The sequence below is a fragment of the Streptomyces sp. NPDC054813 genome (assembly GCF_053611365.1).
In genome coordinates this window covers 1-113,674 of record NZ_JBSHAF010000030.1, presented here as the reverse complement: position 1 = coordinate 113,674, position 113,674 = coordinate 1, and the positions used below count along the sequence as shown (strand labels likewise).

Sequence of the window (113,674 nt, the reverse complement as noted above, 5' to 3'; positions counted from 1 at the left end):
CGCGGGCGCGGCGGGCGGCCGTGCTGATCTCCGCGCCGGTGGGGCTGTGTTTCCTGCCCGCGTTCATCGCGGTCGGGGTGCTGCCCGTGGTGATCGGGCTGGCGGGCGGGGTGATGCGAGGGGGCGGTGGATAAAAGGGGCGATAACGGGCCGTCAACAGGAACAGATCACCGAATTCGGGATTCAAGGGAGTCGAGATGTACCGGAAGATGCGGAAGTTGCTGCGCCGGGACGCCGGAATGGTCACGTCCGAGTACGCGATGGGGATCATCGCCGCAGTCGGGTTCGCGGCGGTGCTCTACGCGGTCGTGACGAGCGGGCAGGTCAGTGCGGAGCTTCAGGACATCGTGAAACGAGCCCTCAGTGCGCGGATGTGAGCGGGGGCGCGGGATGGACCGCGGGTTCGTGACGGCGGAGGCGGCCGTGGTGCTGCCGGTGCTGGTGGCGTTCACGATGGCGCTGGTGTGGGGGCTGCTCGTGGTGGCCGCCCAGATCCGGTGCGTGGACGCCGCCCGCACCGGGGCGCGGGCCGCCGCGCGGCAGGACGCCGAGGGCGCGGTGGTCGCCGTGACGAAGGCGGCGGCACCGGACGGCGCGACGGTGACCGTCGGCCGGGAGGGCGACCAGGTCCGGGTGACGGTGGTGGCGAGGCCACCGGTGCTCGGATCGCTGCCGTTCGAAGTACGGGAGTCGGCGGTGGCGTTGGCGGAGGAGGTGGGGCCGTGAGACGCAGGTATTCGGATCGGGGGTCGGCCACCGTCTGGAGCGTCGGCGCGATCGGGGTCCTCTGCGTCGTGTTCGGGGTCCTGCTTGCGTTGGGACAGTCCGTGGCAGTCCGGCATCGGGCGGCGGGTGGTGCCGACCTGGCCGCGCTCGCGGCGGCGGAACACTGGGCCGAAGGGACCGCGGGGGCCTGCGCACAGGCCGACCGGGTGGCACGCGCACAGGGTGCGCGGCTTACGCGGTGCGTGATCGTGGGAGACGTCTCGGACGTGTCGGTGGCCTCGGGCGGCGGGCCGTTCACGGTAGAGGTCCGGGCAAGAGCCGGCCCCCGCTGCAACGCGCCCTTCGGGGGCGGGGGGAACTGCGCGACCGGCCCCCACGCGCCCGCACCCAGGCAACCACCTAGTCCGGCGCCCCCTTCAGAAGCACCGTGAGGAGCCGCACCGCCCCCCGCTTGTGCAACGGATCGTTCCCGTTCCCGCACTTGGGTGACTGGATGCAGGACGGGCACCCGGCCTCGCACTCGCACGCGGCGATCGCCTCCCGGGTGGCCGTGAGCCATGCGCGGGCCGTGTGGAAGGCGCGCTCCGCGAAGCCCGCGCCGCCCGGGTGGCCGTCGTAGACGAAGACCGTCGGCAGCAGCGTGTCGGGGTGCAGGGGGACGGACACGCCGCCGATGTCCCAGCGGTCGCAGGTCGCGAAGAGCGGGAGCAGGCCGATGGAGGCGTGTTCGGCGGCGTGCAGGGCGCCGCCGAGGATCTCCGGGGTGATCCGGGCCTCGTCGAGCTGGTCCTCGGTGACGGTCCACCACACCGCGCGGGTGCGCAGCGTCCGAGGCGGGAGATCGAGTTTCGTCTCGCCCAGCACCTCGCCGGTGATGAGCCGGCGGCGGAGGAAGGAGACCACCTGGTTGGTGACCTCGACGGAGCCGTAGCAGAGGCGGCCGTCGCCCCAGGGAACCTCGATGTCGGTCTCCAGGACGGAGATGGCCGTGGTGTCGCGGGCGACCGTGGAGTACGGCGGCTCGGCCTGTTCGACCAGCGCGACCGAGTCCTCCAGGTCCAGGGAGCGCACCAGGTAGGTGCGGCCCTGGTGCAGGTGGACCGCGCCCTCGTGGACCGTCGAGTGCGCGGCGCCGGCGTCCACCGTGCCGAGCAGCCGCCCCGTGCCCGCCTCGACGACCTGCACCGGGCGCCCGCCCTCGCCGCGGATGTCGGTCAGCTCGGCGGCCCGCTCCCGCCGGGTCCAGTGCCAGGCCTTGGTACGGCGGCGCAGCAGCTTCGCGGCCTCCAGCTGCGGCAGCAGCTCCTCGCAGGCCGGGCCGAACAGGTCGAGGTCGTCGTCGGTGAGCGGGATCTCGGCCGCGGCGGCACACAGATGCGGGGCTAGGACGTACGGGTTGTCGGGGTCGAGGACCGTCGATTCCACCGGTTGGTCGAACAGGGCCTCGGGATGATGGACGAGGAACGTGTCCAGCGGGTCGTCGCGGGCCACCAGGACCGCGAGGGCGCCCTGCCCGGAGCGGCCCGCCCGACCCGCCTGCTGCCACACAGAGGCCCTCGTACCCGGGTACCCGGCGATCAGTACGGCGTCCAGCCCGGAGACGTCCACACCCAGCTCCAGGGCCGTCGTGGCAGCAAGTCCGAGGAGCTCCCCGGAGTGCAGCGCGCGTTCCAGGGCGCGCCGCTCCTCGGGGAGGTAGCCGCCGCGATAGGCCGCGACACGCCGGGCGAGGGAACGGTCGACCTCGGCCAGCCGTTCCTGCGCGATGAGGGCGATCAGCTCGGCGCCACGCCGGGAGCGCACGAAGGCGACCGACCGCACGCCCTGCACGGCGAGGTCGGTCAGCAGATCGGCGGTCTCGGCGGTGGCGGTACGGCGGACCGGGGCACCCTTCTCGCCGTGCAGCTCGGTCAGCGGCGGCTCCCAGAGGGCGAAGACCAGCTCGCCGCGCGGGGAGGCGTCCTCGGCGATCTCCACGACCGGCAGGCCGGTGAGACGGCGGGCGGCGACGGCCGACTCGGCGGCGGTCGCGGAGGCCAGCAGGAAGACCGGGGAGGCGCCGTAGCGGGCGCACAGGCGGCGCAGCCGGCGCAGCACCTGGGCGACGTGCGAGCCGAAGACGCCCCGGTAGGTGTGGCACTCGTCGATGACGACGTACTTCAGCGACTTCAGGAAGGAGGACCAGCGGGCGTGCCCGGGAAGTATCCCGCGGTGCAGCATGTCTGGGTTGGTGAGCACGTAGTTGGCGTACTGGCGGACCCACTCCCGCTCCTCGTACGGGGTGTCGCCGTCGTACACCGCGGGCCGTACGGCGGTGCCCAGCGGTTGTGAAAGTTCCTTCACCGATCGGCACTGATCTGCCGCCAGTGCCTTGGTGGGCGCCAGGTAGAGGGCAGTGGCACCACGGCCGTTGGGTGCCTCGGAGCCGTCCAGGAGGGCGGAGAGGACCGGCACGAGATAGGCCAGCGACTTGCCGGAGGCGGTGCCGGTCGAGACCACCACCGAGGCGCCGTCCAGGGCGTGCTCGGCGGCCAGCGCCTGGTGCTCCCAGGGATGGTCGATGCCGCACGCCTGCACCGCCGCGACAACCTCCGAACGAATCCGGTCAGGCCAGACGGCATGCCGACCCGCCCGCGGGGGCAAGTGCTCCGTATGAGTGATGCGCGAAGCCCGGCTCGGCCCGGACGCGAGCCGGTCCAGGACCGTGTCCGGAGAGAACCCGGACGCGGCCGGAGCCGAGGGTCGATCGGATCGGTGATTTATGGCCATCGGGACCGAGTGTGTCACTGGCGTGACGGACAATGGGGCCAAGGCGTCGTGCACGCCTGCCGGTAAGTGATTGAATGCCATCGCGGCTGGCGTACCGTCCCGGGGGCCGCAAGCCGAGGTGTCCCAAGGGGCGACCCGCTCGATAGCAAGGTGCTGGAGGATTCGTGGACCTGTCCCTGTCGACCCGTACCGTCGGCGATCGCACGGTCGTTGAGGTCGGTGGCGAAATCGACGTATATACCGCGCCCAAGCTGCGCGAGCAGCTGGTCGAGCTGGTGAACGACGGGAATTTCCACCTCGTCGTTGACATGGAGGGCGTGGACTTCCTCGACTCCACCGGGCTCGGCGTGCTGGTCGGCGGCCTGAAGCGGGTGCGAGCTCATGAGGGCTCACTGCGCCTGGTCTGCAACCAGGAGCGCATTCTGAAGATCTTCCGAATCACCGGTCTCACCAAGGTGTTCCCGATCCACACCTCGGTCGAGGAAGCGGTGGCGGCCACCGACTGACCCGGGCCGGCCGACGTCTCCCGGACCGCCGATCGGTCCGCGCCGTCCGGTCGGCCTCCGACACGGGCTCGTACAGAGCCGTACGCAGGCCCGTGTCGCCCCCGCCCGCTCGGGCCCGCATGCCCGTGCCGGCAGCCGTTCACGGGTCGCAGGCCCGCGGCGGACGCAATTCATCGGGGGGCCGGGTTTTCGGCGATCCGGCCCCCCTACCGCACGCCTGTAGTTCCGAGGGGGACGTATGGCCACCGTTGAACTCCGCTTCAGCGCGCTGCCCGAGCACGTCCGCACCGCCCGACTGGTGGCGGCGGCGGTGGCACGCAGGGCCGGAGTGGACGAGGCCGTCCTGGACGAGGTCCGGCTGGCCGTCGGCGAGGCCTGTTCCCGCGCTGTCGGTCTGCACCAGAGCGCCGGCATCACCGAGCCGGTGCGGGTGGCGCTGATCGAGGAGGAGAAACAGTTCTCCATCGAGGTCGGCGACGAGGCACCCCGTTCCGTCCCCGTCGACCGGGCGACCGGTGCGGCGCCGGACGCGGACGTGGAGGCGGAGGAGGACGAGATGGGCCTCGCGGTCATCAGTGGTCTCGTCGACGACGTGGAGGTCACCGCCGGGGAGCACGGCGGCCTGATCCGCATGACCTGGCCGACCACCCCGCCCGGAGTCGCGCTCACCTGAGAGTCACCCGATCATGAGCAGGGCCCTGCTGAGCAGGGCCCTTCTTGTTATTTCCCTTCGGATGTCACCCGGTCGCCGAATTCGTGAAAGAATTCACGATCAATGGCCCGGCGGATCGCCCGATAATTTGATCAAGCGCCGAATAGGCCAGTGGTGATCGTCAATGCTTTTAGGGCGTTACCTCTTTCGGGTTCGTCGGCGTGACCTCGATCATTTGCTGAAGAGCACGAGAAGGCCAATTCCGCTTACCGTCCCCTGTTTAGATCACTCGCGGGTACCTAGAATCCGTCCACATCTTGAGCTCAGCCCAAGCGTCAAGGAGGACGAATGGCGGGGCTTTCTACCCCTCATCAGTTTGGTCACCCCACAACGCTGGCGGCCGCGGTCCTGACCGACGACAACCGGGTCCTGGTCGCGGTGATCGCCGTCGTGGCGCTGGCCGCGCTCGTGGTCGCCTGGATCCTGGTGCGCCAGGTACTCGCGGCCGGCGAGGGCACCGACAGCATGAAGAAGATCGCAGCGGCGGTCCAGGAAGGCGCGAACGCCTATCTGACCCGGCAGCTGCGCACCCTCGGCGTATTCGCCGTCGTGGTGTTCTTCCTGCTCCTGCTGCTGCCCGCGGACGACTGGAATCAACGCGCCGGCCGATCGATCTTCTTCTTGATCGGCGCGGCCTTCTCGGCGACCACCGGCTATATCGGCATGTGGCTCGCCGTACGCAGCAATGTCCGCGTCGCCGCGGCCGCCCGGGAAGCCACCCCGGCGGAAGGCGAACCGGAAAAGGATCTCACCGCCGTCTCGCACAAAGCCATGAAGATCGCTTTCCGTACGGGCGGCGTGGTCGGCATGTTCACGGTGGGGCTCGGCCTGTTCGGCGCCTCCTGTGTGGTGCTGGTGTACGCGGCCGACGCGCCGAAGGTGCTCGAAGGATTCGGCCTCGGCGCCGCCCTGATCGCCATGTTCATGCGTGTCGGCGGCGGCATCTTCACCAAGGCCGCCGACGTCGGCGCCGACCTGGTCGGCAAGGTCGAACAGGGCATTCCGGAGGACGACCCGCGCAATGCCGCGACCATCGCCGACAACGTGGGCGACAACGTCGGCGACTGCGCGGGCATGGCGGCCGACCTCTTCGAGTCCTACGCGGTGACCCTGGTCGCCGCGCTGATCCTCGGCAAGGCGGCCTTCGGGGACGCGGGTCTCGCCTTCCCGCTCCTGGTACCGGCCATCGGTGTGCTCACCGCGATGATCGGCATCTTCGCGGTCGCCCCGCGCCGCAGCGACCGCAGCGGCATGAGCGCCATCAACCGCGGCTTCTTCATCTCCGCGGTGATCTCGCTCGCGCTGGTCGCGATCGCGGTCTTCGTGTACCTGCCGGGGAAGTACGCCGACCTCGACGGCATCTCCGACGCGGCCATCAGGGCCAAGGACGGCGATCCGCGGATCCTCGCGCTGGTCGCGGTCGCCATCGGCATCCTGCTGGCAGCCGTCATCCAGCAGCTGACCGGCTACTTCACCGAGACCAACCGGCGTCCGGTCATGGACATCGGCAAGTCCTCGCTGACCGGACCGGCCACGGTGGTCCTCGCCGGCATCTCGATCGGCCTCGAATCGGCCGTCTACACCGCCCTGTTGATCGGCCTCGGCGTCTACGGGGCGTTCCTGCTCGGCGGTACGTCGATCATGCTGGCGCTCTTCGCGGTGGCGCTGGCCGGCACCGGCCTGCTCACCACGGTCGGTGTGATCGTCGCCATGGACACCTTCGGGCCGGTCTCCGACAACGCCCAGGGCATCGCCGAGATGTCCGGCGACGTCCAGGGCGCGGGCGCGCAGGTGCTCACCAACCTGGACGCCGTCGGCAACACCACCAAGGCCATCACCAAGGGCATCGCCATCGCCACCGCCGTCCTCGCGGCGTCGGCGCTCTTCGGGTCGTACCGGGACGCGATCACCACGAACGTGCAGGACGTGGGAGTGAAACTGACCGGTGCGGGCGCTCCGTTGACCTTGTCGATGGACATCTCACAGCCCAACAACCTCGTCGGCCTCATCGCCGGCGCGGCGGTCGTCTTCCTCTTCTCCGGACTCGCCATCAACGCGGTGTCGAGGTCGGCGGGTTCGGTGGTCTACGAGGTGCGGCGGCAGTTCCGCGAGCACCCCGGGATCATGGACTACACGGAGACGCCCGAGTACGGCAAGGTCGTCGACATCTGCACCAAGGACGCCCTGCGCGAGCTGGCCACGCCGGGACTGCTCGCCGTGATGGCGCCCATCTTCATCGGGTTCACGCTCGGCGTCGGAGCCCTCGGCTCCTACCTCGCCGGCGCGATCGGCGCGGGCACCCTGATGGCCGTCTTCCTGGCCAACTCCGGCGGTGCCTGGGACAACGCCAAGAAGCTCGTCGAGGACGGCCACCACGGCGGCAAGGGCAGTGAGGCCCACGCCGCCACGGTGATCGGCGACACGGTCGGCGACCCCTTCAAGGACACCGCGGGACCCGCGATCAACCCTCTGCTCAAGGTCATGAACCTGGTCTCGCTGCTCATCGCGCCAGCGGTGATCAAGTTCTCGTACGGCCATGACAAGAGCATCGGCGTCCGGATCATGATCGCGGTCGTCGCGCTGATCGTGATCGTCGGCTCGGTGTACATCTCCAAGCGGCGCGGTATCACCGTCGGCGACGACGAGGACAGCGCGGAACGCGTGGCCAAGTCGGCCGATCCAGCGGTGGTTTCGTAAGCGGTCTTACGACGGCCACCGGGGCTCTCGCGAGGGAGCCGGGCCAACGAGCGGGCGGATGGCGTGTGCTGACACGCCGTCCGCCCGTTTCGTGCGCCGGGGGCGCTCGCCGGTTCTCGCGCGCGGTCGTCATGAGTGGTCATGGGCGGTCGTAGGCGGCCGTGCGGTCCGGCTCCGGGTGTGCCCGTCGTCTCGTCGTGAGCCTTCTCTCTCGTGGTGCAGATCCACCTAAAAGCTCACTTAATGGATGCTCTCCATGAGGGTGCTGTCCGTGTGCCGTGTAGATTCCGGGGGCCGAGAGCCATTGAAGGGACCTATCCGGTGAACAAGAAGCTCGCGGCCGCACTGTCCGGCGGTGCGGTACTGGTAGTGGCACTGTCCGGGTGCAGCAGCAACAAGGGCACCGACCCCAAGCTGATCGCCTGGGCCAAGACCGTGTGTGACGCGGTGCCGGCGCAGGACGCGAAGATCAAGGCGGCCAACGCGGCCATCGCGCAGACGGCCTCGGACACCACGAGTTCGCCCGCGACCATCCAGAAGACCGACTCCCATGCCTTCCAGGACATGTCCGACGGCTACAAGGCGCTCGCCACGGCCATCGGGGGCGCCGGTGCGCCCCCTGGGATCGACGACGGCGCCAAGCGTCAGCAGGACGTCGTCAAGAACCTCAACAGCCTTTCCTCGTCCTACGCCGCCCTGAAGAAGAAGGTCGACGCGCTCGACACCAAGGACCAGGCGAAGTTCGCCTCCGGTCTGCACGACGTCGCCTCCCAGATGGCGGACCTGGAGACCCAGAACAAGAGCGGCACCGAGGCGCTGCAGGCCCTGGAGCAGGGCGAGGTCAAGGACGCGATCGCCGAGCAGGCCAGCTGCAAGAAGGTCTCCGTGACGGCGTCGGCGTCGGCCTCGTCGACCGCGAGCTGAAGGCGTGGGTCGACGGCGTGGGTCGACAGCCGTCGTGGGGCCACGGCGACCCCTTCGGGAGTCGTGGGGTGCCGAGAGCTGAGCGGTGCCGGGAGTCGTGGTGCCTGCGGGGTGCCGCGATTTCTGGGGCGCCCGCGGGGTGACGGGTGCCGGGAGTCGTGGGGCGCCCGCGGGGTGACGGGTGCTTACGGGTCGATCGGTGTCCTCGGGGTGACAAGCGCCGATGGGGCGACGGTCGTCCGTAAGGCCTCGGCCGACGCGAGCTGAGGCGGTGGCCGGAAGGGGGCGCGGGCCACAATGGAGGGCGTGACTGACTCCGGCCTCGCCACCCTGCCCGCCTCCGACCGCCCCGACGTCGCCGCCCGGCTGCGCACCGCCCTGCTGGGCGCCTCCTTCACCGCCGACGGGCTCCTGGAGCTGCTCGGCGCGCCCGCGTACGCGGCGCTGGCCCGCAGCGAGACGGTGCCCGCGCTCCGGGCCACCCGCGGGGACACACCGCTGGAGACGCTCGTCCGGCTGTTCCTGCTCCAGCAGCCCGTGCCGCACGCGCGCGTGGCGGACATGCTGCCCGTGGACGACCTTGTGGAGAGCGGCTGGCTGACCCGCGCGGGCGGCGACGAGGTCGCGGCCACCGTGGACGTACGGCCGTACGGCGGGCCCGACGGCGAGGACTGGTTCATCGTCTCCGACCTCGGCTGCGCGGTCGGCGGCGCCGGCGGCATCGGGCAGCGCCACGAGGGCGTCGTCCTGGGTGTCGGCGGCGCGTCCATGACGCTGGCCGGCATCACCGTCCGTACGCCCGTCTCCGCCGCCCTCGACCTCGGCACCGGCTCCGGGATCCAGGCGCTGCACGCCGCCCAGCACGCCACGCGCGTGACGGCGACCGACCTCAACCCGCGCGCGCTGCACATCACGGCGCTCACGCTGGCGCTGTCCGGCGCCCCGGCGGCCGACCTGCGCGAGGGCTCGCTGTTCGAGCCGGTCAAGGACGGGGAGTCGTACGACCTCATCGTGTCCAACCCGCCGTTCGTGATCTCGCCGGGTGCCCGGTTGACGTACCGGGACGGCGGGATGAGCGGGGACGATCTGTGCCGCTCGCTCGTTCAACAGGCCGGGGAGCGGCTGGCCGAGGGCGGGTTCGCGCAGTTCCTCGCCAACTGGCAGCACGTCGCGGGGGAGGACTGGCAGGACAGGGTCAGGTCATGGGTGCCGCGCGGCTGCGACGCGTGGATCGTGCAGCGCGAGGTGCAGGACGTCAACCAGTACGCCGAGCTGTGGCTCCGGGACTCCGGTGACCACCGCGGGGACACGGCGGACTACCAGGCGCGGTACGACGCGTGGCTCGACGAGTTCGAGGCGCGCAAGGTCAAGGGCGTGGGATTCGGCTGGATCACGCTGCGGAAGACGGCTGCAGCCGTGCCCTCGGTCACGGTGGAGGAGTGGCCGCATCCGATCGAACAGCCGCTCGGTGAGACGATCCGCGCGCACTTCGACCGCCTCGACTATCTCCGTGAGCATGACGACGCGGATCTGCTCGAAGGTCACTTCAGGCTCGCCGTCGAGGTGGTCCAGGAGCAGGTCGGGCTGCCCGGCGCCGAGGACCCGGAGCATGTGGTGCTGCGCCAGCACCGCGGGATGCGCCGCGCGACCAAGGTGGACACGGTGGGCGCCGGGTTCGCAGGGGTGTGCGACGGCTCGCTGAGCGCGGGTCGGATTCTCGACGCCATCGCTCAGCTGATGGGCGAGGACCCGGTGTTGCTGCGCGACCGCACGCCCGCACAGATCCGGTTGCTGGTGGAGCAGGGGTTCCTGGAGCCGGCGAGCTGACGAAACCGGGAGGCCGGACCGGGAGGCCCCGCCTGCGAAGGGCGCGGGTTCCGACGCGCGGCGGGGTGTGCCGGCCTGCCGACCGATCCGCGGGACACATCGAGCCGGTTGTCCGGCCCGGTTTGCCCGGTCTGCCCGGCCGTGCTGCTCCGCCTCGCCTGGCCCGCCCCGCCCCGCTCCGCCCGGCCGCGCTGCCCCGCCCCGCCCCGCCCCGGCCGGGACGCGTCGGCCTCGGCAGGGCGCTGCCCGGGCGTTCCGGCCGTCCCCCGGACACGCCGGGAAAGGAAAAGGGCCGGAAAAATGTGGCGAGAATGTTCGCCTCGTAGCTAGTCGGTCGTATGTTCGAGATGGTGAATGTGTCTCGTTCACCTCGATTTCGCCCACCGGCCTCCCGCCGTCCGTCCGTCCGTGTCAGTCTCCCGGCGCTGGGCAGTCGCGGACGGCAGGGAAGGGGCGCGCGGGTCATGGAGAACGGACCGGCGATCTTCGCGGGGGCGGTGTTCGCCCTGTTCGGAGGCGCACTGCTGGTGTGGACCGGCATCCGGGTCCGACGTGGTGAACCCGTCGCCCAAGGTGTGAGTCAGGTCGCATCGGCGACCCTCGCGAGCTTTGCCGCGGTGATCGCGCTGGGCCTCGGGGCGTACTGCCTGACCCGCCTCTGAGGATGCCGTTCCGGTAATCGGAGCATCACGCTCCGGACAGGGCCGGGAGAGCGGCCGGGGACTCCGGGCGGCAGGAATGACGGTAGTCGGGTTACCGTTCGAGTGGCCGTTGTGGGCTTTTCCCGTTTGACACGGGGGCGGGATGTACCGTCACACTCCGCAGCGTCACCAAGTGAGCGGGCATCGGTGCCTGTGCCACGACCCCGGGAGCAAGGCCTGGGGAGGCCCCAGCGTCGACCGGAGAGAAGAGCGAAGTTGTCCCCGACCAGCGAGACCGCACAGGGCGGCCGCCGACTCGTCATCGTCGAGTCGCCTGCCAAGGCGAAGACGATCAAGGGCTATCTGGGCCCCGGATACGTCGTCGAAGCGAGCGTCGGGCACATCCGTGACCTTCCCAACGGCGCCGCGGAGGTGCCCGAGAAGTACACCGGCGAGGTCCGGCGCCTCGGCGTGGACGTCGAGCACGACTTCGAGCCGATCTATGTCGTCAACGCCGACAAGAGGGCGCAGGTCAAGAAGCTCAAGGACCTGCTGAAGGACTCCGACGAGCTCTTCCTCGCCACCGATGAGGACCGCGAGGGCGAGGCCATCGCCTGGCACCTCCTGGAGGTCCTCAAGCCCAAGGTCCCGGTCAAGCGGATGGTCTTCCACGAGATCACCAAGGACGCGATCCGCGAGGCCGTCGCCAACCCGCGCGAGCTGAACCAGCGCATGGTCGACGCCCAGGAGACCCGCCGTATCCTCGACCGCCTCTACGGCTACGAGGTCTCGCCGGTCCTGTGGAAGAAGGTCATGCCGCGCCTGTCGGCCGGCCGTGTCCAGTCCGTCGCGACCCGGCTCGTGGTGGAGCGGGAACGCGACCGCATCGCATTCCGTTCCGCCGACTACTGGGACCTGACGGGCACCTTCGCGACCGGCCGCGCCGGCGACCCGTCGGACCCCTCGTCGCTCGTCGCCCGCCTGCAGGCCGTCGATGGCCGGCGCGTCGCCCAGGGCCGTGACTTCGACTCGCTGGGGCAGCTCAAGAGCGCGAACATCCTCCACCTCGACGAGGCGAACGCCCGCGCCCTCGCCGCCGCCCTGGAGAACACCCGGTTCGCGGTCCGCTCGGTCGAGTCCAAGCCGTACCGCCGCTCGCCGTACGCCCCGTTCCGTACGACGACCCTCCAGCAGGAGGCCAGCCGCAAGCTCGGCTTCGGCGCCAAGGCCACCATGCAGGTCGCGCAGAAGCTGTACGAGAACGGCTACATCACCTACATGCGTACGGACTCCACGACGCTGAGCGACACGGCCGTCGCCGCCGCCCGGGCCCAGGTCACGCAGCTGTATGGCGCCGACTACCTGCCCTCGTCCCCCCGCGTGTACGCCGGGAAGGTCAAGAACGCCCAGGAGGCGCACGAGGCGATCCGTCCCTCGGGTGATCGTTTCCGCACCCCGGCGGAGACCGGACTGACCGGCGACCAGTTCAAGCTCTACGAGCTGATCTGGAAGCGGACCGTCGCCTCCCAGATGAAGGACGCGACCGGCAACAGCGTCACCGTGAAGATCGCCGGTACCGCCGCCGACGGCCGGGACGTGGAGTTCAGCGCCTCCGGCAAGACGATCACCTTCCACGGCTTCCTCAAGGCCTACGTCGAGGGCGCCGACGACCCGAACGCCGAGCTGGACGACCGCGAGCGCCGGCTGCCCCAGGTCGGCGAGGGCGACGCGCTCTCCGCCGAGGAGATCACGGTGGACGGGCACTCCACCAAGCCCCCGGCCCGCTATACCGAGGCCTCGCTGGTCAAGGAGCTGGAAGAACGCGAGATCGGCCGCCCGTCGACGTACGCGTCGATCATCGGCACGATCCTCGACCGCGGCTATGTCTTCAAGAAGGGCACGGCCCTCGTGCCGTCCTTCCTCTCCTTCGCCGTGGTCAACCTGCTGGAGAAGCACTTCGGCCGGCTGGTCGACTACGACTTCACCGCCAGGATGGAGGACGACCTCGACCGCATCGCGGCGGGCCAGGCCCAGGCGGTGCCCTGGCTGCGGCGCTTCTACTTCGGCGAAGGCGCGGCGACGGGCGGTGCGGCCGACGCCGGCAACGGCGACGGCGACCACCTCGGCGGCCTCAAGGAGCTGGTGACCGACCTGGGCGCGATCGACGCGCGCGAGGTGTCGTCGTTCCCGGTGGGCAACGACATCGTGCTGCGGGTCGGCCGCTACGGCCCCTACGTCGAGCGCGGCGAGAAGGACTCCGAGGGCCACCAGCGCGCGGACGTGCCGGAGGACCTGGCGCCCGACGAGCTCTCCGTCGAGCTCGCGGAGGAACTGCTCGCCAAGCCGAGCGGCGACTTCGAGCTGGGCGCGGACCCGGCGACGGGCCACCAGATCATCGCCCGTGACGGCCGTTACGGCCCTTACGTCACCGAGGTGCTCCCCGAGGGCACCCCGAAGACCGGCAAGAACGCGGTCAAGCCGCGCACGGCGTCGCTCTTCAAGACCATGTCCCTGGACACGGTCACCCTGGCGGACGCGCTCAAGCTGATGTCGCTGCCGCGTGTCGTCGGCGCCGACGCCGACGGCCAGGAGATCACCGCGCAGAACGGGCGCTACGGGCCGTACCTGAAGAAGGGCACGGACTCGCGTTCGCTCACCTCCGAGGACCAGCTCTTCACGATCACCCTCGAAGAGGCGCTGGCGATCTACGCCCAGCCCAAGCAGCGGGGCCGGGCCGCCGCCAAGCCGCCGCTGAAGGAGCTGGGCACGGACCCGGTCAGCGAGAAGCCGGTCGTAGTGAAGGACGGCCGTTTCGGGCCGTACGTCACCGACGGGGAGACCAACGCGACCCTGCGCTCCGGCGACAGTGTCGAGGAGATCACCCCGGAGCGCGGCTTCGAACTGCTCGCCGAGAAGCGGGCCAAGGCGCCCGCCAAGAAGACGGCGAAGAAGGCGCCCGCGAAGAAGACGGCGGCCGCAAAGAAGGCCGCGCCCGCGAAGAAGACGGCTGCCAAGAAGACCGCCGCCAAGACGACGACGGCCGCCAAGAAGACGGCCGCCAAGAAGGCGACGGCTTCCAAGGCGGCCGCGGAGGACTGAGTCACCCTCAGGTAGTCATACCGGCTGCATCGGCTCATATCGGTCAGGTCGTTTCAAATCGGCTACACCGGTTCACACCGCCTTCGCAATGCGAACGCCCCGGCATCAACTTGGTGTCGGGGCGTGCGTACCTGTGGACGGTCGCGTCGGGCTGTCGGCGGCTGCCGATAGGCTGAAAGCATGACGCCAGCCGAGCAGCCAACGGCCCCCCAGACAGAACCGGACGACGCACTGGTAGCGGATTCCCGCGAACGCGCCGTCCGCTCGCTGCTGCGCCGACCCGAGCTGAGGCGGTTGTGGAGCGCCCAGCTAGTCAGCGGTGTGGGTGACACGCTGGCGCTTCTCGTGCTTGTCGTGCTCACGCTTCAAGCGGCGATCGCGCAGGGCTCGTTCGGCGGCGGCTACCGCGGTGTGGCGTTCGCGGTGGCGATCGTCTTCGGGGTGCGCATTCTGGCCACCCTGCTCTTCGGCGCGGTCCTGCTGGGCCCGCTGACCACGCTGACCGCTCAGGACGGCCCGCTGGACCGCCGCTGGACCATGGTCGGCGCCGACGGCCTGCGTGCCGCCCTGCTGATCATCGCGCCCCTGTGGATCGACTGGACACCGGAGAACGCCCCGGCGGTGCTGCTGGTGACGGCCTTCGTCACCGGAGTCGCCGAGCGCTTCTGGACGGTCTGCCGGGAGAGCGCAGCCCCCGCGCTGCTGCCCGCCCCGCCCCCGGAGGGCGCGACGGTACGACCGCTGCCGGACCACCAGGACGCACTGCGCCGCCTGTCGCTGCGGACGACCTTCCTGGCCGTCCCGCTCGCGGCCGCCGCGCTCGTCGTCGCCTCCCTGGTCAACAACCTGCTGGGCACGGGCATCGAGTGGTTCGCCCAGCACCAGGCGGCCCTCGGGTCGTACGTGGCGGCGGGTCTGTTCGCCGCCTCTCTCTCGGTGCTGGTCTACCTGGAGGTGCCCGGCACGCGCACCCCGCGCGCACGGTCGCCGCTGGAGGGCCTGCGTCGCCCCAAGGCCGGCGCCGGCACCGACCGGGGCCGTACCGGCGCCATCCCGCTGCTGGTGACGGCCTGCGCCGCCGTCGCCGGTGCCATCTCCGCAGCGGTCGCCGTCTCCGTGCTGCACGCCAAGGACCTGGGCGGCGGCCCGGTGCTGTACGGCCTGCTGGTGCTCGCGCTGACCGGCGGGGTCGCCGTCGGCATCCGTACGGCGCCCGCGCTGCTGCCGACGCTCTCCCGCCGTCGGCTGCTGTCGCTGGCGATCGCCTTCACCGGCATCGCGCTGCTGGCCGGCGGCCTGGTCCCGGACGTCACCACCGTGCTGCTGATCGTCGCGCTGGCCGGCATCGGCGCGGGCGTGGCCGCCAACACCGGGCACACCCTGCTCGACCAGGAGACCGAGGACTACCGCAAGGCCCGCACCACCGAGCATCTGCACGCGGTGGTCCGGGTCGCCATAGCGCTCGGCGCGGTGATCGCGCCCCTGGTGGCCGCCCTGATCGGGCCGCACCGGCTGGAGAACGGCAAGTTCGTGTTCGCGCACGGCGGCGCCGCGTTCACCCTGATGCTGGTCGGCGCGCTGCTGCTGCCGGTGGCCGCGCTGGTCCTTGCCAAGGTCGACGACCGCGCGGGCGTACCGCTCCGGCACGACCTGCGGGACGCGCTGCTCGGCGGCGACGACCCGGCGCAGGCGCCCACGACCAACGGTTTCTTCGTCGCCCTGGAGGGCGGCGACGGCGCCGGGAAGTCCACCCAGGCCGAGGCCCTCGCCGAGTGGATCCGCGCCAAGGGACACGAGGTCGTCCTCACCCGCGAGCCCGGCGCCACCCCGGTCGGCAAGCGGCTGCGCTCGATCCTGCTCGACGTCTCGTCCGCCGGCCTGTCGCACCGTGCGGAGGCGCTGCTGTACGCCGCCGACCGCGCGGAGCACGTCGACACCGTCGTCCGGCCCGCCCTGGAGCGCGGTGCGGTCGTCATCTCCGACCGGTACATCGACTCCTCGGTCGCCTACCAGGGCGCCGGCCGCGACCTGTCCCCGACCGAGGTCGCCCGCATCAACCGCTGGGCGACCGACGGACTGGTCCCGCATCTGACGGTCCTGCTGGACGTGGAGCCGGAGACCGCCCGCGAGCGGTTCACCGAGGCACCCGACCGGCTGGAGTCGGAGCCCGCCGAGTTCCACGCGCGCGTGCGGGCCGGTTTCCTGACGCTGGCCGCCTCCGACCCCGGCCGCTACCTGGTCGTCGACGCCGGCCAGGAACCCGAGTCGGTGACCACCGTCATCAGGGCCCGGCTCGACACCGTGCTGCCGCTGTCCGAGGCCGAGATCAAGGCCGCCGAGGAGGCTCGCAAGGCCGCCGAGGAGGAGGCCCGCCGCAAGGCCGAGGAAGAGGCCGCGCGCAAGGCCGAGGAGGAGCGCCTGGAGCGGGAGCGCCAGGAGCAGCTCGCCAAGCTCCGTGCCGAGGAGGAGGAGCGCAAGCGCCGCGAGCTGGAGGAGGCGCAGCGCCGCGAGGCCGAACGGCAGGCGGAGGAGGCCCGGCTGCGTGCCGAGGAGGCCCGTCGCCGCGCCGAGGAGGAGCAGGCCCGGCTGCTCGCCGAGGAGAAGGCCCGCGCGGAGGCGGAGGCCCGCCGCATGGCCGAAGAGGAGCGGCGTCGCCAGCAGGCCGAGGAGGAGGCCCGGCTGCACGCCGAGGCCGAGGAACGGCGCCTGGAGAAGCAGCGCAAGGCCGAGGAGGCCCTGCTCAAGGCCGAGCAGGCGCGGCGTGCCGCGGCGGAGGCGGCGGCCGCGGCCGACGTGGCCGCCCGGGAGTCGTCCGCGCCGCGGCCGAACGCGCCCGGTGTGACTCCGGAGGCGACGACCATGCCGACGCCGGTGGTGCGGCCGGACGACGAACCGCCGTCGGCCCCGGCGCGCGCGGTGGACGAGACGGCAGTGCTGCGCCCGGTGCGTGCGGACCGCGAGCCCGCCGCCCGGGAGTCCGAGTCCGAGGTGACGGCGCAGCTGCCGCAGCCGCCGGCGGGGGCGTCCGACGAAACTGCGGTGCTGCCTTCGGTGGCGCCGACGGCCGTGGACGAGACGGCCGTGCTGCCTTCGGTGGGTGCGGCTGACGAGACCGCCGTACTGCCTCCGGTGCGCGCGGCCGACGAGACCGCCGTACTGCCTCCGGTGCGCGACGACGCCACCGCTCCCGCCGACGCCCCGGCGGACCGGGTGCCGCCCGGTTTCTTCCGGGACGAGCGGTCGGGCGGGTCGGACGGGAACCCTGACGGCTCCGAGGGCCGTACGCGCGAGCTGCCGCAGGTCGACGACGACGGTGCGGCCCGGCGGCAGCGCCCCCGGCCCGACTGGGCCGAGGAGACCCCGCTGGACGACCTGCCGTCGCTGGCGGACGAACTGCTGGGGTCGTACGAGGAGGAGCTCGACGACGAGCGGGGCCGCCGGGGTCGCGGGCGGCGCGGCTGACCCGGTCCCGAGGGCCGGAAGCGCTCGTACGGGGGCGGTGCGGGTCGGAGTGCCGACCGGTGCCGCCCCCGTTGCCGTCGGCGCGGGACCTGTCGGTGCGGAACCCGTTGTCAGTGGGCGCCCGCACAATGGAGGGCGAGGCCACGGAACCGGTGGCCTCCGGATCCGGAATCAGGGATCAGGACGCGTGACGCACGGAAGGGCGGCGTGACCCATGACCGTATGGGACGACCTCGTCGGGCAGGAGCGGGTGAGCGAGGTGCTCACCGCCGCCGCCCGGGACGCCGACGCCCTGGTCACCGCCGCCGCGGCCGACCAGCCGCTGCCGGAGACGTCGAAGATGACGCACGCCTGGCTCTTCACGGGCCCGCCCGGCGCCGGCCGGAACCAGACGGCGCGGGCCTTCGCCGCCGCCCTGCAGTGCGTGAGCCCCGACCGCGCCCTCGGCGGAGCCCCCGGCTGCGGCTTCTGCGACGGCTGTCACACCGCCCTGATCGGCACCCACGCGGATGTCACCTCGGTCGCCGCCGTCGGCTCGGAGATCCTGGTCAAGGACATGCGCGACACGGTCCGCAAGTCCTACACGTCCCCGGCGACCGGCCGCTGGCAGATCATCTTCGTCGAGGACGCCGAGCGGCTGAACGAGAAGTCGGCCAATGCCGTCCTCAAGGCCGTCGAGGAGCCCGCCCCCCGCACGGTCTGGCTGCTGTGCGCACCGTCGATCGAGGACGTGCTGCCCACGATCCGCTCCCGCTGCCGCCACCTGAACCTCAGCACCCCCTCGGTGCAGGCGGTCGCCGACATGCTCGTACGGCGTGAGGGCATCGAGCCCGAGGCGGCCGCGGCCGCCGCCCGAGCCACCCAGGGGCATGTCGACCGGGCCCGCCGGCTGGCCACCGACCCGGCCGCCCGTGCGCGCCGTGCCGCCGTGCTGAAGCTGCCGCTGCGGCTGGACGAGATCGGCGCGTGTCTGAAGGCCGCCCAGGAGCTGGTGGACGCGGCGGCCGAGGACGCCAAGCAGCTCGCCGAGGAGATGGACGGCAAGGAGACCGAGGAGCTGAAGGCGGCGCTCGGCGCGACCGAGGGCGGGCGGCTGCCGCGCGGCACGGCGGGTGTGATGAAGGACCTGGAGGACATGCAGAAGCGCCGTCGTACCCGAACCCAGCGGGACAGCCTCGACGTCGCCCTCACCGACCTCACCGGCTTCTACCGCGACGTTCTCGCCCTCCAGCTGGGTTCCAGGGTCGCGATCGCCAACGGGGACGCCGAGGACGCCCTGGACCGGCTGGCCCGGGCCGGCTCGCCCGAGTCCACGCTGCGCCGGATCGAGGCGATCGCCGCCTGCCGGGACGCCCTCGACCGCAATGTGGCGCCGCTGCTCGCGGTGGAGGCGATGACGATGGCGCTCAGAGCGGGCTGAGCGGGGGAGACAGCCCGTGGTTGACCGGGGTCACCCGTACGAGCCACAGTCAACACGCACCGCACGGAGATCATCTCTCAGCGTTACGCTCGATTGATGCACACCAGGCGAACCCTCCGCCGTACCCGGACTCGCACCAGCGCCCTGACCGCGGCGGCTCTGCTGTCGGCCGCCGCCCTGCTCGTCTCCGCGTGCTCCTCCCCGGAAAGCGCGTCGACATCGGCCTCGGCCGGCATCGCCCAGCTGGCCGCGCTGCCCCACTCGACCCCGTCCGCGCTGGCGCCGTACTACGACCAGAAGCTCAGCTGGCGCAGCTGCGGCGTCCCCGGCTTCCAGTGCGCGACGATGAAGGCCCCGCTCGACTACGCCAAGCCCGGCGCGGGTGACGTGCGGCTGGCGGTCGCCCGGAAGACGGCGACCGGCAAGGCCAAGCCGCTCGGTTCGCTGCTGGTCAACCCGGGCGGCCCGGGCGGCTCGGCGGTGGACTACCTCCAGCAGTACGCCGGCATCGGCTACCCCTCCGAGGTGCGGGCGCACTACGACATGGTCGCGATGGACCCGCGCGGGGTCGCCCGCAGCGAGCCCGTCGAGTGCCTCGACGGACCGCAGATGGACACGTACAGCGAGACCGACGTGACGCCCGACGACCGGAAGGAGACGGCCGAACTGGTCGGGGAGTACAAGAAGTTCGCGGAGGCGTGCGGGACGCACTCGGCGGAGCTGCTGCGCCATGTCTCCACCGCCGACTCGGCGCGCGACATGGACATCCTGCGGGCGGTGCTCGGCGACCGGAAGCTGAACTATGTGGGGGCGTCGTACGGCACGTTCCTCGGCGCGACCTACGCGGGGCTGTTCCCGGAGCGGGTCGGGCGGATGGTCCTGGACGGCGCGATGGACCCCTCCCTGTCCGCGCGCCAGATGAATCTGGAGCAGACGGCGGGGTTCGAGACGGCGTTCCAGTCGTTCGCGAAGGACTGCGCGAAGCGCACGGACTGTCCGCTGGGCGCGAAGGGCAGCTCACCGGCGCAGATCGCGGACAACCTCAGTACGTTCTTCCGGAAGCTCGACGCACACCCGATCCCGACCGGCGACGCGGACGGCCGCAAGCTCACCGAGTCCCTCGGCACGACCGGGGTGATCGCGGCGATGTACGACCAGGCGGAGTGGGAAAAGTTGCGTGACGCACTGCACGCGGCGATGAAGGAGAACGACGGCGCGGGCCTGCTCGCGCTCTCCGACAGCTACTACGAGCGTGATCCCGACGGCCGTTACTCGAACCTGATGTTCGCCAACGCCGCGGTGAACTGCCTGGACCTGCCGCCCGCCTTCACCGGCCCCGAGCAGGTCGAGAAGGCGTTGCCCGAGTTCGAGAAGGCGTCGCCGGTGTTCGGGGCCAACCTGGCGTGGGCCTCGCTGAACTGCACGTACTGGCCGGTGCGGGCGACGGGTGAGCCGCACCGCATCGAGGCGAAGGGCGCCGCCCCGATCGTCGTGGTCGGCACCACCCGTGACCCGGCGACGCCGTACCCCTGGGCCCGGTCCCTGGCCCGCCAGCTCGCCTCGGCCCGGCTCCTCACGTACGTCGGCGACGGCCACACCGCATACGGCCGGGGCAGCGCCTGCATCGACTCGGCGATCGACGCCTACCTCCTCAAGGGCACCCCGCCTGCGAACGGAAAGCGCTGCTCATAGCCCTGCGCACGCCCCGGGAACCCCGCTGCCGGGGCGTGTCCCGAGCACCCCCGGAAACTGTGTAGACTTACCGACGTCGCTGATCGCACCATAGTGCGGGCGACGCGCCGCCTTAGCTCAGATGGCCAGAGCAACGCACTCGTAATGCGTAGGTCTCGGGTTCGAATCCCGAAGGCGGCTCCACCGAAGCCCAGCTCAGAACTTGTCTGAGTTGGGCTTTCTGGTTCAGCGGACGCGGCGACGCCGCTTGGCGCGCCGCACGGCTGTCGACGGTCTCAGTTCTGGTCTCAGTTGGGGGTTCCGGAGCGAGGTCCGCGCTGGCCGGGCGGGGCATGAAGTGGTCCCCCATGCGCATCGCGTCCTTCGAGAGATGCGACCGACCTTGCACGTACCACCGGGTCTGACTGATCCGGGTATGCCGCAGGATGGTTCCTTGAACCCCTCCCAGCCATGTGCTGCGTGACATCTGCACGGCTTTCCGGGTGGAGCACTGCGGCAGGCTGAGCGGGTGATCAATGAAAGGCGTGGTCATAATGTCTGTTTCCGCATCCATGTAGGAAATCCTGGGAGTCTCCGGACTGACGCCGAGGGTGTCCGCGCCGACGTCGTTCTCCGTAATCGCGCCGGCGGTGGCCGCGGCGGTCACGGCCCGTGACGTTTTTTCGGCCAGATGAATATCGGACAGGCCGTGGCGGCCGTCGTGGTGATCCTGATCCCCGGCCGGTTCGGTCTATGGCTCTACGTTCCCGCTGCGGTGTGTCTGATCGTCGGGCTGCACTTCCTTGCGCTCGCCAGGTCCTTCGCGCAGCCGTCGTCCTGTGGGCCGGCGCACGGCGTAGCCGGTCGGCCTGCGTCAGGTTCGGTCACGTCGAACGAGTGTGGCGTCTTCGGCCGGCACCTCCCACGTTCGTGATCAGCGATATCGCGAGAAGGGTGCGGCGGTCGGAGGAAGCGGATTGGATTTCCCATTTCCGCGAAAAGGGAAGGAAATTTCCCGAGTTGAATCGGTGGGGGCATCATTCGGAGTTGCGCTTGCAGATGCAGGGATCGCCGGCGGCCGGCTGCCCAGGATGAAGTCGCCCACGGACGACTCCTGCCGGTAGTCGAGGCCGAGGGTGCCCGTACGGCGCGGGACGGCCAGGTGCGGCTCCAGCTCGAAGGTCGAGCTGCCGGCGGGACAGGGGTACGAGACGATCTCTTGGCGACCGGGCTGACCAACCGCGGGCGTCGTTACCGTCTGCAAGGTGCCGGGATGAGCGTGCCGCCGCCGAGGTCCCTGATGGCCAGAGTGGCGAGGTAGTTGCGTCCGGGAGCGCCCATGGGGCAGCCCGGGTGAGGGACCGTCACAACGCCCGGCCGGGGCGGGGGTTCGTTCCGCCTGGGAAAAAATGTCGTAAAAGGACCGCAAACTAAACCGAAGCCAGGACTACGGCCCCATGTGAGGCAACATCTTGGTGAACGACGAGTGTCGCGCGGTCGGGCGCGGGCACCGCCGTCGGCCGGATGGGGTGAGGACATGGCGCAGCCGAGGCTCGCGGTAGCCGTGGTGACCATGGGCAACCGGCCCGACGAAGTCGACGCCCTGCTCAGGTCCGTCGCCAAGCAGGACCTCACCCCCGACCGCATCGTGATCGTCGGCAACGGCTGCCGGCTTCCCGAGTTCGCCCGCCGCCTCGACCTGCCCGGCGAGGTCACCACCGTCGAGGTCGAGGACAACCTCGGCTGCCCCGGCGGCCGCAACATCGCCCTCGCCAGGCTGCGCGCGTACGGCGACGTGGACGTCGTCGTCGAACTGGACGACGACGGAGTGCTCGTCGACGTCGAGGTGTTCCGGCAGGTCCGGGATCTGTTCGCCGCCGAGTCCCGCCTCGGCATCGTCGGTTTCCGCATCGCGGACGAACAGGGCAAGACCCAGCAGCGGCACGTGCCCCGCGTCGGCAACGCGGACCCGATGCGCGGGGGTTACGTCACCGGATTCCTCGGCGGCGGACACGCCCTGCGCATGACCATGCTCACGGAGACCGGCGACTGGCCTGCCGAGTTCTTCTTCGCGCACGAGGAGACGGACCTGGCCTGGCGGGCCGCCGACGCCGGCTGGAAGATCCTCTACGCGCCCGAGCTGCTCCTCCAGCACCCCCGGACCTCGCCGGCCCGGCATGCCGTCTACTTCCGGGTGACCGCCCGCAACCGGGTCTGGCTGACCCGCCGTCGGCTGCCCCTGCCGCTGATCCCGGTACACCTGGCCGTGTGGACGCTGATCACGCTCCTGCGGACCCGTTCGACCGGCGGGCTGCGGGCCTGGTTCGGGGGCTTCGTGGAGGGGATGCGCGAACCTGCCGGTGAGCGTCGGCCGATGCGCTGGCGCACGGTCTGGTGGCTCACCCGGCTGGGGCGCCCGCCCGTCATCTGAGTCCGGCGACCGTGCCGGAAACGGGACGAGGGTCCCGGTCGTTCACCTCCGCCGACCGGGGCCCTCTCGCGTCCCCGGATCCAGGCCTGCGGCGACACTCCCCCGAGTTGCGCGTTATACACGCGCGCCGTCGGGCCCGATCCGATGTGAAGATCACATCAGGGTTCGCCAACGGATCGCTAACATATGGCCAGCGCTTCCCCCGGAGGCCGCCGACCGGTTGGCGTGAAGGCGTCGTACGACTCCGGGAACAGGCCGGAAACCCTGCGGATTCCGGCCCCGACGGCACGGAGAAGGTGGCGGGAACTAGTCCTCGACGGGATCGAATTCCGCCAGGAGCCAGGTACCGGCGGGCATCCCCGCCGTGCAGCGCGGTCGGCCATGACCGTACGGGAAGGCGATGGGCGGAGTGATGCGGCGGTACGAGCTGCGGTTCGGACTGCTGGGAGCTCCGGTGCTGTATCTCCCCGGCGGCGACGTCCGGCCCATCGGCAGCCCCAAGGTGCGCGCGCTGCTCGCCGCGCTGCTCCTGGAGGCCGGGCGAATCGTCTCCGTCGACTCGGTCAAGGACGCGCTGTGGGGCGGGGCACCCCCGGTGTCCGCACAGGCCTCGCTGCACAACCACGTCACCCGGCTGCGCCGGCTCCTCGACGACCCGGAGCGGCTGCGCGCGGTACCGCCCGGGTATCTGCTGCGCGTCGACGACGGTGAGCTGGACGTCGAGGTGTTCGACGCGCGGGTGGCACAGGCGCGCGCGGCGCACGGGCGCCGGGAGTGGGCGCCGGTGCTGAGCGCGTGCGCCGAGGCGCTCGCGCTCTGGCGCGGCAGCCCGCTCTGCGGCCTCCCCGCCGAGTTCGGCGGCTACGCCTTCGTGCAGCGTCTGGAGGAGGCACGGCTGCTGCTGCTGGAGTGGCGCTACGACGCGGAGCTCGCCCTCGGCGGGCCGAGACTGGGCGGTGTCGTGCCGGAGTTGGCGGCGCTGGTCGCGGAGTACCCGTTCCGTGAGGCCTACCACCGCCAGCTGATGCTCGCCCTCCACCGCACCGGCCGCCAGGCCGAGGCCCTCGCCGTCCACCGCGACCTGCGCCACCGCCTGATCGAGGAACTCGGCGTCGAGCCGGGAGCAGCGGTACGCGAGGCCCATGTGCAGGTACTGCGGGGGAGCGGCGGAGCGGGGGAGACCGGCGGCGGGTCATACGACGGCGTGCAGGGCAACGGTGTGGCCGACAGGGGTGGGCTGGACGCGCTGGTTTCGGGCGAGGGTAGGCCGGACGCGGGCATGGCACGCGAGGGGGTGCGTGAAGGTGGTGAGGCGGGTGCGGGGTCGTCCTGGCTGGTCGCGCAGTTCCCCGCGCCCCTGACGGGCGCGTCGGCGGACCGTCGGCCGACGGGCGAGGGCGCCGGCGCCGGGGCGGGGTGCGACCCGGATGAGGAGCGGCCCCCCGGTCCCGGTTCTACGCGCGACGACTCCTCGGCGCCCCGGCCCGCCCAACTACCCCCGCCCCCGGCCTACTTCACCGGACGCGCCGCCGTCCGTGACGAGCTGGGCGGTGCCCTCGCCGCCGCGGCCGGTCCGGCCGTCGCCGTCGTCAGCGGTATGGCCGGTGTCGGCAAGAGCGCGCTCGCGCTGCATGTCGCCCATCACCTGCGGGAACGTTTCCCTGACGGCCAGCTCTACGTCAACCTGCACGGCGCCACCCCGGGCGTACCCCCGCTCGCCCCCGCCCAAGCGCTCGCCGCCCTGTTGCGGGACCTCGGTGCCGACCCCCGGCACATCCCCGAACACCCGGACGCGGCAGCCGCGTTGCTGCGCTCCCTGCTCGCGCCGACCCGCACCCTGCTGCTGTTCGACGACGCCGCGAACGCCGCCCAGGTACGACCGCTGCTCCCCGGCGGCCCCGGCTGCGCGGTGATCGTCACCAGCCGTTCTCCGCTCACCGCGCTCGACGGCGCCCGCCGGTTTCCGCTCGGGCCGCTGACCGGCGAGGACAGCGCCGCCCTGCTGCGCACGGTCAGCGGACGGGCGGAGATCGACGCCGGTCACCCGCTCGTCGGCCTCACCGGCCGGCTGCCGCTCGCCCTGCGGGTGGTCGCCGCCCGGCTGGCCGCGCGCCGCGCCCTCACCCCCGAGGTGCTGGCCGGTCAGCTCGCCGCCACCGAGGGCAGGTTGCAGCACCTCGAGTACGACGACCTGAGCGTCCGGCGCTCCCTCGCCGTCGCCCATGACGCCCTGGCCGCCTCCGACCGGGCACCCGACCGCGACGCCGCCCTCGCCCTGCGCCATATCGGCGCCCTTGACCTGCCCACCTACGGCGCCCTCCTGATCGCCCGCCTCACCGGCCTCGACGCGCGCCGCGCCGAGGCCGCCCTGGACCGGCTGGTCGAGGTGGCCCTCCTGGAGGAGACCGCCTACGGCCGCTACACCCCGCACGACCTGGTCCGGGACTTCGCACGGGAGCTGGCCGAGGGGACCGACCGCACCGAGGCCGCACTCACCGCCCTGCGCTGGTTCGCCGCCGTCGCCGAACTCGCCCTTGTCGCCATGCTCGAACCCGGCCTCGAACAGGGCGACCGCCGCCGGCCCACCGCTGCCCAGCCCGCCGAACACCAGCCGTACTCGGCCGCCTTGGCTCCCTTCGAGTGCGCCGAGCACGCCTTCGCCTGGGGCGATGTGGAGCTGGAGAACATCGTCGCCCTGGTGGAGCGGTACGCCGACACGGCCGACCCGCGCATCAGTGCCTACCTCTCCACGCTGGTCCGGCTGCTCTTCCCCTATGTCCTGCGCCGCGGACGGGTCGCCGAGATGGAGGTGCTCGGCACGGCAGGGCTGGCCGCCGCCCGGCGCCTGGACGACGAGCCCGCCGAGGCCTACGCCCTGGGCGACCTCGCCGGGCTGCACTTCCTGACCGGCCGCCAGCGGGAGGCCCTCGCCCTGACCGACCGGGCCCTCGTCATCTGGCGGCGGCTGGACGTGGTGTCCTGGATCCGGCGGTGCCTGAACAACCGGGGGCTGCTCCTCGAGGGGCTCGGACGGTACGACGAGTCGGGCGAGGCGCTGCGGCAGAGCCTGGAGTACTCCCGGCAGCTCAACGACCCCTACGGCGAGGCCGTCACCCACAGCCACCTCGGCAACCTCTACGAGCACACCGATCCCCGCGCCGCCATCGAGCAGCACCGGCGCTCGCTGGCGATCGGGGACGCGATCGGCGCCGTCATCGTGCAGCACTCGGCGCACTGCAACATCGGCTACGCCCATCTCGCCCTGGGCGAACCGGCGGCCGCCGCCCCGCACTTCGAGGAGAGCCTGCGCATCCTCGGCCACCACGGCGACTGGCACGGCGAGTCCCAGACCCGGCTCGGTCTGGTCCGTGCCCTGCGCGGCCTCGGCCACACCGACCGCGCCCACTACGAGTGCGTCGAACTCCTGCGCCGCGCCGACGCCCGCGCCGACCGCTACAGCGGCGGTCTGGCCCGCCACCAGCTCGGTCTCCTCCTGCGCGAACAGGGGCGCACGAGCGAGGCGTACGACGTCTGGCGCGCCGCTCTGGCCGCCCTGGACGGCACCGACGAGCCCGACGTCCTCGTGGAGCTGCGCGAGCTGCTGTCAGCCGCTGACTGATCACTTCGCGTCGGCATAGCACTCCACCACCGCCGTCGTGAACGGAAAGCGGACCGGCGTCTCCCCGAACGTCAGCCGTCCCGCCAGGTCGGCCGCCTCCCGGATCGCCACCACGACCGCCCCGGTCTCCTCCTCGGGACAGTGCACGATCACCTCGTCGTGCTGGAAGAAGACCAGCTCGGCCGCCAGGTCCGCGCAGGTCCGGCGCAGCGCCGCGAGCATCAGCAGAGCCCAGTCGGCGGCGCTGCCCTGAACGACGAAGTTGCGCGCGAAGCGGCCTCTGGCACGGGAGTTGGTGGACGCGTAGCCCGGCACCCAGCCCTCGGCCGCATGCTCCTCCGCTTCCTGCTGGGGCATCCCCGCCTCCTCCGCGCCGTCGCCCGCACCGGCCGCCGGCGGACAGGTCCGGCCCAGCCAGGTCCGCACCAGCCGGCCCTCCTCGCCGGCCCGCGCCGCGTCGTCGACATAGGCCACCGCCTTGGGGAAACGGCGTCTGAGCGCGGCCAGGTTCTTCAGGCCGTCACCGGAGGTCTGGCCGTAGACCGCGCCCAGGACGGCGAGCTTGGCCTGTCCGCGGTCGCCGGAGAAGGCGCGGTCGGAGACGGACTGGTAGAGGTCGGTCTCCCGCCCGGCGACCTCCATCAGCCCGGGGTCCCGGGAGATCGCCGCGAGCACCCGCGGCTCCATCTGGTCGGCGTCGGCGACGACCAGCCGCCACCCGGGGTCGGCGACCGCGGCCCGCCGGATCACCTTGGGGATCTGCAGTGCGCCCCCGCCGTTCGTCACCCAGCGCCCGGTGACCGTGCCGCCCGCCTGGAACTCGGGCCGGAACCGGCCGTCGCGCACCCAGTCCTGGAGCCAGGTCCAGCCGTGCGCCACCCAGATCCGGTACAGCTTCTTGTATTCGAGGAGCGGTTTCACCGCCGGGTGGTCGATGCCGGAGAGCTCCCAGCGGCGGGTGGACTTCACCTTGATCCCGGCCTGGGCGAAGGCCTTGATCACATCGGCCGGCAGATCCGGGCGGACCCGCCTGCCGAACGCGGCCGACACCTCGTCCGCCAGCTCGGCCAGCCGGCGGGGTTCGCCGCCGCCCGCGTACCGCTCGCCGAGCAGTTCGCGCAGCAGCTCGCGGTGGACCTCGGCGCTCCAGGGCAGGCCCGCGCGGTTCATCTCGGTGGCGATCAGCATCCCCGCCGACTCCGCGGCCGTCAGCAGCCGCATCCGGTCCGGGTGCTCGGCCCGGTCGTGCCGGCGCTGCTGGTCGGCGTAGACCGCGAGGAGTTCGTCGAGCGTCAGGCGGGCGGTGCCCTGCGGCTCGAACAGCGGGGACTGCGCGCCCGGTTCGGCCGAGCGCTGTGGTGGATCGGGTGGTACGGGGCCGCCGCGGAGGCGGGCCAGGGCGGCGGCGGCCGAGTGCGGCTCACCGGATCGTCCCTCATGGCCCAGCAGGAGTGTCTCGGCGTCCTCGATGTCATAGCACCGCTCTACTCGCACCCCCGTGGCGAGCAGACGCGGGTAGACCTCGGCGGTCGACCGCCACACCCAGCGCGTTACCTCCGGGCGGCCCCTGACCGCCCCGGCGAGATCGGACTCCCGCCGCACCGGCCCGGCGGGCAGCCCGTCCGGGCCGAGGGGGGCGACGTCCACGCCACCGTCCTCGGCCGGAGCGAGAGCCCACCGGTCGGTCATGCTGCGAGTGTGGCACCTGGCACTGACAACGGTCCTGACCTGGTGGTTCAGCGTCTCGACGGACTTTTCAGCCCGCTTCGCCCTTCTTCGGTTCGCCCGCCGACTCCGCCGCTGCGCCCGCGGCCTCCGCCGCCGCGTTCTTCTGTTCCAGCAGCAGTCCCAGCACCTTGTACATGTACTCCTCGGTCGCGGGCTTGGTGATGCCCAGTTCGCTGAGGATGCCGTCGCCGTTCTCGTGTTCCAGGAGGGCCAGCAGCAGGTGTTCGGTGCCGATGTAGTTGTGGCCGAGGCGCAGGGCCTCGCGGAAGGTGAGTTCGAGGGCTTTCTTGGCCTCCGGGCCGTAGGGGACGAGGTCCGGGACGTTCTCGGCGGCCGGCGGAAGCGCGGCCGTCGCCGCCTGGCGCACGGTGTCCAGCAGGACGCCCTGCGCGACGATCGCCTTCGCCGCAATGCCGTCCGGCTCGGACAGGAGGCCGAGGACCAGGTGCTCGGGCCGGCCCTCGGGGTTGCGTGCCGCGATCGCCTCGTTGTGGGCGGCCATGACCACGTTCTTCGCCCGCGGGGTGTAGCGGCTGAAGCCCTGGCTGGGGTCGAGGTCGGCCGACTCCTTGGGCACGAAGCGCTTCTGGGCCGCCTGCCGGGTCACGCCCATGCTCTTGCCGATCTCGGTCCAGGACGCGCCCGAGCGCCGGGCCTGGTCGACGAAGTGGCCGATCAGATGGTCGGCCACGTCGCCCAGGTGGTCGGCGGCGATCACCGCGTCCTGGAGCTGGTCGAGGGGTTCGGGGTGAACCGTCTTGATCGCCGCGATGAGGTCGTCGAGGCGTACGGATGCCGTGATGTTCGGGTTGGTCGCCATGTGTCAACCGTAGGTTGACACTCCAAGGGTGTCAACCCTGGGTTGACATTCCGGCTCCATCGTGACGGCCGGGCACCGGGCAGTTGTCCACAGGGTGTGGACGGCCGCCGACCGCTGTCCGTCGCGCGTGGCACGATCGACGTGTGACCAGCAGTGAACCCAGCACCGTCGACCGAGCCTTCCAGGCCGCCCTGTACGACGGCACCGACTCCGGCCTCGACACGGGCGCGTCCCTCCTCGCGGCCGATTCCGGCGCGGACGCGGAACTCGCGCGCCGGGGCCGGGAGTTCGTCGCCGCGGCCTGGCGGCGCGGCTGGCAGCCCGCCGACGTCGTACGACTGGTGCGGCGCGAGCTGGACGACCCGCATGTCCGGCTCGTCGCCGGGCTGATCCGGGCGCAGGCGCCGGACGACCGGTCGCGCGGCCCCCGTTGGCAGGCACAGCTGGACGCGCTGCCGGACGGCCACGCGCGCGCGGGTGACCGTTTCTCGCACGCCACCGCCGTCCTGGAGCTGTACCGGCTGCTGCTGCGGCTGCCCTCCCTGGAGCCCCTCGACGAGTCCGGACCCCGCGCGCACGGGCACCGGCCGGAGTCCCGCATGCTCACCAGGATCCGCGCGCTGCTCGCCAAAGCCGAGGCGACCGGCTATCCCGAGGAGGCGGAGGCGCTCAGCGCCAAGGCGCAGGAGCTGATGGCCCGGCACAGCGTCGACGAGGCGCTGCTCGCCGCAGGGGCGCCCGCGCCGGATGTGCCCGGAGCCTGCCGGATCGGGGTCGAGCCGCCGTACGAGCAGGCCAAGGCGGTGCTGCTGGACGCGGTCGCCACGGCCAACCACTGCCGGGCGGTGTGGAACGAGCCGCTGGCGTTCTCCACGGTCGTCGGTTTCGAGGCGGACCTGGAGGCGGTCGAGCTGCTCTACACCTCGTTGCTGGTGCAGGCCACGCACGCGATGACGAAGGCGGAGGCGGCGCAGCGGGCGGGCGGCCGGAAGCGGACGAAGACCTTCCGTCAGTCCTTCCTGGCGGCGTACGCCCACCGGGTCGGCGACCGGCTGGCGGCCGCCGCGCGGGCGGCCGTCACCGGGTCCGAGGCGCCCCAGAACCTGCTCCCGGTCCTGGCCACCAGGGAGATGGCCGTGACCGACCGCATGGAGCGGATGTTTCCGGAGACCACCACGACCCGCCTGCGCGGGGTGACCGACGAGGCGGGCTGGACGGAGGGTACGAGAGCGGCGGACCGGGCCCAGGTCCACTCACGCTCCCCACTGCCCTAGGCCGACGCGCGGCCGGGACCGACGCGCGGCCCGGGCGGACGCGCGGCTCGGCCCAACGCGTTGACCCGGGCCGACGTGCAGTCCGGGCCGCCGTGCGGTCCCCGACGTGCGGCCCGGGCCGACGTACGACCCGGCCCGGCTCGGCCGGCTGCCCCGGAAATCAGTCCCCCGCCTGCTGGAACGCCCCCACCGTCGCGTTCGGCTTGTCCGCGGAACCCTTGCCCGCCACCGGCCCGTACTTCCACGGGAAGCTCTGCGTCGCGTCGCTTCCCGGCAGGGACACCGTCATCGACGTGGCCGCGAGGCCCGCCTTGTCGCCGTCCTTGGCGCGCACATAGCTGATCGAGAACGTCGCGGAGTCGCCCTTGGCGAGCTTGAGCTTGTCGGCCTTCGCGCCCGACAGGTTGGACACCGTCGCCGACGTGCCACCCGCCTTCAGCGTGACGCCGGGGAAGCCGTCCAGCGTGCAGGGTGCGCTCTGGTTCGTGATGCTCACCGGCACTTCGCCGGTGTCGCCCGCGGCCGGCGCGACGCTCGCGGAGCCGACCTGGACGGAGACCTTGCCCACCTCGCAGGCCGAACTGTTCTTGCTGCTGGTGCCGGCGTTGCCGTCGTCGCAGGCGGTCAGGGCGAGGGCGGCGGCGAGGGCCGTGACGGTGAGCGGAATGGCGCGCATGAGCAGATCCCCATCGAGGTCGTGGCGGTGTCCCAGCATCATCACGCCCCTGCCCGGGTCCCGCGCGCCCGCCCCTGCCCCTGACCGCTTCGCGGTGCGGTCCGGCCGATCGCCGCGGAGTGGTGAAAATACGCCTCAGCCACTGAATGCGCGCCGATTGCCCCTATTTCTCCTACTGTCCGAGGCTTGCCGTCGGCAGCCCCGACGGCAACTTGCCGCCCTCCGCCTTGGTGTAGGTCTCCTCGCCGGTTTTTCCGGACCAGGTGACCTTCAAGCCGCTCTTGCTGACGGAGTCGACCATTCCGGTGACCCGGTCCTTGCTGCCGCCCGTGCAGGTGAGGTGGATCATCTGCATCCCGGCCTCCTCGCCGGCGGTTCCGCTGCAGACGGACCCGCCGGTCTCGAAGAGCCCGGCGCTCTTGCCGGTGACCACAAGGGCGACGATCTTGCCACCGCTCGTGGTGATCCAGCTGCCCTGCAGCGCGTCGGACGAGGCCGTGGTGCCGTCTGATCCTGACGTGGCGGTCGCGGCCGCGGACGACGTGCCGGGCGAGGTGGCCGAGGAGTCACCGCCGGAACTGCCGGAGCCGCCGCTGCTGCACGCGGCCAGCGCGAGCGCGCCCACCAGCCCCGCCGCGGCGGCGGCCACGATCCGCACGGCGGGTCGCGCGCCCGGCCGCCCGGCCGACGCGCCACGCGCCACGGCCGAAGTCGTCCCCGTGTGTGCCGAAGTCGCAGCCGCAGCCGTCCCTGCGTGCGCCGAAGCCGAGGCCGAAGTCGCAGCCCCAGCCGTCTCCGTGTGCGTCGTAGCCGTACTCGCCTTAGCCATGGTCACCGCAACGCTCCCAAGCTCTAGGGGGGTCGGCCGCCCGGCCGCCCGAACGACAGCGGCAAGCTACCAGGAGTCAACAGGAGGACTTGCGGACGCCAGGTAGGTATCCGCTGTGAGCCTGCCCCCGCAGATTCACGCGGGACGGACCGAATGCGCGGAAGTAGCCGCGTGGGCGGCCGTCCACCTGATCGCGGTTGCGTACGCGCGTGGCGCTCGCGGCACGCGGCTGCCTGCGCAGCTCACGCTGGGCGGCGAGCCGCTCGGCCTCCGTACCGGCCGACCGCCGGACGATCTCCTTCAGTTCGGCCCGGCGGGCCGCGTGGCGGGCGACGGTCTCCTGCCGCCGCTCGTTCTTCGCGATCTTGCTCTTCTTCGCCATATCGGTGCCTCGCCCCCGTCAGACCTTCACGCCCCGCGCGCGGATGCGCGCCACGGCCGCCGTCACGCCGATCGTGTCGACCGTCTTCACGGCGCGGGCGCTCAGCCGGAGCCGAACATGCCGGTTCTCGCCCGGCAGCCAGTAGCGCCTGGTCTGGATGTTGGGGTCGAAGCGGCGTGAGGTCCGCCGGTGGGAGTGCGAGATGCGGTTGCCGAAACCGGGCCGGGCGCCGGGTCGATCTCCCGGCGGGCTCGGCGGGGCCCGCGTCCGAGTCCCCGCTGGTCCGGGCCGCCCTCGCCGGTTTCGACGTGGAGGCGGCCGCCGCCGCGCGGACTGGCACCCGGAGCACGGCGACTGCCGCCGGCACCTGGTCTTCACGTCGCCGGGTCTGGACCGCGACGGGCTCGAACGGCTGCCGGAGTCCTGCCTGTTGACCGATGCCGAGTACGCCGGCGGGCTCGCCGCCTGGAAACGGCTGCCGCCCGCCTTCGACGCCCTCCTGGAGGTCTGACCCCGACATGCCCCGCACGACCGACCGCAAGCCGGTGAAGAACCGGCCGAACCCGCTGGACCAGGCGGGCGTGACCTGCATCGACTACAAGGGCACCGACCTGCTGCGGAAGTTCGTCTCCGACCGGGCAAGATCCGCAGCCGCCGCGTCACCCGGGTCTCCGCCCAGCAGCAGCGACTGCTGGCCGGGGCGATCAAGAACGCGCGCGAGACGGCGCTGCTGCCGTACGTAGCCACCCGCTAGGACGCCCCGTACGACCGCAGTCACTCTCCTTGTCGCCGACCGGGGGCGGGCTCTGCGCTGCTACCGGGACGTCCTCGGCTACGAGGCCACCGCCGATCCGGCCGGGTCCGCATGGACCAGTTCCTTCCGTATCCGTCTATCCGCCGGCGAAGGTCCGGAGTGCCTTCAAAGAGCCCCATCTGCTCGTGCAGTGGCAGATGCAGGGGCCGAGAACTTCCGTCTCGAGGTCGGTCACCGGTACCGGACGACCTCGGTCCCGCGCCCCAGCACCCGCTTCTCCGGCGTCGTCGACGTGCGGTTTCTCGCCTGCGACCCGGAACGGACGCTGTCCGTCCGGTGGTTCGATCCCGATCCGGCCGGTCTCGCTCACTGGACCATCACATGGACGCTGGAACACGAGGGCCGCGGTACGCGTCTCTTCCTAGTACATGAGTGGTTCGATCTCGACGACCCGGCGCGGATGATGGCGTGCACGATCACGGACGGGGGCCGGCGGTCGCATGTCTGGGCAGCTCCGGGGCAGACGCTGGAACAGCTGAGGAAAGCGGTCGTCAAAGCTGTATCCGCAGGAACACCCCCCGTGCACGTGCATCTGCTCATGCAGCTGCACGTGAACAGGGTTATGATCCGGGTCAGTTGACCACTGCATCAATGGCCACATCAGCCAGTTAGTGCACCACCGGGGAGCGACCTGTGGACCTCGACGTTGACGGCGTGTACGGGGGGTTTGACGTGTACAACGGCATGGCTGCGACGCAGCTGGACGGAGTGGCCTGGCAGAAGAGCAGGCACAGCAACTCGCAGGGTTCCTGCGTCGAGTTCGCGCGGTTGCCGGGCGGCGACGTGGCCGTCCGCAACTCGCGCTTCCCGGACGGGCCGGCGCTCGTCTACACGCGCGCGGAGATCGAGGCGATGCTCCTCGGTGTCAAGGACGGGGAGTTCGATCACCTGATAGTGAGCTGAGGCCGGGCGTATTCAGGAGGAACCCGGCGCATTCGCAGCAGGATGCACGGTAACGCGCGTAGAAACCCGGCGTCCGAAGACGCCAGGTTTCCTATTCGGCGGACTGGAGCCGGAACAGCGCCCATACCACCTTGCCGCTGAGGGTGCCCGCCAGCGGGTGCCAGCCCCAGCTGTCGCTGAAGGAGTCGACCAGGAACAGCCCGCGGCCCGACTCCGCCGAGAAGTCGTCGGAGTCCCTGGGTGCGGGGGTGTCGTGGCTGGGGTCGCGCACCGCGCACACCAGCCGCTCGGTCCACCGCATCAGGTGCAGCCGTACGGCCGGGGCCTGCGGTGCGGCGGAGTGCTCGGACTCACCGGGCACCGCGTGCCGCAGGGCGTTGGTGACGAGCTCCGAGACGACGAGACAGATGTCGTCGAATCGCTCCCCGACGTCCCACTGGTCGAGCGTTCTCCGGGTGAACAGCCGGGCCTCGCGCACCGCTTCGTAGCGGGCCGGCAGGGCGCAGGAGGCGGCGTTGGACACGGCCGCGGGATCAAGCGGCGGAAGGCCCTGCCGTAATGGCTTGAGCATGGTCGATCCATTCGTCCCCATGCGAGGCACTCCCGGGAATTCGCGGTCGTTGCGATGCAGCGGTGGCGCGGGACCATGGTTTCGGATGCGCACAGCAGATGCAAGGGCAGATGCACGTGCACGCGACCGAATTGGACCCTCCCGTACCGCTTGTTGGCCATTTTTTCCGCCAACTTGCAGCCGTTGGCTCACTATCTGCTTGCAACTTCCTGTGCTTAAACTTTGGCCGCTTTCCGTTTCCGTAACCGGACGAGTACTGCTCGAAGTGTTTTAGTGGCAGACTGCGGGCCCTGAAGACGGTTGGGGAGGCTGGCGAACGTGAGCGCGGGAGAGCCCGGATCGGTGGTGCGGCGAATGCTGCTCGGCTCGCAACTCAGGCGGCTGCGTGAGGCCCGGGGCATCACCCGCGAGGCCGCGGGGTACTCGATCCGTGCCTCCGAATCCAAGATCAGCCGTATGGAGCTCGGCCGGGTCAGCTTCAAGACGAGGGACGTGGAAGACCTGCTCACGTTGTACGGCATCACCGACGAGGTCGAGCGTGAACAGCTCGTCTCCCTCGCCCGGGAGGCCAACGTGGCGGGGTGGTGGCACAGTTACTCGGACGTCCTGCCGAGCTGGTTCCCCACCTATGTCGGCCTGGAGGGCGCGGCACATCTGATCCGCGCGTACGAGGTGCAGTTCGTGCACGGCCTCCTGCAGACCGAGGAGTACGCGCGCGCCGTGGTGCGGCGCGGCATGAAGGGGGCCAGCGAGGAGGATGTCGAGCGCCGGGTCACCCTGCGCATGGAGCGGCAGAAGTACCTGGTGGCCGAAAACGCCCCCGACTTCCACATCGTCCTCGACGAGGCGGCCCTGCGTCGGCCCTACGGCAGCCGCGAGGTGATGCGCGGTCAGCTCCAGCATCTCGTCGAGATCTCCGCGCGGCCCAACGTTCGGCTCCAGATCATGCCGTTCAGCTTCGGCGGCCACTCCGGCGAGGGCGGCTCCTTCACGATCCTGAGCTTCCCGGAGTCCGACCTGTCCGACGTGGTCTACCTGGAGCAGCTCACCAGCGCCCTCTACCTCGACAAGCGTGAGGACGTCGCCCAGTACGAGCAGGCGCTGAAGGAGCTCCAGCAGGACAGCCCCGGACCGGACGAGAGCCGGGACCTGCTGCGCGGGCTGTTGCAGCTGTCCTAGATATATCGATGCACCTGGGGATTTCCCTAGATCATCGAACTGATGCCCCAACTCCCTTGTACCGCCAGTACCATGACGCGTGATCAGACCGTGATGTGGATGTGGATCGGGTGTCTGCATCGACTGCCGACGCAGCAGGGGATCGAGGGATCACATGTCGTCCTACTTCACCGACCTGGCCCAGCAGTACATCGACGGTGAGTGGCGCCCGGGGACCGGTTCCTGGGACATCATCGACTTCAACCCGTACGACGGCGAGAAGCTGGCTTCGATCACCATAGCCGCGGTCGAGGAGATAGATCAGGCCTACCAGGCCGCCGCGCGCGCCCAGAAGCAGTGGGCCGCCACCAATCCCTACGCCCGGCGAGCCGTCTTCGAGAAGGCCCTGCGCCTCATCGAGGAGCGCGAGGCCGAGATCACCGAGGCGATCATCGCCGAACTCGGCGGCACGCACCTGAAGGCCGGCTTCGAACTGCATCTCGCCAAGGAGTTCCTGCGCGAGTCGATCCAGTGGTCGCTGCGCCCCGAGGGCAGGATCCTGCCCTCCCCGGTGGACGGCAAGGAGAACCGCGTCTACCGCGTGCCGGTCGGTGTCGTGGGCGTGATCAGCCCCTTCAACTTCCCCTTCCTGCTGTCGATCAAGTCGGTCGCGCCGGCGCTCGCGCTCGGCAACGCCGTGGTCCTCAAGCCGCACCAGAACACCCCGATCGTCGGCGGCACCCTGGTGGCGAAGCTCTTCGAGGACGCGGGCCTGCCGGGCGGCCTGCTCAACGTCGTCGTCACCGACATCGCGGAGATCGGCGACGCCTTCATCGAGCACCCCATCCCGAAGGTCATCTCCTTCACCGGCTCCGACAAGGTCGGCCGGCACGTGGCCACCGTCTGCGCCTCGCTCTTCAAGCGCTCGGTGCTCGAACTGGGCGGCAACAGCGCGGTCGTGGTCCTCGACGACGCCGACATCGACTACGCGGTCGACGCGGCGGTCTTCAGCCGCTACGTCCACCAGGGCCAGGTCTGCATGGCCGCCAACCGCGTGCTCGTGGACCGGTCGATCGCCGACGAGTTCACCGAGAAGTTCGTCGCCAAGGTGAAGACCCTCAGGGCCGGTGACCCGCAGGACCCCCGGACCGTCATCGGCCCGCTGATCAACTCCCAGCAGGCGGAGTCGATCTCGGCCACGGTCGAGCAGGCCATCGCCGAGGGCGCCACGGCCCTGGTGCACGGCACGACCACCGACAACCTGGTCGAGCCCTCGGTCCTCACCGACGTCCCGGCCGAGTCCGAACTGCTCCGCCAGGAGGTCTTCGGCCCGGTCGCCTTCCTCATCCCCTTCGACGGCGAGGAGGAGGCCGTACGCATCGTCAACGACACCCCGTACGGACTCAGCGGCGCCGTCCACACCGGTGACATCGAGCGGGGCGTCTCCTTCGCCAAGCAGATCGACACCGGCATGTTCCACGTCAACGACGGCACGGTCCACGACGAGCCGGTCGTCCCCTTCGGCGGCGAGAAGCACTCCGGCCTCGGCCGCCTGAACGGCGAGACCACGGTGGACTCCTTCACCACCCTCAAGTGGATCTCGGTCCAGCACGGCCGGAGCGGCTTCCCGTTCTGAGATCCGCCTGACCGCGGCGGGCCCTTTAGGACGAGAGCTGTCCTAAAGGGCCCGTAGCTTCGTCGTTGTCAGGGCAACACGACCCGAGGAAAGGCGACCGTCATGGTCACTCACGTTTCCGCCGAAACACAGGGCGACGAGCGCGGAGCACTGCTCTCCTTCATCGAGGAGCAGCGCGGCGGTATCCGCCGGGCACTGCTCGGTCTGACCGACGAGCAGGCGGCGAGCAGGCCGAGCGCGAGCGAGCTGACCCTGGCGGGCCTGCTCAAGCACGTCGCCGAGGTCGAGCAGAGCTGGATCGCCCGCGCCAAGCAGGAGCCGCCCGCGATCCGGCGCGACCAGTCGAACTGGCACGAGACCTTCCAGCTGGTCGGCGACGAGACGGTGGCCTCGCAGCTCGCCTACTGGGAGCAGGTCGCCGCCGAGACGGAGAAGTTCGTCCGCTCCGTCCCCAGCCTCGACGACACCTTCCCGCTCCCGCCGGACCCCTGGTTCCCGCCGGAGGGCCGGGTCTCCATGCGCTGGCTCTGCCTCCACCTGATCCGCGAACTCGCCCGGCACGCGGGCCACGCCGACATCGTCCGCGAGTCCCTGGACGGGAAGACGGCCTTCGAACTCGTGGCCCTGGAGCAGGCCTCATAGCGGCTCCTGGCCGCTCCTAGTGGTGGAAGCTGGTGGCCGCGCCCTTGTCCCTGATCAACGGATGCAACTGCCGGCGCAGTTCGGGCAGCAGCCGGGTCAGGTCCTCCAGGAACAGCTCGGCCAGGTCCTTGGAGAAGCCGTTGCGGCACACCACCCGCAGCACGGACAGGTCCTCCCGGTTCGCCGGGAAGGTGTACGCCGGCACCAGCCAGCCGCTCTCGCGCAGCCGCCGGGAGACGTCGAAGACGTCGTACGACGTCACGTGGTCGGCGGTGGTGAAGGCGAACACGGGCAGCTCGTCGCCGCGGGTGAGGAGCCGGAAGTCGCCGAGCGCCTCGATGCGCTGGGCGAGCCCGGTGGCCACGTCCCGGGAGGCCTGCTGCACCGCGCGGTAGCCGTCCCGGCCGAGGCGCAGGAACGTGTAGTACTGCGCGACCACCTGGGCGCCGGGGCGGGAGAAGTTGAGGGCGAAGGTGGGCATGTCACCGCCCAGGTAGTTGACCCGGAAGACCAGTTCCTCGGGCAGCGCCTGCTTGTCGCGCCACAGCGCCCAGCCGACGCCCGGATAGACCAGGCCGTACTTGTGCCCGGAGGTGTTGATCGACGCCACCCGCGGGAGACGGAAGTCCCACACCAGGTCCTCGTCGAGGAAGGGCGCGATCATCGCGCCGGACGCGCCGTCGACATGGACCGGGATGTCGAGGCCGGTGCGCTCCTGGAGGGCGTCAAGGGCGGCACAGAGGTCGGCGATCGGCTCGTACGACCCGTCGAAGGTGGAGCCGAGGATGCCGACCACCCCGATGGTGTTCTCGTCGCACAGATCGGCGGCGGCCTGCGGGTCCAGGTGGTAGCGGTCGCCGTCCATGGGCACGAACCGGGGCTCCACCTCCCAGAAGTTGCAGAACTTCTCCCAGCAGACCTGGACGTTGATGCCCATGATCAGGTTCGGCCGGGCGGCGCCCGGATAACGGTCGGCGTTGCGCTGCGCCCAGCGGCGCTTCATCGCCATCCCGGCCAGCATGCAGGCCTCGCTGGAGCCCGTCGTCGAACATCCGACGGTGCCGGCCGGATCCGGCGCGTTCCACAGGTCGGCGAGCATGGCCACACAGCGCTGCTCCAGCTCGGCGGTGCGCGGGTACTCGTCCTTGTCGATCATGTTCTTGTCGTCGCACTCCGCCATCAGGACACCGGCCTGCGGTTCCATCCAGGTGGTGACGAACGTGGCCAGATTCAGCCGGGCGTTGCCGTCCAGCATCAGCTCGTCGTGAACCAGCTGGTAGGCGGTCGAGGGCGGCAGCGGGCCGTCCGGCAGCCGGTGCGTGGGCGGGGCCTCGTCCATGCCGGCGACCGGGTTCGCCTCACCGAAGAACGGGTTGACGGACATGGAGCGCTCGCGGTGCTTCCCGGATCCTTTGTGGAGCGGCATGACAGGTGCCTCCTAGGGCAGTTTCACAAGGTTCAGCGCAGGGCCGTGCCGTCCGCCCGCAGTTGCATCTTCGGCCGTCCGGTCACCAGTAGCCAGGCGGGCAGCGACGCGATGCACAGCAGGGCGAGGATCGTCGTCGAGGCCACGAGTACGGCGGCCGTGAACAGGCTCACCCAGCCCTGTCTGGTGATCGCCAACAGCATGCCCAGCACGCCTGCCGCCACGCCCACCGAGGGCTGCACGGCGGGCACCAGGGCGTGGGCGCACAGCCCGAGGGCCGCGCCGATGAAAACCGACGGGAAGATCCGGCCACCGCGGAAACCGCAGGCGCCGGCCACCAGCAGCGCGGCCAGCTTGACGACCGTCATCACCGCGTACTGTCCCGCCGACCAGCCCGCCGGGTTCTTCGCCAGCTCCGCGACCTCGTCCAGCCCCTTGAAGAGCGTCAGATGGCCGCCCAGTGCGCCCAGCAGGCCGAGGACCACACCACCGGCCGGCAGGGCCACCATCGGGTGCCCGAGGCGCCGGAAGGCCCCGTGGACGTACGGAAGGGCGTAGACGGCGAGCATGCCGAGCAGCGCGGCCACGGGGGCGATCACCAGAGCCGTCAGCAGATCGGCCCAGCGCAGCCTGCCGACCGCGGGCAGCCCGAGGTCCAGGGCCGGACGGGCCACCAGGGCGGTCGTCATCGCACCCGCGCCCGCCGCCATCAGCGGCCCGAAGAGGTTGTCCCACAGCGCCCCCTTCAGCGGCTTCCCGGCCAGCGCCTCGGAGATCACCAGGGCCGCCGCCACCGGCGTACCGAACAGCGCGCCGAGGGTCGCCGCGTCGGCCAGTGCGGGCCACAGCGAGCCCGGCAGCCGGGGCATCGCGAGGCGCCCCAGCCACAGCGCCAGCCCCACGTTCACGGCGATGATCGGGTTCTCGGGACCGAGACTCGGGCCGCCGGCGAGCATCAGCACGGTCGCCAGCAGCAGCCCCGGCAGGACGACGGGCGGCAGCGCCACCGCCTCCAGGCCCAGGGTGGCCGGATCGGGGCCCGCGTGCCCGGGCACCTTCCACACCACCAGCCCGACGGCCACGCCGGTCGCGGTCAGCATCACCAGCATCCACAGCACCGAGTAGCGCCCGATGCCGAGCGCGTCCGGCAGGTTGTTCCAGAGCACGTGCTGCAACCGCTCCGCCAGTGAGCTCACCAGCAGGTACAGCAGGCTGCTGCCGACCCCGACGACCAGGGCGGGCACGATCAGGGGCAGCAGGGCACGCGCGGGGGCGGAGGGCGGGGTGGGGAGCGCCTGCCGCGCGGTGTCCTGGGCCACGGCCTCACCATAAGCGGGCAAAACCGACACAACATCCTGGAGGGAACGGACGCCGGGAGGCCCCGAACCCAGCGGACTTGCACCTCACGTGACGTGAGGACCCAAGGTGGAGCCCGGAAAGGAGCGGAAGTGAGCTACTCCGTAGGACAGGTCGCCCGATTCGCCGGCGTCACCGTGCGCACCCTGCACCACTACGACGAGATCGGTCTGCTGGTCCCGGGCGAGCGCAGCCCCGCCGGGCACCGGCGGTACGGCGACGCCGACCTCGACCGGCTGCAGCGGATCCTGTTCTACCGGGAGCTCGGCTTCCCGCTCGACGAGGTCGCGGCGCTGCTCGACGACCCGGACGCGGACCCGCGCGCGCAGCTGCGCCGCCAGCACGAACTGCTGACCGCCCGGATCGAGAAGCTGCGGAAGATGGCCGCGGCCGTGGAGCACGCCATGGAGGCACGCAGGATGGGCATCAACCTCACGCCCGAGGAACGCTTCGAGGTCTTCGGCGACAAGGACCCCGAGCAGTACGCCGAGGAGGCCGAGCAGCGCTGGGGCGGCACCGACGCCTACGCCGAGTCGCAGCGCCGGGCCGCCCGCTACACCAAGGCCGACTGGCAGCGCATGAAGGCCGAGGTCGACGACTGGGGCGAGCGTTACGCCGCCCTGGTGAACGAGGCCGAGCCGCCGACCGGCGCCCGGGCCATGGACATGGCCGAGGAACACCGGCGGCACATCTCGGCCTGGTTCTACGACTGCCCGTACGAGATGCACCGCTGCCTCGCCGGGATGTACGTGTCCGACGAGCGCTTCAAGGCGTTCTACGACTCGATGGCCCCGGGCCTGGCCGAACACCTGAAGGCGGCGATCGAGGCGAACGCGGCGCGGCACACGACGTGACCCGGCGTCCGGCCTGGCCTCGGTGAGTCAGGCCTCGGTGAGTCAGGCCTTGTCGGGCCGGCCCTCGTCGAGTCAGGCCTTGTCGGACTGGTCGAGCTTGTCGATGATGACGGCCGTGCCGTACGCGCACACCTCGGTGCCCGCGTCCGCCGCCTCGGTCACGTCGAACCGGAAGGCCAGCACGGCGTTGGCGCCACGCGCGCGTGCCTGTTCCACCAGCCGCTCCATGGCCTGGGTGCGGGTCTGGACGAGCGTTTTCGTCAGCCCCTTCAGCTCACCGCCGATCATCGACTTCAGACCCGCGCCGATCTGACTGCCCAGGTGCCGGGAGCGCACGGTCAGTCCGAAGACCTCGCCGATGACCTCCCGTACCCGGTACCCGGGAACGTCGTTCGTGGTGACCACCAGCACATCGGGACGGGGTCCCTGACCGCCGCCGTATTCTTCGATACCCATGTCCACAGCCATTCCCCAGGGCAGGCACAGTGCATCCAGGTTCCACCGGTGGAACCTGGGGTGGACACATTGCGTTGATAGTTTTGTGCGGCCGCACAAGGAACCCGCTGTGCCTTCACCCCACAGGAGCCCGGAACCGTGATGACGCTCGCCCTCGGCCCGAGCTGGCTGGATCCGAACAACCTTCTCGACTCGTTCGGCATCTGGGGCCTGCTCCTGGTGGTCTTCGCCGAGTCCGGCCTTCTGATCGGCTTCTTCCTGCCGGGTGACTCCCTCCTGTTCACCTGTGGCCTGCTGATCACCTCGAACCAGCTGGACTTCCCCCTGTGGGGCGCCATCGCCCTGATCTGCGTCGCCGCGATCCTCGGCGACCAGGCGGGCTACATGTTCGGCAAGAAGGTCGGCCCGTCGCTCTTCAACCGCCCGAACTCCCGCCTCTTCAAGCAGGAGAACGTCGCCAAGGCGCACGAGTTCTTCGAGAAGCACGGCCCGAAGTCCCTGATCCTGGCCCGCTTCGTGCCGGTGATCCGCACGTTCACGCCGATCATCGCCGGCGTCAGCGGCATGGCCTACCGCTCGTTCCTGGTGTTCAACGTCATCGGCGGTGTCCTCTGGGGCGCCGGTGTCACCCTGCTCGGCTCCTGGCTCGGCAAGATCGACGTCGTCAAGAACAACATCGAGGCGATCCTGATCCTGATCGTCCTGGTCTCGGTGGTCCCGATCGCCATCGAGTTCCTGCGGGCCCGCTCGAAGAGCAAGAAGGCGACGCCGGCGGAGCAGCCGCTCCAGCAGCACCCCGCCCCGCCGATGATGGACGACGCGACTGCCCAGCTCCGCAGGATCGAGCCGACGTACACCCCGCAGCAGCCTCCGCAGCAGCAGTACGGCCAGCCTCAGCCCCAGCAGCAGTACGGCCAGCCTCAGCCCCAGCAGCAGCAGTACGGCCAGCAGCAGCCTCAGCCGCAGTACGGCCAGCAGCAGCCTCAGCCGCAGTACGGCCAGCAGCAGCCCCAGCCGCAGTACGGCCAGCAGCCTCAGCCGCAGTACGGCCAGCAGCAGTACGGCCAGCAGCAGCCGTACTACGACCAGAACGGTTACGACCAGAACGGCTACGGCCAGCAGCAGCATCCGTACAGCGAGGACCACTACCGAGCGCCGTGAGCGGCAACGCCCTGGCATCGAGGGGCGCGGGGCGGTATCCGTGGTGCGGCTCCGCCGCAGGGCGCGACAAGCCACGATGCGCCCGCACCCGCCGACGCACCTCATCGGCCCCCACTGAACGCGCTCAGAACCCCCGCGTCCGCTTCGCCGCCCTGCGCTTCCTGGCGGAGCCCACCCGCAGCCCCAACCGCGAGATCTCCGACCCCAGGTTGACCCCGATGGCGATGGCCATGGCGAGCGACGCCGCCTTGGCCAGTGACACCAGCCCCTTGTCGACCTCGTTCTGCGCCATCGACAGCAGCCCGAAGTAGGTCGCCGAGCCCGGCAGCAGGGGCCCGATCGCCGCGGTCGTGTACGGCAGCGCGGAGGCGAACCGGTACCGCGACAGCAACTGCCCGAACAGTCCCACCAGCCCGGCCGCCGCGGCCGTGGAGGCGACCGGCGAGATCCCGCCGGCGTAGTGCATCGCGCCGTAGACGCACCACGCCACACCGCCGTTGAGGGTCACGGCCAACACGGTGGATCGTTCCTGCTGGAGCAGTACGGCGAAGGTCAGCGACAGCACCATCGACGCGGCGATCTGCAGCAGCGGCCGTTCGGAGCCGATCAGCGCCGCGTCGGGGTTGAGCCGGCCGCCCAGCTTCACGCCGAAGTACAGGACCGTCAGCACCCCGATGACGATGCCGACGAAGAAGTACATGACCTCCAGCAGCCGCGCGGAGGCGGTGATGTAGAAGCCGGTGAGCCCGTCCTGGACGCCCGCGACCAGCGCCCGCCCGGGCAGCAGCGCGAAGAGTCCACCGGTGACGACGGCGGACGCCGCGACATCCACGTGGGCGAGCGCGAACGCCACCCCGATCGCCGCCGGCGGCATTGCGGCGATCATGAACTGGTAGAACTCCGGCAGCCCCCGCCCCGCGCACAGCCACGCCAGCCGGTCGCCGAGCATCGCGCCGATCGCGGCCGCCACGAACACCAGGAAGTCACCGCCGACGAGCACCGAGGCGGCCCCGGCGAGCAGCCCGCTCGCGCCGGTCAGCGCCCAGCCGGGGTACGGGTGCCGGTTGCGGCGGATCTCCGCGAGCCGCCGGTAGGCCTCCTCCAGGGAGACATGGGTCTCGGGGTCGGTGAGGTCGTCCACGAGCCGGAAGACGGCGGCCAGCCGTGTGTAGTCGGTCCCGCGCCGCCGCACCGTCCGGGACGCCGTCACCGGGTCGTCGACCAGCGAGGGCTGGTAGGAGATCGCCAGCAGCGTGAAGGTGACGTTCGGCTCGCAGCGGTCGAGTCCGTACGACCGGCAGACCGCGAACATCGCGGCCTCCACGTCCTCCGCGCCCTCGCCGCCGGCCAGCAGCAACTCCCCGATACGCAGCGTCAGGTCGAGCACGCGCGGAACGGCAGGGCCGCCCTCCTCGGTCTTCTGCACCGGCTCCGGCGCCGGCCGCTCGGTCACCGGCATACGCAGCATCGTGCGCATCCGGTCCTGCCAGGGCGCGTCCTTGACGAGACTGACCGTGGGGAATCCGGAGGGGGGCGTGAAGGCGGCCGGGGCGTCGTAGGCGTTGTAGGTGCTCGGCATGGTGAACGCCGAGCCCTCCGGCTCGCCGGACGCCGGCTGCGGCGTCGCCAGCCCCTTCGGCACCACGAACTCGGACGTGGTCTCGGGCTCGACGCCCGCCTCGGGAGCCGCGATGCCCGCCGGAACGGCGAACTCGGACGTGATCTCCGGGTCGTACCGCGCCTCGTCCGACCGGGGCTTGCGGTCCTCCTCCTCCGTCACCGTCGTAACGCTCCCTGAACGACAATTTCACGTACGCCTCAGTATGCGCATGACCACACAGCAGCCACCAAAAACCGGCCCGCGCGGGCCGGTGGACATCCGCGAACACCCGGCGGACACGAAAAACGGGCCTCACGCGTGCGTGCGGCCCGTTTCCCGTGCGCGGACTGGCTCAGTGGCCGCCCGTCTCCTTGAAGCGCTTGTACGACCGCTCGATCTCCAACTCGGCGTCGGTGCGGCCCACCCAGTTGGCGCCCTCGACGGACTTTCCGGGCTCCAGGTCCTTGTAGACCTCGAAGAAGTGCTGGATCTCCAGGCGGTCGAACTCCGACACGTGGTGGATGTCGCGCAGGTGCTCCACGCGCGGGTCGGTGGCCGGGACGCACAGCAGCTTGTCGTCGCCGCCCGCCTCGTCCGTCATCCGGAACATGCCGATCGCGCGGCACTTGATGAGGCAGCCCGGGAACGTCGGCTCGTCAAGAATGACCAGCGCGTCCAGCGGGTCGCCGTCCTCGCCGAGGGTGTTCTCGACGAATCCGTAGTCGGTCGGGTAGGCGGTCGAGGTGAAGAGACGACGGTCCAGGCGGATCCGACCGGTCTCGTGGTCCACCTCGTACTTGTTCCGCGAACCCTTCGGGATCTCGATCGTGACGTCGAACTCCACCGGTGGCTCCTCCATGATCAACACATAGTTCTGGTGGTTAAGTGTCCCTCACGCAGGTGTGTGATCGCGAAAGGGGCTGGTGGTCGTGCCAGAGCTGAGGCCTTGGCAGTCCGCGAAACCGCGTGTGCGGAAGATCGCGGGTGCCGTGCGACCGGGTCTGGCACGCGCGGTGACCGCCACGAAACCGCAGGTCAAGCGGTTGGCGCGAGCAGTCGGACCGCAGCTGACACGCATCACGCGTGCGTGGGGACCCCGGCCGGCCACCCTGGTCCGCCCCCCTCGTCCCCGGACCCTCAGGACCTGGCAGTACACGGCGGGCGCCGCCACGGCGGGGCTCGCGCTGGCCGCCGGTGTGGTGACCGCGGCGGGCCCCTGGGACGCCAACGGTCAGCGTACGGCCGAGCGGGACCGGGCGGCCGCCCCGGAACGGACGGGTGGCGCAGATCACGGTTCCGGCACCGCCGCGGGAGAGCCGAGTCCCGCGCCCAGCGCCGGATCCGTCCTGACGGGCCTGGGCGCCGCCATGAACACCGTGAAGTCGGCGCCGAGCGGAGAACCCGCCGGAATCTCCGGAACGGCCGTCACGGACCTCCTGGGGCCCCTTCTGGACGCCTCGGCGCTCGGCGGCACCCGTACCGCCGTGGTCGTCGACGTGGCCACCGGCAGGCGCCTCTACGGCGCCGGCGCCGACACGGCCCTCACCCCCGCCTCCACCACCAAGATCGCCACCGCCGTCGCCGCCCTCTCCGCCCTCGGCTCCGACCACCGCATCACCACGCGCGTGGCCCTCGAGCCCGGCACCAGGGAGGTCGTCCTGGTCGGCGGCGGCGACCCCACCCTGACCGCCCGCAAGGACACGGGCGGCTGGGCCGATCTGCGCACCCTCGCCACCGAGACGGCGAGATCGCTGACCGCGCGGGGCATCAAACAGATCACGCTCTCGTACGACACCACGCTCTACAGCGGCCCCGACCTGCACCCCATCGGGGTCAACGACAACCTCGCGCGCGTGAGTCCCCTCATGGCCGACGAGGCCCGCACCGACGACTCCGCCAACGGCCCGGCGGTCCGGGTGAGCGACCCGGCGGCCGACGCGGCACGGAAGTTCGCCGGCTTCCTGACCGACGCCGGCATCAGGACCTCGTCGCCCGGCACCTCCAAGGCGAGCAGCCGGGCCGACACCCTCGCCACCGTCTCCTCGCCCCCGCTGTCCGCGATCGTCGAGCGCATGCTGACCAACAGCGACAACGACATCGCCGAGGCACTGGCCCGCCAGACGGCACTGGCGAGTGGCCGGCCGGCCGGCTTCGCCGGGGGAGCGGCCGCCATCCACGCCCAACTGGCCCGGCTGGGCCTGCCGATGACCGGCGCATCCTTCCACGACGGCAGCGGCCTGAACCGTGACGACCGGCTGACGGCGAACCTGCTCACCGCCCTGCTCGTCAAGGCCGCCGACGCGGACCGGCCGGGCCTGCGCCCGGTCCTCACCGGCCTGCCCGTGGCCGGCTTCACGGGCACCCTGAGCACGCGTTACACGGACGGCGCGGCAGGCGTCGTACGCGCGAAGACCGGCACCCTGACCGGGGTCAACACCCTGGCGGGCACGGTCGTCGACAAGGACGGACGCCTGCTGGCGTTCGCCTTTCTCGCGGCGGACACCACGAGTCCGCTGGAGGCCCAGGAGGCGCTGGACCGGACGGCGACGGCGCTGGCAGGCCTGTGAACCGCGGCGCCCGGCCCGCGCGGACGCACGCCCGCATCGGCCGGCGCAAGCACCACCAACCCCGCCCACCGCACAAATCGGCCGCACCTTCACCAACCTCCACGGCCTGCCCCAAGTGGGAGCGCTAACGTACGGTTGACGCATGACGAGCATCGGTGGCGCTGCTTCTTCTGGGATGGTCGACTGGAATCTCGCGGTGGCGACCGCGACCCGGCTCGTGCGGCCGGGCCCCGAGGTGAGCCGCGACGAGGCCCGGGCCATCGTCGCGGAACTGCGGCGGCACGCGAAGGCCTCGGAGGAACACGTCCGGGGCTTCACCCGTATGGGGAACGACGACATCCACGACACCCCCGTCCTGGTGGTGGACCGCCCGGGCTGGGTGAAGGCCAACGTCGCGGGCTTCCGTGAACTCCTCAAGCCGCTGCTGGACAAGATGCAGGAGCGGCGGGCCGGCAGTCCGGGCGGCGCGGTCCTCGGCGCGGTCGGCGGCAAGGTCACCGGCGTGGAACTCGGCATGCTGCTGTCGTTCCTGTCGTCCCGGGTGCTCGGGCAGTACGAGACCTTCGCCCCCGCCTCCCGTGACCTCCCCGCGGACGAGCACGGCGGCGGACGGCTGCTGCTGGTCGCCCCGAACATCGTCCACGTGGAGCGCGAACTCGACGTACAGCCCCACGACTTCCGCCTGTGGGTGTGCCTGCACGAGGAGACGCACCGCACCCAGTTCTCGGCGGTGCCCTGGCTGCGCGCCCATCTGGAGGGCGAGATCCAGGGGTTCCTGTCGGAGACCGACGTCGACCCGATGACCGTCCTCGAACGGGTCCGGGACGCCGCCCAGTCGCTCGCCGGGAGCCGCCCGGAAGCCGAGGAGGACGACGGCGGACGGTCGTTCGTCGAGCTGGTGCAGACCCCGGCCCAGCGCGAGATCCTCGGCCGGCTCACCGCCGTCATGTCCCTCCTGGAGGGCCACGCCGACTTCGTCATGGACGGGGTCGGACCGTCGGTCGTACCGAGCGTCGCCGAGATCCGCGAGAAGTTCCAGCAGCGGCGTGCCAAGGGCGCCTCCCGGCTGGACATGACCCTGCGCAAGCTGCTCGGCCTGGACGCCAAGCTCCGGCAGTACCGGGACGGCGAGCGGTTCGTGCGGGCCGTCGTCGAACAGGTCGGCATGGACGGCTTCAACCGGGTGTGGACCTCCCCCAACACCCTGCCGACGAAGGCCGAGATCGCCAAACCGGCGGACTGGGTCGCACGGGTGCATCGCAAAGCCGAGTCGTGAACCGACGCGGGTGTGGTGAATCGGATCCCACGGACGGCAGGCGAACGCCCCTCCAATCACCCGTCCGAGGGACCGTGAGCGATGGGTAGGCGTGCGATGCTCGGGGAACGGCCCGTTTCTGTCACCATCTACACACTCTGAGTGACCGATCTCGGGTTCACCCCCCGAAAACTTCATGAAGGGAACCGGACATGGGTCCCCATCCTGCGGTCGCGGCGATACGCCTGGCGGTCCGCCGCGTCCTCCACGACATCCTCACCGACAACAGTTCCTACAGCCGTACCACCGGTGAACGCGCCGGTGGGCGCATCGTCGCGCGCCTCACGCGCCCCGTCGGAGACATCCCGGAACAGTCACCGAACGAGCGGCCCCCCTCCCCGCTCGTCCTCGTGGCATGCTCCGGCGGCGCCGACTCGATGGCGCTCGCCTCCGCCCTCGCCTTCGAGGCCCCCAAACTCGGCGTCCGCGCGGGCGGCATCACCGTCGACCACGGCCTGCAGCCCGGCTCCGACCTGCGGGCCGAAGAAGTCGTCCTGAGGCTGCGTGAACTCGGCCTGGACCCGGTCGAGTCGATCACCGTGACCGTCGGCCGCGACGGCGGCCCCGAGGCCGCCGCCCGGGACGCCCGCTACGCCGCCCTGGACGCCGCCGCCGAGCGGCACGGCGCCACCGCGGTCCTGCTCGGCCACACCAGGGACGACCAGGCCGAAACCGTCCTGCTCGGCCTCGCCCGCGGCTCGGGCATCCGCTCCCTGTCCGGAATGGCCGCGGTCTCGGGGGCCGGCGGCCGTTACCGTCGCCCGTTCCTCCAGCTGGACCGGCAGACCGCCCGCAAGGCCTGCATGGTCCAGTCCCTGCCGGTCTGGGACGACCCGCACAACGCGGACCCGGCCTACACCCGCTCCCGGCTCCGCCACGAGGGACTGCCCGCCCTGGAGAAAGCTCTGGGCAAGGGCGTCGTCGAGGCCCTCGCCCGCACCGCCCAGCTCTCCCGCGACGACGCCGACGCCCTCGACACCTGGGCCAGCCAGGCCGAGGCCTCCGTACGGGACGCCGCGGGTCAGCTGGAGTGCGCCAAGCTCTACGCCCTGCCCCCCGCCGTCCGCCGCCGGATCCTGCGCCGGGCGGCCATCGAGGCGGGCGCACCGGCCGGTTCGCTCTTCGCCCGGCACATCGAGGAAGTCGACCGGCTGATCACCGGCTGGCGCGGTCAGGGAGTCATCAATCTCCCCGGCAAAGTCGTCGCCCAGCGTCAGGGTGGCAGACTGGTGATCCGGCAAGGCTGATTCCGCACCCTCCGGGGTCCGGGCTCCGCCGGTGGGACGACCGAAAGTGATGCGGGTGGACGCGAAAGACATGGGTGCCGACCTTCAGCGGGTACTCATCACCAAGGAAGAGATCGACGCCAAGCTGGTCGAGCTGGCCGCGAAGATCGACGCGGAGTACGCGGGCAAGGACCTGCTCATCGTCGGCGTCCTCAAGGGCGCCGTGATGGTCATGGCAGACCTCGCCCGGGCGCTGTCCACCCCCGTCACCATGGACTGGATGGCCGTGTCCTCCTACGGCGCGGGTACCCAGTCCTCCGGTGTGGTGCGGATCCTCAAGGACCTCGACACCGACATCAAGGGCAAGCACGTCCTGATCGTCGAGGACATCATCGACTCCGGACTGACCCTGTCCTGGCTGATCAACAACCTCGGCTCCCGCGAGCCCGAGACCCTGAAGATCTGCACCCTGCTGCGCAAGCCGGACGCGGCCAAGGTCGCCATCGACGTCGAGTGGGTCGGGTTCGACATCCCCAACGAGTTCGTCGTCGGCTACGGCCTCGACTACGCCGAGAAGTACCGCAATCTCCCGTTCGTCGGTACGCTCGCGCCCCACGTCTACGGCGGTTGAACCCCGGCTGATACGCCGGAGGGTCCACTTACGTAAGACGATCGGGAACCCCAGCGGGTTTCGCGCCGTTGGAGCATGCAGAGACGGGTTTTGCCAGCCGTCCGAGCCGCTCCGTGCGGCTTCGGGTAGTCATGCTGGGGTACCGTCAGAAGAACTGTCTTATCAAACTCACTATGGCAGGAGGGACGGGGCGACACCGCTCCGTATGGATGGACGTGAAGCGATACTTCCGTGGGCCGGTCATGTGGATCGTGCTGGCCGTCCTTGCCGTGGTCGTGTTGATGCAGGTCGTCGGCTCGTCCGGCGGCTACAAGACGGTGGACACCGGCCAGGTCGTGGCGGCGATCAACGACAACAAGGTGGAATCGGCGAAGCTGACCACCGGTGACGAGCAGACCATCAAGGTCACGCTCAAGGACGGTCAGAAGGTCGACGGCAGCTCGAAGATCCAGGCGAGCTACATCGGCGACCAGGGCGTGACCATCGCCAACACGCTGCAGACCAAGTACCAGGACAAGCAGATCCCCGACGGTTACACCGTCTCGCCGACCAAGCAGAACGCTTTCGTCGGTGTCCTGCTCTCCCTGCTCCCCTTCGTCCTCATCGTGGTCGTCTTCCTGTTCCTGATGAATCAGATGCAGGGCGGCGGCTCCCGGGTCATGAACTTCGGCAAGTCCAAGGCGAAGCTCATCACCAAGGACACCCCGAAGACGACGTTCTCGGACGTCGCGGGCTGTGACGAGGCCGTCGAGGAGCTCCACGAGATCAAGGAATTCCTCCAGGAGCCGGCCAAGTTCCAGGCGGTCGGCGCCAAGATCCCCAAGGGCGTGCTCCTCTACGGCCGTCCCGGTACCGGCAAGACGCTGCTCGCGCGTGCCGTCGCCGGCGAGGCGGGGGTGCCCTTCTACTCGATCTCCGGTTCCGACTTCGTCGAGATGTTCGTCGGTGTCGGTGCCTCCCGGGTCCGCGACCTCTTCGAGCAGGCCAAGGCGAACGCCCCGGCGATCGTCTTCGTCGACGAGATCGACGCGGTCGGCCGTCATCGCGGCGCCGGCCTCGGCGGCGGTCACGACGAGCGCGAGCAGACCCTGAACCAGCTGCTCGTCGAGATGGACGGCTTCGACGTCAAGGGCGGTGTGATTCTCATCGCCGCGACGAACCGGCCCGACATCCTCGACCCGGCGCTGCTGCGTCCCGGCCGTTTCGACCGTCAGATCGCGGTCGACCCGCCGGACCTGCAGGGCCGTCTGGAGATCCTCAAGGTCCACCAGAAGGGCAAGCCGGTCGCGCCCGACGTCGACCTCGCGGCGGTCGCCCGCCGCACGCCGGGCTTCACCGGCGCGGACCTGTCGAACGTGCTGAACGAGGCGGCGCTGCTCACGGCCCGCAGCGACCGCAAGCTCATCGACAACCAGATGCTCGACGAGGCGATCGACCGTGTGGTCGCGGGCCCGCAGAAGCGGACCCGGATCATGTCGGACAAGGAGAAGAAGATCACCGCGTACCACGAGGGCGGCCACGCCCTGGTCGCGGCGGCTTCCCCCAACTCCGACCCGGTCCACAAGATCACGATCTTGTCCCGTGGCCGGGCCCTCGGCTACACGATGGTCCTGCCGGACGAGGACAAGTACTCGACCACGCGCAACGAGATGCTCGACCAGCTCGCCTACATGCTGGGCGGCCGCGCGGCCGAGGAACTGGTCTTCCACGACCCGACCACCGGCGCCGCCAACGACATCGAGAAGGCCACGACCACCGCCCGCGCGATGGTCACGCAGTACGGCATGACCGAGCGTCTCGGCGCGATCAAGTTCGGCGGCGACAACACCGAGCCCTTCCTCGGCCGTGAGATGTCCCACCAGCGCGACTACTCGGAAGAGGTCGCCGCCCTGGTGGACGAGGAAGTCAAGAAGCTCATCGAGAACGCGCACAACGAGGCCTGGGAGATCCTGGTCGAGAACCGCGACGTCCTCGACAACCTGGTGCTCCAGCTCCTGGAGAAGGAGACCCTGGGCAAGGAGGAGATCGCCGAGATCTTCGCCGCGATCCACAAGCGGCCCGCGCGGCCCGCGTGGACCGGTTCCTCCCGCCGTACGCCGTCCACCCGCCCGCCGGTGCTCTCCCCGAAGGAGCTCGCACTGACCAACGGGGCAAACGGCGTGACGCCGGCGATCAGCACCGCGAAGTCCACGGCGGCCGAGTCCGCCCCGGCGGTCGAGAAGGCCCCGGAGGATCGTCCCGAGAGCTGAGTCACACCGGTCTCACCCGGCTCGGAATGGATGCCGCGCCCCCCAGGATCTAGCCTGGGGGGCGCGGCTTTTCGCTATGCCCGCATATGAGGCGCGTGACCCACAGGCGCCCCCCTAAGGAACGAGGCACCTCAGATGACCGACCCCGTGACGCTGGACGGCGAGGGCACCATCGGCGAATTCGACGAGAAACGTGCCGAGAACGCCGTACGCGAACTCCTGATCGCGGTCGGCGAGGACCCCGACCGTGAGGGGCTCCGGGAGACTCCGGCACGGGTGGCGCGGGCGTACCGCGAGCTGCTGGCCGGGAACCACCAGCAGCCCGAAGAGGTCCTGACGACGACCTTCGATCTCGGTCACGACGAGATGGTCCTGGTCAAGGACATCGAGATCGTCAGCCTGTGCGAGCACCACATGCTGCCGTTCCACGGCGTCGCCCACGTCGGCTACATCCCGGCGGAGACCGGCAAGATCACGGGACTGTCGAAGCTGGCCCGCCTGGTCGAGGTGTTCGCACGCCGTCTCCAGGTGCAGGAGCGGCTCACCACGCAGGTCGCCGACTCCCTGATGCGCATCCTGGAGGCCCGGGGCGTGATCGTCGTAGTCGAGGCGGAGCACATGTGCATGTCGGTCCGGGGGATCCGCAAGCCGGGTGCCAAGACGACGACGTCGGCGGTCCGCGGCCAGCTCCGGGACGCCACGACGCGCGCCGAGGCGATGAGCCTGATACTGGCCCGCTGACCTGCCCGGGCGGGGCTCAGGCGGCCGGCTCGGCCCCGCTGTGGTGGTTGTCGTCGTCCTCCGGGAGCTTGCACACCCGCTCCAGGAACATCGCCGCCGCTATGACACCGATGCCGGCGACGACCGAGAAGGCCGCGTAGAGGGCCTGGTCGCGGCGGGCGGGGAGGTCGAGGAGTTCCAGCAGGAAGGCGCCCGTGCCGCCGTACATGCCGGCGACCAGGGCCGCGACCAGGGCGCTGGCCTGGCCGAAGACGACCGCGCGAGCGGCCATCAGGGGGTCGACGCCCTTGGCGCCCGGGCGACGCTCGCGCTGGGCCCGGAGACGGGCGCGCAGCGAGAGCGCCGTGGCGAGCAGAACCACGGCGATCAGGGCGAGCACGATCGGGGCTGCCACCGGCACGCTGGGCAGGGTTCCCACCGCGTTCCACAGGCGGGCACCCGCCCAGGACAGCACCCCGGCCACGACGAACACGCCGGCCAGCACCCTGATCCGCAGCTCTTTCACTGTGTTCCTTCAGCTCCCCCGCAGCGATGTGGTCGTGTCGACCTTAACGACTACTCGGGCAGTCGGAGTTCCAGGTCCGCACGTGCTTCCACACCGTGCCGGGTGACGGCCGCCAGCAACTCGGCGACCGTGCCGCGGCCGGGTACCCGGGCCTCGGGGTCGACGTCGTACCAGGGCGCCAGCACGAAGGCACGCTCGTGGGCGCGCGGGTGCGGCAGGGTGAGCTGCGGATCGTCGGAGACGACGTCCGCGTAGGCGACGATGTCGACGTCCAGGGTGCGCGGGCCCCAGTGCTCGTCCCGCACCCGGTTGAACGCCTCCTCCACCGCGTGCGCCCGCTCCAGCAGCGAGGACGGCGGGAGGGTGGTCTTCAGCACCACGATCGCGTTGTAGTACGTCGGCTGGCTGCCGGGGTCGACGCCCCACGGCTCCGTCTCGTACACCGGCGACACGGCCTTGATGCGGACGCCCGGGGTGTCCTCCAGGGCGTCGATCGCGCCCTGCAGGGTCTCCAGGCGGTTGCCGAGATTGGAGCCGAGGGCGACCACGGCGCGTTTGGGGTTGGAGAGGGTGGTGTCGGCGGCGTCGACCTGCTCGACGACGGAGGCGGGCACCGGCTGGACGGTCGGGTCGCTGGGACCCCGCAGAGAGGATGCGGTCATACTCGGCTCCGGGTGATGGTGACGGTGACGTCGTCGAAGGGGACGGTGATGGGCGCGTCCGGCTTGTGGACCTGGACCTCGACCTCTCTTACCCCCTCGTGCTTGAGGCAGACCTGGGCGATCCGCTCGGCGAGCGTCTCGATCAGGTTCACCGGTTCCCCCTCGACCACGGCGACGACCTCTTCGGCCACCACGCCGTAGTGCACGGTCTTCGTCAGGTCGTCGTCGGCCGCCGCGGGCCGGGTGTCCAGGCCAAGGACGAGGTCCACGAGGAAGGTCTGGCCCTCCTCGCGCTCCTTGGGGAAGACACCGTGGTGCCCGCGGGCCTTGAGGCCGCGCAGCGCGACACGATCCACGCGAATCACTCCTGCAATCGTCGGTAACGGCGAGGTCGCATCGCGTGCGGGCGATCGACCGGCCTCAGACGAATCTACCTGCGGCCACTGACAGAGCCGGGTCACCGGGCGGGGGCCCGCGCCGGGGGCGCCAGGGTTCATCGCGTGTTTTCCCTGGAGAACCCGGCGGCTCACGGGCCGGTAGCCGCACCTACTGGCGAGTTCGTGATTCCAGCCACTTCTTGGGCCACGTGGACCGCACGGGCCCGGCGGACGGCGGTGGACCGGCTGGACGGCTCAGGGGGGCCGAGTCCCGGCGGGTCTCGGCGGGCGGGTCTGACGAGGGCGGGTCTCACGAGGGCGGGTCTCACGAGGGCGGGTCTCAGGAGGGCGTGTCGTCGTCCTCGTCCTCGTCGGTCTCCGACAGCACCGGGGAGGCGTGGTGGGACCAGAGCTTCCAGCCGTCCGGGGTACGCCGGAACACGTTCGTGGCGACGACCAGCTGCCCCACCAGCGGGCCGAGCTCCTGCCCGCCCGTGGGGGCCGGGCCGCCGCTGAGGATGTTCTCCGTACAGGTCACCAGGGCGGTGTCGCCGGTGACGGAGACGTGCACGTCGGTCAGGAAGAACTGGATGTAGTCGGTGTTCGCCATGATCAGCGCGTACGACCGCAGGACCTCACCGCGGCCGGTCAGCACCGGCCAGCCCGGGTGCACGCAGGAGACCACGCCGGTGTCGGCCGGATCGTGGTACTCCTCGTCGACGCCCAGGTCGGCGGGGGTGAGCCAGAGGCCGGACACCGCCTCGAAATCGGCCCGCTCCACTGCCTCGTAGAAGGCGGTGTTGGCGGCCTCGACCTGCTCGACGTCGGTGTGGGGGGCGCTCACCGGGCTCCCTCTGGGCGGTCGGGAAGGTTCTGCGGGGCGTGCGAGGCCTGCGGAGATCGAGAGGCCTGGGGGGCCTGGGGTGCCTGCGGGGCTTGCGAGGCGTGCGCGCCCGGCGTGTCCGTTCCCGAGCGCGCCCCCTCTATCGCGCGCGCGACCCGTACCGCGTCCGCCGTGGCGCGCACCTCGTGCACGCGCACCGCCCACGCGCCGGCGTGCGCCGCGAGCGCGGAGACGGCGGCCGTCGCAGCGTCGCGCTCCCGGGCCGGCGGGGGCGCCCCCTCGGGTCCGGCCAGGACCCGGCCGAGGAACCGCTTGCGGGAGGCGGCGACGAGCACCGGGTGCCCCAGGGCGTGCAGCCGGTCGAGGTGGGCGAGCAGGGTCAGGTCGTGCTCGGAGTCCTTGGAGAAGCCGAGACCGGGGTCGACGACGATGCGGTCGGGGGAGATGCCGCCGGCCAGGACGGTGTCCACGCGCGCGTGGAGTTCGTCGAGGACCTCGGCGACGACGTCGTCGTACACGCCCCTGACGTTGCCGCCGTCCAGGAAGCCGCGCCAGTGCATGACGACGAAGGGGGCGCCCGACTCGGCGACGACCGGGATCATGTCGGGGTCGGCGAGGCCGCCGCTGACGTCGTTGACGAGGGCCGCGCCGGCCGCGAGGGCCTGCTGGGCGACGGAGGCGCGCATGGTGTCGACGGAGACGACGACGCCTTCGGCGGCGAGGCCGCGGACCACGGGGATGACACGGCGCAGTTCCTCGTCCTCGTCGACGCGGGTGGCGCCGGGGCGGGTGGACTCACCGCCGACGTCGACGAGGTCGGCGCCCTCGGTGACGAGGTCGAGGCCGTGCTTGACGGCGATCGTCGTGTCGAACCAGCGGCCGCCGTCGGAGAAGGAGTCGGGGGTGACGTTCACGACCCCCATGACCGCGCACCGGTTCCATGCCGGAAGCCCTGCCACCTGGCCACGTCCGCTGTGGTTGCTCATACGTTCAGCGTAGGCCCAGGAAACGGCGGGCCTGCCGGGTGGCCTTCGGGCAGGCCCGAGCGGAGCCCCCTGGCTGGAGTGGGAGGGGCGCCCGCTCGGGCCGGTCATGGGGTCAGGCCGCTCGTATGCCCTGTTCGGCGACGCCGTGGGGGCAGGGGCGGGCGGCCGGGGTGCTGCGGCGCAGGAAGCGCGGCAGCGGAAGGGCGAGGCTGACGAAGCCCTCGGCCTGCATGGCGGCGAGGCCGATCCGCGGCAGGTCGCCGGAGGCCCGGTAGACCACGAAGCGCGGCTCCCAGCGCGGCTGGAACTTCGCGTTGAACTTGTACAGCGACTCGATCTGGAACCAGCGCGACAGGAAGACCAGCAGCCCGCGCCAGGCGCGCAGCACCGGGCCCGCGCCGATCTTCTCGCCCCGCGCGAGCGCCGAGCGGAACATCGCGAAGTTGAGCGAGATCCGGGCGATGCCGAGCTTCGGGGCCGCCTGGAGGGCGGCCACGATGAGCAGTTCGTTCATCCCGGGGTCGGCCGCCCGGTCGCGGCGCATCAGGTCCAGGGAGACACCGTCGGTGCCCCAGGGCACGAAGTGCAGGATCGCCTTGAGGTCGCCGTAGGGACCGGGTGTCTCGTCGGTCTTGTGGGCGGTGGCGATCAGGCAGTCGCCGTCGGCGGCGTCGCCGATGCGGCCCAGGGCCATCGAGAAGCCGCGCTCGGTGTCGGTGCCGCGCCAGTCCTCCGCCGCCCGGCTGATGCGGTCGAGCTCGGCCTCGCCGAGGTCACGGATGCGCCGCACCCGGGTTTCGTAGCCGGCCCGCTCGATGCGCTTGACCATCTGGCGCACGTTGCGCATCGCGCGTCCGGCGAGCGAGAAATCCGCTACGTCCACCACCGCCTCGTCGCCCAGTTCGAGGGCGTCCAGGCCGGTCTCCCGGGTCCATACCTCGCCACCCGTCTCCGAGCAGCCCATCACGGCGGGGGTCCAGGAGTGGGCCTTGGCCTCGTCCATGAAGCGTTCGATGGCGCCGGGCCAGGCCTCGACGTCGCCGATCGGGTCGCCGCTGGCGAGCATCACGCCGGAGACGACGCGGTACGTCACCGCCGCCTTGCCGCTGGGCGAGAAGACGACCGCCTTGTCGCGGCGGAGCGCGAAGTGGCCGAGGGAGTCACGGGCGCCGTGTTTCTCCAGGAGGGCGCGCAGGCCGGCCTCGTCCTCCTCGGTGAGGTGGGCGGCGGGGTGTTCGGGGCGGAAGGCGAGGTAGATGGTGGTGACCGCGGTGATCAGGCCGAGGGCGCCGAGCGAGAAGGCGACCGTCCAGGAGGTCGACCCCTCGTAGTCGACGGGGCCCTCGAAGCCGAACAGGCCGTACAGGACATGGGTGATGCGGTCGGCCAGGCTCGGGTCGCCGATCGTGCGCTTCGGGTGGGCGCTGACGACGACCAGCCCGAGCGCCAGCGAACCGGCGCTCATGAGCACGAAGTTGGCGAGCGCCCGCCACCGGCTGCGCGGGTCGGGCAGCGCCTTGAACTCACTCCGGTGGATCACCAGGGGCACGAACAGCGCCAGTGAGATCAGGGCTCCGATGACCGAGTGCCGGTACACGAACTGCGACACGGCGCCGGCCGGCAGGAGCGCGACCGCGGCCCGCCACGCCCGGCGCTTGCGCCGCTTGAGTCCGTGCGCGAGCAGCAGCAACAGCACGCCGACGCTGAGCGAGAGCGCGGCGGCGAACGGCCCCAGCGACCCGGGCAGCACCTCGGCCATGGCGTGCATGCGGCTGTGCCGGAAGCGCGGGAACACCCCCGCGGCGATGTCCAGGACGCCTACGACCGCGCACGCCCTGCCGACCAGAGCGGGGACCGCCTCAGGGCGCGGACCACGGACTATGCGCCGCGCCCGGCTTGATCGGCTCGGAACCCCGCCCGACATTTCCCCATCTATCCTGACAGACATCGCATCCCGTAGTTCTGCGAGAGACCTTGAATCCGGGCCCGATTCGGGCATCCGGCGACATTGCGCCCTCTAGGACGGTGTCTCGGGGGGAGAGGTTCACTCCCCATCGGAAAGCCGGGTCAAAGGCCAAGGAAAGTCCGGGGCAAGCCTCGCTGAAAGCGGCGGTCGTCACGGGGGAAAGCGCAGGCAGGGAGCACCTCATGGGACTCACGAGCGATAAAACGCTGGCATTGGCGATCCTGTTCGCCGTACTGCTGTTCGTCGGCACGGTGTGGCTGTGGCCCCGGCTGGCCCACCGGAACTGGCGGGCCGTCAGCGGCCGCGTCGGCCTTCTGCTGGCCACTCAGACGGTGCTCTTCGCATGCCTCGGGATAGCGGCCAACCAGGCTTTCGGTTTCTACGCCAGCTGGGCCGACCTGTTCGGCAGGGAGACGGACCAGGGTGTCGTCGTCGACCACGTGGCGGGCGGCGCCGGCGGCCCGCTCCAGGTGGTCGCCACCTCCCGCGTGCAAGGCGCCGGCGGTTCGCAGCCGCAGTCGGCCGGTCAGATCCAGCAGGTCGACATCATCGGCCGTACGACCCACATCGCCACGCCCGCCTACGTGTACCTGCCGCCGGAGTACTTCCAGCCGCAGTACCGCACCCGTACGTTCCCGGCGGCGGTCGTCCTCACCGGCTACCCGGGCACCGCGCGGGCGCTCGTCGACAAACTGCACTACCCGCGTACGGCACGGCAGCTGGCCAAGGACGGGCGGATGCAGCCGATGATCCTGGTGATGCTGCGGCCCACGGTCGCACCGCCCCGGGACACCGAGTGCGTGAACGTCCCCGGAGGCCCGCGAAGCGAGAGCTTCTTCGCCAAGGACCTGCCCGACGCCGTGACCGCGCACTACAGGGTCGGCAGGAAGCCGGGAAGCTGGGGGATCGTCGGCGACTCGACCGGCGGCTACTGCGCGCTCAAGCTCGCGATGCACCACCCCGGCGTGTACGCGGCCGGCGCGGGCCTGTCCGCGTACTACAAGGCGCCCGTCGACCCCACGACCGGTGATCTCTTCCAGGGCGACGGGAAACTCCGCGACCGCGCGAACCTGTGGTGGCTCCTCGGGCACGAACCCGCTCCGGACACGTCCCTGCTGGTCACCAGCAGCAGAATCGGAGAGACGAATTACAAGGACACGCTGAAATTCATCGCGCGCGTGCAGGCCACGAACCTGACCCGGATCTCGTCGATCATCCTCGACAGCGGCGGCCACAACTTCAACACCTGGCGCCGCGAGATCCCCGCGACGCTCCAGTGGATCAGCAGCCGACTGAGCGACCGCTGAGCGCGGCCCCAGGCGATGCAATGCGAAGACTTCGTTGTCGCCGTGTTTTTACGGCCCAGGGCACCACGATTCGCCTACGCGCGGTAAGTTTCTGGCCATGCCACGTGGACGTCACCGTCATTCCCCGCCTTTGCACAGGCTGTTGCCTCCTTCGGCGATCGCCGGTGTCTCCCTCGTCTGCGCTCTGGGCCCCTGGTTGTTCTCCCAACCGACGGTGCTGCGCACGCTGGCCGCGATAGCCGCGGCGACCGCGGCCGTCGGTGCCGCGGTCATGCGCCGCTGGGACAGCGAGGCGGGCAAGCAGGTGGCCGACCTGTCACGCGCGCGTGCGAGCGACGAGTGGCGCCACGAGGAGCGGATCGCCGAGCTGGAGACCGACCTCGAGGAGTCGCGGGAGCTGCGCACCAAGCTGGAGCAGCGGCTGCGCGCGAAGCGGTCGGAGCTGGCGGGACTGCGCAACGAGCACGCGTCCCTGCTGCGCCGCTACGCCACGGCCGAGACCGAGCGCGCGAGCGCCCTGGAGGGCCGCCGCCTGCTGGAGATCGAGGCCACCACGCCGGCGAACGCGCTGCCGGCCGCCCGGACCGCCGAAGAGGCGGAAGAGCCCGCGCAGACCGTCGAGGAGCTGGAGGTCGAGGAGACGACCCCGGCGGTCTTCTCGCCGGAGGGTTCCAAGCTGTTCCTGCGGGCCAAGGTGGCACTGGCCCGCTTCGACGAGGGCGACGCACCGGCGGTCGAGGCCGACACCGACACCGAGGGCGCGACGGAGACGGCCGCCGCACCCGAGGCGCCGAAGGGCGAGTCCGCACCGGAGGACGAGGAACAGGGGCAGCCCGAGGCGGTCGACGTGCACACGCGCGCGGCCGCCGTCACCACCGCCGAGTCGGCGGACACCACCCCGGCGCCGACGGAGGAGGACGCCCGCACCACGCCGGCACCGTCCGCCAACTCCGTGAAGCCCACCGGGCACTTCACCGTGCCGACCGCGGTGGCCGTGCTGCCGGCCGCGCCCATCCCGCGTCCGCTGGTCACCGGCGGGTTCGACTTCTTCGGCACCCAGAAGGGCTCGGCCGCCGGCGGGCTGGACTCCATGCACAACGAGGACCTCGCGGACGTCGTCGGCCAGGAGGCGCTCGCGCTCCACAAGGCCGAGTCCGAGGCCGAGTTCAAGCCCGCCGACCCGGAGACCCGGGGCGTCGGCCAGATCATCGACCTGACCGCGCACGACGAGACCGAGCAGATCAACCTCGGGGGCCTGCGCAGCGCCGCCTCCTGACGGCCGCGACACCGCCACGGAAGCCGCGCCGATACTGAGGCCGATCCTGAGCCGGGGCACCCGCCGGGTGCCCCGGCTCAGGCGTTCCCCGGGCCGCCCGCGGGCCTCCCCGGTGTCCTTCGGGCACCGTGCTCAGGCCATCCAGCGGTCGGGGCGCGCCGTCCGGCGGCCCGTCCGGGACCGCTCGGCCTGCTCCCGCAGCAGCGACGCGGCCGCCTCCGCGTCCCGCAGGCGGGCCGTCACGGTCTTGTCGGCCCCCGTGTCCACATGAACGTCCGCGAGCCGCCACAGCCGCTCCCAGGGCCCCTGCGTCAGCCGTACGCTCTGGACCTTGGCGTGCGGGACCAGCGCCAGGCGCCGGCGCAGCAACCCGTGCCGCGCGGCGAACACCGTCTCCGTGACCGCGAGCCCGTACCCGCGCCACCACAACGGCACGCACCAGCGGGCCCGCCGGGGCGGCCGGGGCAGCTCACCGGGGACCGTCACACCGGGCAGCACGCGCGCGACGACCGACTCGGCGACCGCGCGCGGCGCGACCGGCACCAGCACCGAGTTCGCCGACCCGGCCACGTCCAGCTCCACCCGCACCCAGCGCAGCGGCCGCCACAGCAGCGGCTCCACGATCCGCACGGTCTGCACCCGTCCCGGCGGCACCGTCTCGTGCGTGCGGTCGAGCAGTCCGTGATCGATGCGCAGCCCGTCCGGCGACTCTCCGACCGTCCAGTCGTACTCCCCGACGAACCTCCCCACACTGGTCGTGGCCGCCGCGCCGAGCAGCGGCAGGGCGGTGGCGAGGACCGTCCACACGCTGTGGGTGGCCAGCCACAGCACCGGCGGTACGACGAGGGCGGCGGCCAGGGAGCCCCAGGTGGCGCCCGTCAGCACGAGGGAGAGCGCGAGCTTGCCCGGGGGCACGCGCATCAGCTCGTGCGCCGGCGCCTCGCCGACTTCGTGCGCCGTCTCGGGCGCGAATCCGGCGGCGCGCGCCAGCAGCTCCGCGCGGAGCGCACGTGCCTCACCCTGCCCCAGGAAGGCCAGCTCGTCCTTCTTGTCGGTGCCGACGACGTCGATGCGCAGCTTGGCGACGCCCGCCACGCGCGCGAGCAGCGGCTGGGTCACGTCGACGGCCTGGATCCGCTCCAGCCGGATGTGCGCGGTGCGCCGGAACAACAGCCCGGTGCGTATGCGCAGCTCGCTGTCGGTCACCGCGAAGTAGGTGAACCACCAGCTCAGGAAGCCGTACAGCGCGCCCGCCGTGACCAGGACGGCGAGTCCGGCCAGGAGCATGGTCGTGGTCAGCTTCGTCAGCTGTTCCTGGGCCTGGTTCGGGTCGTGCACCGCCCAGCCGGTGAGCACCGCGACCGGCGCCCACGCCCGCCGGAACGGGGTCACGGGATGCAGCCGCCGCTCGCCCACGGCCTTGCCCGGGCGTATGGCGCCGTCCACGCCGGGCGCGGTCACAGGCCCGCCGATCGGGCTTCGCCGAGCTCGGTGAGCCGGTCGCGCAGCCGTTCCGCCTCGGCCGGGTCGAGGCCGGGGATGGCCGCGTCGGTGGCCGCGGCCGCGGTGTGCAGCTGCACGCTCGCCAGGCCGAAGTACCGCTCGACGGGCCCCGAGGTCACCTCCACCAGCTGCATGCGCCCGTACGGCACCACGGTCTCCTCGCGCCACAGCACGCCGCGGCTGATCAGCAGGTCGTCGGCGCGCTCGGCGTACCGCCAGGAACGCCAGTTGCGGCCGATCAGCACCCAGCCCCAGGCCATCAAGGCCAGCGGCAGCAGCGCGAAGGCCGCCCACACCGGCCCCGCGAGCAGGCCCGGCAGCAGGCCCACGGCGAGCGCGAGCAGCCCCAGCCACACCACCAGCAGCAGCCGCCGCATCCGCAGCAGGCCGGGCGGCAGCCCCGTCCACACCGGCTCGGTCTCCGTCGCCCCGGCACCGGCCGGGCTCCCCGTCTCCATGAGGTCAGCGTACGTACGAGAGACTGGGTTCATGACTCCTACGACGGAGACCACGGTCGGCATCGGCGGCGCCGCGGAGAGCACCGACATGGTGCTCAACATCGGCCCCCAGCACCCCTCCACGCACGGCGTGCTGCGGCTGAAGCTCGTGCTGGACGGCGAGCGGATCGTCTCCGCCGAGCCGGTGATCGGCTATATGCACCGCGGCGCGGAGAAGCTCTTCGAGGCGCGCGACTACCGGCAGATCATCATGCTCGCCAACCGCCACGACTGGCTGTCGGCCTTCTCGAACGAGCTGGGCGTGGTTCTCGCCGTCGAGCGCATGCTCGGCATGGAGGTGCCCGTCCGCGCGGTGTGGACGCGCACCCTGCTCGCCGAGCTGAACCGGGTGCTCAACCATCTGATGTTCCTCGGTTCCTACCCGCTGGAGCTGGGCGGGATCACCCCGGTCTTCCACGCGTTCCGCGAGCGCGAGGAGCTCCAGAACGTCATGGAGGAGGTCTCCGGCGGGCGCATGCACTACATGTTCAACCGTGTCGGCGGCCTCAAGGAGGACCTCCCGGCCGACTGGACCGCACGCGCGCGTGCCGCCGTTTCCGCGGTCCGCTCCCGTATGGACGTCTTCGACGGCCTGGTCCTCGGCAACGAGATCTTCCGCGGGCGCACCCGGGGCGTGGGCATCCTCGCGCCGGAGGCCGTGCACGCCTACGGCGTGAGCGGGCCCATCGCGCGTGCCTCGGGCGTCGACTTCGACCTGCGCCGCGACGAGCCCTACCTGGCCTACGGGGAGCTCCAGGACACCCTCCGGGTGGTCACCCGGGCCGAGGGCGACTGCCTGGCCCGCTTCGAGTGCCTCCTGGAGCAGACCCACAACGCCCTGGACCTGGCCGACGCCTGCCTGGACCGGGTCGCCGAGCTGCCGCCGGGACCCATCAACCAGCGGCTCCCCAAGGTCCTCAAGGCACCCGAGGGCCACACCTACGCCTGGACCGAGAACCCCCTCGGCATCAACGGCTACTACCTCGTCAGCAAGGGCGAGAAGACCCCGTACCGGCTGAAGCTGCGCTCGGCGTCGTTCAACAACATCCAGGCGCTGATGGAGCTGCTGCCGGGGACGCTGGTGGCGGACATGGTCGCGATTCTGGGGTCCATGTTCTTCGTGGTGGGGGACATCGACAAGTAGGGCGCGGGGCGCACGGGGCGTGAGGCATGGGGTTGTGCGCGCCGGGCGGGGACGTGCGGCGTGCGGGGCATGCGGCGTGGGGGCCTGCGCGGCGGACGCGCGTCAAAGCAGCGTCAGAGCAGCGGGTTCTCGATGCCCACCGGCTGCAGCAGCCACCCGAAGTCGCCGAGGCCGCCGGAGGCGGTGAGCTCGGCGGCCTCGCCGGCGCTCGCGAGGGCGCGTACGTAGGCGGCGGGGTGGGTGGAGGCGAGCGTGAGCGGGGGGCGTGCGCCGATGAGGCCCAGAGCGCGCAGGGCGTCGCGTTGTGTGCAGAAGAGCGCTTCGGGGAGGGCGTACGCCGGGTCGAGCACCGTGCACGCGTCCAGCGCGACGTGCGCTGTGATGTCGCACGACCCGTCCGGGACGGGCGCCGTCGCACGCCCCTCGCGGAAGCCGGTGAGCGTGCCGAACGGAGGGCGCGTGTCCACGGTGTGCGCGTAGTCCACGGCCACCGCGAGCCCCTCCCGCACGCAGGTGACGGCGTCCGCCCACGCCCGGTCCCGGGGCAGCCCGATCTCCGCGCGCAGCCCCGGCTCGGCGCCCAGCGGCCACCACCGCGCGAGCCACTCCGCGTCCGCGCCCCAGACACGCTCTCCGAGCAGTTCGGCGCCGTCGCGCCGGACGTGCACCAGCCGGGGCGTACCGGCCGAGTCCACCTCGGCGACGTCGACCGGGACGTTGTCGAGCCATTCGTTGGCGAAGAGCAGGCCGGTGATCGTGCGCGGCAGTTCGGTCAGCCAGGTGATGCGGTCGGGCAGGCCGGGCGGCCGGTCGGCGACCTCGACGGCGCAGGCACGCGTGCGTGCCGCCACGTCGGCGGGCAGCGCGGTGAGCACGCCGGTGACCAGCTCGCCCCGGCCGGCGCCCATGTCGACGAAGTCCAGCGTCCCGGGGCGCCCCAGCGCCTCGTCGACCCGGCACAGCAGCTCGGCCACGGCCTCGGCGAACAGCCCCGACGCATGGACCGACGTACGGAAGTGACCGGCCGGTCCCTCCGGGCGGCGGTAGAAGCCGCCAGGGCCGTACAGGGCCGCCTCGGTGGCCGCACGCCAGCCACGGACGTCGTCTGCCGTCTCTCGCGTCGCCTCATCCGTCACCGGGCCAGACTAGGCGCACAGGTGATCACCTTCTCCACCTTGCGGAGTACGTGTGCGGAACAGGGATCGGCCCTCCGGTTGACCCCTGCACCTATCACGCTTCCCTACTCTGGGTTACGTGCAGCGCCTCTATGACTTCCTCCGCAGGAACCCGACATGGGTCGACAGCTTCTGGGCCGTCGTCCTGCTCGGGGTTTCCTGCGTGAGCGTCGTGAATCTCAGCAAGGCGCTCGACCACCATGGTTCGACCGCCGCCATGCTGGCCGTTTCCGTGGTCATGGGGGTGGTGGTCGCACTGCGCCGCCGGTTCCCGGAGCAGATGCTGCTGCTGGCCGCGGCGACCGGCCTGGCCCAGCTGATCCTGGACGTCGAGACGACGGTCGCCAACTTCGCCATGCTGGTGATCGTCTGCACGGTCGCCGCGGTCGGCGAGCGCTGGGCGTCCCGGTTCGCCCTCTACGCGGGGCTGTGCGCGGCGCCGCTGGCGCAGATCCGGTGGCCGCAGGACAGGACGAGTCTCGTCGGGCACCTGGCCATAGTGGTGTTCCAGACGGTGCCGTTCGTACTCGCCTGGGTGCTCGGCGACTCCATGCGCACCCGCCGCGCCTACTTCGCACAGCTGGAGGAGCGTGCCGCCCGGCTCGAGAAGGAGCGCGAGGCGCAGGCCAAGGTCGCGGTCGCGGCCGAGCGCGCCCGGATCGCACGCGAACTGCACGACGTGGTCGCACACAACGTGTCGGTGATGGTGGTCCAGGCCGACGGCGCCGCCTATGTCCTCGACGCCGCCCCCGACCAGGCCAAGAAGGCCCTGGAGACGATCTCCTCCACCGGCCGCCAGGCCCTCGCCGAGATGCGCCGCCTGCTGGGCGTGCTGCGCACGGGCGAGCACAAGGAGGTCGGCGAGTACGTTCCGCAGCCCGACGTCGAGCAGATCGACGAGCTCATCGAGCAGTGCCGCACTTCCGGCCTGCCCGTCGACTTCAAGGTCGAGGGCACCCCGCGCCCGCTGCCCAGCGGCGTCGAGCTCACGGCGTACCGGATCGTGCAGGAGGCGCTCACCAACACCCGCAAGCACGGCGGGCCCAACACGGGCGCCAGCGTGCGGCTGGTCTACTTCGACGACGGACTCGGCCTGCTGGTCGAGGACGACGGCAAGGGCGCCCCGCACGAGATGTACGAGGAGGGTGGCGCCGACGGGCAGGGGCACGGCCTGATCGGCATGCGCGAGCGGGTCGGTATGGTCGGCGGCACGCTCGACGCGGGGCCCCGTCCCGGCGGAGGATTCCGCATCAGTGCTCTGCTGCCGCTCAAACCGGCGCATTGACACCGACGCACGCCCCCGGTTGACACCTGTCACGCCCCCGGGGAAATCCCCGCAACAAACCGACGAACGGAAACGGAAGAGGACCCGATGACGATCCGCGTGATGCTCGTCGACGACCAGGTGCTGCTGCGCACCGGGTTCCGGATGGTGCTCGCGGCCCAGCCGGACATGGAGGTCGTCGCGGAGGCGGGCGACGGCGTCGAGGCCCTCCAGGTGCTGAAGTCCACCGATGTGGACGTCGTCCTGATGGACGTGCGCATGCCCAAGCTGGACGGGGTGGAGACCACCCGCCGCATCTGCTCGGAGCCCGACCCGCCCAAGGTGCTCATCCTGACCACCTTCGACCTCGACGAGTACGCCTTCTCGGGGCTGAAGGCGGGCGCCTCCGGCTTCATGCTCAAGGACGTGCCGCCGGGCGAGCTGCTGGCCGCGATCCGCTCGGTGCACAGCGGCGACGCCGTCGTCGCGCCCTCCACCACCCGGCGGCTCCTCGACCGCTTCGCACCGATGCTGCCCTCTGCCGGCAAGGAGTCCCAGCACCAGGAGCTGAACCGGCTCACCGACCGCGAGCGCGAGGTCATGGTGCTGGTCGCGCAGGGCCTGTCGAACGGCGAGATCGCGAGCCGGCTGGTGCTCTCCGAGGCGACCGTGAAGACCCACGTGGGCCGCATCCTGACCAAGCTCGGCCTGCGCGACCGGGTCCAGGTGGTCGTGCTCGCCTACGAGACCGGACTGGTCCGCGCGGGCGGCGGCCACGGCTGACCCATGCCCGCGCCGCCGACGTACGGCCCGCGCGGCTAGCGGAGTATCCCTTCCAGGAAGTCGCTGCCGAGGCGGGCTACGACCGTGACGTCCAGCTGGTGCAGCACGTACCGGCCGCGGCGGCGCGTGGTGACCAGGCCCGCCTTCTTGAGGACGCCCAGGTGCCGGGAGACCTCGGGTGCCGACAGGCCGTGCACCTGCGCCAGTTCGCTGGTGGTGTACGCGCTGCGCGCCAGGTACCGGCACAGCCGCATCCGGACGGGATGGGACAGGGCCGCCATCCGCAGCGTGAGCGCCTCCACCGACGCGGGGGCGGCCAGCTCCGGCGAGCCGACCGGGTAGTGCAGCACCGGCTGCCAGCCGTAGCGGTGCAGGACCATCAGATGGGGCCAGCCCAGGCTCGTGGGCACCAGCAGAAGGCCGTCGGCGTCGACCACGGCATGGCCGTCGGTGAGCTTGTCCACGGTGATCCGCGCGCCCGCCTCGTCGAGCGTCACGACCGGCGAGACCGCGGCCAGCGCCTCGGCCAGCCCCTTGCGGCGCAGCAGCTCCGTCTTGTGCCGGGCATCGGCCGCCAGCTGGTGGCGCAGCCGCGACCAGGCCTCGTCGAAGAACGCCTCGGCGCAGTCCTCCAGGAACCGGCGCAGCCACGCGCGCACACTCGGCGGATCGTCGAGCAGCCGCTGCGCGAACCGGACCTGCTGCGGACCGCGTGAAGCGGCCACCTCCAGCGCTCTGCGGCGCCCGACCGGATCCGACAGAAGGGCCGGCGCCTGCGTGTCGTACGAGAGCACGCAGGTGAACTCCAGGGCCGCGTCCACGAACTGTTCGTCCGTCAGCTTGTCCAGCTGGCCCAGCTCCTCGGTCAGCGTGCCGCCCGGGACGGCGCCGGGAACGGCCGCGTACGGCAGGAACAGGTCCGAGAACGTCGACCGCCACAGAAAGTCCGCCTCGCACATGCGGTCGGCCAGATGCGGCTCCATGCGGGCGGTCACGCCGGTCACCCAGCCCTGGAGGCCGGGATGGTGCCCCGGCTCCGACAGCGCGTGCAGCGCCATGCCGAGCTCGGCCAGGGGCGAGGGCACCACGGCGACCCTCTCCGGCCGCAGCCCCGCGATGTCGATACGTACGCTCATGTCCCCATCGTGCACCCCGCCACCGACAACGCCTCCCCCGATTGACGGGCGCCGTCAATCGACACGACGGCGGCGCGGCGGGCGCGCAGGCTGGGGAGCCATGAGCATCGTCCAGCAGCACTTCCTCGACACGTACCGCGCGCAGCAGCACGGGGAGCCCGCGCCGCCCGCGCTCGGCGCGCGTGATGTGCGCGTGGCGCGCGCAGCGCGCGATTACCGGCGGTTCCGTGCGGTTGTCGCGGGACGGCCGGCGCGAGGACGGATTCGGGGCGCCGTGGTGCGGTGGGCGCGCCTGCGCGCGTCGTAGGGGGCGTGCGCGGGTCGCCCACCGGGGTGCCGGGAGCGCTCGGCGGAGCGTGCGCGCCGGTGGGGGCTGAACACACGGCTCCCCGCGCCCCTAACGCGGCGCCGTGGGCAACCGGCGCACGAATTCCGCGACCGCCGCCCTCACCTCCTCCGCCGTCCACCCCAGGCCGGCCTCCGCCACCGTCACCTCGGTCACGGACAGGCCCGGGCCCTTGGTCTCCCAGAAGCCGGCGAAGAGGTACGTGCCGGTCTCCTCGGCCTGCCGCGCCGCCGTCTCCATCAGCACATCGGCGTCGTACGGCAGCCAGACCTGGAACTCGTGGGTGTGCGGCTCCTCGGGGTGTACGCGCGTCCACGCAAGCCCCGCCTCGGCGAAGCCCTCGCGCAGGGCCGCGGCGACCACGCGCGCGTGGCGGACGTAGTCCGGGAGGCGGGGCAGCTCGCGCTCCAGGCCGATCAGGGCCGCGAGCGCCGTCGGGAACTGCTGGAAGACCATGCCGCCGTAGCGGTGGCGCCAGGTCTTCGCCTCCTCGACAAGAGGCCTCGGGCCGGCCAGTGCGGCGCCGCCGATGCCGCCCAGGGACTTGTAGAACGACACGTAGACGCTGTCCGCGAGGTCCGCGATCTCGTGCAGGGGGCGCCCGAAGCGGACGGTGCACTCCCACAGGCGCGCGCCGTCGAAGTGCACCACCGCGTCGCGCTCCCGCGCCGCCTCCACGACCTCGGTGAGCTCCTCCCAGGTGGGCAGCACGTAACCGGCGTCCCTGAGGGGCAGTTCCAGCATCAGCGCCCCGAAGGGCTCCTCGAAGTCGCGTATCTCCTGGGCGGTGGGGAGCCGGGGCTCGCCCGTGACGCGGACCGTGCGCAGGCCGGCGACCTCGCGGAAGGCGTTGCGTTCGTGGACCTCGGGGTGGGCGAGGGCGTGCAGGGCGACCGTGGGGTTGCCGGTCCGGGCCGCCCAGCAGCGCAGGGCCACCTGCTGGGCCATCGTGCCGGTCGGGAAGAACGCGGCTGCCTCCGTGCCCAGCAGGGCCGCGACCCGCTCCTCCAGCGCCGCGACGATCCCGTTGCCGTAGATGTCCCCCGGTTCGTCCAGGTCGTACACGTCGGGGGCCGCTTCGTGGAGCAGCGCGAGCCGTTCGCGCAGGGAGGCGCGCGGGCCCACGCGCGCGAGGACGCGATCGGCCTTCCGGTAGGCGGCCGTGCGCCGCTCTCGCATCCGCTGTTCCGCCGACCGGGGTTCGTTCGGCTGCTCGTCCTGGGGCGTCGTCGCCGTATCGCTCATGCCGTGGATGATGCCGTGGCGCCGGGGCGGAGGGCCTGGCATTTTCCGTACGGGGGGCCGTCCCGGGCGGTGTGACCGGTCACCCACAGCCTGTGGACAGCCAACTGGGCCCGAACCCGATAGCGTTAACATGACGAGAAATCGTCCGGTACCCAGAGCGGACTGGAACGGGAAGGCCACCGTCGCGTGAGTACAGTCCAACAGCCAGACCCCAGTGACCGCCCCGCGCGGCTCACCGTCGGCGTCGTCGGCGCCGGCCGGGTGGGGCCTGCGCTCGCCGCGTCCCTGCAGCTCGCCGGGCACCGCCCGGTGGCCGTCTCCGGGGTCTCCGACGCCTCCCGGCGGCGCGCCGAGGCGATGCTGCCCGACGTCCCGCTCGTACCCCCCGCCGAGGTCCTCCAGCGCGCCGACCTGGTGCTCCTGACCGTCCCCGACGACGCCCTGCCCGGCCTGGTCGCCGGCCTCGCCGAGACCGGCGCGGTACGGCCGGGCCAGCTGCTCGTACACACCTCCGGGCGATACGGCGCCAAGGTCCTGGACCCGGCCCTGCGCGCGGGCGCGCTGCCGCTGGCCCTGCACCCGGCCATGACCTTCACCGGGACACCGGTGGACGTGCAGCGGCTCGCGGGCTGCTCGTTCGGGGTGACCGCGCCCGAGGAGCTGCGGCTGGCCGCCGAGGCCCTCGTCATCGAGATGGGCGGCGAGCCGGAGTGGATCTCCGAGGAGAACCGCCCGCTCTACCACGCGGCCCTCGCCCTCGGCGCCAACCACCTGGTCACCCTGGTCGCCCAGTCCATGGAGCTGCTCCGCACGGCTGGGGTCGAGGCCCCGGACCGGATGCTCGGCCCGCTGCTCGGCGCCGCCCTGGACAACGCCCTGCGCTCCGGCGACGCGGCACTGACCGGGCCGGTCGCGCGCGGGGACGCGGGCACCGTCGCCGCGCACGTCACGGAGCTGCGCCGGCACGCCCCGCAGGCCGTCGACGGCTATCTGGCGATGGCCCGTGCCACGGCCGACCGGGCGCTGGCCCAGGGCCTGCTGAAGCCGGAACTCGCCGAGGACCTCCTCGGCGTCCTGGCCGGCGGCACGAACGGCACCCACGGCACCGAGGGGAACACCCGATGAGCACCACCCTGCTGCGCACCGCCGACGAACTGCACGCGCGCGTGCGACACGGCCGCCGCGCCGTCGTGATGACCATGGGCGCCCTGCACGAGGGCCACGCCACGCTGATCCGGAGCGCCCGCGAGATCGCCGGCCCGGACGGCGAGGTCGTCGTCACGGTCTTCGTCAACCCGCTGCAGTTCGGGGCCGGCGAGGACCTCGACCGCTACCCGCGCACCCTGGACGCCGACCTGAAGATCGCCGAACAGGCGGGCGCGGACGCCGTGTTCGCCCCGTCGGTCGAGGAGGTCTACCCGGGCGGGCAGCCCCAGGTACGGATCACCGCGGGTCCGATGGGCACGCTCCTGGAGGGCGCCTCGCGGCCCGGGCACTTCGACGGCGTCCTCACCGTCGTCGCCAAGCTGCTGCACCTCACCCGCCCCGACGCGGCCCTGTTCGGGCAGAAGGACGCCCAGCAGCTGGCCGTGATCCGGCGCATGGTGCGGGACCTGAACTTCGGCATCGAGATCGTCGGTGTACCGACGGTGCGCGAGGCCGACGGGCTCGCGCTCTCCAGCCGCAACCGCTATCTGTCGGCCGACGAGCGGCGCACGGCGCTCACGCTGTCGCGCGCGCTGTTCGCCGGGCGGGACCGGCACGCGGCGCAGGAGGCGTTGCGTGCGCGGGCGCGCGAAGTGCCGTCCACGCGGGCGCGTGCCGAGGCGCTCAGCGCCATAGGGGAGTCCCGCGCGGCGGCCGACGCGCACGCCGTCGCCAAGGCCGTGCCGAACGCCGCCGCCGCAGTGCGCGCCGCCGCGCGGACGGTCCTGGACGAGGCCGTCCACCACGACCCGCCGCTCGCGCTGGACTACCTCGCCCTGGTCGACCCCGCCGACTTCACCGAGATCGACGACGACTTCACCGGAGAGGCCGTCCTCGCCGTCGCCGCCCGGGTCGGGACGACCCGGCTGATCGACAACATCCCGCTCACCTTCGCCGCTCCCGGAGCCGCCTCGTGACCAGCACAGGCATACGACTGCACGCCCCCGCCCCCGGGTGGTCCATCGACGCGGACGTGGTGGTCGTCGGGTCCGGTGTCGCCGGCCTGACCGCCGCCCTGCGCTGCGAGGCCGCCGGACTGACCACGGTCGTCGTCACCAAGGCACTCCTCGACGACGGCTCCACCCGCTGGGCCCAGGGCGGCGTCGCGGCCGCCCTGGGCGAAGGCGACACCCCCGAACAGCACCTGGACGACACCCTGGTCGCGGGCGCGGGCATGTGCGACGAGGGAGCCGTACGGATCCTCGTCACCGAGGGCCCCGACGCGGTACGGCGGCTGATCTCGACCGGGGCCCACTTCGACACCGACGCGGACGGCGACATCGAGCTCGCGCGCGAGGGCGGCCACCACCGGCGCCGGATCGCGCACGCGGGCGGCGACGCGACCGGCGCGGAGATCTCTCGCGCGCTGGTGGAAGCGGCTCGCGCGCGGGGCGTGCGGATGATCGAGAACGCGCTGGTGCTCGACCTGCTGACCGACGCCGAGGGGCGCACGGCGGGCGTGACCCTGCACGTGATGGGCGAGGGCCAGCACGACGGGGTGGGCGCCGTGCACGCCCCCGCGGTCGTCCTCGCCACCGGCGGCATGGGCCAGGTCTTCTCCGCGACCACCAACCCGTCGGTGTCCACCGGAGACGGCGTGGCGCTCGCGCTGCGCGCCGGCGCGGAGGTCTCCGACCTCGAATTCGTCCAGTTCCACCCGACCGTGCTGTTCCTCGGCGCCGACGCGGAGGGCCAGCAGCCGCTGGTCTCCGAGGCGGTGCGCGGGGAGGGCGCGCACCTGGTCGACGCGGACGGCGTGCGCTTCATGGTCGGCCAGCACGAGCTGGCCGAACTGGCGCCCCGGGACATCGTCGCCAAGGGCATCATGCGGCGCATGCAGGAGCAGGACGCCGAGCACATGTTCCTGGACGCCCGGCACTTCGGCGCCGACATGTGGGAACACCGCTTCCCGACGATCCTGGCCGCCTGCCGTGCGCACGGCATCGACCCGGTCACCGAGCCCATCCCGATTGCCCCGGCCGCGCACTACGCCTCCGGGGGCGTGCGCACCGACGCGCGCGGGCGCACGACCGTGCGCGGGCTCTACGCGTGCGGCGAGGTCGCGTGCACCGGCGTGCACGGCGCGAACCGGCTGGCGTCCAACTCCCTCCTGGAGGGCCTGGTCTACGCCGAGCGCATCGTCGCCGACATCGCCGCGCGGCACGCGGAGAACCGCCTGCACGCGCGCGTGCCGGTGCCGGTCCCGCACCCCGACAAGCCCGCGCACCCGCTGCAGGCCCCCGAGGCGCGGTTCGCGATCCAGCGGATCATGACCGAGGGCGCCGGCGTGCTGCGCTCCGAGGAATCCCTGGCCAGGGCCGCCGAGCAGCTCCAGCGCCTGCACGCCGAGGCCCGTGACGCCCTCGCCGAGAACGGCAAGACCGCCGAGCCCGGCGTGGACACCTGGGAGGCCACCAACCTCCTGTGCGTCGCGCGGGTGCTCGTCGAGGCGGCCCGGCGCCGCCAGGAGACCCGCGGCTGCCACTGGCGCGAGGACCACGCCGACCGCGACGACACCGTGTGGCGCCGCCACATCGTCGTACGGCTGAATCCGGACCGCTCGCTGGCCGTGGGCACCACCGACACCGCAGACTTCCCCCCGACCCGGCCGCACCAGCCATCCCAGGAGCAGTGACAGACGTGAGCACCAACGACCTTCCCCTCGCCAACGGCGGCGGCTGCGGCGACGGCTGTGCCTGCGGCGCCGAGGGCGACGAGGAGTACCTGGAGTGCGGGCTCGACCCCGCGCTCGCCGAACTCCTCGCCGCCGCCGGACTCGACCCCGTGGAGGTCGAGGACATCGCCAACGTGGCCGTCCAGGAGGACCTGGACAACGGCGTGGACGTGACGACCGTCGCGACGATCCCCGAGGAGGCCGTGGCGACCGCCGACTTCGTCGCGCGCGAGGCGGGCGTCGTCGCCGGGCTGCGGGTCGCCGAGGCCGTGGTCTCCGTGGTCTGCACGGACGAGTTCGAGGTCGAGCGGCACGTCCAGGACGGCGACCGGGTCGAGGCCGGACAGCCGCTGCTGTCGATCACCACCCGCACCCGCGACCTGCTCACCGCCGAGCGCAGCGCGCTCAACATCCTGAACCGCCTCTCCGGCATCGCGACCGCCACGCGCGCGTGGGCGGACGCGATGGAGGGCACGACCACGCGCGTGCGGGACACCCGGAAGACCACCCCGGGGCTGCGCTCCCTGGAGAAGTTCGCGGTGCGCTGCGGCGGCGGCGTCAACCACCGCATGTCGCTCTCCGACGCGGCCCTGGTCAAGGACAACCACGTGGTCGCCGCCGGCGGCGTCGAGCAGGCCTTCAAGGCCGTCCGCGAGGCCTTCCCGGACCTGGCGATCGAGGTCGAGGTCGACACCCTGCACCAGCTGCGTGAGGCCGTCGACGCGGGCGCCGACCTGATCCTGCTGGACAACTTCACGCCGGGGGAGTGCGAGGAGGCCGTGGCGATCGTGCACGGACGCGCGCTCCTGGAGGCGTCCGGTCGGCTCACCCTGGAGAACGCGCGGGCGTACGCCGACACCGGCGTGGACTTCCTGGCCGTCGGTGCCCTGACCCACTCCTCGCCGATCCTGGACATCGGCCTGGATCTGCGCGAGGCGGAGTGACCTCATGCTCCTCACGATCGACGTCGGCAACACGCACACCGTCCTCGGGCTCTTCGACGGCGAGGACATCGTCGAGCACTGGCGCATCTCGACGGACGCGCGCCGTACCGCCGACGAGCTGGCGGTGCTCCTCCAGGGCCTGATGGGCATGCACCCGCTGCTCGGCGACGAGCTCGGCGACGGTATCGACGGCATCGCGATCTGCGCGACCGTGCCGTCCGTGCTGCACGAGCTGCGCGAGGTCACCCGGCGGTACTACGGCGACGTGCCGGCGGTGCTGGTGGAACCGGGGGTGAAGACCGGGGTGCCGATCCTCACCGACAACCCCAAGGAGGTCGGCGCGGACCGGATCATCAACGCGGTCGCCGCCGTCGAACTGTTCGGCGGCCCGGCGATCGTCGTCGACTTCGGTACGGCGACGACCTTCGACGCGGTGTCCGCGCGCGGGGAGTACGTCGGCGGTGTGATCGCGCCCGGAATCGAGATCTCCGTGGAGGCGCTGGGCGTCAGGGGCGCGCAGTTGCGGAAGATCGAGGTGGCCCGGCCGCGGAGTGTGATCGGCAAGAACACCGTGGAGGCCATGCAGGCGGGCATCGTGTACGGCTTCGCCGGGCAGGTCGACGGGGTGGTCGGCCGGATGGCGCGGGAGCTGGCGGACGATCCGGACGACGTGACGGTGATCGCGACGGGTGGGCTGGCGCCGATGGTGCTGGGGGAGTCCTCGGTGATCGACGAGCACGAGCCGTGGCTGACGCTGGTGGGGCTGCGCCTGGTGTACGAGCGGAACGTCTCGCGGCTGTGAGGTGGCGGGGGCGGGCGCATCGGTCCCCCGGCGGCCAGGTGGGTGGCCCTGATGCGCCACACCCCGCCCCCTATGTCGAGTTTGTCTGATTTACGCGTATCTTCGGTCCATGCCCACGCCATACGGATCCCGCGGCGGCATGGCGTTCGGTGCGGAGGAGCTGCGTGTGCTCCGCCGTGCTCTCGCCCTCGCCCTTCACCCCGGTCCCGCCTCCGCCGAGGACATCAAGGACTGTCATCGGCTCGCCGAGTCGTTCGACGAGGCGATGCGTGAGGGGGCCCGGTTGCGCGCCTTCCTGGTGGCCGATCTGGTCCGGTACCGCGCGGCCCTGCCCGGAACCGTCGCCGGCTATCTCACCCTCCTGGAGGAGGCGCTGGGTGCCGGACACCGGCCCACCCCGGACGATCTCGCCGCGCTGCGGGCGCTGCGCGGGAACCCCGGTGCCGCCGCGCTGCTCGACCGTTGTCAGGCGATCGCGGAGCGTGATGTACGGGCCCGGCTCGCGCAGGGCGCCCGCGAGGTGCCCGCACCGGCCGTTCCGGCGTCCAGGGTCCGTCTGACGGCCCTGCCGGGCGGTGTGGCCAAGGAGCCGGAGAAGAAGCCGAAGGAGAGGCCCGCCGAGCGGCCCGCCCCGCAGCCCGCGGCCCCCGAGCCCGTGGCGCCGAAGCGGCCCATTCCGACCCCGGGCGAGGTCTTCCCACGGCGCCGGCCCACCCCGCCGCAGCAGCAGCTCGCCGCCGGCTGACCGGAACGCCCGGCGGCACACCGCGGAAGCGGCGGGGAAAACGGCAGCTCGCGCGCGTTGCGCGACGCTTCGCCCACCCCGCACCTTTCGCCCGGTCCCCCGTGGCTACTCTGGACGCATGGACTACGTCGCCGCGCTCCTGCCCCCGGTCGTCATGGCCGTCTTCTTCATCAGTCTGGTCCGGGTGATCGTGAAGACCCAGGGCGGCGCCGCCAAGGCCAAGGAGGACGCCGCCGTGGACGCCGCCCTCGCCCGCGCGGCACGCGGGGAGGGCAACCCGAAGGTCTCCGCCCCGAGCCGCGACGCCTGATCGCGGACCACACCTCCCTGGCGTACGACTCGCCGCACGGTCACAGCCGCGCCTTCCGGGTCGTACGCCCTTTTTGTTCGCCTTTGTTGGTGAAAGTGCACGTCCGGCACGCCATTTGCGGGATCTCCCACTATTGTTCTGAGCTGTGCCTCGCCCATTGGGAGAACTCGAAGACGCGGTCATGACGCGGGTGTGGAAGTGGAACCGCCCGGTGACCGTTCGAGAAGTCCTGGAAGACCTCCAGCAGGAACGGTCCATCGCGTACACCACCGTGATGACCGTTTTGGACAATCTCCATCAGAAGGGCTGGGTGCGGCGGGAGGCCGAAGGGCGTGCCTATCGATATGAGGCCGTCTCCACACGGGCCGCCTACGCCGCCGCCCTCATGAACGACGCGTGGTCCCAGAGCGACAACCCGGCCGCCGCTCTCGTCGCCTTCTTCGGGATGATGAGCGACGAACAGCGCCAGGCCCTGCGGGACGCCGTACGGATGGTGCAGGGTCCGGATACGCCGGAACCTCAGGAAGAACGCGAAGACCGGGAAGCCCCGCAAGAGGAGAACCCCGGCTCCATGGCGGACCGCGGCGGGCGATAGCGTCCGCTCATGTCAGCGATGCGCCCCGAAGTCACCGCAAAAGCCATCACCGTCCGGCGGGCCCGGACCGGCGATGTCCCGACGGTGCGCCGACTCCTTGACGCGTACGTCCGTGACCGCATCCTCCTCGACAAAGCCACGGTGATGCTTTACGAGGACATCCAGGAGTTCTGGGTCGCGGAACGCGACGACAACGCCGAGGTGGTCGGCTGCGGCGCACTGCACGTGATGTGGGAAGACCTCGCCGAAGTGCGCACTCTCGCGGTGAAGCCGGGCCTCAAGGGAGCCGGTGTCGGTCATCAGTTGCTGGAGAAGTTGCTGGAGACCGCGCGTTGGCTCGGTGTTCGCCGAGTTTTCTGTCTGACCTTCGAAGTCGAGTTCTTCGGGAAGCACGGCTTCGTGGAGATCGGCGAGACACCCGTGGACACCGATGTCTACGCCGAGCTGTTGCGCTCCTATGACGAGGGTGTCGCTGAGTTCCTCGGACTCGAACGAGTGAAACCGAACACCTTGGGCAACAGCCGGATGCTTCTGCATCTGTGATCGCCCAGAGGGATCGGGGCGGACAAGAGGCATCGGGGCAGAGTTGGGTGGGAGATCAGGCCCCTATTCCGGGTACCTCGCCTTGCCCCGGTGCCCTATGTCCGAAACGCGCATGTTTCTGGGCGGGAGCAGGCCCCTCGGTCTCTCCCAGGGGTTTGTGTTTTTCCCGCAAAAGCGGTTTGCTTTCCGACGTACTGCAGTACTGCATATAACAGGGGGCGGCGAAACGGCGGGCGCCGCAGACCCCCGGCCCTGAAGTTATCGATGAAAGGAAATCCGGTGGCACAGAAGGTTCAGGTCCTTCTTGTCGACGACCTCGACGGCGGCGAGGCGGACGAGACCGTGACGTTCGCGCTGGACGGCAAGACGTACGAGATCGATCTCACGACTGCCAATGCGGACAAGCTGCGCGGCCTTCTCGACCCCTATGTCAAGGGCGGTCGTCGTACCGGTGGCCGTGCGTCGGGCGGACGTGGAAAGGCCCGTGCGGCTGCCGGCGGCAGCCAGGACACCGCGCAGATTCGCGCGTGGGCAAAGGAGAACGGCTACGAGGTCAACGACCGCGGCCGTGTTCCGGCGACGATTCGCCAGGCCTACGAGGACGCCAACGCCTGACGGTCCTCCGGCCCGTGGCTCGCGCGCCACAACCGGACCCGGTGGCATTCGGTGGCCACCGTGTCCACCAGCCGTACGAGATCGGGGGCGCCTCCGACGCCCCCCATGGCCGACCTCGTCGACAGCGTCGACATGCTCGGCAGCGAGGCCTCGACCTCGCACCCCGACTCGGGGGGCCGCAACCAGAAGGCGGCCCCCTGCACGGGTTCGGCACGTTCCGGGGAATCCGACGGTTCAGCGGGGCCTTCGGCGGCTTCGGGAAGCGATCGGGGCCCGGTGGAGACCGGCTCGGGCCGTACCGGAGCGTCCATCCGGCCGTGCGCGCCCAGTGCCCGCAGATCCAGGGCCAGCGCGCCCCACTCCAGCCAGTCCAGCAGCCCCGGAAGCTCCTCCGCGCTGCCCGCGGCCACCAGCAGCCGCATCCGGTCGCCCTGGAGCGCCACCGGGGAGCCCGGCCCCAGATGCCTGAGCGCCTTCGCGCCCGCCGGGGCCGGCACGTCCAGCACGTCGAAACGTACGCCCGTGACCAGCCGCAGCGGCTCTCCGGTCGCTTCGGGCACTGTCGCCCAGCCCAGATCGTTCTCGTACCAGTGCCGGAGTCGGGCCGCCCGCCCGTCCGGCCCGACGGCGCGGCCGGAACCCGGTGCGAGGGCGCAAGCGGAACCGGACGCGACGGCGGAATCGACACCGCAACCGAGCGGGGGACGGGGGTGAGGGACCGTTGAAGCGGCCAGAGGCACTGTGCCAGCCATGCCAAGCGCAACCGTCGCGAACCCGCCCAAGTTACGCTGGGTGTGCGTGTGAATGCGCCGAGTGCCGGAAGAGGGGGTCTTCGGGGGTCCGGAGAGACGCAAGGTTGTTCGCCCATAGCGGAGGGACCGGGGGCATACGGCATGGACTGTCAGTCCGGGCGGGTAAGACATCCCTAGTGGGAGGGGGCGACACGCAGGCGAGGCCGTCTCACGTTCGCCATCGGCGTACTGGAGGAAGGGGTAACTGCCTGGCCTGCGGGAACATCGTCTCGCACCATCGGGTTGGAGCATATGTCGGCGTTCGGGGTCAGGAGGCCATCGACGGTGTCGGCAGTTGGAATGAGCGGTCCCCGCTTGCGGGACTAAGCTGCGGAAGGACAGAGAGGGGAAGTTCCCCCCACTGCCTGACCGCTCTGAGGAGCGATTAACGATGTTCGAGAGGTTCACCGACCGCGCGCGGCGGGTTGTCGTCCTGGCTCAGGAAGAAGCCCGGATGCTCAACCACAACTACATCGGCACCGAGCACATCCTCCTGGGCCTGATCCACGAGGGTGAGGGTGTCGCCGCCAAGGCCCTTGAGAGCCTCGGGATTTCGCTCGAGGCGGTCCGCCAGCAGGTGGAGGAGATCATCGGCCAGGGCCAGCAGGCCCCGTCCGGGCACATCCCCTTCACCCCCCGTGCCAAGAAGGTCCTGGAGCTGTCGCTCCGCGAGGCCCTTCAGCTGGGCCACAACTACATCGGCACGGAGCACATCCTGCTCGGCCTGATCCGTGAGGGCGAGGGCGTCGCCGCCCAGGTCCTGGTCAAGCTGGGCGCAGATCTCAACCGGGTGCGGCAGCAGGTCATCCAGCTGCTCTCCGGTTACCAGGGCAAGGAGACCGCCACCGCGGGCGGCCCTGCCGAGGGCACCCCCTCGACGTCCCTGGTCCTCGACCAGTTCGGCCGGAACCTCACCCAGGCCGCTCGTGAGTCCAAGCTCGACCCGGTCATCGGGCGCGAGAAGGAGATCGAGCGGGTCATGCAGGTGCTGTCCCGCCGCACCAAGAACAACCCGGTCCTGATCGGTGAGCCCGGCGTCGGCAAGACCGCCGTCGTCGAGGGCCTCGCCCAGGCCATCGTCAAGGGCGAGGTGCCCGAGACCCTCAAGGACAAGCACCTCTACACCCTGGACCTCGGCGCCCTGGTCGCCGGCTCCCGCTACCGCGGTGACTTCGAGGAGCGCCTGAAGAAGGTGCTCAAGGAGATCCGCACCCGCGGTGACATCATCCTGTTCATCGACGAGCTGCACACGCTGGTCGGTGCGGGTGCCGCCGAGGGCGCCATCGACGCGGCTTCGATCCTGAAGCCGATGCTGGCCCGCGGTGAGCTGCAGACCATCGGCGCCACCACCCTGGACGAGTACCGCAAGCACCTGGAGAAGGACGCGGCCCTGGAGCGCCGCTTCCAGCCCATCCAGGTCGCCGAGCCGTCCCTGCCGCACACGATCGAGATCCTCAAGGGTCTGCGTGACCGGTACGAGGCCCACCACCGGGTCTCCATCACGGACGAGGCGCTGGTCCAGGCGGCCACCCTGGCCGACCGCTACATCTCGGACCGCTTCCTGCCGGACAAGGCGATCGACCTGATCGACGAGGCCGGTTCCCGGATGCGCATCCGCCGGATGACCGCTCCGCCGGACCTGCGTGAGTTCGACGAGAAGATCGCCGGCGTCCGCCGGGACAAGGAGTCCGCGATCGACTCGCAGGACTTCGAGAAGGCCGCCTCCCTCCGCGACAAGGAGAAGCAGCTCCTGGCCGCCAAGGCCAAGCGGGAGAAGGAGTGGAAGGCCGGCGACATGGACGTCGTCGCCGAGGTCGACGGCGAGCTGATCGCCGAGGTGCTGGCCACGGCCACGGGCATCCCGGTCTTCAAGCTCACCGAGGAGGAGTCCTCGCGTCTGCTGCGCATGGAGGACGAGCTCCACAAGCGGGTCATCGGCCAGGTCGACGCCGTCAAGGCGCTGTCGAAGGCGATCCGCCGTACGCGTGCCGGTCTGAAGGACCCGAAGCGCCCCGGTGGCTCGTTCATCTTCGCCGGCCCGTCCGGTGTCGGTAAGACCGAGCTGTCCAAGGCCCTCGCCGAGTTCCTCTTCGGTGACGAGGACGCGCTGATCTCCCTCGACATGTCGGAGTTCAGCGAGAAGCACACGGTGTCGCGTCTCTTCGGTTCGCCCCCCGGTTACGTGGGCTACGAAGAGGGCGGCCAGCTGACCGAGAAGGTCCGCCGCAAGCCGTTCTCCGTCGTCCTCTTCGACGAGGTCGAGAAGGCCCACCCGGACATCTTCAACAGCCTGCTGCAGATCCTGGAGGACGGTCGTCTGACCGACTCCCAGGGCCGGGTCGTGGACTTCAAGAACACGGTCATCATCATGACGACCAACCTCGGCACCCGGGACATCTCCAAGGGCTTCAACCTGGGCTTCGCGGCCACGGGCGACACGAAGTCCAACTACGAGCGCATGAAGAACAAGGTGTCGGACGAGCTCAAGCAGCACTTCCGGCCCGAGTTCCTCAACCGCGTCGACGACGTGGTCGTCTTCCCGCAGCTGACGCAGGAGGACATCCTGCGGATCGTCGACCTGATGGTCGGCAAGGTGGACGAGCGCCTCAAGGACCGGGACATGGGCATCGAGCTCTCCCAGTCCGCCAAGGAGCTGCTGTCCAAGAAGGGCTACGACCCGGTGCTGGGCGCGCGTCCGCTGCGTCGCACGATCCAGCGCGAGATCGAGGACACGCTCTCCGAGAAGATCCTCTTCGGCGAGCTGCGCCCCGGTCACATCGTGGTCGTGGACACCGAGGGCGAGGGCGACGCCAAGACCTTCACCTTCCGGGGTGAGGAGAAGTCGGCGCTCCCCGACGTCCCGCCGATCGAGCAGGCGGCCGGCGGAGCCGGTCCGAACCTGAGCAAGGAGGCGTAGCCCTTCGGGGTTCGCCGAAGAAAGGGGCCGGTGCTTTTCGAAGCACCGGCCCCTTTCGCATGCCGTCGCGCAGGCTACCTACCGCGGTGCGGGACGCGGTGCGGAACGCCGTGCGACTACGACAGCTGGCCGTTGTAGTCCGGCAGCTTGTACGTCTTCTCCGCGTGGCCGCCCGAGAGGTCGGTGGCGCTGTTGCCGATGTTCGCGATGATCGTGTAGCCGTTGTTCTCGATGTCGACCCGCTGGGCGGTCTTGTAGGCGGCGACGTCCTTGAAGAGGTCGAAGAGGCCGCGGACGTACAGGCCGGAGACGTCGTAGCCGTCGTGTTCGAGGTTGTACTCGGTCGGCAGGTAGATGATGCCCGGGCGGGCCGTGACGAAGAACAGGGAGACGCCGTGCTCCTGGGCGTACCGGGCGACGTTCAGGACCGGCTTGTTGGCCGGCTGGGGGAAGCTGAAGCCGAAGTCGGTCTCCAGGGTGGTGTTGTCGATGTCGAAGACGATCGCCTGCCGCTCGCCCGGCTTGGCGGCGGCGATGCGCTGCTTCAGGTAGGGCAGGGCCTGGTCCATCACGGACTGGCAGTCACTCTGCCAGGTGGCGTAGTCGACCGTGGTGGAGCTGCTCTCCGTCGCGGCCCGGGCCGGCGCGGCCATCCCGGCGAGCGCGGCCACGGAGACGGCGGTGACGGACATGCGGCGGGTCCAGGTGCCTGTGCTCATCGGTGGGGGTGTCCTCTCACGTCCACGGCTGTGTCAGGGGCATGGTGAGTGGAGGACGTGGCGCGGAGGGAACCGTGGGGTTACTTGCGGGTAGGTCGGGCGAGGTGTGGGTCACATCCCGACGGCTTCGGGTCCCGGCCGCCGGTGACATAGCGCACGGGCGAAATGCCTGTTACTAGCCGGGATAGTGGAGCCTGGGTGGTTGGGGAGGGGATTTTTTACCCCATGTCGCCATCGGGTGGGGACAGCGAGGCCCTGGTTGTCCGGCCAGGGGTGCTCTGTCAAGAAAGGGTCAACTTTACGTATAGGTACTAGGTGATGTCGTAGATAGCGCCATTTGAGTGGTGTGCGGCTTTCGGGTTACCAAGAGATGCCCCGTCCGGCGGCTGTCAGTGTCAGCCGGTGCCGGAGGGGGGTCCCCGTTGTCTACTCCACGAGGTTCCGATGTCCCTGCGCGCCACTCTCCGTGCCCCCCGTAGGTCCTCGCTCCGCAAGCGGGCCGCCGTTCTGGCCGCCGGTGTCGGAGTCACGGCCGTGGTGGGGTCGGGGGTCGCGTCGGCCGCCACCTCCAGTGCCGCCGCCTGGATCGACCCGGTGAAGAAGTACACCCTCTCCGCGAGCTTCGCCCAGGCCGGCGGCCTGTGGACCGCCAAGCACAGCGGCCAGGACTTCGCGGTGCCGACCGGCACCCAGGTCGTCGCCGCGCACGGCGGCACCGTCGTCAAGGCCGGCGGCAACGGCGCCGGTGACGGTCCCGCGTACGGCAACGCCATCGTCATCAAGCACGCCGGCGGGCAGTACTCGCAGTACGCGCACCTGTCCCGCGTCGACGTCAAGGTCGGCCAGATCGTCAGGACCGGCCAGCACATCGCGCTCTCCGGCAGCACCGGCAACTCCACCGGGCCGCACCTGCACTTCGAGATCCGTACGACCCCGAACTACGGCTCCGCGGTGAACCCGGTTTCCTTCCTCCGCGCCAAGGGTGTGACCGTCTGAGGCGTGTGATCGCCTAAGCGGAGCGATCCGAACCCTGGTGGGCCTGGGTCACCAGGTCCAGCGCGACCTCCAGAACGGCTTCCTGCTTCTTCTGGGGGTCGCCTTCCAGGTCCTGCATGACGAACATGCCCGCGTGCAGCGTGAACATCGCGCTGATGCAGCGGACCTGGTCGGTCAGGGGTGCGTCCGGGTCGACGAAGATGCTGCGCAGATCGCGCATCCGGTCCTTGAAGGTGTCGCCGATCCGTAGTTCCCGCACGGTCGCCTGGTTCTCCTGCATGAAGCGGAACAGCGGTCCGGCCTCGCCGAGCGCCCGGCTGTAACGCCGTACGATCTCCAGCTTGACCGTCAGGGTGTGCGGCTGGCCCGCGCCCCACTCGATCAGGTCCTGGATCGGCTGTGTCAGGTCCTCGAAGACGCTGACCAGGATCTCTTCCTTGGTCTTGAAGTGGTAGTACAGGGCTGCCTTGGTCACGTCGAGGCGCTCGGCGATCTCCCGCAGGGAGGTCTTCTCGTAGCCCTGCTCGGCGAAGAGTTCGAGGGCCACGTCCTGGATGCGCTGGCGGGTGTTGCCGCGGCGCTGCTGCTTGGTGCCGTCCATGGTGACGCCCATCCTCTTACTCCTCGCACTCCCGCGAAAACTCGCCCTGTCGGATACCGACGTCCGGTGCGGTAACTTACTTGACGACCGGCTAGTGACAGGTTTACCTTTCCAGTGTACTGAACTAGCCGGGCGGCAAGTAAGTAGCTGCCGCCAGGGGGAGTGGGAGAGATGGCGGACACCCAGGCGGCCGAGACCGGCCAGGAAACACCGGGGGCACCCGAAGCGGTCGGGAAACCGGAGAAAGAGCCGAAGAGCGTACGGGTCGTGATGCTCGCGCTCATGGTCGCGATGATGCTCGCGATGCTCGACAACATGATCGTGGGCACGGCTATGCCGACGATCGTGGGCGATCTGGGCGGCCTCGAGCATCTGTCGTGGGTCGTGACCGCGTACACCCTCGCCACCGCCGCGGCCACCCCGCTCTGGGGCAAGCTCGGCGACATGTACGGGCGCAAGGGCGCCTTCCTGACCTCCATAGTCATCTTCCTGATCGGCTCCGCGCTCAGCGGCATGGCCCAGGACATGGGCCAGCTGATCGGGTTCCGGGCCGTCCAGGGCCTCGGCGCCGGTGGTCTGATGGTCGGCGTCATGGCGATCATCGGTGATCTCGTGCCGCCCCGTGAGCGCGGCAAGTACCAGGGCATGATGGCCGGTGTCATGGCGCTCGCGATGATCGGCGGCCCGCTGGTCGGCGGCACCATCACCGACAACTGGGGCTGGCGCTGGGCCTTCTACATCAACCTGCCGCTCGGCGTGGTCGCGCTGGCCGCCGTCACCGCCGTACTGCACCTGCCGAAGAAGCGGAGCAAGGCGCGCATCGACTACCTCGGCGCCGGTCTGCTGACCCTCGGCATCACGTCGATCGTGCTGGTCACCACCTGGGGCGGTTCCCAGTACGCCTGGACGTCCGCGCGGATCATGGAACTGATCGCCATCGGCGTCGTCGCGCTGATCGGGTTCGTCTTCTGGCAGACCAAGGCCGCCGAGCCGGTGCTCCCGCTGCACATCTTCCGCAGCGGCAACTTCACCCTGATGTCGATCATCGGCTTCATCGTGGGCTTCGTGATGTTCGGCGCCACGCTCTTCCTGCCGCTGTACCAGCAGTCCGTGCAGGGCGCGTCCGCGACCAACTCCGGTCTGCTGCTGCTTCCGATGCTCGGCGCGATGCTGGTGACCTCGATGGTCGCCGGGCGGGTCACCACCAGCACCGGCCGCTACAAGATCTTCCCCCTCGTGGGCGGGGTGCTCCTCACCGTCGGGCTGTACCTGCTGTCCACGATGGACACCGACACCACGCGGTTCATCTCCGGTGTGTACATGGCCGTCGTCGGCCTCGGCATGGGCTGCCTGATGCAGATCACCATGCTGGTCGCGCAGAACAGCGTGGAGATGAAGGACATGGGTGTCGCGTCCTCGTCGACCACCCTGTTCCGTACGCTCGGCTCCTCCTTCGGTGTCGCCATCATGGGCGCGATCTTCAACAACCGGGTCCAGGACGAGATGGCCGCACGGGCCGGGGGGCTGGGCTCGAAGGTCACCGAGCAGTCGGCCTCGCTGGACGCGGCGAGCCTGGCGAAGCTGCCGGCCGCGGTGCGCGAGGCGTACCAGCACGCGGTGTCGGCCGGTACGCACTCGGCGTTCCTGCTCGGTGCCGTGATCGCCGTGGCGGTCGTGGTGGCGGCGGTGTTCGTCAAGGAGGTGCCGCTGCGGGGCGGCGCCCAGAAGGCGGGTTCCGACGAGGCGGCACCGCTGCCCGTGGTCGAGGCCGTCTGACAAACGCCTGCGGGTGGTTCCGGGGACCGAGCGTCTCCGGGGCCACCCGCTTTCGGTTGCCTTCTCGGGATCGGCGCGCGTTTGCCTTCTTGGTACGGGCGCACGGCTGTCCTTTAGGGATCGGCGCGCGGTTGCCTTCTCGGTACGGGCGCACGGCCAAGTTGTCTTCCTGGCGTCGACTTAGCATCGACGCATGGACAAACTGCGTCGGCTGCGCCTCGCGAAGGACTCCATGGACCGGGACTGGGCCGATCCGGACCTGGACCTCGACGCGGTCGCCGGGCACGCCGGCTACTCGCGGTATCACTTCGTCCGCGCCTTCAAGGAGGCGTACGGCGAGACGCCCGGCCAGTACCTGACGCACCGCAGGATCGAGCGGGCCCAGGAGATGCTCCGCGGCGCGAACCTCACCGTCACCGAGATCTGCCATCTGGTCGGCTTCAGCAGCCTGGGCACGTTCTCCAGCCGCTTCAAGGTACGTACCGGACTCAGCCCCACCGAGTACCGGACCGAGCACGTCGGCAGCGGCGCCTCCCTCATCCCCGGCTGCTACGCCATGCTCTGGGCCGGCGGCTTCCGGAACAGGAGCGCAACTTCCGAGAAGCGCCCCGCCGACCCGCCCGCCTACCGTGACGGACAGGAACAGCGACCGTCCGGCAGGAGAGCACAGCCATGATCCAGGGCCTGGCCATCACCACCGTGTGGACCTTCGACCAGCAGCGCACCAAGGCCTTCTTCACCGAGAAGCTCGGCTTCGAGGTACGCGACGACATCGCCATGGGTGACATGCACTGGGTCACCGTCGGCGCCAAGGGGCAGCCCGGCGTCGAACTCGCCCTGATGCGCGTGGACGGGCCGGGGCTCGACCCCGAGTCCGCGGCGGCGCTGCGCACGCTGGTCGCCAAGGGCGCCCTGGGCGCGGGGGCGTTCCGCACCGACGACTGCCGGGGCGACTACGAGACCTTCCGGGCGCGGGGCGTCGAGTTCGTCCAGGAGCCCAAGGAACGGCCGTACGGCATCGAGGCGATCTTCCGCGACGACAACGGCAACTGGTACTCGCTGACCGAGCGCAGCGAGGAACTCGACTTCTCCAAGGAGTTCTGACCGTGTCCGTGCAGGAGGGCCCCGATCACACCGCCGTTCGCGTCGCCCTGTGGCGGGCACTGCATCTGTGCGCCGACCCGCCGCCGTACGTGATCGAGGACGAGGCCGGGCTGCGGCTCGCCGGACCGGAGGCCGGGGACGACTGGCGGGCGCGGCCGGACATGGACGCCGAGGCCACCCGGCGGACCCGGGCGTCCATCGTGGCCAGGGCCCGGTTCGTCGAGGACCTGGTGCTGACGGCGGCCGGACGCGGAGTGGACCAGTACGTCGTGCTGGGCGCCGGTCTGGACACCTTCGCCCAGCGCCGCGCGTCCGACGCGGTGGCCGCCGGGCTGCGGGTGTTCGAGGCCGACCGGGCCGGGGCCGTGGCGTGGAAGCGGCGGCGGCTGACCGAGCTGGGGTACGGCGTGCCCGGCTGGCAGCGGCTGGTGCCGGTGGACTTCGAGGGGGACTGGTGGGGGCAGCTGGTGGACGCCGGTTTCGATCCGGGGCGGCCGGCCGTGGTCGCCTCCGCCGGGGTCACCATGTACCTCACCGAGGACGCCGTGGCCGCCACCCTCCGCCGTATCGCCGGGCTGGCCCCCGGGTCGACGCTGGTCACGACGTTCCTGCGGCCGATCGAGGACGTCGAGCCGGACCAGCGGGAGCAGTTGCGGATGGCGCAGCGGGGCGCGCGGGCCTCCGGCACGCCCTTCCTGAGCTTCTACGCACCCGAGCGGCTCGCGGCCCTGGCCAGGGAGGCCGGTTTCCGCGAGACCCGGCACGTGCCCGCCGAGGAGCTGGCCGAGCGCTACTTCGCGGACCGGACCGACGGCCTGCGCCCGTCCCGCGGCGAGGAACTCCTCGTGGCCATGACCTGACCCGGCCATGACCTGACCCGGCCATGACCTGACCGGGCCACGACCCGAGCCCGCCACGCCGAGCCTCAGCCGCTCAGCCGCTCAGCCGCTCAGTGGCTCAACGGCTCAGCCGCTCAGTGGCTCAACGGCTCGCCTGTGTCGGCCCTGGCAGCATCGGGTAGCTCCCGGTGGCCGTCGGGGCGTGCTCCGGCAGCCACAGCACGGCCACCGCGCCCTCCGCCGGGATGTGCTCGGGCGCGCCGGCCGGGCGGATGTTGCGGAAGGTCAGTCGGGCGCCCAGGACGCGCGCCTGGCCGGCCGCGATGGTCAGGCCCAGGCCGTGGCCCTGCCCCGCGCGGTCCTCGCTGCCGGTGCGGAAGCGGCTCGGGCCCTCCGCGAGCAGTTTCTCGGGGAAGCCGGGGCCGTGGTCGCGGACCCGGATGACCCGGCCCTCGACGGTCACCTCGATGGGCGGCCTGCCGTGCCGGGCCGCGTTGGCGAGCAGGTTGAACAGCACCCGCTCCAGGCGGCGCGGATCGGTGGTGACCTCCGACTCGTGCACCACCCGCACCTCGATCGCCGGGTCCTTCGCGGCCACCCGCCGGGCGACGAACTCGCCCAGCATGATGTCCTGCAGCTCGGCCCGCTCGGAGGCGCTGTCGAGCCGGGCCACCTCCAGCACGTCCTCGACGAGGGTGCGCATCGCCTTCGCCCGGTCCAGGACCAGCTCGGTCGGGCGGCCGGGCGGCAGCAGTTCGGCCGCCGTGAGCAGCCCGGTCACCGGCGTCCGCAGCTCGTGCGCGATGTCGGCCGTCACCCGCCGCTCGGCCTCAAGGCGTTGCTGCAATGCGTCCGCCATGGCGTCCACCGCGCGCGCCAGGTCGTCGGTCTCGTCTCGTACGACCCCGCCGATCGCCTCCCGCACCCGCACGTCCGGCTCGCCCTGGGCGACCTGGTTGGCCGCGGCCGCCGCCTTGCGCAGCCGCCGCGAGAGCTGCCCGCCGATCAGCACGCCGAGCGCGCTGCCGCCGAGCACGACCGCGATGGAGCCGATGACGAGGGCCTGGTCGAGGTCCTTGAGCACATCGCTGCTCCGGTTCGGGAAGGTGCCGTGCAGGGACAGCACCCGCCCGTCCTTGGCCTGTACCGCCGCCCAGATGTCCGGCGCGCCGCTGCCCGGGTCGATGACGTCGGTCGCCCGGCGTCCCGCGTCGACCCGCTCGCGCAGGGCCGGCGGCAGCTCGGGGTCGTTGACCTTGACGTCCGGGAAGTTCGCCCGCCCGTACAGCTCGTAGTTGCGCTGCGCGATCTGCAGCCGTTCGTTGGCCAGGTCGCGCGCGTTGTCCAGCATCGAGACCCGGGCGGCGTTGTGCACCACCAGGCTCAGTGCGATCGCGACGAGCGCGCCGACCAGCGCGATCGCCGCGCTGAGCTTCCACCGGAGCCCGGTGCGCAAACTCGGACCTCGGTGCCGAATGGATCTCCGGATGGATCTGATGAGCCCCCGCATGACCGCCCCGCTCAGGCCTTCAGCTTGTAACCGAAACCGCGGACCGTCTCGATCCGGTCCTGGCCGATCTTCGTACGCAGCCGCTGCACATGGACGTCGACGACCCGGGTGTCCCCGCCCCAGCCGTAGTCCCAGACGCGTTCCAGCAGCTTGTCGCGGGAGAGTACGGTCCCCGGTGCGGAGGAGAACTCCAGGAGCAGCCGCATCTCGGTCGGGGTGAGCGCGACCGGCTGTCCGGCCCGGCGCACCTCCATGCCCTCGGTGTCGATCTCCAGCTCGCCGAAGGTGAGAGGGAGACCGGTCACCGCAGCCGCGTCCTCGTGCGGCCGGTCGCCGCCGCTCGCGTGCCCGAAGCGCCGCAGCACGGCGCGGATCCGGGCGACCAGCACCGCGCCGTCGAACGGCTTGGTGACGTAGTCGTCGGCGCCCGCCTCCAGTCCCAGCACCACGTCGATGGAGTCGGCGCGCGCCGACAGCATGATCACCGGCACCGTGGACTCGTCGCGGATGCGCCGGCAGAGGCTCACCCCGTCCAGGCCCGGCACCATCACGTCCAGCAGGGCGATGTCGGGCCGGTCGGCGCGGAACGCCTCCAGGCCGGACAGCCCGTCGGGCATGGCGGTGACCGCGAAGCCGTCCCGCTCCAGGGCGAGCTGGGTGGCCTCGCGGATGACGTCGTCGTCCTCGACGAACAGGACGTGGGTCTGGTCTGCCATCCCTGCTCTCTCGTGTGGTCGGTGTGGGGTCAGTTGGCGGGGGAGGGGACCGGCGTGGCGTCGCCGCTGCCGGTCGCGTTGCCGTAGTCGGTGTGGTGGAAGTCCTCCTGGACGAAGCGTCCCGCGGCCCAGCTGTAGGTGATCACGTTCTCACCGGACGGGCTCGACACGGGGTCGCCCTTCTCGTACACCTGTTTGGTCACGCTCAGGTCGCCCCGGTCGATCTCCGCGTAGACCGGGGACTCCTCGGCCTTGAACACATTCTTGTACGTGCCGCTCTCCTCGCGGTACACGTACGCCCCCACCCCGACCGCGTCTCCGCAGGTCAGCACGTTCACGACGATGTCCTCTGCGGGGCTGCCGGTCAGATCGCCGTAGGTGACGTCGACCGGGTACTCGTCGCCCGCGCACGGCTTCAGATCCCGTTTCACCGTGGCCGAGACCGCCGGATCGGCCTTCACCAGGGCGACCGCGTCGACCTTGGCATACGTCTGGGACGGGTTGGGCGAGGGGGCGGCGGCGGCCGGGGCCTTCTCCGCCGAGTCGGCGTGCGCCGGGCCCTCGTCCCGGGCGCCGGTGCCGCCCGTGCCGCAGGCGGCGGCGAAAAGGGCGAGGGCGGCGAGCACGGCCGCCGCCGTGGTCACCGCCTGTGCACTCGCCGGGCCCCGGCTGGGCCCTGTGCCGGTCAGGCCGCGCAACGCTCCTGCTCCTCACGCTCCAGCGCGCGTGCGTCGAGGTCGCGTGACTCCAGCTCCTCGCGGAGCCGGGCGAGCGCCCGGTGCAGCGTGCTCTTGACCGTTCCGGCCGACATGCCGAGGGCGGCGGCCGTCTCCTCCGTGGACATCTGCTCCCAGTGTCGCAGCACCACGACACTGCGCTGCTTCGGTGCCAGAACCTTCATGATGTCCATGAGGAGCGCGCGGTCCGCGTGCTGCTCGGTGGAGTCCTCCACGCAGGCGTCGGGCAGCTGCTCGGTCGGGACCTCCTCCAGCTTCCGGGCCCGCCACCACTCGGTCCTCGTGTTGATCATGACCCGGCGCAGATAGGCGTCCGCGAGCCGCTTGTCCTCGATGGTCTCCCAGCGGCCGTACGTCCGTACCAGCGCGGTCTGGAGCAGGTCCTGGGCGTCCGTCGGGTCCGGGACCAGCCGGCGGGCACTGCGCAGCAGCGCGTCCTGTCGAGTGCGGACGTACTCCTCGAATCCGAGCACCTCGCCCTGCGCCATGATCAACCGCCTCCCGATCCCCGTTTTCCCCGGCCCTGTGCCTGAGTTCCTGCCGTCCCGCGGTCCTGGCGGGCACAGAAACGAAGCTACGGACCTGTTGTCACGGGGCTGTGCGGAGCAGCCTTCGGGTAGCAATCGGCTGTCCGTCGGTTGTGTAACGGATGTAGGTGCGGGGTAAGTCGGCGCAACCTTATGGTGGGTTATGGGTTGATTTGCCGTGCGGGTGGGGTCGTAACACGGCTTCTTCTCCTGTGATGTGGCTGTACGTCAGCCCAGCGGAAGCCGGTACAGACCGTCCGCGAGTGGCTCCACCAGCCCGTCCGAGACCAGCCCGTCCAGCGCGCGGGCCCGCTGTACCGGCTCGTGCCACACCCGGTCGAGCGCCGCCTGCGGTACGGGGGCGTACGCCTCGCGCAGTACGGCCAGCAGCTTGCCGCGCACCTGCCGGTCGGTACCGGCGTACGTCTGCCCGCGCCGGGGCGGCCCCTCGTGCTCCGGCTTGCCGGCCAGCCGCCAGGCGCACTCCCCGGCGATCGGGCAGCGCAGGCACGTCTCGTTCTTCGCCGTGCACACCAGCGCACCCAGCTCCATGGAGGCGGCGGCCCAGCGGGCGGCGGTCCGCTCGTCCTCGGGCAGCAGCTCACGTGCGAGCCTGCGCTCGGCGGCGGTGGTGGCGTTCGGCGGGTACTGCACACCGGTCACGGCCCGTGCGAACACCCGCCGCACATTGGTGTCGAGCACGGCGTGCCGCTGCCCGTACGCGAAGGAGGCGACGGCCGCTGCGGTGTACTCGCCGATGCCCGGCAGCGCGAGCAGCTGCGCGTGATCCGTCGGTACGTCGCCGTCGTGCCGTTCCGCTATGGCGACGGCGGCGCCGTGCAGCCGCAGGGCGCGGCGCGGGTAGCCGAGCCGGCCCCAGGCGCGCACCGCCTCGCCGGGCGCCTCGGCGGCGAGGTCGGCGGGGCGCGGCCAGCGGGCCAGCCACTGCTCGTAGACGGGCAGCACCCGGCTGACCGGGGTCTGCTGCAACATGAACTCGCTGACCATCACACCCCACGGGCCCGCCTCCGGGCGGCGCCAGGGGAGGTCACGGGCATGGGCGTCGAACCAGGCGATCACGGGGGCGTGGAGCTTCTCAGTCATGGCCCTTCCGATCCTGCCACGTCCGGCCACGGCTGGGTTGGACGTGGTTCGCGGCGGGGCCGGGCGGCGGCCGGTCCGGGGCGTGCCCTTCCGGGACCTGTCCTCGGGACCCGCCCTTGGCGCATGTCACGCGAAGAGGGGGTGTGCCGAGGGAAGTTGCCGAAATGATGATCCGGAAAAGTTGAGGTTTGAGCGGCGGGTGGGGCGAGGAAGTGCACGGATCTCTCGTACAGTTTGCGCCGTGGGATCTCTGCGCAATCCGGTCGGGCCGCTTCCCTCCTCCATCTACTGGCGACGGAGGGTCGTCATGGTGTCCGTGGTCGCCGTGCTGGCGCTGCTGATCACCTGGATCGTCACGTCGAGTGGCGGGGGCGGCAAGAAGGGCGCCGACGGGGCGGACGGCAAGAATCCCGCGTCCACGATCACGCCGGGGCCGTCCGGCAGCGGGCCGGCGATCAGCCAGGCGCCGGGCGGGCGGGACGAGTCGAGCGGAGGCGGCGGCGCGTCGTCCGGCACGGGCACCGGTTCCGGTTCGAGTTCCGGTTCCGGCGGCGGGAGTTCGGACGGGTCGGGTGGCGGATCGTCGTCCGGTTCCGGCGGATCCTCGGGGTCCTCGTCGGGCTCGGGGGACGTCACCTCGGGCTCCGGCGGTACGGTCGCCTCGCTGCCGGGGACCTCCACCCTCCCCAACTGCACGGCCGCGGCGATGTCGTTGAGCCTGAAGAGCCTGCACAACTCCTACTCGCCGGAGCAGACGCCGACCTTCGAACTCACGGCGAAGAACACGTCGTCCAGTGACTGCAAGGTCGATCTCGGGCCGAAGAACGCGGTGTTGACGATCACGCCCGCCAGTGCGGACGACAGTTACTGGTCGTCGGCAGACTGCCCGAGGTCGGCGGGGACCCTGTGGTATCGCGTGCCGGCGGCCAGCAGCATCACGTACACCCTGAAGTGGGACCGCAAGCCGAGCGCTCCCCAGTGCGCGACGCCTTCGGCGGGATCGGCCGGCTCAGGCACCTACTTGCTGGAAGCCGCCACCCCGGGCTTCACAAAGGCCCAGGCGTCCTTCGTACTGGCGGCGGATTAGCCGAGGCCGGGGGGTTTCGCTTACCGGCGCTGGCAAGGTGCCGCTGCGCCCACCCGTGCCGCCCTGGGGGCACCTCCCAGGCCCTTGAGGCACTGGGGGAGGCACGACTGCCCGCAGCTGCGACGGGCCCCGTAAGGGGCGCGGGGCTGCATCGATTTGCGGCTACCGCCGCGCGGGCGCGGTCGGCCCCCACCGGCCGGCAGCCGAAATATCGGCCCCCCGCGGAGCTACACGTACCGCTCGAGGATCGACGACTCCGCCAGCCTCGACAGGCCCTCCCGGACGCTGCGTGCGCGGGCCTCGCCGACCCCGTCGACGGTCTGCAGGTCGTCGACGCTCGCGGCGAGCAGCTTCTGCAGGCCCCCGAAATGCTCCACCAGCCGGTCGATGATCGCCCCGGGCAGCCGCGGAACCTTCGCCAGCAGCCGGAAGCCGCGCGGCGACACCGCCGAGTCCAGCGCCTCCGGGGAACCCGTGTAACCGAGCGCCCGCGCCACCGTCAGCAGTTCCAGCAGCTCCGCGTGGCTCAGCGCGTCCAGCTCGGAGAGCGCCTCGTCGACCGTGCGGGAGCGTTTGGCCGTGGGCTCGGGGACGTAGTCCCGGACCACCAGCTCGCGCTCGGGTTCGACGCCCGCGATCAGCTCGTCCAGCTGGAGCGCGAGCAGCCGCCCGTCGGTGCCCAGTTCGACGACGTACTCGGCGATCTCCGTGGCGATACGGCGGACCATCTCCAGCCGCTGGGCGACGGCCGAGACGTCGCGGACCGTCACCAGGTCCTCGATCTCCAGCGCTGACAACGTTCCCGCGACCTCGTCCAGGCGGAGCTTGTACCGCTCCAGGGTCGCGAGCGCCTGGTTCGCACGGGAGAGGATCGCCGCCGAGTCCTCCAGGACACGGCGCTGCCCGTCGACGTAGAGCGCGATCAGCCGCATCGACTGGGATACCGAGACCACCGGGAAGCCGACCTGTTTGGAGACCCGGTCCGCCGTACGGTGCCGCGTGCCCGTCTCCTCCGTGGGGATCGTCGCGTCCGGCACGAACTGGACGCCGGCCCGGAGGATCTTCGACAGGTCGGAGGAGATCACGATGCCGCCGTCGAGCTTGCACAGCTCGCGCAGCCGGGTTGCCGTGAACTCGACATCAAGGACGAAACCGCCCGTGCACATCGTCTCGACCGTCTTGTCGAAGCCGAGGACGATGAGCCCGCCGGTGTTGCCGCGGAGGACCCGCTCCAGGCCGTCACGCATCGACGTGCCCGGAGCCACAGCGCTCAGCGAGGCGCGCATCAGGCCATCGGAACCGGCACTCCCACCGGATTTTCCGGGAGCCGCTGCCCGGTCGTTGGCTGCCACTGCACTCCTCCGGTCGCAGGTTCTGAGGCGCTCCCGCACCCGCACGCGGTTCGTACGGACGGGCGAGACCAGGGCAAAGTCTACCGGCGCTCCTCCGCCTCCCGTGGGGCCTCTCGGCGACGCGAGCGCGGCAGCACCCGCAGCGCGTCCCCCATGTCCGCGACTTCCAGGACCTTCATACCCGCCGGGATCCTGCCGGGATCGCCCGGTACGAGCGCGTGCGTGAAGCCCAGGCGGTACGCCTCCGCGAGCCTGCGCTGGACGCCGGTGACCCGTCTGACCTCGCCCGCGAGGCCGACCTCGCCGATGGCGACCAGGTTCTTGGGGAGCGGGGTGTCGCTCGCGGCGGAGGCCAGGGCGAGGGCGATCGCCAGGTCGGCCGCGGGCTCGGAGAGCTTCACGCCGCCCACGGTCGCGGAGTAGATGTCCCGCTTGCCGAGCGCGCTGATCCGCCCGCGCTGCTCCAGCACCGCCAGCATCATCGAGACCCGGGAGGTCTCCAGGCCGGAGGTGGTGCGGCGCGGGGAGGGGATCTGGGATTCCACGGTCAGCGCCTGGACCTCGGCGACCAGCGGGCGGCGACCCTCCAGGGTCACCGTCAGACAGGTACCCGGGACCGGTTCGTCACGACGTGTCAGGAAAAGTCCGCTCGGGTCGGCGAGGCCCGTGATGCCCTCGTCGTGCAGTTCGAAGCAGCCGACCTCGTCCGTGGTGCCGTAGCGGTTCTTGACGCCCCGGACGAGCCGCAGGCGCGCGTGCCGGTCGCCCTCGAAGTGCAGCACGACGTCCACCAGGTGTTCGAGGAGACGGGGGCCCGCGATCGCGCCGTCCTTGGTGACATGTCCCACCAGGAGAGTCGACATGCCCCGGTCCTTGGAGGCGCGGATGAGCGCCCCGGCCACCTCCCGCACCTGGGCCATGCCACCGGGCGCGCCGTCGATCTCGGGCGACGCGACCGTCTGCACGGAGTCCAGGATCAGCAGCGACGGCTTGACCGCGTCCAAATGGCCGAGGACGGCGGCCAGATCGGTCTCGGCGGCGAGATAGAGGTTGTCGTCGATGGCGCCGATGCGGTCGGCGCGCAACCGGACCTGGCTCGCGGACTCCTCGCCGGTGACATAGAGCGTGCGGTGCTGGTCACTGGCCGACTTGGCCGCCACGTCGAGCAGGAGGGTGGACTTGCCGACGCCGGGCTCGCCGGCCACCAGGACGACCGCGCCGGGGACCAGGCCGCCGCCCAGCACCCGGTCCAGCTCGGGCACGCCGGTCGTGCGCGCGGTGGCCTGGCGGCCGTCGACCTCGCCGATGGGCACCGCGGAGGTGGTGACCCGGCCGGGCGCCGTCGTGCGGACCGCGGGCGTGCCGTACTCCTCGACCGTCCCCCAGGCCTGGCACTCGGGGCAGCGGCCGAGCCACTTGGCCGTCTGCCAGCCGCACTCGGTGCAGCGGTACGAGGGACGGTCTTTCGCGGTCTTGGTACGGGCAGCCATGCGGAAACCGTAGCCCCCGCCACTGACAGCGGGGCCACGGTGGCGCCCGTGACGGATGTGGGTGGACGGGTCCTGGCCAGGCCTGATCGGGGACGAGCCACCGAATATCGGGTCAGTGTCCCCTTATGAGGGATCGTTTCACCCGTACGGATTAAAAGTGCTCAAGGCGCAAGAAGAGACGTTACGCCGCCGCCTACGGTCGCACGGGTGATGAGCAGCAGCCCGGAAACCTCGACCCGCATGACCGGCGCGCACCGGGCACACCGGGGAGCGCGCGCGGCGCGCGACCGTACGGCGGCGCGTGCGCTGGCGCAGCGGCCGGCGGCGCGCTACGAGCCGTACCTGGACGGGCTGTTCACGTACTGCCTCTCCGTGCTGTGCGACCACGACGCGGCCACCACCGCCCTCGGGGACGTCCTCGTCCTCGCCGAGCGGCGTGGCCAGCGCGTCCTGGAAGCCGCCGGGGACCGCAGGGCCTGGCTGTACGCGCTGGCCCGCTGGGCCTGTCTGCGCGGGCTGGCCGAGGCCAAGCAGAAACGTCAGGCCACCCACGCGGCGGGACGGCACATCGCCCCCGAACCGCCGGCCGCCGGGGAGACCGAGGAGCAGCGGCGCCGCGAACTCGCCCAGCTCGCCTGGCCCGAGGCCGCCGGCACCACCCCGGAGCAGCGCGAGGCGCTCGAACTCGCCGTACGCCACCACCTGACCGTCCACGAGGTCGCCGCCGTCCTCGGCATGGAGCTGCCCGGCGCCCGTGAGCTGCTCGCCTCCGCCGCCTGCGAGGTGGAACGCACCCGCGCGGCGCTCGCCGTCGTCGAGACCGGCGGCTGCCCCAGCGTGTCCCACCTCACCGGCGACAGCCAGCTGGTGCTCAGCAGCGCCCTGCGCCGCGAGCTGGTCCGGCACGTCGACGACTGCCCGCGCTGCCGCCGTACCGCGGAACGCGCGGCCCCCGGGCGGTGGCCCGGTGCGATCACCACGCCCGCCGAGCTGCCCGTCCTGGAGGCGCCCCGCGCGGCCCTGCACATGGCGATGGCGCACCCTACGCGCGCGCGTGGCGCCGCCGTGCCGCGCTTCGACCGGCGTGGATTCCCGATGGATCCCAAGGACCGCGCGGCCCGCCGTGACCGGCTACGCGCGCGTGCCGTCACGACGACCGTCGTCGCCACGGTGGTGGCGGCGCCGGTGCTGGCGCTGTGGGCCGCCTATCGGGGCTCGCCGGCGGGGGAGAGCCACGACGGCCCGTCCGCGACCGCGCGCGAGGCCTCCGGGCCCGACGCGCTGGAGGGCGACGAGGCCGGGGGCTACGAGAACGCCGGAAACGCCGGCACCAGACCCGGGCCGCGCATCGGGAAGGACGGCAAGGCCGACGTCTCGGTGGAGGTGGTCAGCGTCGTGGGCGGCGACCGGACGAAGGCCGGTGCGGGGCACCTCGCGGTGACGGCCGCGAACGACGGTGACACGACGCTGATCACGCTCGCGGCGGCCAGGGACGCGCCGATGCGGTGGTCGGTGTCCACCTCGGCGGGGTGGCTGTACTTCTCGCGGTCCTCGGGAACGCTCCGGCCGGGCGAGTCGTTCACGATCAAGGTGTACGTCGATCATCTGCGGGAGCCGGCCGGGCACTGGAGCGCGCGGGTGGCGGTGGCGCCGGCGGGGGCGGTGGTGTCGATCGACGGGTACGGGATGGCTCCGCCGGTGCGGAGGGGGCCGACGCCTCCGGGGCGGCCGACACCGACGGCGACCGAGTCGTCGTCCCCCCAACCGACACCGCCGGTCAGCGAGCCGCCGACGTCGGCTTCGCCTACGCCGACCGCATCGGACAGCGCCAGTCCGACGGAGTCGGCTTCGCCGACGGAGAGCGAGAGTGCGGGAGCGCCGGCGAGTCCGTGAAGGGTGCGGTGCCGTCGTGGTTGCTCGCGCAGTTCCCCGCGCCCCTTTCGGGGCGCTGCAGTGGGTGTCGCTCGGCAGGACCCCCCGTGCCCCCTGAAAAAAATGGCCTCAGCTCGCCGGATCCGCCGGATGCGGGGCCAGCAGCGGCAGCTGGGAAGCCAGGCGTTCCTCGCAGAGTTCTGCCAGGCGGTCGTAGCCGGCCTTGCCCATCAGTTCGGTCAGCTCCGGGCGGTAGGAGACGTAGACCGGGTCGCCCGCGCCGTGTGCCGAGGTCGCCGATGTGCACCACCAGTGCAGGTCGTGGCCGCCCGGGCCCCAGCCCCTGCGGTCGTACTCGCCGATCGAGACCTGGAGGACGCGCGTGTCGTCGGGGCGGTCGATCCAGTCGTACGTGCGGCGGATCGGGAGCTGCCAGCAGACGTCCGGCTTGGTCTCCAGCGGCTCGCGGCCCTCCCGCAGCGCCAGGATGTGCAGCGAGCAGCCCGCGCCGCCCGCGAAACCGGGACGGTTCTGGAAGATGCACGAGCCGTTGAACGGGCGGGTCTGGCGGGAGCCCTCGTCGTCCTCCGAGATCCAGCCGTTCCGGGTGCCCTCGTCGTGGTGCTGCCAGACATCCGGCGTGAGCCTCGACACATGGTCGGCGACCCGCTTCTCGTCGTCCTCGTCGGAGAAGTGCGCGCCCAGCGTGCAGCAGCCGTCGTCCGCGCGGCCCGCCTGGATGCCCTGGCAGCCGCTGCCGAAGATGCAGTTCCAGCGGGAGGTCAGCCATGTCAGATCACAGCGGAACACCTGTTCGTCGTCCGCCGGATCCGGGAATTCCACCCATGCGCGCGCGAAGTCGAGGCCCTTCTCGTCCCCTGCCGGAGGCCGCTGTGACGTCTTCGACTTCTTCGGTGGCTTCGCCCGAGAAGAACCGTCGGCGGATTTGGCGCCCTTGTGGTCCTTCGTCTTTTTCGTCTTTGGCACCTGTACAGGGTATGTCGCCCGAGCCGGCTTCGGGGACGGCTCCGACGAGGGGATACCGGCCACCTGGCAGTAGCGTTCCGTACATGAGACTCGGTGTCCTCGACGTGGGATCCAACACGGTGCATCTGCTGGTGGTGGATGCGCACCCCGGCGCACGCCCGCTGCCCGCGCACTCGCACAAGGCGGAATTGCGCCTTGCCCAACTCCTCGACGGCAACGGCGCGATCGGCCCCGACGGGGTCGAGAAACTGATCGGTGTCGTCCATGAGGCCCTGCAGGCCGCCGAGGACAAGGGCGTCGAGGATCTGCTGCCGTTCGCCACCTCCGCCGTGCGCGAGGCCAGCAACGCCGACGACGTCCTCGCGCGCGTGAAGGCCGAAACCGGCGTCGAGCTTCAGGTCCTCACCGGCGCCGAGGAGGCCCGGCTGACCTTCCTCGCGGTACGCCGCTGGTTCGGCTGGTCGGCCGGAAAGCTGCTGGTCCTGGACATCGGGGGCGGCTCCCTGGAGATCGCGTACGGCATCGACGAGGAGCCGGACACGGCCGCCTCGCTGCCGCTCGGCGCCGGCCGGCTCACCGCCGGCTGGCTCCCCGGCGACCCGCCGGCCCCGGACGACATACGGGCACTGCGCCGCCATGTACGGGCCGAGATCGCGCGTACCGTCGGCGAGTTCAGCCGCTTCGGCGCCCCCGACCATGTGGTCGCCACCTCCAAGACCTTCAAGCAGCTGGCCCGTATCGCCGGCGCGGCCCGCTCCGCCGACGGCCTCTACGTCCAGCGCGAGCTCAAGCGCAGCTCCCTGGAGACCTGGGTCCCGCGGCTGGCGGCCATGAACACGGCCCAGCGCGGCGCACTCCCCGGAGTCTCCGAGGGCCGCTCGGGCCAGCTGGTGGCGGGCGCGCTGGTGGCGGAGGCCGCGATGGACCTGTTCGAGGTGGAGACGGTGGAGGTGTGCCCGTGGGCGCTCCGGGAGGGCGTGATCCTGCGGCGACTTGATCACATGGGTTCGGCGTAGGTACCCGCGCAGGGGGCGCGGGTGATCCGCAACGGCGGGCAGGCGTCCGGACCCACCGCCGACGCGACGATCGTCACACCGGCGAAGACGTGCCCCGCCTCCACCCAACCCCACCCCGTAACCTGTCCCTCGTGGCAAAACCAAGGGACGTCGTCCGCATCCCGGATGCGAAGGTCGCGCTCTCCACGGCCTCCGTCTATCCGGAGTCGACGGCGACGGCCTTCGAGATCGCCGCGCGCCTCGGCTACGACGGCGTCGAGGTCATGGTGTGGACCGACCCGGTCAGCCAGGACATCGAGGCCCTGCGCAGGCTGAGCGACTACCACCGCATCCCGATCCTCGCCGTCCACGCGCCCTGTCTGCTCATCACCCAGCGGGTCTGGTCGACCGACCCCTGGGTCAAGCTCCAGCGGGCCCGGGCCGCCGCCGAGAAGCTGGGCGCGAGCACGGTCGTGGTGCACCCGCCGTTCCGCTGGCAGCGTCAGTACGCCCGCGACTTCGTCGAGGGGATCTGGCGCATGGCGAACGAGACGGACGTCCGGTTCGCGGTGGAGAACATGTACCCCTGGCGCTATCGCGACCGCGAGATGCTGGCGTACGCACCCGACTGGGACGTCACCAAGGACGACTACCGGCACTTCACGATCGACCTCAGCCATGCCGCGACGTCGCGCACGGACGCGCTCGCCATGCTCGACCGGATGGGCGGCCGGCTCGGCCATGTCCACCTCGCCGACGGCCGCGGCTCCGCCAAGGACGAGCACCTGGTGCCCGGCCGCGGCACCCAGCCCTGCGCCGAGCTCCTGGAGCGCCTCGCGTTCACCGGCTTCGACGGGCATGTCGTCATCGAGGTCAACACCCGGCGCGCGATGTCCGGCGCCGAGCGCGAGGCCGACCTCGCGGAGGCGCTGGCCTTCACCCGCCTGCACCTGGCCTCGGCGCTGAAGGTGCCCCGCCGGTGACCGGGGCCGAGACCGGAAGCGGTGAGAGCGGTACCGGTACCCGTCGCCGCGGCCGCCCCCCGCGTACCGAGTCGGCGGACACCCGGGACCGAATCCTCGCCGCCGCGCGCGAGGAGTTCTCCGAACTCGGGTACGACAAGACGTCCGTCCGCGGGATCGCCAAGGCCGCCGGCGTCGACTCGGCCCTCGTGCACCACTACTTCGGCACCAAGGAGCAGGTCTTCGAGGCCTCCATCGCGGTCGCCTTCGCCCCCGCGCTGAACGCGCCCGTCGCGATCGCCGACGGCCCGCTGGACGGCGTCGGCGAGCGCCTGACCCGCTTCATCTTCGGCATCTGGGAGAACCCCACCACCCGTACACCCCTGCTGGCGATCCTCCGCTCGGCCGTGAACAACGAGACGGCCGCCGCCGTCTTCCGCCGGCTGATCGCCGCCCAGCTGCTGCGCCGTCTCGCCGAACAGCTGGACCTCCCGGACGCGCAACTGCGCGCCGAGCTGGCGGCCGCGCAGCTGGTGGGGTGCGCGATGCTGCGGTACGTGATCAAGCTGGAGCCGCTGGCGTCGGCCGACCTGGAGCAGATCGTGGCGCGGGTGGCGCCGGTGGTGCAGGGGCATCTGACCGGGCCGTGAGGCCGGCACCACGAGACACTCGTCCCGCATTCCGGACACCTCGTCCCGAGGCCTGGGCAACGGGCGTAGGCTCGGTAGCAGCCCTATCTGTCTGAAGGAGCGAGCCACGATGCCCGAGCTGAGGTCCCGCACAGTCACCCACGGCCGCAACATGGCGGGCGCCCGCGCCCTTATGCGCGCCTCCGGTGTACCGGGCGCGGACATCGGCCGCAAGCCGATCATCGCGGTCGCCAACAGCTTCACCGAGTTCGTGCCGGGCCACACCCACCTCCAGCCGGTCGGCCGGATCGTCAGCGAGGCGATCAAGGAGGCGGGCGGCATCCCGCGCGAGTTCAACACGATCGCCGTGGACGACGGCATCGCGATGGGCCACGGCGGCATGCTGTACTCCCTCCCGTCCCGCGACCTGATCGCGGACTCGGTCGAGTACATGGTCGAGGCGCACTGCGCCGACGCGCTGGTCTGCATCTCCAACTGCGACAAGATCACGCCGGGCATGCTGATGGCCGCACTGCGGCTCAACATCCCCACGGTCTTTGTCTCCGGCGGCCCGATGGAGGCCGGCCGCGCCACCCTCGTCGACGGCACGGTCCGCACCCTCGACCTGATCGACGCGATGGTCGACGCGGCCAACGAGAGCATCTCCGACGAGGACGTCCTCAAGATCGAGGAGAACGCCTGTCCGACCTGCGGCTCCTGCTCCGGCATGTTCACCGCCAACTCGATGAACTGCCTGACCGAGGCCATCGGTCTCTCCCTCCCCGGCAACGGTTCGGTGCTGGCCACCCACACGGCCCGTAAGCAGCTGTACGTCGACGCGGCCCGCACGGTCATGGACATCACCCGCCGCTACTACGAGCAGGACGACGACACGGTCCTGCCCCTCAACATCGCGACCTTCGCCGCGTTCGAGAACGCGATGGCCCTGGACATCGCGATGGGCGGCTCCACCAACACGATCCTGCACCTGCTGGCCGCCGCCCAGGAGGCGGGCGTCCCCTTCGGCCTGGAGGAGATCAACGAGGTCTCGCGCCGGGTGCCCTGCCTGGCCAAGGTGGCCCCGAACGTCGCGAAGACCCGCACGTACTACATGGAGGACGTGCACCGGGCCGGCGGTATCCCCGCCCTCCTCGGCGAACTGCACCGCGGCGGCCTCCTCAACGAGGACGTCCACTCCGTGCACAGCCCGTCCCTGTCGGACTGGCTGAAGACCTGGGACGTGCGCGGCGGCTCCCCGTCCCCCGAGGCGGTGGAACTGTGGCACGCGGCCCCGGGCTGCGTCCGCTCCTCCGAGGCCTTCTCCCAGTCCGAGCGCTGGGAGGCCCTGGACGAGGACGCGGCGGAGGGCTGCATCCGCAGCGTCGAGCACGCGTACTCCAAGGACGGCGGCCTCGCGGTCCTCAAGGGCAACCTCGCCGTCGACGGCTGTGTGGTGAAGACGGCCGGCGTCGACGAGTCGATCTGGACCTTCGAGGGCCCGGCGGTCGTCTGCGAGTCGCAGGAAGAGGCCGTCGAGAAGATCCTCAATAAGCAGGTCACCCACGGCGACGTGGTCGTCATCCGCTACGAGGGCCCCAAGGGCGGCCCCGGCATGCAGGAGATGCTCTACCCGACGTCCTTCCTCAAGGGCCGCGGCCTCGGCAAGACCTGCGCGCTGATCACGGACGGCCGCTTCTCCGGCGGCACGTCGGGCCTGTCGATCGGCCACGCCTCCCCGGAGGCGGCCTCGGGCGGCACCATCGCCCTCGTCGAGAACGGCGACCGCATCCGCATCGACATCCCGAACCGCACGATCGAGCTCCTCGTCGACGACGCCGAGCTGACCCGCCGCGAGCAGGCCCTGAACGGCGTGTACGCCCCGAAGAACCGCGACCGCAAGGTCTCGGCGGCCCTGCGGGCCTACGCGGCGATGGCCACCAGCGCGGACCGCGGCGCGGTGCGCGACGTGAGCAAGCTCGGCTGACGCCGGGCATGTGACACATGCGACAGGGGTCGCCTCCCGCAAGGGGGCGACCCCTTCCGTCGTGTGTCATCACCAGACGGCGGGATCCTCCGCGTCCACGGCGAAGACGGTGCCGTCGGGGGCGGTGGCGTAGACGTGGTTGTCGAGGATCAGGGGGGCGGGTAGCGCGGCGGTGACCTGGTCGGCGTTGGTGCCCAGACGCGCCGGAGTCTGGCCGACGAGGGTTCCTTTGCGTGCGTCGACGGCGAGCAGACGTCCGTCGGCCGCCGTGAAGTAGACGTACTGGTCGTCGGCCGCGGGCGCCGAGCCCCTGCTCACCGAGGTCTGGAGAGCCCAGAGCCGTTTGCCGCTCTCCAGGTCCACGGCTTCCAGCGAGCCACCGGCGGACAGCAGATAGACGACATCACCGCGCACGGCGGCACTTGGCGCAAAGCGGGGAACGGGCAGCGGCACCCGGCGGGCCGCCTTCGCCTCCGGCTTGTAGCGCACCACCGCGTTCGTCGCACCGGAGGAAGTGTTCACGGACAGCAGGAATAGGGACCCGCCCGCGCTGCCGGCCGACCTGAGATCCCCCGCGAGCCGGGCTTCCCAGCGCTTGGCGCCCGTGTCCGGGTCCAGCGCGGTGACCAGGGTGTGCGTTCCGTCGGCGGAGGTACTGGTCGCGTACGCCCATGGATCTCCGGCGAACGAACTCAGGGACGGGGTGCCGCTGCCGGAGACGGGCAGGCTCCACCTGGTGTCACCGGACTTGCTGTCGAGGCCGGTGATCACCCCGTTGGCCCCGACGACCAGCAGCATGCTCTGGGTGATCTCCATGACCTGGACCGCGGGCAGGTCCTGCTTCCAGCGCGACGAACCCGAAGTGGGGTCCAGTGCCTCCACCCGCCGGCCTCCGTCTGTCGGCACCAGCATGAGCCCGCCCGACCGGGACGGCGAGCCGCTGGTACGTTCGTCCGCGACCCTGTGCCGCCAGAGCAGACGGCCGTCCACGGGGTCGAGGGCGAAGGCCAGCCCCGACCGCAAGCACAGCAGTTTCCCTGCTCCGCCGACGCATTGAGGCATCCCCGAGCCGTCCTTGGCCACTGCCGCCGTCTGCCAGGCTTCGAACGTGCCGGTGGAACTGCGCACCGTGCCGCCGACGGGGGCTGGACCGTCGTCCCCCGGCCAGAGCGCCGAGGCGAGCACACCGCCCAGGACCAGGACAGCCGTCCCGGCGGCGACGGCCATACGCCGTCTCGTCGCCCTACGTGCCTTCCTCTCCGGAACGGCGGCCGGTGCCTCCTCCTCGGGCGGGTCGTCGTGGTCGTCCTTGATCCGCTGCGCCGGTATGAACGCCTGCGTGTCGTACGACGCTGACAACGACCGCAGTTCCCGCATCATTTCGTCGGGTGTCGGCCGGTCCTCGGGCTCCTTGGCGAGACAGCGCAGCACCAGCGGAGCAAGCTCCTCCGGCATGCCGGTGAGGTCGGGCTCGTCATGCACCACCTGGTAGGCGACGACGTAAGGGCTGTCGGAGTCGAACGGCCCCCGCCCGGTCGCCGCATGCACCAGCACCGACCCGAGCGCGAAGATGTCCGCGGCCGGGCCGACCTCACGCGGCCGCCGGAACTGCTCCGGTGCCATGAACGGCGGTGTACCGATCAACTTCCCGGTCTCGGTCCGCAGTTCACTGTCCTTTGGCCGGGAAATACCGAAGTCAATGACCTTCGGACCGTCCTCGGCGAGCAGTACATTGCTCGGTTTGAGATCCCGGTGCACCACCCCGACCCGGTGAATGTCGCGCAACGCCTCCGCGAGCCCCGCCATCAGCCGGCGCAACTGGGCAGAGGGCATGGGACCGTTCCGCTTCACGTGCTCGGCCAGGGTCGGGCCGGGGATGAAGAGGGTGGCCATCCAGGGCCGCGCGGCCTCTGGGTCGGCGTCCACGACAGGCGCGGTGAATGCCCCGCTGACCTTGCGCGCGGCGGCCACCTCCTGCCGGAAACGGCCCCTGAACTCACGGTCCTTGGCGAACTCGGCGTGCACGACCTTCACGGCGAGCTTCAGCCCCGAGGTGCTGCGGGCCAGGTGCACCACCCCCATACCGCCCGAACCCAGGCAGGACTCCAGGCGGTAGTGCCCGGCGTACTCGGGAAGTTCCGCTTCCGCGCCCGCTCCGGTGTTGCGCTGTGGCGTCATGGGATCACCCCCGTGCTGTTCTTCGCGGCGCGCGACGCACGGAGCCTAGTCGATGACGCGTGCGATACAGAGGCGGCTTGCTAGCCTCCGCGTGCGAGTTACGCACATGTGTTTCGTGGCTCGATTCAGGGGAATCAACGGGACTCCATGGCGCTCATGGGTCCAGTGGGGGGAGCTACACATGTCTGTCGACCAAGTGCAGGAAGCCGAGAGCAGCGGCGAGGACGAGGCCGTCGCAACGCTGGCGGCATCTTCTGTGAAGACGTACGCGGTCGCCCCCGGCGTCCGCCTCAACGTCCGCAGTGGCCCGGGCACCAACTACAACATCACGCGGTCCCTCCCCGAGGGCACCCGCGTCCCGATCTTCTGCCAGACACCCGGTACGACGGTGTCCGGCTACTACGGCACGTCCAAGATCTGGGACAACATCGACAACGGCGAATACGTCTCGGACGCCTACGTCAACACAGGCAGCGACGGCTACGTGGCCGACCGCTGCGCCTGATCCGGTTTCGCGATTCGGTTTGACCTGATCCGGTCTTCGGACTCCGGAGGACTCGTATGACATCGCTCAGACACAGATCCACCCTCTTGGCGGCAGCCGCCGGCAGCGCCTTCCTCATGCTCCTCGGCTCCGCCGCCACGGCGAACGCCGCCGCCAGCATCCGCTACTACGACGTCGCCCCTGGCCTTCGCCTGAACGTCCGCAGCGGCCCGGGCACCAGCTACGACATCACCCGGGTCCTGCCCGAGGGAGCCAAGGTGCCGATCTACTGCCAGACACCCGGCACGACGGTGTCCGGCTACTACGGCACCTCGAACATCTGGGACAACATCAGCAACGGCGAGTTCGTCTCGGACACCAACGTCAACACAGGCAGCGACGGCTACGTGGCCGACCGCTGCGCCTGACCGGTCACCCCGACCCGGAGCCCGCGGCCCCCGGCGCCATAATCGTCCTGTGAGCGACGAACCAGGCACCCCGGACACCCCCGCGGGCTCCACCGGCGAGGCCCCGAGCGGCCCCCGCCCCGAGCCCCTCCGCTTCTTCGGCACGTCCTGGGTCAACCACGACGACGGCTACACCGTTCGTCGTATCGGCGTGGCCGTGGGCTCGCTCGCCGCCGCCGTCGTCTCCTGCCTAATCCTCCGCCTCGCCTACGAAGGCGTTCAGCTCGCCGACACCGGCGCCTTCGTGACCGTTCTGGTCGTCGCGATGTTCGCCATCTGCAGCGCACTGGCCTTCCGAAACACCTGGGAGTCCTTCGGCAAGCGCCCCGACCCCGAACGCCAGGCCTCCCTGCGCGGCCTCCTCGCCATCGGTTTCGTCGGCTCCCTCCTCGCCTACTTCTTCCGCTCCCTGACGGAGGCCCCCGGCGAGCGACTCCACCGCGCCGAGTACGAGACCGCCGTCCAGGAACACGAACGCCGCACCACGCGCCGCACGGGCAACCCGTCGAAGAAGAAGCGGAAGCGCTGAGACCGCCCGGTACGGCACCGGGCGTCTCCGCCCGCCTGCCGATATTCCCTGTCGCCTCCCGCCCCGCCCTCGGGACCATGGCCGTATGACCACAAGCCAGTCGCGCCCCCCGAACCCCACCCCTGTCCCCTCGCACGCGACCCGCGCGCACTCCTTCAACGCCGCCGCGGCCCAGTACGCCGCGAACCGCCCCTCCTACCCGCCCGCCCTCCTCGACGCCGTCGAGGAAGAGGCCGGCCGCTCCCTCACCGGCGCGCGGGTGGTCGACGTCGGCGCGGGCACCGGCATCGCGACCGCCGTCCTGCACGCGCGCGGCGCCGACGTGGTCGCGGTGGAGCCGGGCGAGGGCATGGCGGCGCAGTTCCACCGCACGCTCCCCGGTGTCCCGCTCGTCCGCGGCAACGGCAACGCCCTCCCGCTCGCCGACGACACCGCCGACTTCCTCACCTACGCCCAGGCCTGGCACTGGACCGACCCGGCCCGTTCCGTGCCGGAGGCGCTCCGGGTGCTGCGTCCCGGCGGCGCGATCGCGCTGTGGTGGAACACCGACGCCGTCGACATCGAGTGGATCGCCGGGCAGAACGAGCGGATGAGCCGCTTCTTCGGCGAGGACATCGCCACCGTGAAGCGCAAGACTGCCGAACGCACGGATCTCGCCGATCCCAGCGGCCGCCTCCGCTTCAACCGCCGCGAGGTCCGCTGGAGCCGCCGCATCCCGCTCGACACCCACCTCGCCAACATCGGCAGCCACTCGGCATTCCTGGTCGCCCCCGAGGACCGTCGCACCGCCTTCTTCGCGGACGAGCGTGCCCACCTTCTGAAGGCCTTCCCGGAAGGGATCGTCGAGGAGACCTACGACGTCCTCCTCCTGGTCGCCCTCAACACCTGAACCCCACACGCGCGCCGGCCCGCAGCTGCGATGCGGCTGCGGGCCGACGGGGGCCAGTCGCACCCCGCGGCGGAGCCGCGGACCGGTACAGCCCAGCGCTCCTTACGGAGCGCTGCCCCGCCGTGTCCTTCATCCCGCACCAGAAGAGCGCCCCTCACCCCTCCCCTTGACGCCCCACCCCCTCCCGAGCATTATTCATCGCATGGTGAATTACTCGCCGGAGCCGACCGAGGCCCCCGGCAACTCCGCCCTGCCCCCCGCCGTCCAGGCCACCGGCCTCACCGCAGTCCGCGGCCCCCGAACCGTCCTGCGCGGCCTCGACTTCACCGTCCCCCGCGGCCAGATCACCGGCCTGCTCGGGCCCTCCGGATGCGGCAAGTCGACCCTGATGCGTGCCATCGTCGGCAGCCAGGCCAAGGTCACCGGCACCCTGAACGTCCTCGGCCGCCCCGCAGGCCACCCCACCCTCCGGACCCGCATCGGCTACGTCACCCAAGCCCCCTCCGTCTACGACGACCTGACCATCCGCCAGAACCTCGACTACTTCGGCTCGATCCTCGACCCCACCCGCCCCGCCCCCGACCGCCGCGCCGACGTCGAACGCGTCCTCGGCGAAGTCGACCTCACCAGCCACGCCGACTCCCTCGCCGGTAACCTCTCCGGCGGCCAGCGCAGCCGCGTCTCCCTCGCCGTCGCCCTGCTCGGCACCCCCGAACTCCTCGTCCTCGACGAACCCACCGTCGGCCTCGACCCCGTCCTGCGCCGCGACCTCTGGCAGCTCTTCCACTCCATCACCGCCACCCGCGGCGCCACCCTCCTCATCTCCTCCCACGTCATGGACGAGGCCGAGCGCTGTCACCGCCTCCTCCTCATGCGCGAGGGCGAGATCCTCGCCGACGACACCCCCGAGGCACTCCGCACCCGCACCGGCTCCGACACGGTCGAGGCAGCCTTCCTCCACCTCGTCGACGACGCGGCCGCCAAGTCCAAGTCCCGCACGAAGGAAGGCGCACGATGACCACTCAGACGGCCACCACCCGGACGGCGACCACCGCGACCGCACCTGTCAGCGCCCTGAACCTCTCCCGCACCACGGCCACCGCGGCCCGCGTCCTGCGCCAGCTCCGTCACGACCCCCGCACGATCGCGCTGCTGCTCCTCATCCCCTGCCTGATGCTGGTCCTGCTCCGCTATGTCTTCGACGGCAGCCCGCGCACCTTCGACAACATCGGCGCCTCGCTCCTCGGCATCTTCCCGCTCATCACGATGTTCCTGGTGACCTCCATCGCCACCCTCCGCGAACGCACCTCCGGCACCCTCGAACGCCTCCTCGCCATGCCGCTGGGCAAAGCCGACCTCATCGCCGGCTACGCCCTCGCCTTCGGCATCCTCGCGATCATCCAGTCGGCCCTCGCCACCGGCCTGGCCGTCTGGTTCCTGGGCCTCGACGTCACCGGCTCCCCCTGGCTCCTGCTCCTGGTCGCCCTGCTCGACGCCCTGCTCGGCACAGCCCTCGGTCTTTTCGTCTCGGCCTTCGCAGCCTCGGAATTCCAGGCGGTCCAGTTCATGCCCGCGGTGATCTTTCCCCAGCTCCTCCTCTGCGGCCTCTTCACACCCCGCTCCGAGATGCACCCCGCCCTCGAAGCCCTCTCCGACGTCCTCCCCATGTCCTACGCGGTCGACGGCATGAACCAGGTCCTCCACCACACCGACATGACCGCCACCTTCGTCAGGGACATCCTGATCGTCGCCGGCTGCGCCTTGCTGGTGCTGACCCTGGGCGCGGCCACCCTCAGGCGACGGACGGCATAGCCGCCGCCGACGTCCGCACAGCGGACAACCGCCCCCCGCCCGCCACACCCGGTGCCAGACTGAACCGTATGAGTCAGAAAGTCGCAGTCCTCGGTACCGGCAAGATCGGCGAAGCCCTGCTCAGCGGAATGATCCGGGCCGGCTGGGCACCCGCCGACCTCCTGGTCACCGCCCGCCGCCCCGAACGGGCCGAAGAACTCCGCGCCCGCCACGGAGTCACCCCGGTCACCAACGCCGAGGCCGCGAAGACCGCCGACACCCTGATCCTCACGGTCAAGCCGCAGGACATGGGCACCCTGCTCGACGAACTCGCCCCGCACATCCCCGCCGACCGCCTCGTCATCAGCGGTGCGGCGGGCATCCCCACCTCCTTCTTCGAGGAGCGCCTCGTCGCCGGCACCCCGGTCGTCCGTGTCATGACGAACACCCCCGCCCTCGTCGACGAGGCGATGTCCGTCATCTCCGCCGGCAGCCACGCCACCGCCGCCCACCTCGCCACCGCCGAGGAGATCTTCGGTGCCGTCGGCAAGACCCTCCAGGTCCCCGAGTCCCAGCAGGACGCCTGCACCGCCCTGTCGGGCTCGGGCCCGGCGTACTTCTTCTACCTGGTCGAGGCCATGACCGACGCCGGCATCCTGCTCGGCCTGCCCCGCGACAAGGCACACGACCTCATCGTCCAGTCCGCGATCGGCGCCGCCGTGATGCTCCGCGACAGCGGCGAACACCCCGTCAAGCTCCGCGAGAACGTCACCTCGCCCGCCGGCACCACCATCAACGCCATCCGCGAACTGGAGAACCACGGCGTACGGGCCGCCCTCATCGCCGCCCTCGAAGCCGCCCGCGACCGCAGCCGCGAACTCGCCACCGGCAAGAAGGACTGAGGCCAGAAGGACCAAGGCGAGAAGGACCGAGCGGGGCCACGGGGGACTGCCGTGCGCCTAGCGCGCCGCGTTCAACACGGGCTGGGCCGCGGCAGCCTCCGAGAAGGCGCCCGGCGGCAACAGCCCGATCGCCCGATAGGCGGTATCGACGATCGGCCGGGCGATCGCCCGAGCCTTCTCCGCTCCATGCCGCAGCACCTCCTCCACATATCCCGGATCGACACACAACTCCTTGTGCCTGGCCTGCACGGGACTGAGCACGTCCAACACCGCCTCCGCGGTGGCCTGCTTCAGAGCGCCGTACGAATCGTGAACGGTTGCCAGTGACTCAGGGTTCCCGCCCGTGCACGCAGCGAGAATCTCCAGCAGATTCGCGACCCCGGGCTGCTCCTCCCGGTCGTAGACGACCTCCTGCCCACTGTCCGTCACGGCCCGCATGATCTTCTTCCGGATCACCTCCGGTTCGTCGAGCAGATAGACGATGCCCGCTCCGGAGTCGTCGCTCTTGCCCATCTTCGACGTCGGATCCTGCAGGTTCATCACCCGCGCGGCCACGCTCGGCACGGTCGCCTTCGGCACCACGAACGTATGCCCGTACCGCTGGTTGAACCGCACCGCGAGATCCCGCGTCAGCTCCACGTGCTGCGCCTGGTCGTCCCCCACCGGCACCTCGTCCGCCCCGTACGCCAGGATGTCCGCCGCCATCAGCGCCGGATACGTCAGCAGGGACAGCCGCACACTCCGCCCGCGCACCGCCTCGCTCGCGACCTTCTCCTTGTACTGGATCATGCGCCGCATCTCCCCGTCGGTCGCCACGCACTCCATGAGGTACGACAGCCGGGTGTGCTCGTCGACATGACTCTGTACGAACACGGTGCACAGCTGCGGATCCAGCCCGGCCGCCAGCAACAGGGTCGCCGCCTGCCGGGTGAGCCGGCGCAGCCGGGCCGGATCGTGGTCCACGGTCATCCCGTGCAGATCGACGATGCAGAACAAGGAGTCGGCCTGGTGCTGATCCACGGCAGCCCACTGCCGCATGGCCCCGAGGTAGTTGCCCAGCGTCAGGTGCCCGGTCGGCTTGATCCCGCTGAAGACCCGTGTCATTCCTTCTCCACCTCCTGGTCGGAGCCGCCGTCCCGAGCGGCCGACCCTCAGAGGTTCCGGAGGGAGATACACGAACGGCCGCCGAAGCGGCGGCCGTTGAATGCGTACGTGAACGCGGCCGCCGTCAGGCGGCCCACCACTGCTGGGTGCACGTACGCGTAGTCATGTCGTCCACCATACGCTCCGGGGTGCCGTCCCGCCGCGAGTTGACACACCCCAACCGGCTACGTAATGTTCTCCGAGTTGTTCGACGTGAGCGCCGACTCCGGTCGGTCCCCGGACAGCCATTTCGCAAGTACCTACCAGCAGCCGACGACCCGTCGTCGTTTTGCTTCGGCATGCGTATGTGCGAAATGAAGGAATCCACGTTCGAAAGGACGCGGCCCCCCGATTAGCTCGGAGGCTGGGAATCCGCTAAAGTCTCACTCGTCGGAACGGCCCAACAGCCGCGAAGACAACACCCGCTGACTGGGAATCAGACGCCGAAAGGATCTGATAGAGTCGGAACCGCCGGAAAGGGAAACGCGAGAGCGGAAACCTGGAAAGCACCGAGGAAATCGGATCGGAAGAAGATCTGATAGAGTCGGAAACGCAAGAACGAAGGGAAGCCCGGAGGAAAGCCCGAGAGGGTGAGTACAAAGGAAGCGACCGTTCCTTGAGAACTCA

Annotated in this window: 104 protein-coding genes, 1 tRNA gene and 3 pseudogenes (1 of these 108 cut by a window edge); 68 read left to right on the top strand and 40 right to left on the bottom strand. The window is 71.1% G+C overall.

The features are described 5' to 3' along the window. From ACWGJB_RS42175 to ACWGJB_RS42160, 4 genes are all read left to right on the top strand, one after another. Positions 1–134, top strand: the end of a protein-coding gene (locus ACWGJB_RS42175; protein ID WP_453385314.1) for a type II secretion system F family protein. The gene continues 646 nt to the left of window position 1, outside the view; the window shows 134 of its 780 coding nt (coding positions 647–780); its start codon lies beyond the left edge, outside the window; its stop codon occupies positions 132–134. A 63-nt stretch (positions 135–197) separates the two neighbouring features. Continuing rightward, complete coding sequence (locus ACWGJB_RS42170; RefSeq protein WP_450761559.1) at positions 198–377, top strand: DUF4244 domain-containing protein; 180 nt, start codon at positions 198–200, stop codon at positions 375–377. A 13-nt stretch (positions 378–390) separates the two neighbouring features. Continuing rightward, entirely contained in the window at positions 391–726 is a 336-nt protein-coding gene (locus tag ACWGJB_RS42165; protein ID WP_453385313.1) for a TadE family type IV pilus minor pilin, read from the top strand. After that, a complete protein-coding gene (locus ACWGJB_RS42160) occupies positions 723–1,157 on the top strand; it encodes an Rv3654c family TadE-like protein (RefSeq protein ID WP_453385312.1) in 435 nt (144 codons plus the stop codon). Before ACWGJB_RS42165 ends, ACWGJB_RS42160 begins: the two co-directional genes overlap by 4 nt. Here the strand turns inward: ACWGJB_RS42160 and ACWGJB_RS42155 are convergent. Beyond that, on the bottom strand, positions 1,126–3,576 hold the full coding sequence (locus ACWGJB_RS42155) for a DEAD/DEAH box helicase (RefSeq protein WP_453385311.1): 2,451 nt from the start codon (positions 3,574–3,576) through the stop codon (positions 1,126–1,128). The genes ACWGJB_RS42160 and ACWGJB_RS42155 overlap by 32 nt on opposite strands. Before the next feature lie 83 nt (positions 3,577–3,659). Between ACWGJB_RS42155 and bldG the strand changes: the two genes are divergently transcribed. The 11 genes from bldG (at position 3,660) to ACWGJB_RS42100 (ending at position 20,658) form a co-directional block, all read left to right on the top strand. Continuing rightward, positions 3,660–4,001 (top strand): anti-sigma factor antagonist BldG, encoded by a 342-nt coding sequence (gene bldG / locus ACWGJB_RS42150; RefSeq protein WP_010986038.1) that lies wholly within the window; start codon positions 3,660–3,662, stop codon positions 3,999–4,001. A gap of 238 nt (positions 4,002–4,239) precedes the next feature. Continuing rightward, positions 4,240–4,674 carry an ATP-binding protein gene (locus tag ACWGJB_RS42145; protein WP_453385310.1) on the top strand — a complete coding sequence of 145 codons (435 nt, stop codon included), beginning with the start codon at positions 4,240–4,242 and terminating at the stop codon, positions 4,672–4,674. A gap of 327 nt (positions 4,675–5,001) precedes the next feature. Next, positions 5,002–7,410 carry a sodium-translocating pyrophosphatase gene (locus ACWGJB_RS42140; protein WP_453385309.1) on the top strand — a complete coding sequence of 803 codons (2,409 nt, stop codon included), beginning with the start codon at positions 5,002–5,004 and terminating at the stop codon, positions 7,408–7,410. A 321-nt stretch (positions 7,411–7,731) separates the two neighbouring features. After that, a complete protein-coding gene (locus ACWGJB_RS42135) occupies positions 7,732–8,334 on the top strand; it encodes a small secreted protein (protein WP_453385308.1) in 603 nt (200 codons plus the stop codon). Between the two features lie 297 nt (positions 8,335–8,631). Further along, positions 8,632–10,161: a DUF7059 domain-containing protein gene (locus ACWGJB_RS42130; protein WP_453385307.1), complete on the top strand. Its 1,530-nt coding sequence runs from the start codon at positions 8,632–8,634 to the stop codon at positions 10,159–10,161. A gap of 464 nt (positions 10,162–10,625) precedes the next feature. Beyond that, on the top strand, positions 10,626–10,823 hold the full coding sequence (locus tag ACWGJB_RS42125) for a hypothetical protein (RefSeq protein WP_453385306.1): 198 nt from the start codon (positions 10,626–10,628) through the stop codon (positions 10,821–10,823). Positions 10,824–11,078: 255 nt separating this feature from the next. Then, positions 11,079–13,901 carry a type I DNA topoisomerase gene (gene topA, locus ACWGJB_RS42120; RefSeq protein ID WP_453385305.1) on the top strand — a complete coding sequence of 941 codons (2,823 nt, stop codon included), beginning with the start codon at positions 11,079–11,081 and terminating at the stop codon, positions 13,899–13,901. 180 nt (positions 13,902–14,081) lie between these two features. Continuing rightward, positions 14,082–17,363 (top strand): dTMP kinase, encoded by a 3,282-nt coding sequence (tmk, locus tag ACWGJB_RS42115; protein WP_453385304.1) that lies wholly within the window; start codon positions 14,082–14,084, stop codon positions 17,361–17,363. A 214-nt stretch (positions 17,364–17,577) separates the two neighbouring features. Beyond that, positions 17,578–18,783, top strand: a complete 1,206-nt coding sequence (locus tag ACWGJB_RS42110; protein ID WP_453385303.1) for a DNA polymerase III subunit delta' — start codon at positions 17,578–17,580, stop codon at positions 18,781–18,783. 96 nt (positions 18,784–18,879) lie between these two features. After that, complete coding sequence (locus ACWGJB_RS42105) at positions 18,880–20,475, top strand: alpha/beta hydrolase (RefSeq protein WP_453385302.1); 1,596 nt, start codon at positions 18,880–18,882, stop codon at positions 20,473–20,475. Between the two features lie 106 nt (positions 20,476–20,581). Further along, positions 20,582–20,658, top strand: a tRNA-Thr gene (locus ACWGJB_RS42100). Positions 20,659–20,700: 42 nt separating this feature from the next. Here ACWGJB_RS42100 and ACWGJB_RS42095 read toward each other — a convergent pair. Further along, positions 20,701–20,902: pseudogene (locus ACWGJB_RS42095) on the bottom strand (tyrosine-type recombinase/integrase); the annotation flags it as partial. Positions 20,903–21,991: 1,089 nt separating this feature from the next. Between ACWGJB_RS42095 and ACWGJB_RS42090 the strand changes: the two are divergent. After that, complete coding sequence (locus tag ACWGJB_RS42090) at positions 21,992–22,885, top strand: glycosyltransferase family 2 protein (RefSeq protein ID WP_453385301.1); 894 nt, start codon at positions 21,992–21,994, stop codon at positions 22,883–22,885. 400 nt (positions 22,886–23,285) lie between these two features. Beyond that, positions 23,286–26,504 carry a BTAD domain-containing putative transcriptional regulator gene (locus ACWGJB_RS42085; RefSeq protein WP_453385300.1) on the top strand — a complete coding sequence of 1,073 codons (3,219 nt, stop codon included), beginning with the start codon at positions 23,286–23,288 and terminating at the stop codon, positions 26,502–26,504. Here the strand turns inward: ACWGJB_RS42085 and ACWGJB_RS42080 are convergent, their stop codons facing one another. Together ACWGJB_RS42080 and ACWGJB_RS42075 are read right to left on the bottom strand one after the other, a co-directional pair. Then, positions 26,505–28,193 carry a bifunctional 3'-5' exonuclease/DNA polymerase gene (locus ACWGJB_RS42080; protein ID WP_453385299.1) on the bottom strand — a complete coding sequence of 563 codons (1,689 nt, stop codon included), beginning with the start codon at positions 28,191–28,193 and terminating at the stop codon, positions 26,505–26,507. Positions 28,194–28,260: 67 nt separating this feature from the next. Then, entirely contained in the window at positions 28,261–29,052 is a 792-nt protein-coding gene (locus ACWGJB_RS42075) for a Clp protease N-terminal domain-containing protein (RefSeq protein ID WP_453385298.1), read from the bottom strand. A 143-nt stretch (positions 29,053–29,195) separates the two neighbouring features. Between ACWGJB_RS42075 and ACWGJB_RS42070 the strand changes: the two genes are divergently transcribed. Next, entirely contained in the window at positions 29,196–30,326 is a 1,131-nt protein-coding gene (locus tag ACWGJB_RS42070; RefSeq protein WP_453385297.1) for a DUF2786 domain-containing protein, read from the top strand. Positions 30,327–30,486: 160 nt separating this feature from the next. On the opposite strand, the gene ACWGJB_RS42065 is transcribed toward ACWGJB_RS42070, so the two are convergent. The 4 genes from ACWGJB_RS42065 to rpmB form a co-directional block, all read right to left on the bottom strand. Continuing rightward, a complete protein-coding gene (locus tag ACWGJB_RS42065) occupies positions 30,487–31,002 on the bottom strand; it encodes a DUF4232 domain-containing protein (RefSeq protein ID WP_453385296.1) in 516 nt (171 codons plus the stop codon). A 172-nt stretch (positions 31,003–31,174) separates the two neighbouring features. Then, on the bottom strand, positions 31,175–31,705 hold the full coding sequence (locus ACWGJB_RS42060) for a hypothetical protein (protein ID WP_453385295.1): 531 nt from the start codon (positions 31,703–31,705) through the stop codon (positions 31,175–31,177). Positions 31,706–31,907: 202 nt separating this feature from the next. Beyond that, on the bottom strand, positions 31,908–32,213 hold the full coding sequence (gene rpsN, locus ACWGJB_RS42055) for a 30S ribosomal protein S14 (protein ID WP_453385294.1): 306 nt from the start codon (positions 32,211–32,213) through the stop codon (positions 31,908–31,910). 18 nt (positions 32,214–32,231) lie between these two features. Next, positions 32,232–32,417, bottom strand: a complete 186-nt coding sequence (rpmB, locus tag ACWGJB_RS42050) for a 50S ribosomal protein L28 (protein ID WP_453385327.1) — start codon at positions 32,415–32,417, stop codon at positions 32,232–32,234. A gap of 127 nt (positions 32,418–32,544) precedes the next feature. Here rpmB and ACWGJB_RS42045 point away from each other — a divergent pair. From ACWGJB_RS42045 to ACWGJB_RS42030, 4 genes and pseudogenes are all read left to right on the top strand, one after another. After that, a pseudogene (locus ACWGJB_RS42045) lies at positions 32,545–32,724 on the top strand (cobalamin biosynthesis protein CobW); the annotation flags it as partial. Between the two features lie 7 nt (positions 32,725–32,731). After that, positions 32,732–32,967, top strand: a pseudogene (gene rpsR, locus ACWGJB_RS42040) (30S ribosomal protein S18). Positions 32,968–33,157: 190 nt separating this feature from the next. Next, complete coding sequence (locus ACWGJB_RS42035; RefSeq protein ID WP_453385293.1) at positions 33,158–33,607, top strand: SRPBCC domain-containing protein; 450 nt, start codon at positions 33,158–33,160, stop codon at positions 33,605–33,607. Positions 33,608–33,660: 53 nt separating this feature from the next. Next, positions 33,661–33,930: a DUF397 domain-containing protein gene (locus tag ACWGJB_RS42030; protein ID WP_351712088.1), complete on the top strand. Its 270-nt coding sequence runs from the start codon at positions 33,661–33,663 to the stop codon at positions 33,928–33,930. A gap of 91 nt (positions 33,931–34,021) precedes the next feature. Here the strand turns inward: ACWGJB_RS42030 and ACWGJB_RS42025 are convergent, their stop codons facing one another. Continuing rightward, positions 34,022–34,501 carry an ATP-binding protein gene (locus tag ACWGJB_RS42025; RefSeq protein ID WP_453385292.1) on the bottom strand — a complete coding sequence of 160 codons (480 nt, stop codon included), beginning with the start codon at positions 34,499–34,501 and terminating at the stop codon, positions 34,022–34,024. Between the two features lie 354 nt (positions 34,502–34,855). On the opposite strand from ACWGJB_RS42025, the gene ACWGJB_RS42020 reads away from it, so the two are divergent. The 3 genes from ACWGJB_RS42020 (at position 34,856) to ACWGJB_RS42010 (ending at position 37,937) form a co-directional block, all read left to right on the top strand. After that, positions 34,856–35,680 (top strand): helix-turn-helix domain-containing protein, encoded by an 825-nt coding sequence (locus ACWGJB_RS42020; RefSeq protein WP_453385326.1) that lies wholly within the window; start codon positions 34,856–34,858, stop codon positions 35,678–35,680. A gap of 154 nt (positions 35,681–35,834) precedes the next feature. After that, positions 35,835–37,295 (top strand): aldehyde dehydrogenase family protein, encoded by a 1,461-nt coding sequence (locus ACWGJB_RS42015; protein ID WP_453385291.1) that lies wholly within the window; start codon positions 35,835–35,837, stop codon positions 37,293–37,295. Between the two features lie 102 nt (positions 37,296–37,397). Then, positions 37,398–37,937: a DinB family protein gene (locus tag ACWGJB_RS42010; RefSeq protein WP_453385290.1), complete on the top strand. Its 540-nt coding sequence runs from the start codon at positions 37,398–37,400 to the stop codon at positions 37,935–37,937. 16 nt (positions 37,938–37,953) lie between these two features. On the opposite strand, the gene ACWGJB_RS42005 is transcribed toward ACWGJB_RS42010, so the two are convergent. Continuing rightward, positions 37,954–39,363, bottom strand: coding sequence for a glutamate decarboxylase (locus ACWGJB_RS42005; protein ID WP_453385289.1), 1,410 nt, complete (start codon positions 39,361–39,363; stop codon positions 37,954–37,956). Positions 39,364–39,395: 32 nt separating this feature from the next. Beyond that, positions 39,396–40,682 carry an ion channel protein gene (locus tag ACWGJB_RS42000; RefSeq protein ID WP_453385288.1) on the bottom strand — a complete coding sequence of 429 codons (1,287 nt, stop codon included), beginning with the start codon at positions 40,680–40,682 and terminating at the stop codon, positions 39,396–39,398. Positions 40,683–40,811: 129 nt separating this feature from the next. On the opposite strand from ACWGJB_RS42000, the gene ACWGJB_RS41995 reads away from it, so the two are divergent. Continuing rightward, positions 40,812–41,573, top strand: coding sequence for a MerR family transcriptional regulator (locus ACWGJB_RS41995; RefSeq protein WP_453385287.1), 762 nt, complete (start codon positions 40,812–40,814; stop codon positions 41,571–41,573). A gap of 72 nt (positions 41,574–41,645) precedes the next feature. Here the strand turns inward: ACWGJB_RS41995 and ACWGJB_RS41990 are convergent, their stop codons facing one another. Continuing rightward, a complete protein-coding gene (locus tag ACWGJB_RS41990; RefSeq protein ID WP_453385286.1) occupies positions 41,646–42,029 on the bottom strand; it encodes a YbjQ family protein in 384 nt (127 codons plus the stop codon). A 138-nt stretch (positions 42,030–42,167) separates the two neighbouring features. Between ACWGJB_RS41990 and ACWGJB_RS41985 the strand changes: the two genes are divergently transcribed. After that, the gene (locus tag ACWGJB_RS41985; protein ID WP_453385285.1) at positions 42,168–43,190 is read left to right on the top strand and encodes a DedA family protein; all 1,023 of its coding nucleotides are present in this window, start codon (positions 42,168–42,170) and stop codon (positions 43,188–43,190) included. A 124-nt stretch (positions 43,191–43,314) separates the two neighbouring features. Here ACWGJB_RS41985 and ACWGJB_RS41980 read toward each other — a convergent pair whose 3' ends face one another. Both ACWGJB_RS41980 and ACWGJB_RS41975 read right to left on the bottom strand, forming a co-directional pair. Next, entirely contained in the window at positions 43,315–44,970 is a 1,656-nt protein-coding gene (locus tag ACWGJB_RS41980) for a threonine/serine ThrE exporter family protein (RefSeq protein ID WP_453385284.1), read from the bottom strand. A 172-nt stretch (positions 44,971–45,142) separates the two neighbouring features. Further along, a complete protein-coding gene (locus ACWGJB_RS41975) occupies positions 45,143–45,634 on the bottom strand; it encodes an inorganic diphosphatase (protein ID WP_020941402.1) in 492 nt (163 codons plus the stop codon). Between the two features lie 124 nt (positions 45,635–45,758). Between ACWGJB_RS41975 and dacB the strand changes: the two genes are divergently transcribed. From dacB to folE, 6 genes are all read left to right on the top strand, one after another. After that, positions 45,759–47,357, top strand: coding sequence for a D-alanyl-D-alanine carboxypeptidase/D-alanyl-D-alanine endopeptidase (gene dacB, locus ACWGJB_RS41970; RefSeq protein WP_453385283.1), 1,599 nt, complete (start codon positions 45,759–45,761; stop codon positions 47,355–47,357). 142 nt (positions 47,358–47,499) lie between these two features. Continuing rightward, complete coding sequence (locus ACWGJB_RS41965) at positions 47,500–48,633, top strand: zinc-dependent metalloprotease (RefSeq protein WP_453385282.1); 1,134 nt, start codon at positions 47,500–47,502, stop codon at positions 48,631–48,633. A 191-nt stretch (positions 48,634–48,824) separates the two neighbouring features. Beyond that, positions 48,825–49,919 (top strand): tRNA lysidine(34) synthetase TilS, encoded by a 1,095-nt coding sequence (gene tilS / locus ACWGJB_RS41960; protein ID WP_453385281.1) that lies wholly within the window; start codon positions 48,825–48,827, stop codon positions 49,917–49,919. 49 nt (positions 49,920–49,968) lie between these two features. After that, positions 49,969–50,529: a hypoxanthine phosphoribosyltransferase gene (gene hpt, locus ACWGJB_RS41955; protein ID WP_360492421.1), complete on the top strand. Its 561-nt coding sequence runs from the start codon at positions 49,969–49,971 to the stop codon at positions 50,527–50,529. A gap of 209 nt (positions 50,530–50,738) precedes the next feature. Then, positions 50,739–52,778, top strand: coding sequence for an ATP-dependent zinc metalloprotease FtsH (ftsH, locus tag ACWGJB_RS41950; protein WP_453385280.1), 2,040 nt, complete (start codon positions 50,739–50,741; stop codon positions 52,776–52,778). Between the two features lie 135 nt (positions 52,779–52,913). Next, on the top strand, positions 52,914–53,519 hold the full coding sequence (folE, locus tag ACWGJB_RS41945; RefSeq protein ID WP_351317708.1) for a GTP cyclohydrolase I FolE: 606 nt from the start codon (positions 52,914–52,916) through the stop codon (positions 53,517–53,519). Positions 53,520–53,535: 16 nt separating this feature from the next. Here folE and ACWGJB_RS41940 read toward each other — a convergent pair whose 3' ends face one another. The 6 genes from ACWGJB_RS41940 to ACWGJB_RS41915 all read right to left on the bottom strand — a co-directional run bounded on the left by ACWGJB_RS41940 (position 53,536) and on the right by ACWGJB_RS41915 (position 58,817). Then, positions 53,536–54,024 carry a DUF3180 domain-containing protein gene (locus tag ACWGJB_RS41940; protein ID WP_360492240.1) on the bottom strand — a complete coding sequence of 163 codons (489 nt, stop codon included), beginning with the start codon at positions 54,022–54,024 and terminating at the stop codon, positions 53,536–53,538. 50 nt (positions 54,025–54,074) lie between these two features. After that, positions 54,075–54,686 carry a 2-amino-4-hydroxy-6-hydroxymethyldihydropteridine diphosphokinase gene (gene folK / locus ACWGJB_RS41935; protein ID WP_453385279.1) on the bottom strand — a complete coding sequence of 204 codons (612 nt, stop codon included), beginning with the start codon at positions 54,684–54,686 and terminating at the stop codon, positions 54,075–54,077. Then, positions 54,683–55,042: a dihydroneopterin aldolase gene (gene folB, locus ACWGJB_RS41930; RefSeq protein WP_351317714.1), complete on the bottom strand. Its 360-nt coding sequence runs from the start codon at positions 55,040–55,042 to the stop codon at positions 54,683–54,685. The genes folK and folB overlap by 4 nt, the downstream gene beginning before the upstream one ends. Positions 55,043–55,403: 361 nt before the next feature. After that, the gene (locus tag ACWGJB_RS41925; RefSeq protein ID WP_360492231.1) at positions 55,404–55,907 is read right to left on the bottom strand and encodes a nuclear transport factor 2 family protein; all 504 of its coding nucleotides are present in this window, start codon (positions 55,905–55,907) and stop codon (positions 55,404–55,406) included. Beyond that, entirely contained in the window at positions 55,904–56,893 is a 990-nt protein-coding gene (gene folP / locus ACWGJB_RS41920) for a dihydropteroate synthase (RefSeq protein ID WP_453385278.1), read from the bottom strand. The genes ACWGJB_RS41925 and folP overlap by 4 nt, the downstream gene beginning before the upstream one ends. Before the next feature lie 112 nt (positions 56,894–57,005). Beyond that, positions 57,006–58,817 (bottom strand): phosphatidylglycerol lysyltransferase domain-containing protein, encoded by a 1,812-nt coding sequence (locus tag ACWGJB_RS41915; protein ID WP_453385277.1) that lies wholly within the window; start codon positions 58,815–58,817, stop codon positions 57,006–57,008. A gap of 224 nt (positions 58,818–59,041) precedes the next feature. Here ACWGJB_RS41915 and ACWGJB_RS41910 point away from each other — a divergent pair, with 224 nt between their 5' ends. Continuing rightward, positions 59,042–60,166, top strand: coding sequence for an alpha/beta hydrolase (locus ACWGJB_RS41910; protein ID WP_453385276.1), 1,125 nt, complete (start codon positions 59,042–59,044; stop codon positions 60,164–60,166). A 97-nt stretch (positions 60,167–60,263) separates the two neighbouring features. After that, on the top strand, positions 60,264–61,442 hold the full coding sequence (locus tag ACWGJB_RS41905) for a hypothetical protein (RefSeq protein WP_453385275.1): 1,179 nt from the start codon (positions 60,264–60,266) through the stop codon (positions 61,440–61,442). Positions 61,443–61,574: 132 nt separating this feature from the next. Here the strand turns inward: ACWGJB_RS41905 and ACWGJB_RS41900 are convergent, their stop codons facing one another. Together ACWGJB_RS41900 and ACWGJB_RS41895 are read right to left on the bottom strand one after the other, a co-directional pair. Next, a complete protein-coding gene (locus ACWGJB_RS41900) occupies positions 61,575–62,903 on the bottom strand; it encodes a PH domain-containing protein (RefSeq protein WP_453385274.1) in 1,329 nt (442 codons plus the stop codon). Then, complete coding sequence (locus tag ACWGJB_RS41895) at positions 62,900–63,403, bottom strand: PH domain-containing protein (protein ID WP_453385273.1); 504 nt, start codon at positions 63,401–63,403, stop codon at positions 62,900–62,902. The genes ACWGJB_RS41900 and ACWGJB_RS41895 overlap by 4 nt, the downstream gene beginning before the upstream one ends. A 31-nt stretch (positions 63,404–63,434) precedes the next feature. Between ACWGJB_RS41895 and ACWGJB_RS41890 the strand changes: the two genes are divergently transcribed. Further along, the gene (locus tag ACWGJB_RS41890) at positions 63,435–64,586 is read left to right on the top strand and encodes an NADH-quinone oxidoreductase subunit D (protein WP_453385272.1); all 1,152 of its coding nucleotides are present in this window, start codon (positions 63,435–63,437) and stop codon (positions 64,584–64,586) included. Positions 64,587–64,699: 113 nt separating this feature from the next. On the opposite strand, the gene ACWGJB_RS41885 is transcribed toward ACWGJB_RS41890, so the two are convergent. Continuing rightward, on the bottom strand, positions 64,700–65,722 hold the full coding sequence (locus ACWGJB_RS41885) for an SAM-dependent methyltransferase (protein WP_453385271.1): 1,023 nt from the start codon (positions 65,720–65,722) through the stop codon (positions 64,700–64,702). Between the two features lie 118 nt (positions 65,723–65,840). Here ACWGJB_RS41885 and ACWGJB_RS41880 point away from each other — a divergent pair, with 118 nt between their 5' ends. After that, positions 65,841–67,046 carry a sensor histidine kinase gene (locus tag ACWGJB_RS41880; protein ID WP_453385270.1) on the top strand — a complete coding sequence of 402 codons (1,206 nt, stop codon included), beginning with the start codon at positions 65,841–65,843 and terminating at the stop codon, positions 67,044–67,046. A gap of 87 nt (positions 67,047–67,133) precedes the next feature. Then, entirely contained in the window at positions 67,134–67,808 is a 675-nt protein-coding gene (locus ACWGJB_RS41875) for a response regulator transcription factor (RefSeq protein WP_365800112.1), read from the top strand. Between the two features lie 35 nt (positions 67,809–67,843). On the opposite strand, the gene ACWGJB_RS41870 is transcribed toward ACWGJB_RS41875, so the two are convergent. Next, complete coding sequence (locus tag ACWGJB_RS41870) at positions 67,844–68,944, bottom strand: DUF5937 family protein (protein ID WP_453385269.1); 1,101 nt, start codon at positions 68,942–68,944, stop codon at positions 67,844–67,846. A gap of 100 nt (positions 68,945–69,044) precedes the next feature. Between ACWGJB_RS41870 and ACWGJB_RS41865 the strand changes: the two genes are divergently transcribed. Further along, the gene (locus ACWGJB_RS41865; RefSeq protein WP_453385268.1) at positions 69,045–69,251 is read left to right on the top strand and encodes a hypothetical protein; all 207 of its coding nucleotides are present in this window, start codon (positions 69,045–69,047) and stop codon (positions 69,249–69,251) included. 90 nt (positions 69,252–69,341) lie between these two features. Here the strand turns inward: ACWGJB_RS41865 and ACWGJB_RS41860 are convergent, their stop codons facing one another. Next, positions 69,342–70,535, bottom strand: coding sequence for a threonine aldolase family protein (locus ACWGJB_RS41860; RefSeq protein WP_453385267.1), 1,194 nt, complete (start codon positions 70,533–70,535; stop codon positions 69,342–69,344). Between the two features lie 186 nt (positions 70,536–70,721). Between ACWGJB_RS41860 and ACWGJB_RS41855 the strand changes: the two genes are divergently transcribed. From ACWGJB_RS41855 to ACWGJB_RS41810, 10 genes are all read left to right on the top strand, one after another. Beyond that, on the top strand, positions 70,722–71,660 hold the full coding sequence (locus ACWGJB_RS41855) for a Rossmann-like and DUF2520 domain-containing protein (RefSeq protein WP_453385266.1): 939 nt from the start codon (positions 70,722–70,724) through the stop codon (positions 71,658–71,660). Then, the gene (gene panC, locus ACWGJB_RS41850) at positions 71,657–72,658 is read left to right on the top strand and encodes a pantoate--beta-alanine ligase (RefSeq protein ID WP_453385265.1); all 1,002 of its coding nucleotides are present in this window, start codon (positions 71,657–71,659) and stop codon (positions 72,656–72,658) included. Before ACWGJB_RS41855 ends, panC begins: the two co-directional genes overlap by 4 nt. Further along, complete coding sequence (locus ACWGJB_RS41845) at positions 72,655–74,376, top strand: L-aspartate oxidase (protein ID WP_453385264.1); 1,722 nt, start codon at positions 72,655–72,657, stop codon at positions 74,374–74,376. The genes panC and ACWGJB_RS41845 overlap by 4 nt, the downstream gene beginning before the upstream one ends. A 5-nt stretch (positions 74,377–74,381) precedes the next feature. Further along, the gene (nadC, locus tag ACWGJB_RS41840) at positions 74,382–75,359 is read left to right on the top strand and encodes a carboxylating nicotinate-nucleotide diphosphorylase (protein WP_453385263.1); all 978 of its coding nucleotides are present in this window, start codon (positions 74,382–74,384) and stop codon (positions 75,357–75,359) included. 4 nt (positions 75,360–75,363) lie between these two features. Continuing rightward, positions 75,364–76,161 carry a type III pantothenate kinase gene (locus tag ACWGJB_RS41835; protein WP_453385262.1) on the top strand — a complete coding sequence of 266 codons (798 nt, stop codon included), beginning with the start codon at positions 75,364–75,366 and terminating at the stop codon, positions 76,159–76,161. A 139-nt stretch (positions 76,162–76,300) separates the two neighbouring features. After that, the gene (locus ACWGJB_RS41830) at positions 76,301–76,906 is read left to right on the top strand and encodes a hypothetical protein (RefSeq protein WP_453385325.1); all 606 of its coding nucleotides are present in this window, start codon (positions 76,301–76,303) and stop codon (positions 76,904–76,906) included. Between the two features lie 118 nt (positions 76,907–77,024). Further along, positions 77,025–77,216, top strand: a complete 192-nt coding sequence (locus tag ACWGJB_RS41825; protein WP_453385261.1) for a hypothetical protein — start codon at positions 77,025–77,027, stop codon at positions 77,214–77,216. A 145-nt stretch (positions 77,217–77,361) separates the two neighbouring features. Further along, a complete protein-coding gene (locus ACWGJB_RS41820) occupies positions 77,362–77,811 on the top strand; it encodes a BlaI/MecI/CopY family transcriptional regulator (protein ID WP_453385260.1) in 450 nt (149 codons plus the stop codon). 9 nt (positions 77,812–77,820) lie between these two features. Continuing rightward, positions 77,821–78,354 carry an amino-acid N-acetyltransferase gene (locus ACWGJB_RS41815; RefSeq protein ID WP_453385259.1) on the top strand — a complete coding sequence of 178 codons (534 nt, stop codon included), beginning with the start codon at positions 77,821–77,823 and terminating at the stop codon, positions 78,352–78,354. A gap of 279 nt (positions 78,355–78,633) precedes the next feature. After that, a complete protein-coding gene (locus ACWGJB_RS41810) occupies positions 78,634–78,969 on the top strand; it encodes a histone-like nucleoid-structuring protein Lsr2 (RefSeq protein WP_351317758.1) in 336 nt (111 codons plus the stop codon). Here ACWGJB_RS41810 and ACWGJB_RS41805 read toward each other — a convergent pair. Next, positions 78,948–79,721 carry an SCO3374 family protein gene (locus ACWGJB_RS41805; protein ID WP_453385258.1) on the bottom strand — a complete coding sequence of 258 codons (774 nt, stop codon included), beginning with the start codon at positions 79,719–79,721 and terminating at the stop codon, positions 78,948–78,950. The two genes, ACWGJB_RS41810 and ACWGJB_RS41805, sit on opposite strands and share 22 nt — an antisense overlap. Positions 79,722–80,151: 430 nt before the next feature. On the opposite strand from ACWGJB_RS41805, the gene ACWGJB_RS41800 reads away from it, so the two are divergent. After that, positions 80,152–82,677, top strand: a complete 2,526-nt coding sequence (locus tag ACWGJB_RS41800; RefSeq protein ID WP_453385257.1) for an ATP-dependent Clp protease ATP-binding subunit — start codon at positions 80,152–80,154, stop codon at positions 82,675–82,677. A gap of 116 nt (positions 82,678–82,793) precedes the next feature. Here ACWGJB_RS41800 and ACWGJB_RS41795 read toward each other — a convergent pair whose 3' ends face one another. Further along, a complete protein-coding gene (locus tag ACWGJB_RS41795) occupies positions 82,794–83,396 on the bottom strand; it encodes an HAD family acid phosphatase (RefSeq protein ID WP_453385256.1) in 603 nt (200 codons plus the stop codon). Positions 83,397–83,840: 444 nt separating this feature from the next. Here ACWGJB_RS41795 and ACWGJB_RS41790 point away from each other — a divergent pair, with 444 nt between their 5' ends. Then, positions 83,841–84,392, top strand: coding sequence for a M23 family metallopeptidase (locus tag ACWGJB_RS41790; RefSeq protein WP_453385255.1), 552 nt, complete (start codon positions 83,841–83,843; stop codon positions 84,390–84,392). A gap of 13 nt (positions 84,393–84,405) precedes the next feature. Here ACWGJB_RS41790 and ACWGJB_RS41785 read toward each other — a convergent pair whose 3' ends face one another. Continuing rightward, positions 84,406–85,005 carry a TetR/AcrR family transcriptional regulator gene (locus ACWGJB_RS41785; RefSeq protein ID WP_453385254.1) on the bottom strand — a complete coding sequence of 200 codons (600 nt, stop codon included), beginning with the start codon at positions 85,003–85,005 and terminating at the stop codon, positions 84,406–84,408. 159 nt (positions 85,006–85,164) lie between these two features. On the opposite strand from ACWGJB_RS41785, the gene ACWGJB_RS41780 reads away from it, so the two are divergent. From ACWGJB_RS41780 to ACWGJB_RS41765, 4 genes are all read left to right on the top strand, one after another. Further along, complete coding sequence (locus tag ACWGJB_RS41780; protein WP_453385253.1) at positions 85,165–86,769, top strand: MDR family MFS transporter; 1,605 nt, start codon at positions 85,165–85,167, stop codon at positions 86,767–86,769. A gap of 193 nt (positions 86,770–86,962) precedes the next feature. Further along, entirely contained in the window at positions 86,963–87,445 is a 483-nt protein-coding gene (locus ACWGJB_RS41775; RefSeq protein ID WP_453385252.1) for a helix-turn-helix transcriptional regulator, read from the top strand. After that, the gene (locus ACWGJB_RS41770) at positions 87,442–87,873 is read left to right on the top strand and encodes a VOC family protein (protein ID WP_360492155.1); all 432 of its coding nucleotides are present in this window, start codon (positions 87,442–87,444) and stop codon (positions 87,871–87,873) included. Before ACWGJB_RS41775 ends, ACWGJB_RS41770 begins: the two co-directional genes overlap by 4 nt. Then, the gene (locus ACWGJB_RS41765; RefSeq protein ID WP_453385324.1) at positions 87,870–88,733 is read left to right on the top strand and encodes a class I SAM-dependent methyltransferase; all 864 of its coding nucleotides are present in this window, start codon (positions 87,870–87,872) and stop codon (positions 88,731–88,733) included. Before ACWGJB_RS41770 ends, ACWGJB_RS41765 begins: the two co-directional genes overlap by 4 nt. Positions 88,734–88,854: 121 nt before the next feature. Here ACWGJB_RS41765 and cseC read toward each other — a convergent pair whose 3' ends face one another. The 5 genes from cseC to ACWGJB_RS41740 form a co-directional block, all read right to left on the bottom strand. Continuing rightward, complete coding sequence (gene cseC, locus ACWGJB_RS41760; protein ID WP_453385251.1) at positions 88,855–90,222, bottom strand: two-component system sensor histidine kinase CseC; 1,368 nt, start codon at positions 90,220–90,222, stop codon at positions 88,855–88,857. 11 nt (positions 90,223–90,233) lie between these two features. Then, a complete protein-coding gene (cseB, locus tag ACWGJB_RS41755) occupies positions 90,234–90,938 on the bottom strand; it encodes a two-component system response regulator CseB (RefSeq protein ID WP_453385250.1) in 705 nt (234 codons plus the stop codon). Positions 90,939–90,967: 29 nt separating this feature from the next. Further along, positions 90,968–91,636, bottom strand: coding sequence for a hypothetical protein (locus ACWGJB_RS41750; protein ID WP_453385249.1), 669 nt, complete (start codon positions 91,634–91,636; stop codon positions 90,968–90,970). After that, positions 91,624–92,163 (bottom strand): SigE family RNA polymerase sigma factor, encoded by a 540-nt coding sequence (locus ACWGJB_RS41745; protein ID WP_450761435.1) that lies wholly within the window; start codon positions 92,161–92,163, stop codon positions 91,624–91,626. The genes ACWGJB_RS41750 and ACWGJB_RS41745 overlap by 13 nt, the downstream gene beginning before the upstream one ends. Before the next feature lie 267 nt (positions 92,164–92,430). Continuing rightward, a complete protein-coding gene (locus tag ACWGJB_RS41740) occupies positions 92,431–93,306 on the bottom strand; it encodes an A/G-specific adenine glycosylase (RefSeq protein WP_453385248.1) in 876 nt (291 codons plus the stop codon). 241 nt (positions 93,307–93,547) lie between these two features. On the opposite strand from ACWGJB_RS41740, the gene ACWGJB_RS41735 reads away from it, so the two are divergent. Then, on the top strand, positions 93,548–94,393 hold the full coding sequence (locus tag ACWGJB_RS41735; RefSeq protein WP_453385247.1) for a hypothetical protein: 846 nt from the start codon (positions 93,548–93,550) through the stop codon (positions 94,391–94,393). 227 nt (positions 94,394–94,620) lie between these two features. Here the strand turns inward: ACWGJB_RS41735 and disA are convergent, their stop codons facing one another. Beyond that, complete coding sequence (gene disA, locus ACWGJB_RS41730) at positions 94,621–95,745, bottom strand: DNA integrity scanning diadenylate cyclase DisA (RefSeq protein ID WP_453385246.1); 1,125 nt, start codon at positions 95,743–95,745, stop codon at positions 94,621–94,623. An 80-nt stretch (positions 95,746–95,825) separates the two neighbouring features. Further along, a complete protein-coding gene (gene radA, locus ACWGJB_RS41725; protein ID WP_453385245.1) occupies positions 95,826–97,235 on the bottom strand; it encodes a DNA repair protein RadA in 1,410 nt (469 codons plus the stop codon). A 210-nt stretch (positions 97,236–97,445) separates the two neighbouring features. Between radA and ACWGJB_RS41720 the strand changes: the two genes are divergently transcribed. Further along, positions 97,446–99,128 (top strand): hypothetical protein, encoded by a 1,683-nt coding sequence (locus tag ACWGJB_RS41720; protein WP_453385244.1) that lies wholly within the window; start codon positions 97,446–97,448, stop codon positions 99,126–99,128. 108 nt (positions 99,129–99,236) lie between these two features. Here ACWGJB_RS41720 and ACWGJB_RS41715 read toward each other — a convergent pair whose 3' ends face one another. Further along, the gene (locus tag ACWGJB_RS41715; protein WP_453385243.1) at positions 99,237–100,094 is read right to left on the bottom strand and encodes a hypothetical protein; all 858 of its coding nucleotides are present in this window, start codon (positions 100,092–100,094) and stop codon (positions 99,237–99,239) included. A gap of 83 nt (positions 100,095–100,177) precedes the next feature. Between ACWGJB_RS41715 and ACWGJB_RS41710 the strand changes: the two genes are divergently transcribed. Further along, positions 100,178–101,110, top strand: a complete 933-nt coding sequence (locus tag ACWGJB_RS41710; protein ID WP_453385242.1) for a Ppx/GppA phosphatase family protein — start codon at positions 100,178–100,180, stop codon at positions 101,108–101,110. Here ACWGJB_RS41710 and ACWGJB_RS41705 read toward each other — a convergent pair. Next, positions 101,092–101,214, bottom strand: coding sequence for a hypothetical protein (locus ACWGJB_RS41705; RefSeq protein WP_453385241.1), 123 nt, complete (start codon positions 101,212–101,214; stop codon positions 101,092–101,094). The genes ACWGJB_RS41710 and ACWGJB_RS41705 overlap by 19 nt on opposite strands. 27 nt (positions 101,215–101,241) lie before the next feature. On the opposite strand from ACWGJB_RS41705, the gene ACWGJB_RS41700 reads away from it, so the two are divergent. From ACWGJB_RS41700 to ilvD, 3 genes are all read left to right on the top strand, one after another. Beyond that, complete coding sequence (locus ACWGJB_RS41700; RefSeq protein WP_450761419.1) at positions 101,242–102,072, top strand: sugar phosphate isomerase/epimerase family protein; 831 nt, start codon at positions 101,242–101,244, stop codon at positions 102,070–102,072. Continuing rightward, positions 102,069–102,701 (top strand): TetR/AcrR family transcriptional regulator, encoded by a 633-nt coding sequence (locus ACWGJB_RS41695; protein ID WP_453385240.1) that lies wholly within the window; start codon positions 102,069–102,071, stop codon positions 102,699–102,701. Before ACWGJB_RS41700 ends, ACWGJB_RS41695 begins: the two co-directional genes overlap by 4 nt. Positions 102,702–102,810: 109 nt before the next feature. Continuing rightward, entirely contained in the window at positions 102,811–104,664 is a 1,854-nt protein-coding gene (ilvD, locus tag ACWGJB_RS41690) for a dihydroxy-acid dehydratase (protein ID WP_453385239.1), read from the top strand. Between the two features lie 69 nt (positions 104,665–104,733). Here ilvD and ACWGJB_RS41685 read toward each other — a convergent pair whose 3' ends face one another. After that, positions 104,734–106,842 (bottom strand): protein kinase domain-containing protein, encoded by a 2,109-nt coding sequence (locus ACWGJB_RS41685; RefSeq protein ID WP_453385238.1) that lies wholly within the window; start codon positions 106,840–106,842, stop codon positions 104,734–104,736. Positions 106,843–107,023: 181 nt separating this feature from the next. Here ACWGJB_RS41685 and ACWGJB_RS41680 point away from each other — a divergent pair, with 181 nt between their 5' ends. The 7 genes from ACWGJB_RS41680 to proC all read left to right on the top strand — a co-directional run bounded on the left by ACWGJB_RS41680 (position 107,024) and on the right by proC (position 111,904). Then, entirely contained in the window at positions 107,024–107,347 is a 324-nt protein-coding gene (locus ACWGJB_RS41680; protein ID WP_453385237.1) for an SH3 domain-containing protein, read from the top strand. Positions 107,348–107,403: 56 nt separating this feature from the next. Then, positions 107,404–107,754 (top strand): SH3 domain-containing protein, encoded by a 351-nt coding sequence (locus ACWGJB_RS41675; RefSeq protein WP_453385236.1) that lies wholly within the window; start codon positions 107,404–107,406, stop codon positions 107,752–107,754. A gap of 49 nt (positions 107,755–107,803) precedes the next feature. Then, positions 107,804–108,322 (top strand): EamA/RhaT family transporter, encoded by a 519-nt coding sequence (locus tag ACWGJB_RS41670; protein WP_453385235.1) that lies wholly within the window; start codon positions 107,804–107,806, stop codon positions 108,320–108,322. Positions 108,323–108,407: 85 nt separating this feature from the next. After that, complete coding sequence (locus tag ACWGJB_RS41665) at positions 108,408–109,211, top strand: class I SAM-dependent methyltransferase (protein WP_453385234.1); 804 nt, start codon at positions 108,408–108,410, stop codon at positions 109,209–109,211. A 202-nt stretch (positions 109,212–109,413) separates the two neighbouring features. After that, positions 109,414–110,229 carry an ABC transporter ATP-binding protein gene (locus tag ACWGJB_RS41660; protein WP_453385233.1) on the top strand — a complete coding sequence of 272 codons (816 nt, stop codon included), beginning with the start codon at positions 109,414–109,416 and terminating at the stop codon, positions 110,227–110,229. Next, positions 110,226–111,023 carry an ABC transporter permease gene (locus ACWGJB_RS41655; protein WP_453385232.1) on the top strand — a complete coding sequence of 266 codons (798 nt, stop codon included), beginning with the start codon at positions 110,226–110,228 and terminating at the stop codon, positions 111,021–111,023. The genes ACWGJB_RS41660 and ACWGJB_RS41655 overlap by 4 nt, the downstream gene beginning before the upstream one ends. A gap of 68 nt (positions 111,024–111,091) precedes the next feature. After that, positions 111,092–111,904, top strand: coding sequence for a pyrroline-5-carboxylate reductase (gene proC, locus ACWGJB_RS41650; protein ID WP_453385231.1), 813 nt, complete (start codon positions 111,092–111,094; stop codon positions 111,902–111,904). A 57-nt stretch (positions 111,905–111,961) separates the two neighbouring features. Here the strand turns inward: proC and trpS are convergent, their stop codons facing one another. Both trpS and ACWGJB_RS41640 read right to left on the bottom strand, forming a co-directional pair. Further along, a complete protein-coding gene (trpS, locus tag ACWGJB_RS41645; protein WP_453385230.1) occupies positions 111,962–113,008 on the bottom strand; it encodes a tryptophan--tRNA ligase in 1,047 nt (348 codons plus the stop codon). 475 nt (positions 113,009–113,483) lie between these two features. Continuing rightward, on the bottom strand, positions 113,484–113,674 hold a 191-nt coding region (locus ACWGJB_RS41640; RefSeq protein WP_453385229.1), incomplete at its 5' end, for a hypothetical protein.

What these genes read in the sequence shown, in the direction of transcription:
- ACWGJB_RS42170 (WP_450761559.1), top strand. Translation starts at nt 198, where the DNA reads ATGTACCGGAAGATGCGGAAGTTGCTGCGCCGGGACGCCGGAATGGTC.
- ACWGJB_RS42165 (WP_453385313.1), top strand. Translation starts at nt 391, where the DNA reads ATGGACCGCGGGTTCGTGACGGCGGAGGCGGCCGTGGTGCTGCCGGTG.
- ACWGJB_RS42155 (WP_453385311.1), bottom strand. Translation starts at nt 3,576, where the DNA reads ATGGCATTCAATCACTTACCGGCAGGCGTGCACGACGCCTTGGCCCCA.
- ACWGJB_RS42145 (WP_453385310.1), top strand. Translation starts at nt 4,240, where the DNA reads ATGGCCACCGTTGAACTCCGCTTCAGCGCGCTGCCCGAGCACGTCCGC.
- ACWGJB_RS42140 (WP_453385309.1), top strand. Translation starts at nt 5,002, where the DNA reads ATGGCGGGGCTTTCTACCCCTCATCAGTTTGGTCACCCCACAACGCTG.
- ACWGJB_RS42130 (WP_453385307.1), top strand. Translation starts at nt 8,632, where the DNA reads ATGGAGGGCGTGACTGACTCCGGCCTCGCCACCCTGCCCGCCTCCGAC.
- ACWGJB_RS42125 (WP_453385306.1), top strand. Translation starts at nt 10,626, where the DNA reads ATGGAGAACGGACCGGCGATCTTCGCGGGGGCGGTGTTCGCCCTGTTC.
- tmk (WP_453385304.1), top strand. Translation starts at nt 14,082, where the DNA reads ATGACGCCAGCCGAGCAGCCAACGGCCCCCCAGACAGAACCGGACGAC.
- ACWGJB_RS42110 (WP_453385303.1), top strand. Translation starts at nt 17,578, where the DNA reads ATGACCGTATGGGACGACCTCGTCGGGCAGGAGCGGGTGAGCGAGGTG.
- ACWGJB_RS42105 (WP_453385302.1), top strand. Translation starts at nt 18,880, where the DNA reads ATGCACACCAGGCGAACCCTCCGCCGTACCCGGACTCGCACCAGCGCC.
- ACWGJB_RS42090 (WP_453385301.1), top strand. Translation starts at nt 21,992, where the DNA reads ATGGCGCAGCCGAGGCTCGCGGTAGCCGTGGTGACCATGGGCAACCGG.
- ACWGJB_RS42085 (WP_453385300.1), top strand. Translation starts at nt 23,286, where the DNA reads ATGGGCGGAGTGATGCGGCGGTACGAGCTGCGGTTCGGACTGCTGGGA.
- ACWGJB_RS42080 (WP_453385299.1), bottom strand. Translation starts at nt 28,193, where the DNA reads ATGACCGACCGGTGGGCTCTCGCTCCGGCCGAGGACGGTGGCGTGGAC.
- ACWGJB_RS42075 (WP_453385298.1), bottom strand. Translation starts at nt 29,052, where the DNA reads ATGGCGACCAACCCGAACATCACGGCATCCGTACGCCTCGACGACCTC.
- ACWGJB_RS42065 (WP_453385296.1), bottom strand. Translation starts at nt 31,002, where the DNA reads ATGCGCGCCATTCCGCTCACCGTCACGGCCCTCGCCGCCGCCCTCGCC.
- rpsN (WP_453385294.1), bottom strand. Translation starts at nt 32,213, where the DNA reads ATGGCGAAGAAGAGCAAGATCGCGAAGAACGAGCGGCGGCAGGAGACC.
- ACWGJB_RS42025 (WP_453385292.1), bottom strand. Translation starts at nt 34,501, where the DNA reads ATGCTCAAGCCATTACGGCAGGGCCTTCCGCCGCTTGATCCCGCGGCC.
- ACWGJB_RS42020 (WP_453385326.1), top strand. Translation starts at nt 34,856, where the DNA reads ATGCTGCTCGGCTCGCAACTCAGGCGGCTGCGTGAGGCCCGGGGCATC.
- ACWGJB_RS42015 (WP_453385291.1), top strand. Translation starts at nt 35,835, where the DNA reads ATGTCGTCCTACTTCACCGACCTGGCCCAGCAGTACATCGACGGTGAG.
- ACWGJB_RS42010 (WP_453385290.1), top strand. Translation starts at nt 37,398, where the DNA reads ATGGTCACTCACGTTTCCGCCGAAACACAGGGCGACGAGCGCGGAGCA.
- ACWGJB_RS42005 (WP_453385289.1), bottom strand. Translation starts at nt 39,363, where the DNA reads ATGCCGCTCCACAAAGGATCCGGGAAGCACCGCGAGCGCTCCATGTCC.
- ACWGJB_RS41990 (WP_453385286.1), bottom strand. Translation starts at nt 42,029, where the DNA reads ATGGGTATCGAAGAATACGGCGGCGGTCAGGGACCCCGTCCCGATGTG.
- ACWGJB_RS41965 (WP_453385282.1), top strand. Translation starts at nt 47,500, where the DNA reads ATGACGAGCATCGGTGGCGCTGCTTCTTCTGGGATGGTCGACTGGAAT.
- tilS (WP_453385281.1), top strand. Translation starts at nt 48,825, where the DNA reads ATGGGTCCCCATCCTGCGGTCGCGGCGATACGCCTGGCGGTCCGCCGC.
- hpt (WP_360492421.1), top strand. Translation starts at nt 49,969, where the DNA reads ATGCGGGTGGACGCGAAAGACATGGGTGCCGACCTTCAGCGGGTACTC.
- ftsH (WP_453385280.1), top strand. Translation starts at nt 50,739, where the DNA reads ATGGACGTGAAGCGATACTTCCGTGGGCCGGTCATGTGGATCGTGCTG.
- folE (WP_351317708.1), top strand. Translation starts at nt 52,914, where the DNA reads ATGACCGACCCCGTGACGCTGGACGGCGAGGGCACCATCGGCGAATTC.
- folK (WP_453385279.1), bottom strand. Translation starts at nt 54,686, where the DNA reads ATGACCGCATCCTCTCTGCGGGGTCCCAGCGACCCGACCGTCCAGCCG.
- folP (WP_453385278.1), bottom strand. Translation starts at nt 56,893, where the DNA reads ATGAGCAACCACAGCGGACGTGGCCAGGTGGCAGGGCTTCCGGCATGG.
- ACWGJB_RS41915 (WP_453385277.1), bottom strand. Translation starts at nt 58,817, where the DNA reads ATGTCGGGCGGGGTTCCGAGCCGATCAAGCCGGGCGCGGCGCATAGTC.
- ACWGJB_RS41910 (WP_453385276.1), top strand. Translation starts at nt 59,042, where the DNA reads ATGGGACTCACGAGCGATAAAACGCTGGCATTGGCGATCCTGTTCGCC.
- ACWGJB_RS41905 (WP_453385275.1), top strand. Translation starts at nt 60,264, where the DNA reads ATGCCACGTGGACGTCACCGTCATTCCCCGCCTTTGCACAGGCTGTTG.
- ACWGJB_RS41895 (WP_453385273.1), bottom strand. Translation starts at nt 63,403, where the DNA reads ATGGAGACGGGGAGCCCGGCCGGTGCCGGGGCGACGGAGACCGAGCCG.
- ACWGJB_RS41890 (WP_453385272.1), top strand. Translation starts at nt 63,435, where the DNA reads ATGACTCCTACGACGGAGACCACGGTCGGCATCGGCGGCGCCGCGGAG.
- ACWGJB_RS41875 (WP_365800112.1), top strand. Translation starts at nt 67,134, where the DNA reads ATGACGATCCGCGTGATGCTCGTCGACGACCAGGTGCTGCTGCGCACC.
- ACWGJB_RS41870 (WP_453385269.1), bottom strand. Translation starts at nt 68,944, where the DNA reads ATGAGCGTACGTATCGACATCGCGGGGCTGCGGCCGGAGAGGGTCGCC.
- ACWGJB_RS41865 (WP_453385268.1), top strand. Translation starts at nt 69,045, where the DNA reads ATGAGCATCGTCCAGCAGCACTTCCTCGACACGTACCGCGCGCAGCAG.
- ACWGJB_RS41860 (WP_453385267.1), bottom strand. Translation starts at nt 70,535, where the DNA reads ATGAGCGATACGGCGACGACGCCCCAGGACGAGCAGCCGAACGAACCC.
- panC (WP_453385265.1), top strand. Translation starts at nt 71,657, where the DNA reads ATGAGCACCACCCTGCTGCGCACCGCCGACGAACTGCACGCGCGCGTG.
- ACWGJB_RS41835 (WP_453385262.1), top strand. Translation starts at nt 75,364, where the DNA reads ATGCTCCTCACGATCGACGTCGGCAACACGCACACCGTCCTCGGGCTC.
- ACWGJB_RS41830 (WP_453385325.1), top strand. Translation starts at nt 76,301, where the DNA reads ATGGCGTTCGGTGCGGAGGAGCTGCGTGTGCTCCGCCGTGCTCTCGCC.
- ACWGJB_RS41825 (WP_453385261.1), top strand. Translation starts at nt 77,025, where the DNA reads ATGGACTACGTCGCCGCGCTCCTGCCCCCGGTCGTCATGGCCGTCTTC.
- ACWGJB_RS41815 (WP_453385259.1), top strand. Translation starts at nt 77,821, where the DNA reads ATGTCAGCGATGCGCCCCGAAGTCACCGCAAAAGCCATCACCGTCCGG.
- ACWGJB_RS41805 (WP_453385258.1), bottom strand. Translation starts at nt 79,721, where the DNA reads ATGGCTGGCACAGTGCCTCTGGCCGCTTCAACGGTCCCTCACCCCCGT.
- ACWGJB_RS41800 (WP_453385257.1), top strand. Translation starts at nt 80,152, where the DNA reads ATGTTCGAGAGGTTCACCGACCGCGCGCGGCGGGTTGTCGTCCTGGCT.
- ACWGJB_RS41795 (WP_453385256.1), bottom strand. Translation starts at nt 83,396, where the DNA reads ATGAGCACAGGCACCTGGACCCGCCGCATGTCCGTCACCGCCGTCTCC.
- ACWGJB_RS41790 (WP_453385255.1), top strand. Translation starts at nt 83,841, where the DNA reads ATGTCCCTGCGCGCCACTCTCCGTGCCCCCCGTAGGTCCTCGCTCCGC.
- ACWGJB_RS41785 (WP_453385254.1), bottom strand. Translation starts at nt 85,005, where the DNA reads ATGGGCGTCACCATGGACGGCACCAAGCAGCAGCGCCGCGGCAACACC.
- ACWGJB_RS41780 (WP_453385253.1), top strand. Translation starts at nt 85,165, where the DNA reads ATGGCGGACACCCAGGCGGCCGAGACCGGCCAGGAAACACCGGGGGCA.
- ACWGJB_RS41775 (WP_453385252.1), top strand. Translation starts at nt 86,963, where the DNA reads ATGGACAAACTGCGTCGGCTGCGCCTCGCGAAGGACTCCATGGACCGG.
- ACWGJB_RS41770 (WP_360492155.1), top strand. Translation starts at nt 87,442, where the DNA reads ATGATCCAGGGCCTGGCCATCACCACCGTGTGGACCTTCGACCAGCAG.
- cseC (WP_453385251.1), bottom strand. Translation starts at nt 90,222, where the DNA reads ATGCGGGGGCTCATCAGATCCATCCGGAGATCCATTCGGCACCGAGGT.
- cseB (WP_453385250.1), bottom strand. Translation starts at nt 90,938, where the DNA reads ATGGCAGACCAGACCCACGTCCTGTTCGTCGAGGACGACGACGTCATC.
- ACWGJB_RS41745 (WP_450761435.1), bottom strand. Translation starts at nt 92,163, where the DNA reads ATGGCGCAGGGCGAGGTGCTCGGATTCGAGGAGTACGTCCGCACTCGA.
- ACWGJB_RS41740 (WP_453385248.1), bottom strand. Translation starts at nt 93,306, where the DNA reads ATGACTGAGAAGCTCCACGCCCCCGTGATCGCCTGGTTCGACGCCCAT.
- radA (WP_453385245.1), bottom strand. Translation starts at nt 97,235, where the DNA reads ATGGCTGCCCGTACCAAGACCGCGAAAGACCGTCCCTCGTACCGCTGC.
- ACWGJB_RS41720 (WP_453385244.1), top strand. Translation starts at nt 97,446, where the DNA reads ATGAGCAGCAGCCCGGAAACCTCGACCCGCATGACCGGCGCGCACCGG.
- ACWGJB_RS41710 (WP_453385242.1), top strand. Translation starts at nt 100,178, where the DNA reads ATGAGACTCGGTGTCCTCGACGTGGGATCCAACACGGTGCATCTGCTG.
- ilvD (WP_453385239.1), top strand. Translation starts at nt 102,811, where the DNA reads ATGCCCGAGCTGAGGTCCCGCACAGTCACCCACGGCCGCAACATGGCG.
- ACWGJB_RS41685 (WP_453385238.1), bottom strand. Translation starts at nt 106,842, where the DNA reads ATGACGCCACAGCGCAACACCGGAGCGGGCGCGGAAGCGGAACTTCCC.
- ACWGJB_RS41680 (WP_453385237.1), top strand. Translation starts at nt 107,024, where the DNA reads ATGTCTGTCGACCAAGTGCAGGAAGCCGAGAGCAGCGGCGAGGACGAG.
- ACWGJB_RS41675 (WP_453385236.1), top strand. Translation starts at nt 107,404, where the DNA reads ATGACATCGCTCAGACACAGATCCACCCTCTTGGCGGCAGCCGCCGGC.
- ACWGJB_RS41665 (WP_453385234.1), top strand. Translation starts at nt 108,408, where the DNA reads ATGACCACAAGCCAGTCGCGCCCCCCGAACCCCACCCCTGTCCCCTCG.
- ACWGJB_RS41660 (WP_453385233.1), top strand. Translation starts at nt 109,414, where the DNA reads ATGGTGAATTACTCGCCGGAGCCGACCGAGGCCCCCGGCAACTCCGCC.
- ACWGJB_RS41655 (WP_453385232.1), top strand. Translation starts at nt 110,226, where the DNA reads ATGACCACTCAGACGGCCACCACCCGGACGGCGACCACCGCGACCGCA.
- proC (WP_453385231.1), top strand. Translation starts at nt 111,092, where the DNA reads ATGAGTCAGAAAGTCGCAGTCCTCGGTACCGGCAAGATCGGCGAAGCC.
- trpS (WP_453385230.1), bottom strand. Translation starts at nt 113,008, where the DNA reads ATGACACGGGTCTTCAGCGGGATCAAGCCGACCGGGCACCTGACGCTG.